General features: G+C 57.4%; 105 protein-coding genes, 2 tRNA genes, 1 other RNA gene, 3 pseudogenes and 1 riboswitch (2 of these 112 cut by a window edge). Of the genes and pseudogenes, 46 read left to right on the top strand and 65 right to left on the bottom strand.

The window, feature by feature from the left end:
• The 7 genes from BQ9843_RS02765 to BQ9843_RS02735 all read left to right on the top strand — a co-directional run.
• A protein-coding gene (locus BQ9843_RS02765; protein ID WP_075843806.1) for a restriction endonuclease subunit M crosses the window boundary here: on the top strand, window positions 1–83 show its final stretch. Its footprint begins 610 nt before the window's first position; the window shows 83 of its 693 coding nt (coding positions 611–693); its start codon lies off the left edge, out of view; the stop codon is at window positions 81–83.
• The gene (locus BQ9843_RS02760) at window positions 80–1,603 is read left to right on the top strand and encodes an Eco57I restriction-modification methylase domain-containing protein (protein WP_075843805.1); all 1,524 of its coding nucleotides are present in this window, start codon (window positions 80–82) and stop codon (window positions 1,601–1,603) included. The genes BQ9843_RS02765 and BQ9843_RS02760 overlap by 4 nt, the downstream gene beginning before the upstream one ends.
• The gene (locus BQ9843_RS02755) at window positions 1,596–4,682 is read left to right on the top strand and encodes a GIY-YIG nuclease family protein (RefSeq protein WP_075843804.1); all 3,087 of its coding nucleotides are present in this window, start codon (window positions 1,596–1,598) and stop codon (window positions 4,680–4,682) included. Before BQ9843_RS02760 ends, BQ9843_RS02755 begins: the two co-directional genes overlap by 8 nt.
• On the top strand, window positions 4,679–4,897 hold the full coding sequence (locus BQ9843_RS02750) for a helix-turn-helix domain-containing protein (RefSeq protein WP_075843803.1): 219 nt from the start codon (window positions 4,679–4,681) through the stop codon (window positions 4,895–4,897). Before BQ9843_RS02755 ends, BQ9843_RS02750 begins: the two co-directional genes overlap by 4 nt.
• Before the next feature lie 6 nt (window positions 4,898–4,903).
• Complete coding sequence (locus BQ9843_RS02745; RefSeq protein WP_075843802.1) at window positions 4,904–5,578, top strand: DUF4357 domain-containing protein; 675 nt, start codon at window positions 4,904–4,906, stop codon at window positions 5,576–5,578.
• Between the two features lie 9 nt (window positions 5,579–5,587).
• Window positions 5,588–5,938, top strand: a complete 351-nt coding sequence (locus tag BQ9843_RS08975) for a zinc-ribbon domain-containing protein (protein ID WP_143327612.1) — start codon at window positions 5,588–5,590, stop codon at window positions 5,936–5,938.
• 288 nt (window positions 5,939–6,226) lie between these two features.
• On the top strand, window positions 6,227–6,730 hold the full coding sequence (locus BQ9843_RS02735) for a hypothetical protein (protein ID WP_075843800.1): 504 nt from the start codon (window positions 6,227–6,229) through the stop codon (window positions 6,728–6,730).
• 96 nt (window positions 6,731–6,826) lie between these two features.
• Here the strand turns inward: BQ9843_RS02735 and BQ9843_RS02730 are convergent, their stop codons facing one another.
• Entirely contained in the window at window positions 6,827–7,342 is a 516-nt protein-coding gene (locus tag BQ9843_RS02730) for a hypothetical protein (RefSeq protein ID WP_075843799.1), read from the bottom strand.
• A gap of 55 nt (window positions 7,343–7,397) precedes the next feature.
• Window positions 7,398–7,931: a hypothetical protein gene (locus BQ9843_RS02725; RefSeq protein WP_230205558.1), complete on the bottom strand. Its 534-nt coding sequence runs from the start codon at window positions 7,929–7,931 to the stop codon at window positions 7,398–7,400.
• A gap of 280 nt (window positions 7,932–8,211) precedes the next feature.
• Between BQ9843_RS02725 and BQ9843_RS02720 the strand changes: the two genes are divergently transcribed.
• Both BQ9843_RS02720 and BQ9843_RS02715 read left to right on the top strand, forming a co-directional pair.
• Entirely contained in the window at window positions 8,212–8,940 is a 729-nt protein-coding gene (locus tag BQ9843_RS02720) for a hypothetical protein (RefSeq protein WP_075843797.1), read from the top strand.
• A gap of 172 nt (window positions 8,941–9,112) precedes the next feature.
• A complete protein-coding gene (locus BQ9843_RS02715) occupies window positions 9,113–10,201 on the top strand; it encodes a hypothetical protein (protein ID WP_075843796.1) in 1,089 nt (362 codons plus the stop codon).
• 440 nt (window positions 10,202–10,641) lie between these two features.
• Here the strand turns inward: BQ9843_RS02715 and gdhA are convergent, their stop codons facing one another.
• The 3 genes from gdhA to BQ9843_RS02700 form a co-directional block, all read right to left on the bottom strand.
• A complete protein-coding gene (gene gdhA / locus BQ9843_RS02710) occupies window positions 10,642–11,997 on the bottom strand; it encodes an NADP-specific glutamate dehydrogenase (RefSeq protein WP_075843795.1) in 1,356 nt (451 codons plus the stop codon).
• A gap of 626 nt (window positions 11,998–12,623) precedes the next feature.
• A tRNA-Gly gene (locus BQ9843_RS02705) sits at window positions 12,624–12,697 on the bottom strand.
• 7 nt (window positions 12,698–12,704) lie between these two features.
• A tRNA-Pro gene (locus BQ9843_RS02700) sits at window positions 12,705–12,781 on the bottom strand.
• A gap of 179 nt (window positions 12,782–12,960) precedes the next feature.
• On the opposite strand from BQ9843_RS02700, the gene BQ9843_RS02695 reads away from it, so the two are divergent.
• Together BQ9843_RS02695 and BQ9843_RS02690 are read left to right on the top strand one after the other, a co-directional pair.
• Window positions 12,961–14,391 (top strand): chloride channel protein, encoded by a 1,431-nt coding sequence (locus BQ9843_RS02695; protein WP_075843794.1) that lies wholly within the window; start codon window positions 12,961–12,963, stop codon window positions 14,389–14,391.
• Window positions 14,392–14,484: 93 nt separating this feature from the next.
• Window positions 14,485–15,477 carry a diacylglycerol/lipid kinase family protein gene (locus BQ9843_RS02690; protein ID WP_075843793.1) on the top strand — a complete coding sequence of 331 codons (993 nt, stop codon included), beginning with the start codon at window positions 14,485–14,487 and terminating at the stop codon, window positions 15,475–15,477.
• Between the two features lie 21 nt (window positions 15,478–15,498).
• Here BQ9843_RS02690 and BQ9843_RS02685 read toward each other — a convergent pair.
• Both BQ9843_RS02685 and BQ9843_RS02680 read right to left on the bottom strand, forming a co-directional pair.
• Window positions 15,499–15,807: pseudogene (locus BQ9843_RS02685) on the bottom strand (peptide chain release factor-like protein); the annotation flags it as partial.
• Between the two features lie 90 nt (window positions 15,808–15,897).
• Window positions 15,898–17,412 (bottom strand): MFS transporter, encoded by a 1,515-nt coding sequence (locus BQ9843_RS02680; protein WP_083647892.1) that lies wholly within the window; start codon window positions 17,410–17,412, stop codon window positions 15,898–15,900.
• 411 nt (window positions 17,413–17,823) lie between these two features.
• Between BQ9843_RS02680 and BQ9843_RS02675 the strand changes: the two genes are divergently transcribed.
• Both BQ9843_RS02675 and mscL read left to right on the top strand, forming a co-directional pair.
• Window positions 17,824–18,903: a 6-phosphofructokinase gene (locus BQ9843_RS02675; RefSeq protein WP_075843791.1), complete on the top strand. Its 1,080-nt coding sequence runs from the start codon at window positions 17,824–17,826 to the stop codon at window positions 18,901–18,903.
• Window positions 18,904–18,915: 12 nt separating this feature from the next.
• Window positions 18,916–19,407, top strand: a complete 492-nt coding sequence (mscL, locus tag BQ9843_RS02670; RefSeq protein WP_075843790.1) for a large conductance mechanosensitive channel protein MscL — start codon at window positions 18,916–18,918, stop codon at window positions 19,405–19,407.
• 40 nt (window positions 19,408–19,447) lie between these two features.
• On the opposite strand, the gene BQ9843_RS02665 is transcribed toward mscL, so the two are convergent.
• The 6 genes from BQ9843_RS02665 to BQ9843_RS02640 form a co-directional block, all read right to left on the bottom strand.
• Window positions 19,448–20,413, bottom strand: a complete 966-nt coding sequence (locus BQ9843_RS02665) for an alpha/beta fold hydrolase (protein ID WP_075843789.1) — start codon at window positions 20,411–20,413, stop codon at window positions 19,448–19,450.
• 64 nt (window positions 20,414–20,477) lie between these two features.
• Window positions 20,478–20,870 (bottom strand): aspartate 1-decarboxylase, encoded by a 393-nt coding sequence (panD, locus tag BQ9843_RS02660; RefSeq protein WP_075843788.1) that lies wholly within the window; start codon window positions 20,868–20,870, stop codon window positions 20,478–20,480.
• A 38-nt stretch (window positions 20,871–20,908) separates the two neighbouring features.
• Window positions 20,909–21,724 carry a Rossmann-like and DUF2520 domain-containing protein gene (locus BQ9843_RS02655; RefSeq protein ID WP_083647891.1) on the bottom strand — a complete coding sequence of 272 codons (816 nt, stop codon included), beginning with the start codon at window positions 21,722–21,724 and terminating at the stop codon, window positions 20,909–20,911.
• Window positions 21,724–22,584 carry a pantoate--beta-alanine ligase gene (gene panC / locus BQ9843_RS02650; protein WP_230205556.1) on the bottom strand — a complete coding sequence of 287 codons (861 nt, stop codon included), beginning with the start codon at window positions 22,582–22,584 and terminating at the stop codon, window positions 21,724–21,726. The genes BQ9843_RS02655 and panC overlap by 1 nt, the downstream gene beginning before the upstream one ends.
• A gap of 43 nt (window positions 22,585–22,627) precedes the next feature.
• Entirely contained in the window at window positions 22,628–23,473 is an 846-nt protein-coding gene (gene panB / locus BQ9843_RS02645; RefSeq protein ID WP_075843786.1) for a 3-methyl-2-oxobutanoate hydroxymethyltransferase, read from the bottom strand.
• A gap of 151 nt (window positions 23,474–23,624) precedes the next feature.
• Window positions 23,625–24,908 carry an O-acetylhomoserine aminocarboxypropyltransferase/cysteine synthase family protein gene (locus BQ9843_RS02640; RefSeq protein ID WP_075843785.1) on the bottom strand — a complete coding sequence of 428 codons (1,284 nt, stop codon included), beginning with the start codon at window positions 24,906–24,908 and terminating at the stop codon, window positions 23,625–23,627.
• 198 nt (window positions 24,909–25,106) lie between these two features.
• Here BQ9843_RS02640 and BQ9843_RS02635 point away from each other — a divergent pair, with 198 nt between their 5' ends.
• On the top strand, window positions 25,107–25,553 hold the full coding sequence (locus tag BQ9843_RS02635; protein WP_324249276.1) for a C-GCAxxG-C-C family protein: 447 nt from the start codon (window positions 25,107–25,109) through the stop codon (window positions 25,551–25,553).
• Window positions 25,554–25,660: 107 nt separating this feature from the next.
• On the opposite strand, the gene BQ9843_RS02630 is transcribed toward BQ9843_RS02635, so the two are convergent.
• Both BQ9843_RS02630 and BQ9843_RS02625 read right to left on the bottom strand, forming a co-directional pair.
• Entirely contained in the window at window positions 25,661–26,305 is a 645-nt protein-coding gene (locus tag BQ9843_RS02630; RefSeq protein WP_022386972.1) for an IMPACT family protein, read from the bottom strand.
• A 6-nt stretch (window positions 26,306–26,311) separates the two neighbouring features.
• Entirely contained in the window at window positions 26,312–26,977 is a 666-nt protein-coding gene (locus tag BQ9843_RS02625; protein WP_326844821.1) for a copper homeostasis protein CutC, read from the bottom strand.
• Between the two features lie 124 nt (window positions 26,978–27,101).
• Between BQ9843_RS02625 and rnpB the strand changes: the two genes are divergently transcribed.
• The 4 genes from rnpB to BQ9843_RS02605 all read left to right on the top strand — a co-directional run bounded on the left by rnpB (window position 27,102) and on the right by BQ9843_RS02605 (window position 29,936).
• Window positions 27,102–27,486: RNase P RNA component class A (rnpB, locus tag BQ9843_RS02620), an RNA gene on the top strand.
• Between the two features lie 147 nt (window positions 27,487–27,633).
• Window positions 27,634–28,683 carry an inorganic phosphate transporter gene (locus BQ9843_RS02615; RefSeq protein WP_075843784.1) on the top strand — a complete coding sequence of 350 codons (1,050 nt, stop codon included), beginning with the start codon at window positions 27,634–27,636 and terminating at the stop codon, window positions 28,681–28,683.
• A 21-nt stretch (window positions 28,684–28,704) separates the two neighbouring features.
• On the top strand, window positions 28,705–29,328 hold the full coding sequence (locus BQ9843_RS02610; protein WP_075843783.1) for a DUF47 domain-containing protein: 624 nt from the start codon (window positions 28,705–28,707) through the stop codon (window positions 29,326–29,328).
• Window positions 29,329–29,408: 80 nt separating this feature from the next.
• Window positions 29,409–29,936, top strand: coding sequence for a nitroreductase family protein (locus BQ9843_RS02605; RefSeq protein ID WP_075843782.1), 528 nt, complete (start codon window positions 29,409–29,411; stop codon window positions 29,934–29,936).
• Window positions 29,937–30,121: 185 nt separating this feature from the next.
• Here the strand turns inward: BQ9843_RS02605 and BQ9843_RS02600 are convergent, their stop codons facing one another.
• The 29 genes and pseudogenes from BQ9843_RS02600 to BQ9843_RS02465 form a co-directional block, all read right to left on the bottom strand.
• Window positions 30,122–30,805, bottom strand: coding sequence for a DivIVA domain-containing protein (locus BQ9843_RS02600; protein ID WP_075843781.1), 684 nt, complete (start codon window positions 30,803–30,805; stop codon window positions 30,122–30,124).
• Window positions 30,806–30,865: 60 nt separating this feature from the next.
• On the bottom strand, window positions 30,866–31,135 hold the full coding sequence (locus BQ9843_RS02595; protein WP_022386977.1) for a YggT family protein: 270 nt from the start codon (window positions 31,133–31,135) through the stop codon (window positions 30,866–30,868).
• An 8-nt stretch (window positions 31,136–31,143) separates the two neighbouring features.
• The gene (locus BQ9843_RS02590) at window positions 31,144–31,890 is read right to left on the bottom strand and encodes a cell division protein SepF (RefSeq protein ID WP_075843780.1); all 747 of its coding nucleotides are present in this window, start codon (window positions 31,888–31,890) and stop codon (window positions 31,144–31,146) included.
• 75 nt (window positions 31,891–31,965) lie between these two features.
• The gene (locus BQ9843_RS02585; protein WP_075844096.1) at window positions 31,966–32,706 is read right to left on the bottom strand and encodes a YggS family pyridoxal phosphate-dependent enzyme; all 741 of its coding nucleotides are present in this window, start codon (window positions 32,704–32,706) and stop codon (window positions 31,966–31,968) included.
• A 134-nt stretch (window positions 32,707–32,840) separates the two neighbouring features.
• Window positions 32,841–33,716 (bottom strand): phosphate signaling complex PhoU family protein, encoded by an 876-nt coding sequence (locus tag BQ9843_RS02580; RefSeq protein ID WP_075843779.1) that lies wholly within the window; start codon window positions 33,714–33,716, stop codon window positions 32,841–32,843.
• 64 nt (window positions 33,717–33,780) lie between these two features.
• On the bottom strand, window positions 33,781–34,584 hold the full coding sequence (pstB, locus tag BQ9843_RS02575) for a phosphate ABC transporter ATP-binding protein PstB (RefSeq protein WP_022386981.1): 804 nt from the start codon (window positions 34,582–34,584) through the stop codon (window positions 33,781–33,783).
• A gap of 18 nt (window positions 34,585–34,602) precedes the next feature.
• Window positions 34,603–35,505: a phosphate ABC transporter permease PstA gene (pstA, locus tag BQ9843_RS02570; RefSeq protein ID WP_083647890.1), complete on the bottom strand. Its 903-nt coding sequence runs from the start codon at window positions 35,503–35,505 to the stop codon at window positions 34,603–34,605.
• A gap of 3 nt (window positions 35,506–35,508) precedes the next feature.
• A complete protein-coding gene (gene pstC, locus BQ9843_RS02565; protein ID WP_075843778.1) occupies window positions 35,509–36,423 on the bottom strand; it encodes a phosphate ABC transporter permease subunit PstC in 915 nt (304 codons plus the stop codon).
• Window positions 36,424–36,427: 4 nt separating this feature from the next.
• Window positions 36,428–37,252, bottom strand: coding sequence for a phosphate ABC transporter substrate-binding protein (locus BQ9843_RS02560; protein WP_230205555.1), 825 nt, complete (start codon window positions 37,250–37,252; stop codon window positions 36,428–36,430).
• A 14-nt stretch (window positions 37,253–37,266) separates the two neighbouring features.
• The gene (locus BQ9843_RS02555; protein ID WP_075843776.1) at window positions 37,267–38,070 is read right to left on the bottom strand and encodes a purine nucleoside phosphorylase YfiH/LACC1 family protein; all 804 of its coding nucleotides are present in this window, start codon (window positions 38,068–38,070) and stop codon (window positions 37,267–37,269) included.
• 137 nt (window positions 38,071–38,207) lie between these two features.
• Window positions 38,208–39,347 (bottom strand): cell division protein FtsZ, encoded by a 1,140-nt coding sequence (gene ftsZ / locus BQ9843_RS02550; RefSeq protein ID WP_022386986.1) that lies wholly within the window; start codon window positions 39,345–39,347, stop codon window positions 38,208–38,210.
• 202 nt (window positions 39,348–39,549) lie between these two features.
• Entirely contained in the window at window positions 39,550–40,752 is a 1,203-nt protein-coding gene (locus BQ9843_RS02545; RefSeq protein WP_143327610.1) for a cell division protein FtsQ/DivIB, read from the bottom strand.
• A 319-nt stretch (window positions 40,753–41,071) separates the two neighbouring features.
• Window positions 41,072–41,983: a UDP-N-acetylmuramate dehydrogenase gene (murB, locus tag BQ9843_RS02535; protein ID WP_022386989.1), complete on the bottom strand. Its 912-nt coding sequence runs from the start codon at window positions 41,981–41,983 to the stop codon at window positions 41,072–41,074.
• Window positions 41,984–41,986: 3 nt separating this feature from the next.
• A complete protein-coding gene (gene murC, locus BQ9843_RS02530) occupies window positions 41,987–43,411 on the bottom strand; it encodes a UDP-N-acetylmuramate--L-alanine ligase (protein ID WP_075843773.1) in 1,425 nt (474 codons plus the stop codon).
• Between the two features lie 85 nt (window positions 43,412–43,496).
• Window positions 43,497–44,618, bottom strand: coding sequence for an undecaprenyldiphospho-muramoylpentapeptide beta-N-acetylglucosaminyltransferase (gene murG, locus BQ9843_RS02525; RefSeq protein WP_075843772.1), 1,122 nt, complete (start codon window positions 44,616–44,618; stop codon window positions 43,497–43,499).
• A complete protein-coding gene (locus tag BQ9843_RS02520; RefSeq protein WP_143327609.1) occupies window positions 44,608–46,203 on the bottom strand; it encodes an FtsW/RodA/SpoVE family cell cycle protein in 1,596 nt (531 codons plus the stop codon). The genes murG and BQ9843_RS02520 overlap by 11 nt, the downstream gene beginning before the upstream one ends.
• Before the next feature lie 8 nt (window positions 46,204–46,211).
• Complete coding sequence (gene murD / locus BQ9843_RS02515) at window positions 46,212–47,627, bottom strand: UDP-N-acetylmuramoyl-L-alanine--D-glutamate ligase (protein WP_075843770.1); 1,416 nt, start codon at window positions 47,625–47,627, stop codon at window positions 46,212–46,214.
• A gap of 9 nt (window positions 47,628–47,636) precedes the next feature.
• Window positions 47,637–48,668: a phospho-N-acetylmuramoyl-pentapeptide-transferase gene (gene mraY, locus BQ9843_RS02510; protein ID WP_040220318.1), complete on the bottom strand. Its 1,032-nt coding sequence runs from the start codon at window positions 48,666–48,668 to the stop codon at window positions 47,637–47,639.
• Window positions 48,662–50,095 (bottom strand): UDP-N-acetylmuramoyl-tripeptide--D-alanyl-D-alanine ligase, encoded by a 1,434-nt coding sequence (locus tag BQ9843_RS02505; protein WP_075843769.1) that lies wholly within the window; start codon window positions 50,093–50,095, stop codon window positions 48,662–48,664. The genes mraY and BQ9843_RS02505 overlap by 7 nt, the downstream gene beginning before the upstream one ends.
• Window positions 50,096–50,203: 108 nt before the next feature.
• On the bottom strand, window positions 50,204–51,847 hold the full coding sequence (locus BQ9843_RS02500; RefSeq protein WP_230205553.1) for a peptidoglycan D,D-transpeptidase FtsI family protein: 1,644 nt from the start codon (window positions 51,845–51,847) through the stop codon (window positions 50,204–50,206).
• Between the two features lie 187 nt (window positions 51,848–52,034).
• Window positions 52,035–52,538, bottom strand: a complete 504-nt coding sequence (locus BQ9843_RS02495) for an FtsB/FtsL family cell division protein (RefSeq protein WP_022386998.1) — start codon at window positions 52,536–52,538, stop codon at window positions 52,035–52,037.
• 93 nt (window positions 52,539–52,631) lie between these two features.
• On the bottom strand, window positions 52,632–53,597 hold the full coding sequence (gene rsmH / locus BQ9843_RS02490; protein ID WP_022386999.1) for a 16S rRNA (cytosine(1402)-N(4))-methyltransferase RsmH: 966 nt from the start codon (window positions 53,595–53,597) through the stop codon (window positions 52,632–52,634).
• A gap of 33 nt (window positions 53,598–53,630) precedes the next feature.
• Window positions 53,631–53,972, bottom strand: a complete 342-nt coding sequence (locus BQ9843_RS02485; protein WP_407641411.1) for a division/cell wall cluster transcriptional repressor MraZ — start codon at window positions 53,970–53,972, stop codon at window positions 53,631–53,633.
• Between the two features lie 15 nt (window positions 53,973–53,987).
• Window positions 53,988–54,227: pseudogene (locus BQ9843_RS08970) on the bottom strand (MraZ N-terminal domain-containing protein); the annotation flags it as partial.
• 578 nt (window positions 54,228–54,805) lie between these two features.
• The gene (locus BQ9843_RS08855; protein ID WP_230205552.1) at window positions 54,806–54,970 is read right to left on the bottom strand and encodes a hypothetical protein; all 165 of its coding nucleotides are present in this window, start codon (window positions 54,968–54,970) and stop codon (window positions 54,806–54,808) included.
• A gap of 103 nt (window positions 54,971–55,073) precedes the next feature.
• Window positions 55,074–56,096: a site-specific tyrosine recombinase gene (locus BQ9843_RS02480; RefSeq protein ID WP_230205551.1), complete on the bottom strand. Its 1,023-nt coding sequence runs from the start codon at window positions 56,094–56,096 to the stop codon at window positions 55,074–55,076.
• A 21-nt stretch (window positions 56,097–56,117) separates the two neighbouring features.
• Window positions 56,118–57,779, bottom strand: coding sequence for a CTP synthase (locus BQ9843_RS02475; RefSeq protein ID WP_075843768.1), 1,662 nt, complete (start codon window positions 57,777–57,779; stop codon window positions 56,118–56,120).
• A gap of 191 nt (window positions 57,780–57,970) precedes the next feature.
• Window positions 57,971–58,288: a hypothetical protein gene (locus tag BQ9843_RS02470; protein WP_075843767.1), complete on the bottom strand. Its 318-nt coding sequence runs from the start codon at window positions 58,286–58,288 to the stop codon at window positions 57,971–57,973.
• Between the two features lie 205 nt (window positions 58,289–58,493).
• Entirely contained in the window at window positions 58,494–59,975 is a 1,482-nt protein-coding gene (locus BQ9843_RS02465; protein WP_075843766.1) for a DUF1846 domain-containing protein, read from the bottom strand.
• 172 nt (window positions 59,976–60,147) lie between these two features.
• Here BQ9843_RS02465 and BQ9843_RS02460 point away from each other — a divergent pair, with 172 nt between their 5' ends.
• The 5 genes from BQ9843_RS02460 (at window position 60,148) to BQ9843_RS02440 (ending at window position 64,878) form a co-directional block, all read left to right on the top strand.
• Window positions 60,148–60,981: an ABC transporter permease gene (locus tag BQ9843_RS02460; RefSeq protein WP_075843765.1), complete on the top strand. Its 834-nt coding sequence runs from the start codon at window positions 60,148–60,150 to the stop codon at window positions 60,979–60,981.
• 9 nt (window positions 60,982–60,990) lie between these two features.
• Window positions 60,991–61,761 carry an ABC transporter ATP-binding protein gene (locus BQ9843_RS02455; protein WP_022386368.1) on the top strand — a complete coding sequence of 257 codons (771 nt, stop codon included), beginning with the start codon at window positions 60,991–60,993 and terminating at the stop codon, window positions 61,759–61,761.
• Window positions 61,762–61,788: 27 nt separating this feature from the next.
• Window positions 61,789–62,109 (top strand): helix-turn-helix domain-containing protein, encoded by a 321-nt coding sequence (locus tag BQ9843_RS02450; RefSeq protein WP_052445292.1) that lies wholly within the window; start codon window positions 61,789–61,791, stop codon window positions 62,107–62,109.
• Between the two features lie 185 nt (window positions 62,110–62,294).
• Window positions 62,295–64,202 (top strand): fructose-1,6-bisphosphatase, encoded by a 1,908-nt coding sequence (locus tag BQ9843_RS02445; RefSeq protein ID WP_075843764.1) that lies wholly within the window; start codon window positions 62,295–62,297, stop codon window positions 64,200–64,202.
• Between the two features lie 286 nt (window positions 64,203–64,488).
• Window positions 64,489–64,878: a GtrA family protein gene (locus BQ9843_RS02440; protein WP_075844092.1), complete on the top strand. Its 390-nt coding sequence runs from the start codon at window positions 64,489–64,491 to the stop codon at window positions 64,876–64,878.
• A gap of 320 nt (window positions 64,879–65,198) precedes the next feature.
• Here BQ9843_RS02440 and BQ9843_RS02435 read toward each other — a convergent pair whose 3' ends face one another.
• The 6 genes from BQ9843_RS02435 to BQ9843_RS02410 form a co-directional block, all read right to left on the bottom strand.
• Complete coding sequence (locus BQ9843_RS02435) at window positions 65,199–66,290, bottom strand: DUF4430 domain-containing protein (protein ID WP_022386372.1); 1,092 nt, start codon at window positions 66,288–66,290, stop codon at window positions 65,199–65,201.
• A 1-nt stretch (window position 66,291) separates the two neighbouring features.
• A complete protein-coding gene (locus BQ9843_RS02430; protein ID WP_075843763.1) occupies window positions 66,292–71,208 on the bottom strand; it encodes an InlB B-repeat-containing protein in 4,917 nt (1,638 codons plus the stop codon).
• 354 nt (window positions 71,209–71,562) lie between these two features.
• Entirely contained in the window at window positions 71,563–72,876 is a 1,314-nt protein-coding gene (locus BQ9843_RS02425) for a serine/threonine protein kinase (RefSeq protein ID WP_075843762.1), read from the bottom strand.
• A 60-nt stretch (window positions 72,877–72,936) separates the two neighbouring features.
• Window positions 72,937–73,359: a hypothetical protein gene (locus BQ9843_RS02420; protein ID WP_022386375.1), complete on the bottom strand. Its 423-nt coding sequence runs from the start codon at window positions 73,357–73,359 to the stop codon at window positions 72,937–72,939.
• A gap of 45 nt (window positions 73,360–73,404) precedes the next feature.
• Window positions 73,405–73,845 (bottom strand): FxLYD domain-containing protein, encoded by a 441-nt coding sequence (locus BQ9843_RS02415; protein WP_075843761.1) that lies wholly within the window; start codon window positions 73,843–73,845, stop codon window positions 73,405–73,407.
• Window positions 73,846–74,172: 327 nt separating this feature from the next.
• Window positions 74,173–75,402 (bottom strand): amidohydrolase, encoded by a 1,230-nt coding sequence (locus tag BQ9843_RS02410; RefSeq protein ID WP_075843760.1) that lies wholly within the window; start codon window positions 75,400–75,402, stop codon window positions 74,173–74,175.
• A gap of 149 nt (window positions 75,403–75,551) precedes the next feature.
• Window positions 75,552–75,724, top strand: a riboswitch (Lysine riboswitch).
• A 9-nt stretch (window positions 75,725–75,733) separates the two neighbouring features.
• On the opposite strand from BQ9843_RS02410, the gene BQ9843_RS02405 reads away from it, so the two are divergent.
• Genes BQ9843_RS02405 through dapD form a run of 4 tightly spaced genes read left to right on the top strand, consistent with a single transcriptional unit; the run spans window position 75,734 to window position 79,457 of the window.
• A complete protein-coding gene (locus tag BQ9843_RS02405; RefSeq protein ID WP_075843759.1) occupies window positions 75,734–77,041 on the top strand; it encodes a diaminopimelate decarboxylase in 1,308 nt (435 codons plus the stop codon).
• A 15-nt stretch (window positions 77,042–77,056) separates the two neighbouring features.
• Window positions 77,057–77,947, top strand: a complete 891-nt coding sequence (dapA, locus tag BQ9843_RS02400; protein WP_075843758.1) for a 4-hydroxy-tetrahydrodipicolinate synthase — start codon at window positions 77,057–77,059, stop codon at window positions 77,945–77,947.
• Window positions 77,940–78,680: a 4-hydroxy-tetrahydrodipicolinate reductase gene (gene dapB / locus BQ9843_RS02395; protein WP_212745618.1), complete on the top strand. Its 741-nt coding sequence runs from the start codon at window positions 77,940–77,942 to the stop codon at window positions 78,678–78,680. Before dapA ends, dapB begins: the two co-directional genes overlap by 8 nt.
• A 57-nt stretch (window positions 78,681–78,737) precedes the next feature.
• On the top strand, window positions 78,738–79,457 hold the full coding sequence (gene dapD, locus BQ9843_RS02390; RefSeq protein WP_075843757.1) for a 2,3,4,5-tetrahydropyridine-2,6-dicarboxylate N-acetyltransferase: 720 nt from the start codon (window positions 78,738–78,740) through the stop codon (window positions 79,455–79,457).
• Between the two features lie 110 nt (window positions 79,458–79,567).
• On the opposite strand, the gene BQ9843_RS02385 is transcribed toward dapD, so the two are convergent.
• The 7 genes from BQ9843_RS02385 to BQ9843_RS02355 all read right to left on the bottom strand — a co-directional run bounded on the left by BQ9843_RS02385 (window position 79,568) and on the right by BQ9843_RS02355 (window position 88,673).
• Complete coding sequence (locus tag BQ9843_RS02385) at window positions 79,568–80,575, bottom strand: nucleoid-associated protein (protein WP_075843756.1); 1,008 nt, start codon at window positions 80,573–80,575, stop codon at window positions 79,568–79,570.
• Window positions 80,576–80,641: 66 nt separating this feature from the next.
• The gene (locus BQ9843_RS02380; protein WP_075843755.1) at window positions 80,642–81,895 is read right to left on the bottom strand and encodes a DUF2974 domain-containing protein; all 1,254 of its coding nucleotides are present in this window, start codon (window positions 81,893–81,895) and stop codon (window positions 80,642–80,644) included.
• Between the two features lie 207 nt (window positions 81,896–82,102).
• Entirely contained in the window at window positions 82,103–83,053 is a 951-nt protein-coding gene (locus BQ9843_RS02375; RefSeq protein ID WP_022386384.1) for an L-lactate dehydrogenase, read from the bottom strand.
• 135 nt (window positions 83,054–83,188) lie between these two features.
• Window positions 83,189–84,355, bottom strand: a complete 1,167-nt coding sequence (locus BQ9843_RS02370; protein WP_075843754.1) for a pyridoxal phosphate-dependent aminotransferase — start codon at window positions 84,353–84,355, stop codon at window positions 83,189–83,191.
• 135 nt (window positions 84,356–84,490) lie between these two features.
• Complete coding sequence (locus tag BQ9843_RS02365) at window positions 84,491–86,491, bottom strand: NAD(+) synthase (protein ID WP_075843753.1); 2,001 nt, start codon at window positions 86,489–86,491, stop codon at window positions 84,491–84,493.
• A 36-nt stretch (window positions 86,492–86,527) separates the two neighbouring features.
• Window positions 86,528–87,580, bottom strand: a complete 1,053-nt coding sequence (locus BQ9843_RS02360; RefSeq protein WP_195906605.1) for a glycosyltransferase — start codon at window positions 87,578–87,580, stop codon at window positions 86,528–86,530.
• Window positions 87,573–88,673, bottom strand: a complete 1,101-nt coding sequence (locus BQ9843_RS02355) for a glycosyltransferase family 2 protein (protein WP_195906604.1) — start codon at window positions 88,671–88,673, stop codon at window positions 87,573–87,575. Before BQ9843_RS02355 ends, BQ9843_RS02360 begins: the two co-directional genes overlap by 8 nt.
• A gap of 174 nt (window positions 88,674–88,847) precedes the next feature.
• Between BQ9843_RS02355 and BQ9843_RS02350 the strand changes: the two genes are divergently transcribed.
• The 3 genes from BQ9843_RS02350 to BQ9843_RS02340 all read left to right on the top strand — a co-directional run bounded on the left by BQ9843_RS02350 (window position 88,848) and on the right by BQ9843_RS02340 (window position 92,307).
• Window positions 88,848–89,870: a glycosyltransferase gene (locus tag BQ9843_RS02350; protein WP_075843750.1), complete on the top strand. Its 1,023-nt coding sequence runs from the start codon at window positions 88,848–88,850 to the stop codon at window positions 89,868–89,870.
• A gap of 263 nt (window positions 89,871–90,133) precedes the next feature.
• Window positions 90,134–91,021 (top strand): hypothetical protein, encoded by an 888-nt coding sequence (locus tag BQ9843_RS02345; RefSeq protein ID WP_075843749.1) that lies wholly within the window; start codon window positions 90,134–90,136, stop codon window positions 91,019–91,021.
• 83 nt (window positions 91,022–91,104) lie between these two features.
• Window positions 91,105–92,307, top strand: coding sequence for a hypothetical protein (locus BQ9843_RS02340; RefSeq protein ID WP_075843748.1), 1,203 nt, complete (start codon window positions 91,105–91,107; stop codon window positions 92,305–92,307).
• A 90-nt stretch (window positions 92,308–92,397) separates the two neighbouring features.
• Here BQ9843_RS02340 and ettA read toward each other — a convergent pair whose 3' ends face one another.
• Window positions 92,398–94,077, bottom strand: coding sequence for an energy-dependent translational throttle protein EttA (gene ettA, locus BQ9843_RS02335; protein ID WP_075843747.1), 1,680 nt, complete (start codon window positions 94,075–94,077; stop codon window positions 92,398–92,400).
• 364 nt (window positions 94,078–94,441) lie between these two features.
• Here ettA and BQ9843_RS02330 point away from each other — a divergent pair.
• Window positions 94,442–95,163 (top strand): annotated as a pseudogene (locus BQ9843_RS02330) (DUF554 domain-containing protein).
• 22 nt (window positions 95,164–95,185) lie between these two features.
• On the opposite strand, the gene BQ9843_RS02325 reads toward BQ9843_RS02330, so the two are convergent.
• The 3 genes from BQ9843_RS02325 to rnd form a co-directional block, all read right to left on the bottom strand.
• The gene (locus BQ9843_RS02325; protein WP_075843746.1) at window positions 95,186–95,890 is read right to left on the bottom strand and encodes an SdpI family protein; all 705 of its coding nucleotides are present in this window, start codon (window positions 95,888–95,890) and stop codon (window positions 95,186–95,188) included.
• A 10-nt stretch (window positions 95,891–95,900) separates the two neighbouring features.
• Entirely contained in the window at window positions 95,901–96,179 is a 279-nt protein-coding gene (locus tag BQ9843_RS02320; RefSeq protein WP_075843745.1) for an autorepressor SdpR family transcription factor, read from the bottom strand.
• 124 nt (window positions 96,180–96,303) lie between these two features.
• Complete coding sequence (gene rnd, locus BQ9843_RS02315) at window positions 96,304–97,437, bottom strand: ribonuclease D (RefSeq protein ID WP_075843744.1); 1,134 nt, start codon at window positions 97,435–97,437, stop codon at window positions 96,304–96,306.
• Between the two features lie 94 nt (window positions 97,438–97,531).
• Here rnd and BQ9843_RS02310 point away from each other — a divergent pair, with 94 nt between their 5' ends.
• The 6 genes from BQ9843_RS02310 (at window position 97,532) to BQ9843_RS02285 (ending at window position 103,735) form a co-directional block, all read left to right on the top strand.
• Window positions 97,532–98,458, top strand: coding sequence for a diacylglycerol/lipid kinase family protein (locus BQ9843_RS02310; RefSeq protein ID WP_075843743.1), 927 nt, complete (start codon window positions 97,532–97,534; stop codon window positions 98,456–98,458).
• Between the two features lie 371 nt (window positions 98,459–98,829).
• Window positions 98,830–99,396: a tryptophan transporter gene (locus BQ9843_RS02305; protein WP_075843742.1), complete on the top strand. Its 567-nt coding sequence runs from the start codon at window positions 98,830–98,832 to the stop codon at window positions 99,394–99,396.
• A gap of 72 nt (window positions 99,397–99,468) precedes the next feature.
• Window positions 99,469–100,014 carry a tryptophan transporter gene (locus BQ9843_RS02300; protein WP_075843741.1) on the top strand — a complete coding sequence of 182 codons (546 nt, stop codon included), beginning with the start codon at window positions 99,469–99,471 and terminating at the stop codon, window positions 100,012–100,014.
• Between the two features lie 103 nt (window positions 100,015–100,117).
• Window positions 100,118–101,860, top strand: a complete 1,743-nt coding sequence (locus BQ9843_RS02295) for an ABC transporter ATP-binding protein (RefSeq protein ID WP_075844091.1) — start codon at window positions 100,118–100,120, stop codon at window positions 101,858–101,860.
• Window positions 101,853–102,599: an energy-coupling factor transporter transmembrane component T family protein gene (locus BQ9843_RS02290; RefSeq protein ID WP_075843740.1), complete on the top strand. Its 747-nt coding sequence runs from the start codon at window positions 101,853–101,855 to the stop codon at window positions 102,597–102,599. Before BQ9843_RS02295 ends, BQ9843_RS02290 begins: the two co-directional genes overlap by 8 nt.
• A 74-nt stretch (window positions 102,600–102,673) precedes the next feature.
• A complete protein-coding gene (locus BQ9843_RS02285) occupies window positions 102,674–103,735 on the top strand; it encodes an RsmB/NOP family class I SAM-dependent RNA methyltransferase (RefSeq protein WP_083647886.1) in 1,062 nt (353 codons plus the stop codon).
• Here BQ9843_RS02285 and BQ9843_RS02280 read toward each other — a convergent pair.
• Window positions 103,732–103,938, bottom strand: a complete 207-nt coding sequence (locus BQ9843_RS02280) for a hypothetical protein (RefSeq protein ID WP_075843739.1) — start codon at window positions 103,936–103,938, stop codon at window positions 103,732–103,734. The genes BQ9843_RS02285 and BQ9843_RS02280 overlap by 4 nt on opposite strands.
• Before the next feature lie 197 nt (window positions 103,939–104,135).
• On the opposite strand from BQ9843_RS02280, the gene BQ9843_RS08580 reads away from it, so the two are divergent.
• Window positions 104,136–105,167 (top strand): hypothetical protein, encoded by a 1,032-nt coding sequence (locus BQ9843_RS08580; protein WP_075843738.1) that lies wholly within the window; start codon window positions 104,136–104,138, stop codon window positions 105,165–105,167.
• 110 nt (window positions 105,168–105,277) lie between these two features.
• Here the strand turns inward: BQ9843_RS08580 and BQ9843_RS02270 are convergent, their stop codons facing one another.
• A complete protein-coding gene (locus BQ9843_RS02270) occupies window positions 105,278–106,165 on the bottom strand; it encodes a DegV family protein (RefSeq protein WP_075843737.1) in 888 nt (295 codons plus the stop codon).
• A 126-nt stretch (window positions 106,166–106,291) separates the two neighbouring features.
• Entirely contained in the window at window positions 106,292–106,750 is a 459-nt protein-coding gene (locus BQ9843_RS02265; protein WP_022386411.1) for an RrF2 family transcriptional regulator, read from the bottom strand.
• Between the two features lie 196 nt (window positions 106,751–106,946).
• Here BQ9843_RS02265 and sufC point away from each other — a divergent pair, with 196 nt between their 5' ends.
• The 8 genes from sufC to BQ9843_RS02220 all read left to right on the top strand — a co-directional run bounded on the left by sufC (window position 106,947) and on the right by BQ9843_RS02220 (window position 115,214).
• Window positions 106,947–107,723, top strand: coding sequence for a Fe-S cluster assembly ATPase SufC (sufC, locus tag BQ9843_RS02260; protein ID WP_022386412.1), 777 nt, complete (start codon window positions 106,947–106,949; stop codon window positions 107,721–107,723).
• Window positions 107,724–107,735: 12 nt separating this feature from the next.
• Window positions 107,736–109,148: a Fe-S cluster assembly protein SufB gene (sufB, locus tag BQ9843_RS02255; protein ID WP_022386413.1), complete on the top strand. Its 1,413-nt coding sequence runs from the start codon at window positions 107,736–107,738 to the stop codon at window positions 109,146–109,148.
• A complete protein-coding gene (locus BQ9843_RS02250) occupies window positions 109,149–110,396 on the top strand; it encodes a SufB/SufD family protein (protein WP_075843736.1) in 1,248 nt (415 codons plus the stop codon).
• 1 nt (window position 110,397) lies between these two features.
• Window positions 110,398–111,651, top strand: a complete 1,254-nt coding sequence (locus BQ9843_RS02245; protein ID WP_075843735.1) for an aminotransferase class V-fold PLP-dependent enzyme — start codon at window positions 110,398–110,400, stop codon at window positions 111,649–111,651.
• A gap of 50 nt (window positions 111,652–111,701) precedes the next feature.
• A complete protein-coding gene (gene sufU / locus BQ9843_RS02240; protein WP_022386416.1) occupies window positions 111,702–112,127 on the top strand; it encodes a Fe-S cluster assembly sulfur transfer protein SufU in 426 nt (141 codons plus the stop codon).
• 127 nt (window positions 112,128–112,254) lie between these two features.
• Window positions 112,255–113,058: a sulfite exporter TauE/SafE family protein gene (locus BQ9843_RS02235; RefSeq protein WP_083647885.1), complete on the top strand. Its 804-nt coding sequence runs from the start codon at window positions 112,255–112,257 to the stop codon at window positions 113,056–113,058.
• Between the two features lie 591 nt (window positions 113,059–113,649).
• A complete protein-coding gene (locus tag BQ9843_RS02225) occupies window positions 113,650–114,441 on the top strand; it encodes a tRNA threonylcarbamoyladenosine dehydratase (RefSeq protein ID WP_075843732.1) in 792 nt (263 codons plus the stop codon).
• Between the two features lie 5 nt (window positions 114,442–114,446).
• The gene (locus tag BQ9843_RS02220) at window positions 114,447–115,214 is read left to right on the top strand and encodes a TatD family hydrolase (protein ID WP_075843731.1); all 768 of its coding nucleotides are present in this window, start codon (window positions 114,447–114,449) and stop codon (window positions 115,212–115,214) included.
• An 18-nt stretch (window positions 115,215–115,232) separates the two neighbouring features.
• Here BQ9843_RS02220 and BQ9843_RS02215 read toward each other — a convergent pair whose 3' ends face one another.
• Window positions 115,233–115,343 carry the 3' end of an HAD family hydrolase gene (locus BQ9843_RS02215; RefSeq protein ID WP_075843730.1) on the bottom strand. It continues 567 nt past the right edge of the window, so only the last 111 of its 678 coding nucleotides appear in the window; the start codon falls outside the window, past its right edge; the stop codon is at window positions 115,233–115,235.

Genomic DNA, 115,343 nt, shown 5'->3' with positions numbered 1-115,343 from the left:
ACGAGGAAACTCAAGCATACATCCCCCTGCCCATCCGCGAGTTTCCCCTTATGGACATCTATCAGATAGGAGCTGCCGCATGAGCGAGCTCTATGACAAGACGTACAACCCCGACGTCCTCAGCTGCCTAGCCAACCTTTCGAACGACGAGGTATTCACCCCGCCCGAGGTTGCAAACCAGATGCTCGACATGCTGCCAAAGGAGATCTGGAGCGACCCCCATGCGACGTTTCTCGACCCGGCATGCAAATCAGGCGTCTTCCTCCGAGAAATAGCCAAACGCCTTATCAAAGGACTCGAGAAAGAGTTTCCCGATTTGGACGAGCGCCTGGAGCACATCTTCAAGAAGCAGCTTCATGGCGTCGCAATTACCGAGCTCACGAGTCTGCTCTCGCGCCGAAGCGTCTACTGTTCGAAATATCCGAACAGCAAGTATTCAGTTGTTGAATTCGAGAACGCCGAGGGAAATGTGCGCTTTAGACGATGCGAGCATGCATGGTATGCGAAACGCTGCAGGTACTGTGGCGCTTCGCAAGAAGAATACGATCGAAGCGTAGAGCTTGAATCTCATGCGTATGAGTTCATCCACCTAGACAACCCGAAGGAATTACTTCCCATGAAATTTGATGTCGTAATCGGAAACCCCCCATATCAGTTAAGCGATGGCGGAAATAAAGCCAGCGCCTCACCTCTTTATCACAAATTCGTAGAGCAAGCAGAAAAATTGAACCCCCGCTATCTCGTAATGATTATTCCTGCCCGTTGGTTTGCTGGCGGAAAAGGTTTGGATGCATTTCGTAAGACCATGCTCGGGGATAAACATATAACTCGCTTGGTTGATTATCCTGATTCGAAAGATTGCTTTCCAGGGGTCGATATCGCGGGTGGCATCTGCTATTTCCTGCGAGAGCGTGAAACGTTATCACAAACATGCGAAGTGACAACAATAAAAGGTAGCGAGATCTCCTGCTCCCCGCGTGTTCTCGACGAATACCCAACTTTTATTAGAGATTCGAATGCCGTTTCGATTCTTCGCAAGGTCGGCTCTTTCGCTGAGAAACCAATGTCAGAGCAGGTATCTTCCCGTAAACCTTTTGGTCTTGCGACAAATGTCAAGCCAGAAAAAAGTGGAGAGCTGACACTCCGTTATATCAATGGTGAAGGCCCATATCCTCGAAAAGCTATAACAACAGGAATCGACATTATCGATAAATGGAAGGTCGTTGCCTCCTATGTCTCTTTTGACCATGCGGGGCGAGCAAACAAGGACGGTATGCGTAAGGTCCTTTCCAGGATGCTTCTACTGCCCCCAGGAACAATCTGCACGGAAACATATCTTGTTTATGGCGCTTATTCCAAAAGGGAAGATGCGGTCAATCTTCAGCGCTATTTGTCCTGTAAGCTTCCACGCTTTCTGATCGCGCAAATGTCGACGGGCCAGCACCTTACAAAGGGAACGTTTGCGCTCTGTCCAATCCCAGATACCTCGATTGCATGGACGGACGAGTTGCTATACAAGAAATATGAACTTACCGAAGCAGAGCAAGGTGTTGTAGATAATTCAATAATTGAAATCCCGTATACGGGAGAGAACGATGAGTAGTCAGGATTTCTTCCCTCAACGCCCCGACTCCCATCCCGCAATCTACGCCTACGAGGACAGCAACCCTAACCACAAGGGCCTTCTCAAAGTTGGCTACACCACACGCGATGTTGAGGTTCGCGTGCGCGAGCAGTTCCCGGTAATCCAGCCCGAGGAGCACCCCTACAACATCGTCTTCACCGAACCCGCCGTTCGTGATGACGGCACGGTCTTTATGGACAAGAAGCTGCACCATTGGCTCGAAGCCCATGGTCATGAAGGCGTTGGTGGCGAATGGTTCCGCTGCACGGCAGAGGATGTCCGTGCCGCTTGGATTGCCGTACGCGACCGCACCGAAAACGTCGAAGAGCGCGATCAAGACTTCAAGATGCGCCCCGAACAGGCTGAGGCTGTTCGCCGCACGCGCGAATACTTCGAATCCGTCAACGCCGAGGGTTCCAAACGCACGCCCAAGTTCCTCTGGAATGCCAAGATGCGCTTTGGCAAGACATTCGCCTCCTACGAGCTCGCCAAGTCCATGGGCATGAAGCGTGTGCTCGTACTCACGTTCAAACCCGCCGTGCAAAGCGCATGGCAAGAGGACCTCATGCGTCACGTGGACTTCGAGGGCTGGCAGTTCGTCTGTCGCGAAGGTCTGCAATACGAGGACTGCGATCCTTCGCGTCCCATCGTCTGCTTCGGCTCGTTCCAGGACTATCTCGGCCTCGACGCCAACGGAGGCATCAAGGCCCGCCACGAATGGGTGCGCCTCACCGACTGGGACCTCGTTATCTTTGATGAGTATCACTTTGGTGCCTGGCGTGACTCTGCTCGCAAGCTCTTCGCTTCAATCGAACAAGACGATGAGAAGGCTGTCCACGAGGACGTAAAAGTAACGGGCAACGAGCAGGATGAAACCTGGCTGCCGATCGTCACCAAGTACTTCTTGTTCCTTTCCGGCACGCCGTTTCGTGCCCTCAACTCGGGCGAGTTTATCGAAGAGCAGATCTTCAACTGGACCTACTCGGACGAGCAGGCGGCAAAGGCCAATTGGAATGACGCCAACGGCCCCAACCCCTATGCCTCGCTCCCCCGCATGGTTATGCTCACTTACCAGATGCCCGAGGACATCAAGCGTATCGCCCTCAATACCGACACCAATCAGTTTGACCTTAACGTCTTTTTCTCTGCGGAGGGCGAGGGCGAGGCCGCGCAGTTCAAGTTCAAGAGCTACGTTCAGATGTGGCTCGACCTGATGCGCGGCCAGCACATGCCTACTACGGTTGACGAGCTTAAAATCGGAGAGAAGCCCGCGATGCCCTATTCCGATGTGCGACTGCTCTCTGTTCTTGGGCACACGCTGTGGTTCCTGCCTAATGTCGCCTCGTGCTTTGCCATGAAAAACCTTCTTGCAGAGCGTCAAAACACCTTCTTCCACGACTATCATGTCAACGTTTGCGCAGGGACCGGAGCAGGCATAGGTCTTGCCGCCCTGCCTCCCGTGCAGAAGTCCATGCGCAATCCACTCGAGTCAAAATCCATCACGCTCAGCTGCGGGAAGCTCACCACTGGCGTCACGGTAAAGCCCTGGACCGGTGTATTCATGCTCTCTAACGTCAAGAGCGCCGAGACGTACTTCCAAACGGCATTCCGCGTGCAATCTCCCTGGACAGTCAAGGACGACGACGGGAACACGCAGATCGTCAAGAACGAGTGCTACGTATTCGACTTCGCGCTGGACCGCGCCCTCACCATGGTGTCAGATTACTCCACGCAGCTCTCAACCGAAAAGAAGGGTCCTGAACAAAAGGTCGGCGACTTTATTCGCTTCTTGCCCGTACTCGCCTACGACGGCAGCCGCATGAAAGAAGTCGACGCCGCCGAGATTCTCGACATCGCCATGGCAGGAACTTCCGCGACGCTACTCGCCAAACGTTGGGAATCTGCATTACTCGTCAACGTCGACAACGACACGCTACGCCGTCTGCTCGCAAACGATGAAGCCATCAACGCCCTCATGAGCATCGAGGGGTTCCGCAGCCTTAACGACGATATCAAGACGATCATTAACAAGTCAGAAGCCATCAAGAAAATCAAGAAAGAGAAGGGCGACAACCTTACTCCGAAGGAGAAGAAAGAGCTCACGGCAGAAGAGAAGGAGTTCAAGTCCAAGCGCAAGGAGATTCAAGAGAAACTAATCAAGTTTGCCACGCGCATCCCCGTCTTTATGTACCTTACCGATTACCGCGAGGAAACGCTCTACGACGTCATCACTCAGTTGGAGCCGGGACTTTTCAAGAAGGTCACCGGTCTCGACGTCTCAGACTTTAATCTGCTCGTCTCGCTCGGCGTGTTTAACTCCAGCCTTATGAATGACGCCGTGTACAAGTTCCGCCGCTACGAGGATGCAAGCCTTGTCTATACCGGCGTCAATAAACACGAGGGCGAGAAGGTAGGCCTGTTTGACACCTCGCTTTCAAACTACGACTATCTCTATGCCAAGCAACAGGAGTCGATGGTCGCACCCGATGGATCAGCCATTAGCGTCGACGCCAGAGCTTCTGCACCCGCACCTTCAAAGGCAGCGAGCTACAAGCCCGTAACAGTATCAAAGCCCAAGGCAAAAGCGACGGAACAAAAGGCGACGCAAACAACAACTCAGAAAAAGGACTGGGTGTCAGTGATGCTGGCCGCAAAGGGCATACAGGCCGTTGATCGCCGCACAAAGGGCGGCAGCTTGTGGGCAATCGGAGGCAAAGAGCTCACGGATCTAATGGATGAGTTTGCCAATTATGGAGCAGAGTTCACGTACAAGGTTGGTGGCAGCAGGGCCACAAGCTTTAAGGCAGCATGGTGGCTTGCTGGCTATCCCGCAAAGTCTGCACCTGCAAAGAAGAAGCTTGAGACGTCGGCCGTCACCGAGGCCCAGGTTAACCAAGTTGAAGAAGGAACGCTGGTCTTTCACAAGAGCTTCGGCTACGGCGAAGTCGTTTCTATTGACGGCAACTTCGTCTCGGTCCGATTCGATAATGATCGGAAGAAGAAAGCTCGTATGTTTATGTATCCCGCCGCTTTCTACCAGGGGATGCTGCAGCTATGAGATCGTCAGATGCCATCAAATCGATTCTTGAGCAGCAGGGCCGCTCCCAGCGTTCGCTGGCCCTAGATCTGGGGCTCACGCCCCAGGCGCTCGATCAACGCCTCAAGTCAAAGACCATGAGAGTTGAGACGCTGTGCCAAACCGCCGACCAGCTTGGATACACCGTCGGCCTTGTTTCCAAAAGCGACGGCACCGTTATCGAAATCGAAGGATAGCCAACCATGACCAAAGGCATCATTTATGCCATGACAACCGTTGTACCCGGTCTGATCAAGATCGGAAAAACGGGCTGTAACAACTTTGAGCAGCGGATGTACCACCTTGAGCGCAATGGCTATTTCAATGTTGTAGGACTCCAGCGACGCTTCGCCATCGAGGTTGAGGATTACGACGAAAAAGAAGCCCTACTCGATGAAATCTTTTCCAAGTCGCGTGTACCGGGCTCCGAGCTCTTTGCACTTGATATCGATCTAGTAATTCAGCTGCTCTCGTCTTTTGAGGGACAGCAGGTTTATCCCAAAGAAGAGTCAAAAGAAGCCGCGTTCGACGCCGCAACCGATGCTCGCTCCAGCAAGGAAGACTGGTCGCGCATCCCTGAGGGGACGTACTACCTAAAGCGGAAAAGCCGCGCGGGCAAGATTGCGAAGGCTTCGATGGAATATGCCAAGGGCAAATTTATCGTTAAGACAGGAGCGCATGTTCTCAGTGTTCCGGAAGGCCGATGGGCGCCCGAGGCAAGACGCAATGCAGATATTCAAAACGGCGTTCTCATGCAAGATGTCTCCTGCGCCTCCCCCTCAACGGCTGCGCATGTTGTACTTGGCCACTCTGCAAACGGGTGGCGCGAGTGGCATACCGAAAACGGAAAGAAGTTGGAAACGTTCCGCACTCAATAACAGGGCGATATGACGCATCCAGTCGCATATCCATCAAAGAAGGCATCCATCATGTCATTGATCATCTGCCCCGAGTGTGGCGGCACAGTTTCCGACAAAGCTTCTGCCTGCGTCCACTGCGGCTATCCTCTCCACGGCGGAAGTACAGTGCAGGCAACACGCACAGACCCGGGCACTCAAAGCCAGCACTTTTGCACCGCGTGCGGGGCGGCGTTACCGCACGGTGTTCGTTTTTGCACGTCGTGCGGGGCACCAGTTGGAACCCCAGACCCTTCCGCCGTATCCCGGCCCTTGCAAACCCGCCAAGCTCCTGCCCAGCCGCTAGCGCCCGCGTCGCCCATGCCGCCCGCGCCAAAGTAAAAAGAGCCCGAGGTTCTCAAATGCCCAAAATGCGGATCCACGCTTGTCACCACAGGCGAGCGGGGCTATTCGATTATCTGGGGTTTCATGGGCGCCGGCAGCACCGTAAACCGCTGCGGCAAATGCGGCTTTAAATGGAAGCCGTATTAGGCCGGGCCAGGAACGCCTCGCACAGCAAACCTCGGCAGAGAGCATGGTGCAGGCTTCTCGCACACCCCATCCCATGTCCCCACGAACATCTACCCTTCTTGACAGCGGACAACCCGTACCCAAAGGAAGGGAATTCATATGGACGGCTTAAACGAACTTGAATTAACCCGTCGCGGCTTTACCGTACTTGCGGCCTCGGCTTTTGGGGCTTTCTTTATCAAACCCGGCCTCGCCGATGGCCTCTCACCTAACAAAACGTACCTCGTGAGTGTAAAGACAACTGGATACGGATACCTTTGGGGAAAGGAATTCGAGGATACCGAATGGATGGAAGACCCAGACGAGGCGGAAATTCAACGCGAAGCGCTTGGACCAGGATCCATCCTCTACTTTGAGCAAGACCCCGAAATCCCAAAGGACGCGGCATGGCTCGACGTCGTCTCCGCAGACGGCGAAAAGCTCTGTGACATTCCTTGGTGCGCAACGCCCAAGGAAGAGGCTGAGGTCATGAAGATCGTCACGAAAATCAATGATGGCCATGAAGTCTGGGCAGAAGTGACCGATGCACACCATTGCACAACTGACGCCGGCCCCGACAACGCCCGCATCCACAGGATCGAGTTCGACGTGTTTTATCGATAGCCGTTTTCTTGCCTCAACCGCAACGAGGGCGCCGTGCAAGTAATCTGCATGGCGCCCTCGTCTATTAGCATAAGGGCTTCCTTGACAAAGACTCACTTAGGAGACGCTCGGCCCTTTGCCCTTACAGGTACAACCGTACACAACATCACCGGGGCGCTCTACTGTCTGCTTGCCGCACGCACGACACTTCACAAGCAGCAGGTCATCCCCCGGTTGCCTCCCGGAAATAAGGTCGATCAGATCGAAACCGTTTTCCTCCGCAAGATCGCGCGCCTGAGAAAGACGCAAGGCGGTTCTTTCGTCCATCACACCCTGTTTGACCAGGTCGTTATAGCTGTAACCCTGAGAAAGCAACGATTGAATCGCCTCGTCTCTCAAAACACGGCAATCGGCATACCAGTCCGTCCAGTAGCATGCGCGGCAAACCTTCTCGCCTATATCGTTTTTATCCAAGATGTACTTGAGGCGGTAATGAGCCTGAGTCCCGCACGTCTTACAGCGTGTGAACAGGTACTGTCCCTTTAGGTATTTCCCTTTCTCATCATACGGTTGCGCGAGCTCGAGCCCCGCTTTATCAAGGATTGAATCGAGTTCCTCATCCGTTAGTTTCATTGCCCTACCCCTTACTTAGGCTTAACCGTAAACTCGCGGTGACACGACCTGCAGATCATCTTATTCTTGCCAGGGTTTTAAAGCCGCAAAGCGCGCCCAACGCCGCACTGCCCGAAAGCATGCCAAACACGAGCGCGCGCCCGACCGAATATGGCTTGCGCGTGGTTCCCAGCTGGATGACGTTTTCGGAATAGCAATAGGGGCACATGAGGCCGGCTTTCACCTTGCGCTTCTTGTAATCGTCCTCGCGCCACTTCTCCATCTGCGCCTCGTCCTCGATACGTTTTCTCTCACGCTCGAGTTCCTTTTGCTGGAGCTCCTCGGCAGTGGGTACGGTCTTGAACGCTTGCCCCACAAAGTAGAGAACAATGCCCGAGACAAACCAAACCGCCGCGCTCGCATAGTTGCCACGCAACATGCAGAAAAACGCTATGATCGGCGAGGCAAAGAGAGCCAGCGCAAGCGCCAGCCTAAACGCAGCGCCCAAAAGCCCTCCGATGAGAATGGCAAAGTACTCAGCGGTGCCTTTGAGGCCATAGCTCGCGACCGTGAACAAGATGAATCCCAGCAGGGGCACGGCAAGGCCCATGCCTATGTACGCAGAGGTATTGACCCTATAGGATGCGATCGGCCCGCTATATGCATGTGTACACACCGCAAAAAAGAGGAAACAAGCCCCCGCAATGAGCGAAAGCCCGAAGATTATTACAGCCACTTGCTCAAACAAGCTTTTCTTATCCCTCACGAGGCATCCTTTACCTAGGTGACGCTTTGATTCTAATCCCTCGCGCAGACACGATCCGTGAGTTCATGCCGGGCGAACTCGAACGGCGTGTCCAGGCGAAAGGCTATTGTTTAGAGGGGTTATTATGGGTTTCTATAAATCGATGAGAACGGACAGCACCATGGCAACCGACAAGAAGAACGATTCCCACGCTGGCAAGCGAGCGCTGCTCGCAATCATTGTCCTTGTGGTCATCGCGCTTGATATCTGGTGGGTCGCCAACGGACAGGAACGCGATATCTTCCCTCCGCAGCCCGCCGCCGAAGCCAAGCCCGCGCGCAAGATGTATGTCGAGCTATGCGGTCCCCTCTCTGGTGATATGGAGTGGGGCATTACCCTGCGACCGGAGGTTTATAACTTTCCGCAAGGAGCTGTCGAGTCCCGCTTTTGGGAGATTTCGCGCGACCAAGGCGCCACATGGCAGCCCTGGGATTGCGAGCCCGATGAGCTCACACAATGGGTGGTTGCGTCGGAAGATACAGTTGGGTGTTTGATTCGTGTAACCGAGTACGCCGTACTTGAGGACGGTTCGGGCGTTTCGTACACAAGCGCACCCTTTGGCCCCATAAAGGAGCAGCGTGGATTTAGCCTTGGAGGCACGCCAGCGCAAGGCGATGGAGAGTCCGCTTCGTCCAGCAGCAATGTGCCTGCCGAGCCCGTGGTCTACGTTTGCGAAAGTGCAGGCAATGCTTACTATCACATCTACGATTGCGACGAGCTGAGCCTGCTTCGCCAGCGTGGCTACTCCACAAGCGAGATGACGCTGAGCGAGGCAAGCAGGCTGTATCGCCCGTGCCCCATCTGCCAAGGGTAGTTTCTGCGAGCAGAGTCCCCTCAGCGCAAATGATCGTTTGGGGAGTCGTTTGGTGCTCGGCCCATCCCCCCCTGCCGTTCACGGTCCATCTTCAACCAGGTCGCTCAATCTGAGTATATTTCACCCTCGCAGGTGGCATATAGCCATCAATCAAACTTGATACGAGGGGACCATGGCCAAATCAACCCAACCAAGCCATATCATCATCTGCGACGCTTCCGCCTTTCGCGCGTTGCGCTGCGAGCGTCGCCGATATCAAGGCCTTGGTTGGACGCCTATGAGTTCCCGAGAGATTCAACTTGCCGTTTCCCGCAGCAGCGCTAACACCGCCTGCATCGATTACGACCTTTTGGAACAGCTGGGCGTCTGGAGCCCAGGCGAGAAGCTACATTTGTTGGTTAACAACCAAAGCAAACGAAGACACGCCGGCCCCATCTCAATGCATGTCTCATCAAAGCCGCTCCCTATGGGATCGCTTTGCAATATTGCACCGGAAATCGATGTTCTCTCCCCAGCCATGATTGCAGCCCAATATGCAAACTGCCACTCATTTGGAGAAGCATACGCATTTTTCGAAGAACTCTGCAGCGAGATAACCTTCGCAGAACCAGGTTATAAGGACTGGCTCGCAGACTCCGATTTGGAGGACATCTCAAACGAGGAACCGATCACTGCATCTAGCACATCGATATCCATTCCAAAAACGCGTTATTTCAAATGCAATGCAGTGCTCGCTCCAAGCGAACTCGATAACTGGATTAAAAGAATCAACTGGTGTCCGGGGCTTATTCAAGCACGCTCTATAGCACCGTATGTTTTGGGCGACGCACGCTCCCCCATGGAAATTATGATGTTTGGAATGTTCTGTCTTCCGATGTCGCGCGGAGGCTTTGCCTGTGAAGGTGGCATCTCTAACTATCGCATTAACTTCAATGAAGAAGCAACGGCGGTGTCGAGCATGCCCTATGCAATTGGCGATCTAGTGTTTCCCGCCGGTAGTGAAATCCTGGAATATAAGGGCCACCCTCACGACTCAAAGGAATCGCGAATCAAAGATGAAAAGCGTGAAGCCGGACTGAGCGCGATGGGATTCAGAGTCACATCTATCAACAACGAGCAGATAAAAGATGCCGCCGCACTTGAGGCTATTGCTAAACGGCTCTATCGTCAGTCGGGATTACGGTTTCGCTACTACATCGATGCCTACCGAACCAAGCAATACCAACTCATGCGCGAACTGACCACTTGGATGCGTGGTTAAAGTGAATAAAAGCATAGCGAAAATGAATAATACAAACTCGCCGCTCGCAGACGGCACTCCTGACTGACATAAATATACGATACCGTGCAGTATGCAATTTTAGTTTTGGTGGAAAACTTGAAATATGTACGATGGAAAATAGCGGATTAAGCTCAAAACTGCTCGGGCAGGACTTGAGCGCACATAAATTGATGCAACCGATCCGACAGATCGCTTTATGCATGAAATTCCAGACCTTTTCGCATTGAGAATAGGCGATCAATCGTACATATTTTAGTTTTTCCACCAATTCGAGCCCCTTCGTCTGCAGGAGAGACGAGTAATCAACGAGGGGCTTTCATAAGACCACTGGAATTAGCCTCAGCAAACCCGTTTGACAAAAAGAACGGCTCTTCCCGCGCAGCGGGGAGAGCCGTTCCAAACTAACTATGGGGTAACGACTAGCAAACGCCCTGGGCGAGCATAGCGTCGGCGACCTTCTCGAAACCGGCGATGTTTGCGCCCATTACGAAGTTTCCTTCATGGCCATACTTCTTGGCAGTGTCATCCACATTGTGGAACATACCGCGCATGAGCTGCTCGAGCTTGCCGTCGACCTCCTCAAAGGTCCAGGAAAGATGCTCAGCGTTCTGGCTCATCTCGAGGCCAGATACAAGCACGCCACCGGCGTTAGCTGCCTTACCAGGCATGAAGACAACACCGTTGGCCTGGAAGTACTCGGTAGCATCGATCGTAGTGGGCATGTTTGCACCCTCGCCCACAACCTTGCAGCCATTGGCAACCAGAGCCTTGGCATCCTCAAGGTGCAGGGTGTTCTCGCGAGCGCAGGGCAGCGCGATGTCGCAGGGAAGCTGCCACACGCCGCGGCCGTCGCCCTCGTGCCAGGTGGCATTCGGACGCTCATCGACGTACATAGCAAGGCTCACGCCCTTATCGTGACCGGAGCGCTTCTTGTTGTAGATACCCTCGAGCACGGTGTAGTCGATGCCATCGGGATCTTCGACCCAGCCCTTGGTGTCAGAGCAGGCCAGGACCTTGCCGCCCAGCTGGGCAACCTTCTGCACAGCATAAATAGCAACATTGCCGGAACCGTGAACAACAACGTTCTTGCCCTCGAAGGAGTCACCGTTGCTCTTAAGGTACTCGTCAACAAAGTACGCCAGGCCGTAGCCGGTGGCCTCGGTACGAGCGAGCGAGCCGCCAAAGCTCAGGCCTTTGCCCGTAAGGACGCCCGTCCACTCGTTGCGCAGGCGCTTATACTGACCAAACAGGTAAGCGACCTCGCGGCCACCAACACCCAGGTCACCGGCGGGAACGTCGGTGTTGGGGCCGATGTGGCGATACAGCTCGGTCATGAAGGACTGGCAGAAATGCATGATCTCGTTGTTGGACTTGCCCTTGGGGTCGAAGTCGGAACCTCCCTTGCCGCCGCCCATGGGAAGGGTGGTCAGAGAGTTCTTAAGGATTTGCTCGAGGCCCAGAAACTTGAGCATGCCCAACGTAACAGTAGGGTTAAAGCGCAGGCCACCCTTGTAGGGTCCAATCGCAGAGTTGAACTCAACGCGGTAACCACGGTTGACCTGAACCTTACCGGAATCGTCGACCCAGGGAACGCGGAACATAACGATGCGCTCGGGCTCGACGAGACGCTCAAGAATGGCGGCCTCCTCGTACTCGGGATGAGCATCGAGAGCGGGCTGCAAGGTGCCCAAAATCTCAGTAGCAGCCTGGATGAACTCGGTCTGCTCCGGGTAACGAGCCTTGAGGTCCTCGAGGACCGTCTGGGCGTAGCTCATGTAAGCCTCCAAAGTTAGTGTTAAAAGCCTGAGCTATCATACGACGAGGTTTCGTATCGGTAACAAACAAGATGGGTCCGTTTTCTTATGTTTCACAACGCCGCAGGTAGAAGGCTTATTTTATTCTGTTAATGTCTTGTTTCGTTTCCTGCGTGTTACAAGATGCTGAAGGCCTTTGGAAGCAGAACCGCCCGGAAGAACGCCAGAAAAACAACTTGAGGGCAATGCCGTAACACAACGGAGATGACCTTACGAGAGCAACTGGTCGTAAGACTGTGAGCTCGCTGCCGCAGCCAAAACAACGCAAAGCCATTTCAGACGAATCTTAGCCTCAAATAAAAACGAGTCAAAAAAGAAGAGCCACTCGAGGCATATGCTCAAGCGGCTCCCTGCTCCTCTCCGCCATCGGTGAAGTGACCTTGGCCCTGATAATCAGGGCCGTCGCACCGAAAGACGGGACAAGTAAATAATGCCCAATAATTACCAAGGGAAAGCGCCTCGTTCTACGAACTAGCCAAGCGAATGGACAAGCAGTACCAACGGAACGTTTTTCAACTTATTTTGCGACTGTTCATTGCGACTAAAAACAGGCCAAAAGCGTTACCGCTTCTGACCTGTAAATTTCCTGGAGCGGGCGACGGGAATCGAACCCGCGTCATCAGCTTGGAAGGCTGGGGTTCTACCATTGAACTACGCCCGCAAGAATATGGTCGGGACGACAGGATTCGAACCTGCGACATCCTGCTCCCAAAGCAGGCGCGCTACCAAACTGCGCCACGTCCCGAAGAACCTAGGCAGCTCGAGTCAATAGACCCTGCTTGTCCCAAGGCTTTTGAATTCTAATATATCGTGCAATATATGGCAACGGGCAAAAGGATTTCGCCCACGCAAACATCAAGAATGCTCAGACGCCTATAATGCAGACGTTCACCCCATCACAGCAAACGCGCAGGAACGAGCATCATGGCATCCAACGACACCCCAACATCCGCCAAGGAACGCATCCACTCCCCCGCCTCATCCCTCAAACACGAGCTTCACGTTGGCAAGGACATCGCATCGCGCATTGCCTCCAAAGACGCTATGCGCGACCTCCGCAACATGAAGGCGAGCCTCCGCCTCCTGTTGCTCGTGCTGCTCGTCTCGGCCCTTATGGGTGTTGCCGCCTGGGCTTTTCTTGCCTCCCTCGATTTTGTTACCGAACAGCGCGAGGCACACCTCTGGCTCTTTGCGCTGCTGCCCGTCGTGAGCGTTGCCACCGCCTGGGTCTACCGCACCCACGGCCTACGTGCGGCACGCGGCAACAATCTCGTGATTGACAGCTCCCTTACCGGCACACCCATCCATGCACGCATGGCAGGCCTTACCTTTGTGTGCTCCGTCGCCACACATCTGGCGGGCGGTTCTGCCGGCCGCGAGGGAACAGCGGTGCAGATTGGCGGCACCATCGCAAGCAACGTGGCCCAGCTCTTCAAGCTCTCCGGACGCGATCGCAAAGACCTCATGCTCGCGGGCATCTCCGCTGCCTTTGGCGGCGTCTTTGGCACACCGCTTGCCGGCGCTTTTTTTGGCATGGAGATGTGCACCCTGGGCAAGCTCACGTATAGCGCGGGTATGTATTGCCTTGTTGCCTCCTTTGCAGGCGACGGCATGGCGCGTCTTCTGGGCACGCAGCACTCCTTCCAGTCTATTGCCCATGTCCCCACCATGACGCCTTCCACCGTTGCGCTCGTCCTTATCTGCGCCGTTGTGTTTGGTCTGGCGGCGCGTCTGTTCTCGTTCTCCATACGCGTGGTCAAAAAGTTTTGGGGGCATCGCGTGCGTAGCTATCTCCTGGCAGCGTTGCTCTCCTCGCTCGTCCTTATGGGCACGTACATGATCTTTGGCCTTCAACGTTACGGCGGACTTTCGGAATGGATGGTCGCTTCGGGCTTTAAGGGACAAACGACCTGGTACGATCCCGCCCTCAAGCTACTCTGCACCGCGCTCACTCTGGGCGCGGGCTACCAGGGCGGCGAGGTCACGCCCCTGTTTGGCATCGGCGCCTCGCTTGGCGGATGGATCGCCACCATCACCGGAAGCGATCCAAGTTTTATGGCCGCACTTGGCCTCCTGGGCGTCTTTGGAGCCGCGCTCAACGTCCCCATCACCACTATCATGCTGGGCATCGACATGTTCAGCGGCAAGGCGGCTGCCTACTTTGTGATCGTTGCATTTGTGAGCTACCTCGTCGCGGGCCATCGCGGCGTGTACCCAGCGCAGCGCATCGTCACGCCCAAACGTCGCTCCCTCGAGTTTGACGAGGGAGATACCGTGGAGCATGCTATCGAGCGCCACCATGAGATAGTCATCGAAGGCGAACCTGCAAGCACCGCCAGCAACGATAACAAATAACGCTCCATTCACGCTCGCCGGGTTCCCATGACATTAATAGCCCATCTGCCCCATACTTGTGCAGATGGACATTGCACGGAAAGGACCAAAGGGATGCAGCTTCGAGATAGCAGCTCGCTGGGAAAGACGCTCATCATCGCCAACCCCGCCGCCCAGTCAGGAGCCGCACGTGGCGTAGCCGAGCGCATGCAGCGCTTCTGCGCGCTCTACTCCCATGAAACCGATGCGTTCTCGCTTGTCTGTACGGAACATGCAGGCCACGCCATCCAGCTCGCCCGCGAGGCCAAAGGCTTTGACACCGTTCTTGCCTTGGGCGGAGACGGCGTGGTCCACGAGGTCGCCTGCGGGCTTATGCAGATCGATGCCGCCTCGCGCCCTCACCTGGGCGTAGTGCCCGTGGGATCGGGCAACGACTACGCGCGCACCCTGGGTATTCCCGCAGACCAAGTGTCTTCCATTGAGCGGATTTTCGATTACGAGCCCGTCCGTATGGATGTGGGCAAGATTGAGTATGTCCCGTCTGGGGCGGAAATCGCTGATGCTGCCACACGTACGGAGTACTTTGTACAAACATTTTCCTTTGGCCTCGACGCGGCTATTGCCATCGACACTGTAGAGCGCCGCCGACGCACAGGCCTTACCGGCGGCGCGCTCTACACGGCAAGCGGGCTTGACGCCTTTGGCAGGCATTTTCGCACATATCCCACAAATGTACAGGTAGATGGTGCCAACCTGGGCCGCTTGCGCTCTCTTATCTTTGCGGTACAGCTTGGCCCCACGTATGGCTCTGGCTTTAAGGTTTGCCCCGACGCAGACCCCACAGACGGTCTCTTCGACATCTGCTATGCCGCCGGGTCTATCCCCCGCGGCGTAGCGCTGCCTTTGTTCCTGCGCGCAAAGAACGGTGGACATGTAAAATCCAGGCTCATCCACCTGCTGCGCGGCGAGCGTCTGGTTCTTGATTTTGAGGGCGACGACTACCCCATCCAGGCCGATGGCGAGCAAATCCGCGCGCACAAGGCAACCGTCAGCGTCCTGCCCGGAGCCCTCACTGTGCTCAAGCCCCACCGCGATGTGACAAAATAAACCTGAGGACTTTTTGTCACATTATTCGTCGCCGGTGATGCGGCGGCGCGTTGCTTTGAGATCGGAGCGCATGTGTTTGTCCTTAAGGCGGCGACGGCGCTGAGAGGCCGGGACCTTGGTCGCGTGACGCACCTTGGGCGGCACGGCGCGACGACGAAACTCATCCTGGAGTTTGCGGACGCACGATGCTCGATTTTGAAACTGGCTACGGCTCTCACGCGCGGTAACAACAATCCCCGTTGGAACATGGCGCATACGCACGGCCGAATCGGTGGTATTAACGCCCTGCCCTCCCGGACCGGTAGCTCGAAAGACACCAACCTCGCAGTCATGGGCAACCTCGGCCGCCGTTTGATGCGCAAACGCAGCATACTCTCGATATGTCAGGCGTTTTTCTTCCATGAACCCCAGCCTAGCACGCTAGCGCCGCGCACGACGGGCACGCACCAGGCACAGCACAAAACCCACGGCCACAAGGGCAGCGACGCTCATGAGAGCCCAACGGTAGCCGTAGAAGAAAATGTCCGGACGTCCCGCGACATAGCCCGCCACGGGCCTTCCCGCAGCCTCGCCCATCTTGCCGTATAGAATCGCCATGCCGCCCGAGATGCCCAAAGCCATACCCATGTTTTGCGAAAGGCCGGAAAGGCTCCCTACAAAACCCAGGGCATCCAGAGGCGCCGCGCTCATGAACAGCGAATTGTTGGGCGACTGAAACGTCGAGGTGCCCAAAGACATCAACGCCACGGCAGCAATAATCACCGGAAGCGAGCTGTCCTCGTTGAGAAACCCTACCGCAGCAAGACCAAGGGAGTAGATAAACAGGCCCACACAGGTGGGAATATGCGAGCCCACCCGATCGGATAAAGAACCCGAAAGCGGCCCCACCACGATGTTCACCAGAGGAATCACCGCAAAGAGAAAACCGGAGAGACTCGGTGAGAATCCGTGCGCATCCTGGAAATAAAACGGCAGGATGATCTCGCTCGCACCGATGGCGATAAAGCTGATGAGCGTCGCGAGCACGTTGATGTTGAAGGTAAGGCTGCTAAAGACGCCCAGGCGCGCAAGCGGCTGCTCCGCATGAAGCTCAATGCGAACAAACAACGCCATGAGCAGCAGACCGGCCAGCAGCATGCCTGCAATCTTGAGGGAAGCCCCCTCACCCATAAAGGTGATCGAGCACAGCAGCAAAACCAGCGCAGGCACGAGCGCACAGGCACCAGGCAGATCGAACTTGATACCACGGCGGTCGGGACGCACATGCGGTAGCGTCTTGAAACCCGCGACGAAACATGCAACGCCCACAGGCACGTTGATAAGGAAGATATACTCCCACGGCAAGGACGACACGATCACGCCGCCCAGCACAGGGCCGCACATCATCCCTAAGGCCACAAAGCTCGCGAGCAGACCCAAAGCACGCCCGCGCTCCTTGGCGGGAAATGACTCGGTGATGATGCCCATGTTATTTGCCATAGCCGCCGCAGCTCCGATGCCCTGCACGCAGCGCGAAACCAACAGCATCGCAAATGCATGCGAAAGGCCGCACAAAAGCGAGCCGATTGCAAAGAGCGCCACGCCCGCTTGGAAGAGCCAGACTTTGCCGAACATATCGCCCAGGCGCCCAAAGATAAGCATCGAGGCACAAATGGCCACAAGATAGACCGTAGAGACCCACTGGATATCGCTCAGGCTTACGGCAAGGGCCTTTTGCATCACGGGAAGCGCCACGTTGACAATGCTCGAATCAAGCGTGGACATGAAGGTCATGACCAGCACGGTAAACAGAATCGCCCATTTGTTCTTGCCATGGGTATCGCCCTCAAGGGCAATGCGGCGTCGCTCTTCGACAGAAAGTCCGCACGCATCCACGTTTGCGACCTCGCTGCGAGCATCCTTTGCGGGCGTTGTATTCAAACGCTCGTTGTCCATCGTTCGCATCTCCTATCGATCGACAGCCGCACAGCGGCAGCGAATACACAAAAAGGCAGGCCCCTCACTCATAGCAGCATGAGCTGGGAACCCGCCTTTGGTTCATTGCTCTCTTTTGTACCATGAATCCACTGCCTTCACAAAAAGTAACGAAGAGCACGCCAGGGGGCACGATCCGGGCATCCCCTCCAACCGGCAAAGCGCCGGAAGCATCCCGCACCCCGCCCGCATCGCCCGAGTACGAGCGCTAGCCAGCGACGGCGCCCGTGTGTGCACGCCATACTCAACATCACCTGATTGAAAACCAACATAACCATGATGTTTACAGGCTTGTCAGACGCCCGTAAAGAGACACGAGTTGCGGTAAACTTTCCTTTGTCTATAACTACCAAACACACTGCGAGGAATACCATGCTCAGGGTTGGACTTCTCACCAGCGGCGGCGACTGCCAGGCGCTGAACGCCACCATGCGAGGAATCGTCAAGACGCTCACCAACTGCTCCCCGAAACCCGTTGAGTTCTATGGCTTTGAGGATGGCTATCAGGGCCTCATCTACAGCCGTTTTCGCGTTATGACGTCTGCAGACTTCAGCGGCATCCTTACGCGCGGCGGAACCATCCTGGGAACGAGCCGCACGCCGTTCAAGCAGCTGGATACCCCCGAAGCCGACGGCGTGGAAAAGGTTCCCGCCATGGTGCATACCTACCATAAGCTCAAGCTCGATTGTTTGTTCATGCTGGGCGGCAACGGTTCCACCAAGACGGCGAACCGCCTTCGCCAAGAGGGCCTTAACGTCATCGCCCTTCCCAAGACCATCGACAACGACACCTGGGGCACCGACATGACCTTTGGCTTCACCAGTGCGGTCGAGGTCGCCACCAAGTGCATCGATGACATCCACACCACCGCCTCGAGCCATGGCCGCGTCTTTGTGATCGAGATCATGGGCCACAAGGTAGGTTGGATCCCCTTGTATGCTGGCATTGCAGGCGGCGCCGACATCATCTTGATTCCCGAGATTCCCTACGACCTCAAGGCCGTAGAGCGAAGCATCGAACAGCGTATCGAAAACGGCGGTCGCTTTGCTATCGTCGTGGTTGCAGAAGGCGCCATCTCCAAGGAGGACGCCGCGCTCTCCAAGAAGGAGTACAAAAAGAAGCTTGCGACGCGCACCTCCCCCTCCATCGCGTACGACCTCGCTGCAGACATCGAGCGCGTCACCGGGCGCGAAACGCGCGTCGCCATTCCCGGCCATACCCAACGCGGCGGCGAACCCGATGCCCAAGACCGCGTTTTTGCCACCCAGTGCGGCGTCGAGGCCGCCCGCGGCTGTCTCGAGGGTGAATTTGGCTTCATGGTGGCACAGCACAATGGGAAAATGTGCCGAACCCCTCTTGAAGAAGTCGCCGGTAAGCTAAAGTATGTCAATCCCAGTAGCGATTTGGTGCGCGAGGCAAAGATGCTCGGCATCAGCTTTGGCGACGAATAGGAGTAGCCAGTCATGGCAAACCGGAAAAAAGGCATTCTTGCCGAGTTCCAAGAGTTCATCAGCCGCGGTAACGTGATGGACCTCGCCGTCGGCGTGATCATCGGCGGTGCGTTTACCGCGATCGTCAACTCCCTGGTGACAAACGTCATCAGCCCCCTCATCTCGTTTATCACCGGTGGCAGCACCGAGGTACCCGGCATGGCGGTGTCCCTTGGCGGGAACACCGTCGACTTCGGGGCGTTTTTGGGCGCCGTCATCAACTTCTTGATTACGGCAGCGGCGGTGTTTGCAATCGTCAAGTCTTTGAATGCCCTCAACGAGATGAAGGAAAAGGCAGCGCAGAAGGTGGGGCTTGTTAAAGATGAGGCGAAAGAGGAGCCTCCTGCCCCGCGTCTGTGCCCCTACTGCCGCCAAGAGATTCCCGAGGACGCGACGCGCTGTCCGTACTGTACTTCAAAGCTCGATGGCTACAAGAACGATCAGGACACCCGTCACCTCTGTTAAGGTCCATCCCTCTACAATTCGGTCGCATAAACGGCGCGCGCTAGAGACCTCGCTCACCCAGCCAAAAGACGCAATCCGCATATACGTTCTGGCGAATGGGTTCGTTGAGAATCTCGTGGCGCGCGCCTTCGTATATCTTGAGGTCAACGCGTTCGACGCCTGCGTCCCGATACTCTTTTACGGCAGCACGCACTCCGCGCCCGCAATCGCCTACCGGGTCCTCGGCGCCGGCGATAAACAGCAGGGGGAGACCCTTGGGCACGCGCTGCGCTCCCTTGCTCGAAATGGCCTCTTTGACAAGGGTTGCCAGCGTGGCATATGCACCCACGCTAAACATCTGGCCACAGCGGGGGTCGGCAATGTACTCGTCGACCACAGCTTCATCAGTCGAGAGCCAATCAAGCGGCGTGCGCGCATCCTTAATCGCCTTGCTATAGGCACCCGCACCTAGAGAATCGGCGAGCTTGCTGCGATAGCGCTCGCCGCGGGCGCGCGCGATGAGCCCGGTGATGGTGCGCCCGGCCACCGCCATAAGCATGGGTTGCTGGCCCGTGCCGCAAATCAGCGCGGCATCGACCCCAAAAGCATGACGCGTAAGGTATACGCGAGTAACGAAGCTACCCATCGAGTGCCCGAAGACCGCATATGGGATATGAGAATCGGGATAGGCGACCGCAAAGCTCTCCATCACGCGGCAGCGCAGCTCATGCACGTCGGCAACGAGAATATCGGCACCGCCTCGCAGCGGCATGTGTCCCAAGTCTTCTTCGCAAGACACCGATTCCCCGTGACCCACGTGGTCGTTTGCACAGACGGCAAAACCTTGCGAGCACAGATACGCCGCAAAATCCGTATAGCGCTCAACATGCTCCGACATACCGTGAACCAGCTGGATCAAGCCTCGTGGGGCACGCAGGCCGTCGTGAACATCTTGAGGCTCCCATAAGAGAGCGCGAATCGCAGAAGAACCATCGTGGCTGGGATAGCTAATGCTCGTGGTGACCATGGGCACTCCTCGTAAAAAGAAAAAGGGAACAAGAGGTTCATGCCCCTCTTGTTCCCCATAGCGCCTACTGCAAGTCTTCCAGCCTGCCGTGTTTCTCGTAACGCGTGATGCGTGAGGCCTTGTTATCGTCGTCCACGAAGACCACGCGCGGTTTCATCCGGGCGGCCTCATGCTCATCTACCTGCGCATAGCACATGATGATCACCTTATCGCCCACCTCAACATAATGTGCGGCGGCACCGTTAAGGCAAATCATGCCGCTGTCCGGCTCACCGGCGATCACATAGGTCTCCAGGCGCTTGCCGTTATTGACGTCTGCAACCTGAACCTTCTCGTACTCCAAAATGCCAGCGGCCTTCATCAGCTCCGAATCGATGGTGATCGAGCCAATGTAATCGACCTCGGCCTGCTTGACCGTTGCGCGATGAATCTTGCCTTTGAGCATAGTGAGCATCATGCGAGAGAGTCTCCCCTTGTTGCGTTGGTGTGGTTGCGCTAACGTTGCGCCGCAATACGGTACAACACATTGGTCAGAAGCTGGTAGATCTGTCGATCATCTCCAGAAAGACAGCTCAGATGAGCCTCGATAGTCCGGGTGTCTCCTCGGGCAGCGGGTCCGGTAAGTGCCGCGGCGCAACCGTCATGAGAGATGTGCTCCGCATTGCCCAAGAACAGCGAGGCCAGGGCGGCTTCGGCGTCGTCCTGACTCAAACCGCATGCGGCAAGCTGCGAAGCCGCCTCGTGATACAGGCCAACGACCAAATTTGACGCCATGACGGCAGCCGCGTGGTAGCGCACCTTGTCCGCCGCATCGATACGTGCATGCCTGTTGCCAAGCCTATCGAGGATAGCCTCGAGCAGACAGACAGCCTCGTCATCGCCCTCAAGCGAAAACCACGCATGTCCAAGCTCACGCCAGCACTCAAAGCGGCTACTCACCGCATAGAGCGGGTGCATGGAGGCAATGTGCGCACCGGCTTCGCGGCACGCCGTAAGTGCATCGGACGAAGTCGCACCCGAGCAGTGCACGACGATCTTTCCGGTAAGGTCCACGCTACAGGCGGCAAGCCCTTCCGCAAGCTCGCGAATGGCACCATCGGGCACGGTCAGAAAGATGAACCGGCTGTCGCGGACAAGGCCTGCAACTGAGTCATACGCAAAGCCCTCGCAAAACTCCGCCGCCTCGCGGGCGTGCTCCGCCGACCTGCTAAAGAACCCCGGCCGCCCGAGCATCGGATCTTGCTGCAGGTACCGCGCAAGCGAACAGCCAACCTTGCCCGCCCCGACAAAACCAACAGGTGCAAGAATCACTACTCGGCCTTCGGGTCAAAGATAAAGTTATCGATCAGACGCGTCTTGCCAATGTAGACAGCCATAGCGCACAAGATGGTCTCGTCGCCAATCTTTTCGATCTGCACAATGTTCTCGAAGTCGACCATCTTCACATAGTCGATCTTGGCAAGCGGCTCGGCCTCGATAATGGTCCTCATTGCGTCGAGCACCGTCGCAGCGTCGCGTTCGCCCTCCTCGACCATCTTCTGGCCAGCAAACACGGCACGCGAAAGGCACAGCGCCGCCACGCGTTCCTCGGCGGAAAGATACGTGTTGCGCGAGCTCTTGGCCAGGCCATCCTCCTCGCGGATAATCGGGCAGCCCACAATCTGGATGCCAAAGTTAAGGTCGCGAACCATACGACGGATGACAGCGAGCTGTTGGGCGTCCTTCTGGCCAAAGTAGGCGCGATCGGGGCACACGATATTAAAAAGCTTGGAGACGACAGTGCACACGCCACGGAAGTGGATCGGGCGCGTAAGGCCACAGAGCTCATGCGTGAGCTCGTCCATGTTCACATAGGTACAGGCGTTGGGCGCGTACATCTCGGAGGGTTCGGGGTGAAAGACCAGTGCGGCGCCGGCCTCCTCGCAGAGCTTGCAGTCGCGATCGAAATCGCGCGGGTAGCTCTCCAGATCCTCGGTAGGACCAAACTGCGTGGGGTTCACGAAGTCGGACACGACAACGCGGTCGTTCTCGGCCGCAGCGCGCACGATCAGGCTCTTGTGGCCCTCGTGCAAAAATCCCATGGTGGGAACGAGTCCGATCGTCAGGCCTTCACGCTTCCATGCGCGCACCTGCTCGCGGACCTCGGCGACGGTAGCTGCTGTTTGCATCATTAACTCCTCGATAACGGTGACGATAGATGATCAGCCGACCTCGTTATTTGGCGGCGTGAAGCTCCTCCATCACGGCGGGATCGATCTTGTAGCTCTCGGCGGCAGCGGGGAAATCTCCCGACTGGACAGCTTCATCATAGGCGCGATAGGCCTGCTTCATGGCCTCGCCGATCTGTCCAAACTGACGCACCATCTTGGGCTTGAATCCACCCGTGGTCATACCGAGCAGGTCCTGCGCGACAAGCACCTGGCCGTCCGTGCCGCTACCGGCACCGATGCCGATCGTGAATGCCGAACTCAACTGCTCGGTCACATAGGTGGCAAGGTCTGCCGGCACGCACTCGAGCACAATCGAGAAAGCGCCCGCGGCCTCGATGGCCAAGGCATCCTCGACGAGCTGCTTGGCTGCCTCCACAGACTTGCCTTGCACCTTAAAACCACCAAAGGCGTTGACAGACTGCGGTGTGAGGCCGATATGCCCCACCACGGGAATACCTGCCTGCGTCATCGCGCGAATCTGCTCGCAAACGGTCACGCCGCCTTCGAGCTTAACGGCCTGGCAACGGCCCTCCTTCATAAGACGCGCAGCGTTTGCCACAGCAGTGGGAATGTCGGTTTGGTAAGAGCCAAAAGGCATGTCGCCCACCACAAAGGTGTCATTGCAGGCGCGCGTAACGCAACGCGTATGATGAACCATGTCGTCCATAGTCACGGGCAGGGTCGAATCGTAGCCCATCATGGTCATGCCCAGAGAATCGCCTACGAGGATCATATCGATACCGGCTTCTTCGACAAGCGCCGCCATCGTGTAGTCATAGCTGGTCACCATGGTGACCTTACCGCCCTCATCAACTTTCTTCTTGAGCGTCAAAACGGTGTTCTTTGCCATATATGCTCCTCTTTACGGTCTCGGCGCGCGAGGGACAACCACGCGCGCCGAAGGCACCGAATATTCCGTTTCATTCTACTACGCAGGCCGATTCATACCCCGAAAGCATGGCAAGAACACGACACCCGCGCCTCGTGCATGACTCGCTTTTCTAAACAAGCGAAAGGGCGTGCTCGATATCGGCAATCAGATCCTGCGAGGACTCGAGGCCGCAGGATAGGCGCACCATATCGGGGCTGATGCCACAGGCCTCAAGCTCGGCATCGTTCATCTGGCGATGCGTTGCATTTGCGGGATGCAGGCAGCAGGTACGAGCATCGGCCACGTGCGTGGCGATTTGGCACAGCGAGAGATTCTTCATGAAAGTCTCTGCTGCAGCGCGGCCACCCTCAAAGCCAAAGCTCACAACACCGCAGGTGCCGTTGGGCATGTACTTCTTCGCGATCTCGTAATAAGGATCGCCCTCAAGGCCCGGGTAGCTCACAAAGCGAATCTTGGGATGGTTCTTGAGGTACGTTGCCACAGCCAGGCCGTTTTCACAGTGGCGTGGCATGCGCACGTGCAGGCTCTCGAGCGAGCTGTTGAGGAAGAAGGCTGCTTGGGGATTCTGCATGGGGCCGAGGTCACGCATGAGCTGCGCGGTCGCCTTGGTGATGAAGGCGCCCTCAAGGCCGAACTTCTCGGCATAGGTCACGCCGTGGTAGCTCTCGTCGGGCGTAGTGAGGCCCGGGAACTTATCGGCATGAGCCATCCAATCGAACTTGCCAGCATCCACGATCACACCGCCCAGGTAGGCGGCATGACCATCCATGTACTTGGTGGTTGAGTGCGTAACGATATCGGCGCCCCATTCGATAGGCCGACACATCACGGGCGTGGGGAACGTGTTGTCGACCATCAGAGGTACACCGTGCTCATGCGCCGCCGTGGCAAAGCGCTCGATATCGAGCACGGCAAGGGCCGGGTTCGCGATGGTCTCGCCAAAAACGAGCTTGGTGTTGGGACGAAAAGCCGCCTCGAGCTCCTCGTCGGAGCAATCGGGTGCCACGAAGGTGCAGGTGAGGCCCATGCGCTTCATGGTATGCGATAGCAGGTTATATGTACCGCCGTAGATAGCGGAGCTTGCCACCACATGGTCACCCGCCTCAGCGATATTGAAAATGGCAAGGAAGTTCGCTGCCATGCCGGAGCTGGTGAGCATGGCCACAGAGCCGCCCTCCATCTCGGCGATCTTTGCCGCCACGAGGTCGCAAGTGGGGTTCTGCAGGCGGCTGTAGAAATAACCGCTCTCCTCCAGGTCGAACAAACGACCCATATGCTCGGAAGTGTCGTACTTCCATGTGGTGGACTGGTAGATGGGAACCTGGCGCGGCTCGGCATCGCCCGGATGATATCCACCCTGGACGCAAATGGTATCCATACGCTGCTCGGTCATTAGATGCTCCTTTGTTTGTGCGGAATAGGAAAAAGATACTCCCCGGCTTTACCCTGCTCAACCCATAAATTGCATAGGATTATCCCGCATCGCGAGGCGCTTGACCAGCCGCCATGCGGCACCATAAACCGTATCCCCCACCGCCCAAAATGCGAGTACAATGTCGAGCGAACGAAATCGCCAGCGAAAGGGGTAACCGTGAACGCCATCGATATGACCAAACTCGACCTCGAGGCCTGCAAGGCTCAGGCAGCCGCCTACCATAAACAGGGATTCAACTGCGCCCAAGCCGTCGCCTGCTCGCTTGCCCCGGCACTGGGTTTTGATACCGATAGCGCGTTTCGTATTCTCGAGGGATTCGGCGCGGGCATGGGCGGCATGACCGAGACCTGCGGCGCCCTCTCGGGAGCCGTCGCCATCTTGGGCCTGCTGAACAGCGAGGGCATGGCGAACCCCACAACCAAGCGACACTCCTATAAGCTCTCCCGCGAGGCCGCTGCGCGCTTCAAGGATAAAAACACGACGACCATCTGCCGAGAGCTTAAGGGTGTAGGTTCCGATGCCGGCCCTATCCGCAGCTGCCCCGGCTGCATTGACGACGCCGTCGAGATCGCCATTCAGATCATCGGCGAGCAGCAGGCGTAGCCCAGCTGTCTATAGACGATACGCATAGCAAGGTCCCGCTCAGAACGTTTTCCAACGCCTGGGCGGGACCTTCTTCATGCATATGACGAGCAACCCTGGAGCACGACCTACTGGCGCGTAAACTCGGCAAAGTGCGCCGGAGCCACCAAGATCTCTTCGCGTCCCGCCATGAGCTCGCGCATCTTGTCGCAAAATGGCAGCTCCTCACCCGAGCGAAATACAAGGTGCAAGACCACACGATCGGTAAAATCGGTCGAGGCAACAGCGGCACCCAGGCCTTCGGCAATATGGAGAACTTGCTCGTATTGAGCATAATCAAGCGTGACATCGACCGGCGTCACGCTCGTCATCTCGACGATCATGCCCGCCTCGCGCGCATGCGCCACCGCCGCCTGCGCCGCAGCGGTATAGGCACGCACCAGGCCACCCGGACCCAAAAGGGTTCCGCCAAAGTAACGCGTGGTCACACAGCAGATGTCCTTAAGACCCTCACCGCGCAGCACTTCGAGCGTGGGCATCCCGCTCGTTCGGCTAGGCTCGCCGTCGTCGGATTGTCGCTCGCGACCATCGGTGCAAATCCAAGCGGGGACGTTATGGCGCGCATCGTAATGGCGTGCGCGAACGGCGGCGATGAAGTCGTTTGCCTCTTCCTCGGATTCGATATGGACCAACTGGGCGATAAAGCGGCTTTTACGATCAACAAACTCACCGGTTGCCTCGACGTCCGCACGCAACGTGAAATAGCTCTCCACAAACGCCTACCCAAGCTTCACGATCTTGGTGCCATGCACCTCGGAGACGCCCACGGCACTCGCAACCTGCTCGGCATTGGCATAGGTGATGCCCGCGCCCGGGAGGATGATCAGACTGCCCGCAGCGTACTCGGCAAGCTCCTGCAGACGGGGGATGTTGTCATCGATGTTGGTGCCGGCAGGACCGCCATGAGTCAGGATGCGATCGACACCATGTTCGGAAAGCCAATCGATTGCATCGAACTGAAGCTCGGCGGGCATATCGTCAAAGGCCATGTGGAAGGTAATGCGCATGCCGCGCTCAGACTCGACCGTGGGAACATGTGCCATGGCGATCAGGCGCTCGAGTGCAGGGGTGTCCAACTCCCCCGCCTCGGTCAGACAGCCAAAGACCACGCCGGTGCTGCCCAGGCTGCGCGCTGCCTCGATATCGTCCAGCATCATCTCGACTTCTTCGTCAGAGTAGACAAAGTTACCACCGCGCGGGCGAATCATCGTCATCACGGCCACGCCATGAGACAAGGCGTACTCACAGGTGTGCGCGATCACGCCGTACGAAGGCGTGGTTCCACCCACAGCCAGATTGTCGCACAGCTCGATTCGCTTGGCGCCAGCATCGATTGCCTCGGCAACATGCTCGAAGTTCTCGGCACAGAATTCTTTGATCAACATGGGCGCATCGACCTTTCGTCTCGTATCAGCCATGCGCGAGCCCATAATCCATTTGTGCAAATGAAGTTGCGGCGCGCGTCGTATATCTGCATGCATTATAGCGTGTGCTACAATGCTTCCCTGCGAAGTGGGCCAGGCGATCGCGCGTACGCAGTCCCGTCAGGGGCATGTCGTCCGTGAGGAAAGTCCGGGCTCCGCAGGGCAGGATGCTGGCTAACGGCCAGGCGGGGTGACCCGACGGATTAGTGCCGCAGAAAAGAAGACTCCCACCTGCGCGCGCCTTGGCGCACGTAAAGGGAAAAGCTGAAACGGTGGTGTAAGAGACCACCAGCGTCGCGGTGACGCGGCGGCTTGGTAAACCCCATCCGGAGCAAACGCGAATAGGAACGCTATGGGCTGGCCCGGTCCGCGTTCGGGTTGCGTGCGACTGCTGCACCGCGCACCAAGGTGCGCGGGCAAAGATAAATGATCGTCCACGACAGAACCCGGCTTATCGGCCCACTTCGTCTTTCTCTTTCCCAAAACGCTTAAAACGCTTTACCAAATCGTCGATTGCCGAGAAAATAACTACGCCCGCAAACATCGACCGTGCGTCAGGGTCGTGTAACGGGTATCTTAGTTCACGTTTGTAGCGAAATTCGATTAAGGCGGACGTCATGGGAATCTCTCTTGCGTCTTTTCTCCAACAGGTAACCTCGAATCCTGTTTTGGCAATCACCGTTGTCCTTACGCTGGGCGTCATCTTCGTCAACGGCTGGACCGATGCCCCTAATGCCATCGCCACCTGCGTCACTACGCGGTGCATGCGCGTGCGATCGGCCATTATCATGAGCGCCATCTGCAACTTCTTTGGCGTTCTTATCATGACTCATATCAACGCGAGCGTAGCCTCGACCATCAGCAATATGGTCGACTTTGGCGGAGATACGACCATGGCGCTTGTAGCGCTGTGCGCAGCGCTCTTCTCCATTGTGGTCTATAGCGTGGGCGCCTCTATCTTCGGCATCCCCACCAGCGAAAGCCACAGCCTCATCGCCGGTCTCACCGGAGCCGCCATTGCCCTGGGAGGTGCCGGCGGCGTCAATATGAACGAATGGATCAAGGTCATCTATGGCTTGGTGATGAGCCTGCTCTTTGGCTTTGCGATTGGCTGGGCAACCGCAAAAGTGGTTACCGTTATTTGCGCAGGCCTCGACCGTCGGCGTACCGACACGTTCTTTAAGTACGCACAGATCTTTGGCGCCGCAACCATGAGTTTTATGCATGGCGCGCAAGACGGCCAGAAGTTTATCGGCGTGCTCTTCCTGGGCGTGGCATTTGCCTCTGGCCAGCCCGATGTTGCCGGAGCCATAATCCCCGTATGGCTTATGGTGCTTTGCAGTGCAACCATGGGCCTGGGCACGAGCGTGGGCGGCGAGAAGATCATCAAGTCCGTAGGCATGGACATGGTGAAACTCGAAAAATACCAGGGTTTTTCTGCCGACCTCTCCAGCTCGCTGTGCCTTTTGGTCATGACCGTGCTGGGCATTCCCGTATCGACCACGCACACCAAGACAAGTGCCATCATGGGCGTCGGTGCGGTCCGCCGTCTTTCCGCCATTAACTTTGGCGTCGTTAAAGACATGATGCTCACCTGGATTTTCACGTTCCCCGGATGCGGCATCATCAGCTACGCGATGGCGAAGCTCTTCATGTTCTTGTTCTAGACCGTCAGTTAAGGATTCATCATGGCTAAAAAGAACGATACGTTTTTCTTCGACAACTACCGCGCCTGCGCGGACCGCTCTTGTAAGGCAGCCGAGTTTCTCGCCAACATCATGAGCTCGTTTAACCCCGGTGAAATTCGCGGAAAGCTCGACGAGATGCACGCCATCGAGCAATCGGCCGACGAGCTGCGCCACCAGATGTCCGACGCCCTTGTCAAGGCGTTCATCACGCCAATGGAGCGCGAGGACATGGGGGCTCTAAGCAACCAGCTCGACGCGGTGACCGATCACGTCGAAGGCGTCCTTCATCGCCTGTACTTTGACAATATCCTTGAGATTCGCCCCGACGCACTCCAGATGGTCGATACCGTCGTGCGCGGCTGCAAGGAGATGCGCGCCCTGATGGACGAGCTTCCGCAGTTTAAGAAATCTAAGACCCTCCAGCAGCGCGTCATTGCCATCAACTCCATCGAGGAGGAAGCCGATGACTTGTATGTCCACGCGATGCGCGAGCTGCACACCACCTGCAGCGACCCCCTGCAGGTTATCGCATGGCGCGACGTCTACACGTTCCTGGAGCTCTGCGCCGACTCCCTTGAGCACGTCGCCGAAACCGTTGCGACGATTGCCATGAAAAACAGCTAAGGTGCCCCTCGGTTCATACGACTCCTATCGCGCTACAATTGAATGACGAATCATGTCGACGCTTCTTGAAAGGAATTGCCATGTCTTTTGAAGATCTTACGCGCGCTCGTTTCTCCTGCCGTCACTACGAAGACCGCCCTGTTGAAGATGACGTGCTCGCGCGCGTAATCGAAGCCGGACGAATTGCCCCTTCTGCCTGCAACAAACACCCGACGCGAATCAAGGTATGCACGAGCAAAGACGATCTTGCACGCGCCGCCCTCGCCTGCCCGCGTTTTGAGCGCAACGGCAGCATCTTTGGAGCCCCCGCGATCATCATTGCCTGCGCCGAGACCGAACGCGCCTGGGTTCGCAAGTACGACCAGATGAACTCAAGCGAGATCGACACCTCTATCGTTGTGGACCAGATGATGATGGCAGCAACAGAGCAGGGGCTGGGAACCTGCTGGGTTTGCGCATTTGACCCGCAGGTTATCAAAGAGCAGTTCGGCCTGCCTGCAGGCCTGCGCCCCGTAAGCATGCTCCCGCTTGGTTATCCCGCCGAGACAATCGCCGCACCCGAGGCACGCGAGGCTCGCTGCATCTCGCCCGAAGATTTCACCATCTAACAAAAAACCGCTCAGCACTTACATGCTGAGCGGCACCAACGACAATCTATTTATACCAGAGCGGCAAAAGCCCAGCTCAACGGTATCGGTAGACGGTCATTTTCCCAGTTAAACGGCAAACGGGGGTCTTTTCGGCAATTCGAAAAGACCCCCGTTTTGCGTGTCGTGAATACAAACTGTGATTGCTAGTCCAGATCGTCCATGCCAAAGTTGTCGATTGGAGCAAACGGATCGGCAACAGCAGCAGGCGCGGCGGCGGGAGCGGCGGGAGCCGGAGCGGCAACCGGGGCTGCAGGAGCAGCTGCCACGGGAGCAGCAGCAGAACCAGTAGGCGTGGAGCTCATAAGATCGCGCGGGAAGGAGTTTTGCGCCTCATCCATGAAGTGCTGAACGAGCTTCATGTACTCGTTCTTAAAGTCCTCACGGGAAGCCTTCAGACGATCGATTTCCTCAATCTCGTTTTGCTTCTCGGCGAGAGCCTGACGAATGACCTCGCGTGCCTTGGCGTCGGCCTCGTTCTTGATGCGCTCGGCATTCTCACGAGCCTCGCTAACGATGTTGTCGGCAGTCTGCTGGGCAGCGATAAGAGCGGCAGAAATCTGACGCTCGCTAGCGGTGTAATCGGGTGCAACGGGAGCAGGAGCGGGCGCGGGAGCCGGAGCGGCCTGAGCCTGTGCAAGCTGATTCTGTGCATCGGTAAGCTGCTGCTCGGTGGCGGTCAAACGATTCTTAAGGTCCACGATCTTGTTAAGCATCGCATCGACCTCAGCGGAAACCTGCTCCAGGAAAACATCGACCTCGCCGGGATCATAGCCGCGCTTAGCCTCGGAGAAAGTCTGGGCCTGAATATCAGCTGGTGTAATAGCCATCTAAAACATTCCTTTCATTCGCCATGCTCAAGATCGTCGTTGCCAAGAGCACTCGCGTCCTCACAAAATTATACTAATCAGCAAACGTTCCGCCACGGTCAACGCAAGAACTGCAATTACCGGAGAAAAATCGATACCCATCGTCGAAGGCATCATTTTCCGAAACAGGTTGAGATACGGATTGACCAGAGATCCAATCACGGCGGCGATGTCGGCAAGCAAGCCGTCCCGCTTCATGGGAATCCATGTGAGCAGGCACCAAATCACAATCAGCGTGCTGTAGAAGTTGACCAGGGTATTAATAAGATTAACGATGGTATAAGGATTCACGCACTCACCTAGCTCTTGAGATAGCCATCGGCGCGCAGCTTGGCCAGGTCGGAATCCTTAACCTCGCAGCCCTGGGGCAGCACCATGAACACACGGTCGCCCACCTCGCGCACGGAAGCACCCAGCCCGCAGGCAAAGCCATAGGAGAAGTCGAGCACACGCTTGGCAACTTCGGTGCGAACGCCCACGAACACCAGGGCAACGGGCTGCTTGGTGCGCACGCGACGAACCACGGTCTCGACATCGTCATAGCTCTCGGGACGCAAGACATAGGCCGGAAGCTGCGGCGTACCGTTAATCACAGCATCGACACGAGCCGCGGTCGCAGCCGCGGAGGACGTTTGAGCCGGTGCGGAAGGAGCAGCAGAATGCATGCCGCCCGCGTAGCTCGAAGGGGTGTCATAGGCACCCGGACGATATGCAACGGCATCCTGCGAGCGCGCGGGAGGATTATAGGTAGTTGCATGGCGATCGGCATCGCCAACAAGCTGACCGCTGCGCGTATACACAGCTACAGATTCAGCCTCGCCACGACGCGTCTGGCCAAGAACCCCGTTACTGGGCTCGTCATCATATCCATAGCTGCCCGACGAACCATAAGAGCCGGCGCCATAGGAATCATCTGGATAGCCGCCCTCTGGCGCATCATCATAATAGGCATCGTCGTAGCCCTCTTCTGCGCCGTAATCATCTTCGGGATATGCCCCCGCCTGGCCGAAGGGGAGCTTGTTCTTGAGTTCATCTAGAAAGCCCACGATGGTACCTTTCTGCCCGTAGTGCGATTGATGTATAGGTGGGTGTATGGTCAAACCACACGCATCAGCCTGTGGTTATTGTAGTGCAAAGGATGGGTTAAATGCCACCCTACCAAGGCGAATGAGGGTAGAGCCCTCTTCAATGGCTACGTCGAAATCCTCACTCATGCCGCACGAGAGTTCGCTGAGCGTCAAAGAGGGGTAGGCCCCCTCAAGCTCATCGCGAAGTTCGCGCAGGCCGGCGAAGGTCTTTGCAGCCACCTCTTTGCTACCCTGTGGGGCCATTGTCATAAGCCCACGAATGGAAATGCCAGAAAGCTCCATGAGATCCTCGATGCATGCGCGAAGGGCCTCGGGCGCAAACCCCGACTTCGACTCCTCGCCGCTCACATTAACCTCCAAAAGGACCTGCTGAGGAGCTAAAAACTCCCCCGCCTCCAAGCGACGAGAGGCGCGCTGGGATACCGCACGAGCCAGGTCGAGCGATTCGATAGAATGAATCATCTCGGCATGACCGAGTACGGCATTGATTTTATTCTTCTGCAAGTTGCCAATCATATCCAGACGGACCTGAGGCAAATCATCGATAGCATGCAAGCCCTCGAATTTACGTACGAGCTCCTGCGGGCGGTTCTCCCCCAGCAAGGTATAACCCGCGCGCACGGCATCGGCTGCGGCATCAATATCAACCGTCTTGGATACCGCCATGATCTTGACGTCCTCATGGGAGCGGCCAGCGTGGCCAAGCGCGATATCAACCCGCTCAAGAATCTCCTCGCGGCGACGACGCAGATCATCAAGATATGTCTGAGCCATGCTCATCATCCCGTCCACCTTAGGGTTTACGACTTTTTGCCATACTAACGCAAAGGCGCGGTACCGCTACGGGCACCGCGCCTAAATTCATAAACCTTGGTTTATTTGCATGCCAAGCGACAGAGAGCGAATGACTACTCTTCAGTAGCTACGACCTCGCCATCATCGGCATCGACTTCGTCGTCATCATTCAAAGACTCGATCAGATGGCGAAGCTGCTCACCCACCTCGTCCAAAGGAAGCTTGGCAACGTACTGTGCATCGGTCTTGGGGTCCAAAACAACGCCCTCGCCAGAAGGCACGCGCATGCTCTCCAGCTCGTCCTCATCGATATCAACAAGATCGGAGGCGGTCAGACGCTGACCGGTGAGCAGGAAGGTCAGACGGCACGCGGCATCGATAGAGATGGAAGCGGTGCGGTCCAGATAGCGCGAAACCATGATCGTGCGGCGCAGGTCATCATAGGAGCTATCGTCCGAGAGCTCGGGGGCGCTCATGCGATTGTACGTGCGGAAGAACTCTTCGTAGATTTGATGCACGGGCTCGTCTTGGTCGGAAAGGCCGCAAACGATGCTCATGTCGTTGTTCACAAGAGCAGAAATGGAAGAGCCCACAACGCGATAGACGCAATCGGCCTCGCGCAAAATAAGGTCATTGAGCTCGGCCGGGAGCTGGATGTCTGCCTTGACCTTATGCTTTGCCGCACGAGCGATCTGGCGCACCTTATCGGTCATGCGCTGCAAGTTGAAATCGATATAGATGATGGTCTGCAGCAAACGGAAGTCAGATGCCACCGGGCCCTGCGTCGCGATGAGGTTGTAGCACACGGCCTCAAGATTGGCGCAGCGCGCATCGATCTGGAGCGTCGCCTTCTTGGTCTTATTGGCGAGCTTCTTGTCGCTTGTCAAAAAAGCGGTGACGGCATCGTGGAGCGTTAGGTCGACGGCCTCGTAGATGGAAAGCATCTCGTGGCGCGCCTCGACGAGTTGACGCGAAAAGAGCTTGCGCATGGTTTTCTCCAATCAGACAGATGCGAGCATGTGCAACTCGCAAGAAACGGGCACCGGACGCGAATCAGCCAAAACGACCGGTGATGTAGTCTTCCGTGCGGCGATCCATGGGACTAGTAAAGATCGCGTCGGTTTGACCATACTCGATAAGTGTAGCAGGCTCGCCCGCAACTTCTTGTAAGAAGAATGCCGTGTAATCGGAGATTCGTGCCGCCTGCTGCATGCTATGCGTGACGATGATGATCGTCATCTCGGGCGCAAGCTCGGCCATCAGGTCCTCGACCTTCTGAACGGAGGTGGGATCGATGGCGGAGCAAGGCTCGTCCATCAGGAGAACGTCCGGCTGCACAGCCAGAACGCGAGCGATGCACAGTCGCTGCTGCTGGCCACCAGAGAGCGCCAAGCCGTCTTTCGAGAGCTGATTGGAGACCTCTTTCCATAGGTTGGCGCGCTTTAAGGACTCTTCGACGATATCGTCGAGGTCGCTTTTGCTAGTCACGCCCTGCAGTCGGGGGCCAAAAGCGACATTCTCGTAAATGGATTTAGGGAAGGGATTGGGCTGCTGGAAGATCATGCCCACACGACGACGCAAATCGACAGGATCCACGCCCGGAGCGTAGATGTTGTTGCCGTCCAGCGACATCGAGCCGCTCACGTGCGTCCCCTCGATCAGATCGTTCATGCGATTCATGCAACGCAGGAAGGTCGACTTGCCACAACCCGAAGGACCGATAAACGCGGTGATCTTGTTGCGGGCGATATTGACATCAAGGCCGGTGAGCGCATGGAAATCTCCGTACCAGAAGTCAAAATCCTTGGCGATAATGGCGCTCGACTCGGGCGTGGGCGCGGACTGATAGACAGACATGGGACTCCTTTGGGCGACTTATCGGCTTCGACGCGACAGATAGCGAGAGAACAGGTTGAACGCAAGAATGATGATCATCAGCAAAAGCGCGGTGCCATAGGCAGCGTTCATGTTGATGCCATCGTTGGCAAGCAGGTACAGGTGAACGGTCATGGGGCGACCGGAATCAAGCGGCGTGATAGGCATATTGATAGCCTGGCCCATGGTGTAGAGCACGACAGCGGTCTCTCCGATGGCGCGGCCGATGGCGAGCACGATGCCCGTAGCAATTCGGCCAAAGGCAGAAGGAAGCACGATCTTACTCACGACCTGCCACTTGGTAGCGCCCAAACCGTACGCACCCCAACGAATATAGCGCGGTACGGCGCGAATGGCCTCCTCGGTCGTACGCATGACGATGGGGAGCATAAGCAGAGCCAAGGACATAGCAGCGGAGAGCATGGAGAGACCCAGGCCCATAGCCTCAACGAAGAGCGCGTAGCCAAACAGGCCCATGACGATCGAGGGTACCGAAGCCAGGGCATCGGCTGCGTATCGAATGATATTGACCAAACGTCCCTGCTTGGCGTACTCGGCTAGATAGACGGCTGCAAGCACGGCGATAGGTGTGCAGATGAGCATGGCAAGCGCCGTGACGTAGATGGTGGAGACGATGGTGGGCCAGATACCGCCCTCGGCATTGACGCCCTCGGGCCAGCCAAAGATGAAGTCGGGCGAAATATGCGGCAAACCGTTGATCACCACGTAGGCGATGATAGCAACGAGCACCAGCGTCGTGATATAGGCTGCAGCACGGAAGACACCGAGCATCACCTTGTTGGAGGTGTCCTTTGAGATGCGGCCAGCCTTGCCGTGAGAAAGGGCGCGCTTGATGCGCTCGCGCGAGGTAAGTTCATCGGTCTGAGTGGATTGATCAGCCATGCTCTACCTCCTCTTTTTCGAAATCAAGCGCACGATACCCACGAGCGTGGCGGAAATAATGAACAGGACCACGCCCATGCCAAACAGAGCGGAACGATGAAGGCCGCTCGAATAGCTCATGTCAAGCGCAATCTGACTCGTGAGCGTAGAGATGGGGCTCGCGATGGAAGACGGGATAACGGGAGCGTTGCCCACCACCATAAGAACCGCCATGGTCTCGCCGATGGCACGGCCCATGCCAAGAACGATGGCGTCGACGATGCCGAGCTTGGCTGCAGGAAGGACGACCTTGTAAATGGTCTGCCACTTGGTGGCGCCCATGGCGTAGCTCGCCTCTCGAATGCCCATGGGGATGGAGTTCAAAGCATCCATGGTAAGCGTGGTAATCGTAGGCACGATCATGATGGCAAGAACAAACCACGCGGTGAGCGCGCCAAAACCCAGTCCGTCAGAAATCTGAGCCACGAACGGGCGGATAATCACCATGCCAAAGAAGCCATAGATAATCGAGGGAATACCTGCCAGCAGGTCAACTGCGGGGCTGATGATCTTGCGAACGCGATCGCTTGCAATCTCCACCAGGTACACTGCCGTTCCCACGCCAAGTGGCACGCCCATGACAAGCGCGCCAACAGTCACAAGGCCGGAGCCCGCAAGCAGCGAGACGATACCGTACTCGCCCTCGCTCGGAGCCCAGGTAAGGCTAAAAAAGTTGGCAAGCCCGATATCGGTAAAAACGGGGAATGCGCTGTACGTGGTGAACGCGAAGATCAAGATAACCGTCACAACCGCCAAAAACGCACAGGCGAAAAAAAGGTACCGGAGAGCTTTCTCCTTAACATACGTTGCATGCGAAACGAGTGCGAGCTCGCGTTTGGGAGCCGCACTGGGCGTCTCTTCCATGGTCTGGTCCTCCATGTGCTCACTCCCCCGCAGATTCGTCGTCGGTCACGGGGATAAAGCCCGCATCACGCACGATGGAATCCATCTTGTCGGAGGTCACGTAGTCGATATATGCTTGGGCCTCGGGGGTAGGCGTTCCCTTGACGTAAAAATACAAATCGCGGGAAATGGGGTAACCACCCGAGGCAATTGTCTTCTCGGAGGGCTCGACGTGGTTCACGCTAATGGCGCGCACGGCGGTCTCGGCGAACTTGGACTCGACAAAGCCAAGAGAAATGTAGCCGATGGCGCCCACGCTACGGCTCACGACATCGCGCACTTGGCCGGTGCCGGAAAGGACAGCGGCGCGACGATCAAAGAAGGCCCCGTCCATGACGATGGATTTGAAGGCCTCGCGCGTACCGGATGCCTCATCTCGGTTGACGAGCTGAATCGTTAGATCATCGCCGCCCACCTGACTCCAATTGGTGATCTTGCCGGCATAGATGTCGCGCAGCTGATCGGTCGAAAGATTCTGCACGGGATTATCAGTGTTGACGATCACGGCAATGCCGTCGTGAGCGATAACGATCTCGGTAAGGCCGAGCTTCTGCTCGTCGGCATTGACCTGACGCGAAGACGAGGCGATGTCGGCCGTGCCATTCGCGACGGCCTCGATGCCCGCAGAAGAACCCAGGCCACTCACCAGCACCGAGATGCCGGTCTCATCCTGGTAACCCTCGGCGGCAGACTCGGCGATGGGCAGGCAGGTGGTAGAACCCGCCACAGTAATCTGTTTAGACGAAGAGCTGGATGTCTGGCAACCGGTAAGCGGAAGCATCAGGCCAGCGGCTACGCATGCCAAAAAGGAACGTCGACTTACCGCATAAGAGCCAGGGCAGCATGACGGCCGCACATTCCCTGCTCTTTGCGATACGAGTAAAACCTCTCGTTGAGGCTCATGGTCGAGAGACGTGTATCGTGAATCCCGCACAGAGGAACTCCCACTTCTACAAGGGACTGTTCAATGGCGCGTGCAAGGTCAAGCTTGCGCGACGCAGATTCTTTAATGCTATCAAATTGTAAAGCGAATGTATGCAGCAAATCAGACGATACCTCGTATTCATCTCCAAGAATATGCGGTCCGATATACGCATGGACTTGCTCAATGGGCACGCATGTCGCCCCAGAAAGGACACGAGCAGCAGATGCGGCGATGCGCGCATACGTGCCGCGCCAGCCGGAGTGAACCACCGCAAAGCCTCCGGGGCAGGTCAGGATAACCGGTACGCAATCGGCAAAGCAAAGCATGACGGGCACCTGCGCCTGTGTGCAAACGATGGCATCGGCCCCTGTGGCAATGCGGGCGCGCACAGAGTCGAGAACGGATGCATCGGCAGAATCGACTACGACGACATTGTCTCCATGAACTTGATTGGGCACTAGCAAGCGATCGAGATAGGCCTCCCCTCCCAAAGCCTCAAGTGCACGACGACGGTTCTCGGCAACCGCCAGCGGATCGTCGCCAACATGGGTTCCCAAATTCAGGGAGGCGTACGGAGACGCAGAGACGCCACCGGTGCGCTCGGTAAACCCAAATGCGATACCGCGCTCTTCACCGCCTACAACCGTCACGCCGTTATTTGTCAGACGCTCAAGCTTAACTGGCTGTCCGCACGCCATGTCATACTCCCTTCGAGAGATGCGATCACCCTAAAGAGGAGACCGATTGAAATAAATGCAGAACAGGGGGTGCGGAATATCGCATCCGCACCCCCTGTGGTTCAAACTATCCCGCAGGAAACATCCTGCAAAAGCTGTTAGAAATTGCCGCGCTTCAAGAAATCGGGCAGCTCAAACTGCTCGTTGCCAAAGTTGGGAAGCTCAGAGCCGCCCACGTTGCGCGTTGCTGCGGGGGCAGCATGCGCCGGCGTGGAAACATCGCTTGCAGACTTCGAGGCAGAAGACTGGGTCTGGCCAAACAGCTGATCTTGACGGTTGACGTTGGCATCGCTAAAGCCAGTGGCGATAACGGTGATGCGAACCTGATCGCCCAGGGATTCGTCGACAACGGTACCGAAGATGATGTTGGCCTCGGGGTCGACAGCGTTGGCCACAAGGTCGGCAGCGTCGTTGATCTCCTGGATGCCCAGGTCCTTGGAGCCGGCGATGGAAAGAAGCACGCGCGTGGCGCCATCGATGGAGCTCTCGAGCAGACGGCTGGAAATGGCCTGCTGAGCAGCGTCCACGGCGCGGGTGTCGCCAGATGCGGTGCCAATGCCCATCATGGCGGTACCAGCCTGCTTCATGATGGTCTTGACGTCAGCGAAGTCCAGGTTAATGATGCCCGGGACGGTGATGAGGTCCGTGATGCCCTGGGTACCCTGAGAAAGCACGCCATCGGCAGTAGCGAATGCCTCAAGCATCGTGGTCTTCTTCTCGGCGATGTCGAGCAGCTTGTCGTTAGGAATAACGATCATGGTGTCAACGCACTCGGAAAGCGTCTTGATGCCCTCTTCGGCAGAAGACTTGCGCTTGCGGCCCTCGAAGGTGAAGGGCTTGGTCACAACAGCGACGGTAAGCGCGCCAACTTCGTTCATAGCGATATCGGCAACGATGGGAGCAGCGCCGGTACCGGTGCCACCGCCCTCGCCGCACGTAATGAACACCATGTCGGCGCCGGCGAGCGCCTCGGAGATATCGTCGCGGCTCTCGTCCGCTGCCTTACGGCCAACCTCGGGGTTCGCGCCTGCGCCCAGACCACGGGTAAGGTCGGTTCCGATGTGAACCTTGATGTCAGCATCGGAAATAGCCAATGCCTGCGCGTCGGTGTTGATAGCGACGAACTCGACGCCGCGAATGCCCTCTTCGATCATGCGGTTGACGGCGTTGGTGCCACCGCCACCTACACCCACCACCTTGATGACGGCAAGATAATTATTGATCTCGTTCTCGTGCATTTGACGGTCCTCCGAACAGTGGGTAAGGCGCTTTGCGTTTATACGACGTTAACCCTCAAGTAGAGATTAAATGTCGAGGTAAACCATGGTATGTTTGCACATTGAGGGCAAATAAGTCAAACCCCCGTAATCAAAAATATGGATTTCGCAGGTAAACGGCTATGCCGCTCACGGAACTCAAGCTCAGGCGCTCGCGCGCCCCCTACAGATCGACCGAACGATATGTGTAGGCGTCGGGCGTTCTCACATTAATATAGGTAACCCCCTTCTGCTCCTCCAAAAGCTTGGTCACGATGCGTTCCTTCTTTTGAATGTCGTCGGCATCGCCCAAGGAAACCTCAACGCCGTTGTCGAGGTTGCAGGCAAGAGCCTGAACCGAGGGGACCGAGAAACTTTTGACCTGCGCCAGGAAATCAGGCGAGAAACCCGCGATGTACTTGAGCGCCGCAGCCAAGCCCTCCCCCTTTACCTTCGAGCCGCTCAAAGGCGAAACATCGGTACCCATATTGGTGAGAAGCACGGCATTGAGCTGTTGCGCCACCGCGCGAGCGGCATCCTCGCCCGAAAGCAGGGTTACGCCATCGGCAGTTTTGACGGGCTCCTGGTCATCTTTTGCATCCGCAGCGTCTGCCTGGGCATCGGACACATCGCTACTGTCAGAATCATCCATCGAATCGGAGGAGACGTCCTGGCTATCGTCGGAGGCGTCCTCCGACGAGGAATCGTCCGTTTGGTCGTCGGCTGCTGACGCAGCAAGTCCCGTTGCATCTACCACGTTGCCATCGGCATCAAGGCCCACGGCAAGCGAAACGGGTGCGATCCAGGTATCGTCATCTCCGATGGCCCAAGCCACATTATCGGCAGAGATATAGGCAACGGCCACGACCTTGCGCTCGGTAGGCGTGATGATGAGCTTATGGGGGAACCCGCGCTTTACATCCACGCCCTTCACCCAAGGACTCTTTTTAAGGCTCTGGACAATCGCATCGCTATCGACATTGAGCAACGTCGTGTCGTCGGGGAGGTCGATAAGCTTTTGAGCGGTCTCCTTCGAAATATGTTCCGAACCGTTGATCTCGATATCCGTGGCGGCAAAGAGGCTCGACTTGAACAGAATGGTCCCAACGATAAAAAGAACCACGGCCACGGCAGCGGCGGCGCTTGCAACAAGACGAGCTGAAGAGGACAGCTGCGGCAGATGAATTGAAGATGCGACAGAACGAATAGCGCCGAGAACCGGGTTTTTCCGCTTTGTATTGTCCTGAGAAAGTGAACCGGTGGAGCGGCGGTCGGGCATTTTGAGTCTCGAGGAAGATTGTGGGCGAGCCGCCACGCCACGACCGATAGGTGTCATCTGCGAGCGCGAAGCAGGACGCTGCGGACGCACGGGAGGTGTAGGCGACATGGTGCGGCGAAGGGAAACGTTTCCGCGACGCGCAAGGCTCGCCGTCCGCCGCGCGGGCGGTTGGGTGTGTGGACGAGACGACGGGCGACTGGCACTCGGACGCGCCGAAGTCGGACGCGCAAGCTGACGGCTGGCGCTCGATTGACGCGGTATCGGACGCGCCCCCTGAGGACGCGAGGACGGACGAGGCCGCTTGGCTATGGGCTGTGACGGACGAGCCTGATGAGGGCGCCCTGTGGAACGAGAAGACGAAGGCCCCAACGAAGACGTGCGAGAACGAGAAGACGGCTTTACGGCACGACGAGGCGTCGGCTTCCCATTAGAAGCCGAGGAATTTGACTTCCGGCTGTAGCTCGACGCCATACGTTTCCTTAACCTTCGCGTGCACGTGCTGAATCACGGACAGAACATCTTTGGCCGTTGCCGACCCATTGTTGACAATAAAGTTAGCGTGAACGGGAGAAACCTCCGCGCCCCCAACCGAAAAACCCTTCAATCCACAGTCGTCAATCATAGCGCCGACACTTTTATCGGACGGATTACGAAAAACAGAACCACACGAAGCCTTACCGATAGGCTGCGAGCGACGTCGACGCCCCAGATAGCGCTCCATACGCTCGCGGATGTCATCTTTTTTACCAGGCTTCAAAACGAGGGTTGCCTCAAGAACGATCTCGGAACCGGGAAGACCCGTCTCGCGATAGCCCCAATAGATATCGTCATGATCGTAATAGCGCAAGCCCTCGCCCGGAACATACGTGACAAGGGACTCGACCAGCTGGCCAATCCATTCGCGTCGAGTGCCCGCGTTCATAGAGACGGCACCGCCCACGGTACCGGGAATACCCACAGTGAACTCCAAGCCCGAAAGCCCACGCGACATCATTTCGTTGACAAGGCGCGAGAGCACAGTCGCCGCGCCCACCGTGACGTGAACGCCGTCTTCGGCGATAACAGTGCGCTGGAACTCACGACCCAAAACGATCACAGCCCCCTGGTATCCGTCATCGGAAACGAGGATATTCGATCCCCTTCCCAAAAGGACCCAGGGAATCTGCTCGCGCGAGAGCACTTCAACCGCACGCCGCAAACCATGGTAGCTCTGGCAAGTTATGAACAGCGAGGCAGGACCACCTACACGGTAGGTGGTATGGCGCGACATGCGCTCGTCCTCGATGATATCGATGTCCGCGGCACCCGAAAGCGCCATGATGGCGTTGAACAGGCCCATAGCCTACTGCTCGTCCTTGGACTGCTCCTGAGCATGCTCAAGATACTCCGGACCCACCGCGGTAACGTCGCCCGCACCCATAGTGATCAACAGGTCGCCCTCATGCGCGTTCTCGTCGATGAGCTTCATGAGCGCCGGACGGTCGGGAGCATAGAATACGGGCTTTCCAGGATGACGCTCAGCGATCAGGTCTGCGAGCATCTTGGAGGTAGCGCCGGGGATGGGCATCTCGCCCGCCGAGAATACGTCAATCAGGATAACGGTATCGGCATCGGCGAAGGCATCGGCAAAATCGCTGGCAAGCGCCTGCAAACGCGAATAGCGATGCGGCTGAAATACCACAACAACATGCTTGAAGTCGAGCGTCTTTGCGGCCTTGAGTGTAGCGCCCACCTCGGTGGGATGGTGACCGTAATCATCGACCACGCAAACGCCGCGCATATCGCCCACGTGTGTGAAACGGCGACGAACGCCATCGAACGTGGAGAGCGAAGCTGCCGCAGCATCGACATCGAGGCCGAGCACGGAAGCAACGATGAGGGATGCGCACGCGTTGAGCATATTGTGACGGCCCGGATTGTTCTTGATGGAAACACGACGCTGCGCGCCATCCACGGTAGCGACAAAGCTGCCGCCAAGCGCATGCGTACAGGCATCGGGCTTGACCACGACGTCGTTCTCGTTGGCAAAACCATAGGTAATGACATGCAATCCTGTGCTATGAGCGAGCTCGGCTAGACGCGGGGAGTCGCCGCAAACGATGATGGTTCCATCCTCGCCCACGAGCTTCATGAACTTGACGAACGTAGCCTCGATCTCTTCGAGAGAGCCGTAGTGATCAAGATGATCAGCCTCAACGTTGGTAACAACCACCACATTGGGGTCGAGATACAAAAACGAGCTGTCGGATTCATCGGCCTCGCATACAAAATACTCACTCGAGCCATTGCGACCGTTGGTGTCATAGCCCTCGACGATACCTCCGATCAAGAAGCTGGGGTCAAGACCCATGCGGTCGAGCATCGTGGCGCACATGGAAGACGTAGTCGTCTTGCCATGGGTGCCCGCAACGGCAACCGTCGTATGGCCATGGCCCAAGGCAGAAAGCATCTTTGCGCGGGGCCAAACGGGAATACCCAATTCACGAGCACGAATCAGCTCGGGATTTGACTCGGGAATAGCCGTGGAGACAACCACGACATCGGGCTGTACCTCATCGATGGTCTTGGCATCATGGCCCACGTGGATATCGACGCCGGCGCGCGTGAGCTGGCGAATATAACGAGAGGTCTTAAGATCGGAACCCGTCACGACAAAGCCACGCTCGTGCAGCACGAGGGCGATACCGCTCATACCAGCGCCGCCAATCCCGATAAAGTGGGCGCGCTTAAACGTCGGCTCGCTGGATGCATTCTGGATATCTGCCATAGGTCCATCTACTCCTTGCAGCGAATAAACAATCTTCAACCTGTTTACTGTACCGCAACTCGTCCAGACAGACCAAAGCGATGCGTTATCTGCGCAATCCCTCTATGGCATCAGCAAGAGTCGAAGCGGCCCGATCTTGCGCAAGTCCGCGCGCTGCGTCGTGCATATCTGCGCGGCGAGCAGGATCATCCAGCAGCTCAAGCACGGTGTGTTTGAAGTCTTCGCCATCAATATCGGCATCGGCAAACATAACGGCGGCGTTCGCATCAACCAGGAAGCGAGCGTTGGTCGTTTGATGATCGGCCGTAGCAAGCGGGTACGGCACGAGCACAGAAGGAACGGCCAGAGCCGCGATTTCGGCGACGCTCGAGGCGCCGGAGCGGGAAAGAACAAGGTCTGCCGCACTCAGCATATCGCCCATATTGTCGATATAGGGCATCAAGCGATATCGATGCTTATCGGTTTCGGTAAGGGCAAGCGCTGCCGCCGTGTCATCATAGCCGTCCGCACCGGTAGAATGAACCACATAGAGGTTCTCGCGTGCCAGGAGTTCAGACTTAAGCGAAGCCATGCGCTCGTTGAGATGCTTGGCGCCAAGCGAGCCGCCAAAGACCAAAAGCACCGTAGCATCGCGCGGAATATCCAACGCCTCGCGCCCACGTGCCCGCTCGCCGGCAAGCACGGAAGCGCGCACGGGATTGCCCGTGAACTCGATACGCTTCGCACCCGCGTGCTCAAAAATGGAGCGCACGCTTGGCTGAGCGATCGCAACAAGGCTTGCGATCTTTGCTGACTGTTTATTGGCAAGGCCGGGAACGGAATTCTGCTCGTGCAGGACCACAGGAATACCGAGTTTAGCCGCTGCCCGCACCAAAGGAAGCTCGACATAGGCGCCAAAGCCAATCGCCACATCGGGCTTGAGAGCAGGATTCTCCTTGAAGGTGCGCACCAGGCGACGCTCCTCGCGCGAAAGATGTGCGAGAGCAGTGATAAGCGTCCAGGGGCGCGCACGGTCAAAGCCAGTCACCTCCACCGGAAAGAAGTCGAATCCGGCCTCGGGAACCAATTTGCCCTCGAGACGACGCGTCTCGCCAAAGAAACGAACATCGTGCCCGCGTGAGGCGAGTTCGTCTGCCAGGGCAAGCGCGGGATTGACATGGCCGGCGGTGCCGCCGGCGGCAATTGCAATCGACATCTTATCGGTCATAACGATCCCTTCTGTAATCCGACCTGCGACGCGGCTGTCTGTCACGCCCATCGCCGCGCAGGCGATCGGTGGGGTCGGCGTTCAAATCAACTCGATTCCATCCTCCATTAGTGCGAGGAGAAGGTCTTCTTGAGCAGGAGCTCTGCGATCGAGCGGCACGGGCGCGAGGCTCCTGGGCGCTCTTTCCGTCCATCACCGTAAATCCCGCTCGCTCATTCGACACCGCACGGCCAGAACGCGTGCGAACGCGGCCCGCAGTACTCACACCGATATGATCGGAAACGTCTTCATCTTCGTCCATAACGGCAAAGCTACGACGACGAGCATCGTAGACGGTGCGAGCGTTGCTCTCGACGGATACGCGAATAATCAAGCCGGCCAAAATGAGGGAGGATATCATCGACGATCCGCCATAGCTGATAAAGGGCATTGTCTTTCCCGACATGGGAATGATGTTCAAAACGCCCGCAGCGTTGATAAAGAACTGAAGCGCGAGCATAAGGGCAGACCCCTGCGCAATCATACGTCCTTTGAGATCAGGTGCCTGGCGGCCAATCTGGAACGCAGCGTAGATGAGCACAGCAAAGACAGCTAAGAACAGCATGGTGCCCACAAAGCCAAGCTCTTCGCCGATGATCGAGAAAATATAGTCGTTATGGGCCTCGGGCAGATAACTGTATTTCATCGTAGAGTTGCCGATGCCGCGCCCGAACAGACCGCCCGAGGTAAACGCCATGATGGCGAGTGTGGCTTGAAAACCACTGCCATATTTATCGAGCCAAGGGTCGGATTGCACCAAGAAGCGCTCAAGTCGGTACGGAGTAAGCACAGTCATGCCCACCAAAAGAATCACGATAAAGCCGACAGCGCCCCAAACCACCTTCCATGAAAGGCCGCAGAGAAAAAGCATCGCGAACACCGTGGCAAAAATAATCATGAACGTGCCCGTGTCCGGCTCAAACAGGATGAGCAGCGCGGGAACACCAACAACAAACGCAAGCTGCTTCAAAAGGCCGTTGGAATCGATCTGTTCTTTATCGTAAAAAACGTCCAGCACACCCGCGACCATGATGATGATCAAGGGCTTGATGAACTCAGAGGGCTGAAACAGGAAACCTGCAAAAAGCCTGATCCAGCGCCTCGCGCCGCCGGCGCCAGCACCAACAAACAGGACCAGTAGAAGGACGAACGTAAGGGTGCCCCAAACGGCTTTCGCTAACGTTTTTGTAGCGAAATCCCATGGAATCGCGCGAAACGAGATGAGTGCGCACAGCACAGAACCTACAGCAGCGAAGCCGAACTGTCGTTTAAAGAAATACAAAGCATCGCCTTGCTCGGACAGGGCCTCGACCGAAGATGCGGAGAAAACCATAAGCAAACCAAAGGCGACAAGTGCCACAAGGCAAGCAATGAACACAAGGCGTGGACGCATAATGCGGGCAGGAACGCCCGCGATTAGCTTATCGCCCCAGGAAGAATGCTCGGGAGAGGCATCGCGCGTCACGCGGTCGCCCTTATGACGCTTCACAGCGTCTCGGGCACGCACCGCCGATCCGTCGCGCATGCCAGCGTTAGTTTCTCGCACGCTCTCCCCTAGCCCTCGATAGCGGCGGTATCGGCCGCGCGAAGCTCGTCGAGATAAGATTTGAATGCGCGCCCGCGCTCTTCGTAACCAGAGAACTCGTCAAACGAAGAGCAAGCGGGAGAGAACAGCACAACATCGCCAGCATGGGCAAGTGTACGAGCAACGTCAACGGCATCGCGCATATGCTCCGCGCGCGCAAGCGTCACGCCGCTGCCCTTTGCGCCGGCAAACTCAAGCGCGTGCTCGAAGCGCTCGGCAGCCTCGCCAAAGCAAACAACAGCAACGACGTGCTGACACACGATACGCGAAAAATCCTCCAGGGGAGTTCCCTTGTCGTGACCGCCCAAAAGCAAGATCACGCGGTCGCGAGGGAATGCCGTGAGGGCCTTTTCGACTGCGTCGGTGTTGGTTGCCTTTGAATCGTTGTAAAAGCGAACGCCCGCGATAGAGCCTGCGGGCTCGATACGATGCTCGAGCGGCGCAAAGCTCACAAGCCCCCCGCGCACAGAAGCCGCAGAAGCGCCGCAAGCGAGGGCTGCCGCCGCCGCGGCCAATGCGTTGATAACATTGTGGTGACCGGCGATCTTCAAGTCCGCCGTGGAAACCAGCTCGTTTTCCACGCCCGCCAGGCGCACGACCATACGACCATCGCGCACAAAGGCAGCGTCATCGGCGCCGCTGTCCTCGCAGGAGAGCGAAAGCACGCGTCGACCGGGCTTGAAAATCTCGTCGCGATGGGCCATGTTGCCCTCGTCCTCGACATCGACGATAGCCAGATCGCACTCGTCCATATTCTGGAACAAGCGGATCTTCGCTTCGGCATAGTTTTCGTGCGTACGGTGCCATGCCAGATGGTCGTCCGTGATATTGAGCAGAATCGCTACACGCGGATGAAGCTCCTTTGTGGTGGCAATCTGATAGCTCGAAAGCTCGGCGCAAAACCAGGAGTCACCTGCGCGGCCATCGACCTCGTTAATAGGAGGGTTGCCAATATTGCCAACGGCAACGCTGGGGATATCGGCAAAACGAAGCAGATGGTCGACAAGCGACGTAGTGGTGGTCTTACCGTTGGTCCCTGTCACCGCACACCAGTTGCTCGGCGAAAGACGGAAGGCAAACTCGGGCTCGCCCATAATTTCGTTCGAATGAGCACGACCGGCGGCAAAGAAATCGCTAAATTCAGAAATACCGGGGCTGGAAACGCAGATGTCGTATGCACCCTCGACGTCCTCGGTGCCAAAAACAAAGCGAGCGCCCGCACGCTCAAGCTCGCGAGTGCGATTGTTGGGCTGCGCTTTTGCTCCACCGTACATGGTTACGCCAGATACACGGTCGCCCAGATGGGAACATGCCCACTGGACAACATCGAGACCCGAAGAGCCCTGGCCTAAGACCAGAAGAGAGAACGTCTGCGGCAATGGCATAAGAAATCACTATCCCAGCTGAAAGAAAAGAGCAAGACCGAGCGCGCCAAAGGCGGCGGCCACGATCCAAAAACGAATGACAACCTTGGTCTCCGCCCAGCCCTTCTGCTCAAAATGATGATGAATGGGAGCCATGAGGAATACGCGCTTCTTGGTGAAGTGGTAGCTCACGACCTGAATCATGACAGAAAGTGCCTCGACGATGAAAAGACCACCGATAATGAGCGAAGACACCTCGGTATTGGTGACAATGCCCATGCAGGCAAAGCCGGTGCCCAAAGCAAGAGAACCGGTATCGCCCATAAAGATACTCGCTGGATAGCAGTTAAACCAAAGGAAGCCAAGGCATCCGCCCGCAGCAGCAGCGCCAAAGATAGCAAGGTTGGAATCACCGCAAAGAAACGCGATGGCAGCCATAATGAGCAAGGCGATCATCGACGTGCCGCCGGCGAGTCCGTCCAGGCCATCCGTAAGGTTGACGGCGTTGGAGAAACCGGCGATCAATAGCCAAGTAAAAACGACAAAAAGCCAGGGCACGGTAAATGGCGTACCCGCCACGTCAAACGTCGTAGAGAGCACGGAAAGATCGATGGCAAAGCCGCCCGGGAAACGCACCTCGGCGGGAACTCCGCAAAAATTGACGGCACCCAAGCAAAAGATGATGCAGATCAGGGTAAGGCCAAACATCTTGGCACGCGGCGTCAAGCCAAGCGAGCGTCCGTGCGTTACCGACGTGAGGTCATCAATCAGGCCGAGCACACCAGTGGCAACCGTAGCGATAAGCACAAGCAGCATCTCAGTCGTGTGCTTTGCCATGATCAAGCAGGTGAGCACGATAGCGATGAGAATCACCACGCCGCCCATGGTGGGCGTTCCCTGCTTGACGAGGTGGCGCTTGGGGCCATCGGCGCGAACCTGCTGACCGATGCTTTCGTACTTGAGAATCTTGATCCACAGGGGCATGAGGACAATCGTGATAAGAGCAGCGATGCCCAGAGCCAAGAAAGCCTGATACGTGGGGTAAGATGCGTTGCCTAGCATGCGCAGACCTCCTCAACAAAACGGTCGAGTCCAACGGCGCGAGAGCCTTTGGCAAGAACCAAGTCGGACGCGCAGAATGACGAGGAGAAGCGCTCGATAAGCTGATCGGTATCGCTCACGATGAAGATCTGATCGTCGGGCATTCCCATGAGCTTTGCAGCGGCAGCCATCGCAGCGGCGGCTTCGCCGCCAACGCATACGAGCGTCGAAAGCTTCTTAGCGGCGGCATAGGCGCCCGTCAGGGCATGAAGGCGCTCCGTGTCGTCGCCAAGCTCGCCCATCTCGCCCAAAATGGCAATGCGAGCGCCCTCGCACGGCAAGGAGCACAGCAGGTCAAGGGCAGCTGCCATCGACTCGGGGGCAGCATTGTAGGTGTCGTCGATGACGCGAGCACCGCAGGCGGCACGGCGAACTTCCTGACGGCGACCGGTGATCTGCAGAGACGTCAAGACCGAATCGATTTCCTTGGCGCTCACACCCAAACGGTGAGCAATGGAAGCAGCATATACAACATTGATAACAGCCTGCGCGCCGGGAAGGGCCACATGGGTGTCCAGGGAAGTGCCATCGGCAAAGGTGAGCGTGAAATAGGGCTGTCCCTCGTCGCTCACGCGAACATCGCTCACACGCACGTCGTCGCTAGCGGCCGAGCCGCACAGAAGCACATCGACACCGGCAGGATCGGCAAATCCCTCGCGGATAAACGGGGTGAAATCGTCCTCGCCATTCATGACCAGAAGAGGCTTCTCGCCTTCACGCGCAGGCATCATGCCAGAGATTATCTCAGCCTTTGCGCGCGCGATGTTCTCGCGGCTGCCAAGCATGCCGATATGCGACGTGCCTACCTTGGTGATCACTGCGTAAGCCGGGCGGGCGCATGCCGTAAGACGAGCAATCTCGCCCGTAGCGTTCATGCCCATCTCGAGCACAAGCATCTCGGTATCGGCAGGTGCCGCAAGAATCGTCAAGGGCATACCGATAAGATTATTGAAGTTGCCACTCGTCACATGGACACGATAACGGCAGGCAAGCATCTTTGACAACGAGTCCTTCGTGGTGGTTTTGCCGATGGAACCCGTCACGCCAATAACGGTGGCATTGAGGTCCATGCGGTAGTGGTGCGCCAGAGAAAGCAGGAACTCCATCGGGTCTTCGCAGGTAAACAGCGCGCAACCATGCTCGTTTGCAAGGTCAATCAAATCCGACGCGGGCTCGATCGTAAGAACGACAGCTCCGGCGCCGGCCTCGATGGCCGCAGGCGCAAACGAATTTCCGTCTACGCGCTCGCCCGAGAAGGCGACGAAGATCGAATCGGGCTGAACCTGGCGCGAATCGATAACGCACCCTTTGCAAATGCGATTCTCGTCACCGGACTTGCGCTGCACATCGCACACGCGCTCAATGTCCTTGACTGCGATTTCTATCATGCATGCTCCTTTGCGAGCCGATATTCCAGCCGATTATTGTACCGTTGCCATGCACCTTTGTGGTGCAGGCCCTGTGTGAATGCAGGCGCAAACAACGCAGCCCAGCTTCTAAGAGGTGGGCTGAATGTCCAAAATAGTCAAAGCACTTTCCATGACGGTGGCAAAAGGCGTCGCGGCGGCGGTTGAGATATAGGGCGTTCCGTCAAGTGTCACATAGACCATCACCTGGGGGTCGTTTGTGGGCGCGAAACCGATAAACGAGGACATGTAGACGTCTTTTTGGTAGCCGCCATCCTCACTCGCGCGCTGTGCGGTACCCGTTTTGCCCGACACATCATAGCCAGGAACCTGACCAAGCGTACCCGTTCCCTCGTCTACAACGGTCTTCATCATATCGGCAATTTGTCTAACGGTCTCTTTGGAAAAAACGCGCTTTTCCTTTGCCGACCAGTCCTTCTCCTCGCCCCCACAGGACTTGAGAAAATGTGGAACGGTCATAACGCCCTTGTTCGCGATAGCACTCATACCGTGAAGTACACTCACGGGAGACAGGGAGATTGCCTGACCAAAAGACATAGCGGCGACACTTGCGCCATCGTATTCGTCGCGGTCTTTAACGATGCCCAAACTCTCACCGGGAAAATCGACCCCTACTTTTTTGCCAAAACCAAACTTCTTTATATATTTGGCAAAGAGGTCGGCTCCGATTTGCTTGCCCACGAGCACCATGCCGGTATTGGAAGAGCGGCGTAGAATTTCACGCATGGTCATGGTCATGGCGTAATCACGTAAATCGGAATCATACACGTCGTCGTCGCCCGCCTTGACAGTCGAAGGGACCTCGTAGGTCGTATCGGGGCCGGCGATGCCTTCTTCAATAGACATGCCACATACAAACGTCTTGAAAACGGAGCCAGGCTCGTAGGCATCGGTCACAACGCGCAGATTCATATCCTCGGCACGCGCAGTCGAAAGATCACTGGGGTTGTACGTGGGATAAGAGCAAGCTGCGAAGATGTCACCGGTTCGAGGATCGGACACGATAATGGAACCGTAATTCGCATTCGCTCGCTCGACAGCCTCGGCCAGAGCCTCCTCTGCAGCCTGCTGAATGTTGACGTCAATCGTCAAAACGATATCGGCACCGTCTTTTGCAGCCACCTTCTTGTAGGCGCCACCCGCCACATAGCTGCCATCGGCCGCATGCTCGCGCACGATAGAGCCGTTTGTGCCCATCAACGTATCCTCATACTGGAGCTCGAGTCCAGAAATACCGTTGTGCTCGGTATCGGTTACGCCCAGCAGCTGGGCGCAGGCGTTCCCAAAGGGATAAACGCGTTTCATGGAGGGCTCGAGCACGATGCCGGCAAGGCCATACTTCTCGAGCTTCTTGCCCTCCTCGGTATCTACTTTTCGCTGGATATAGGCATAGCTGTTTCCATTGACCGCCGCGTTGCAGGTTTTTTCGTCCACGTCCAAGACATCCATCAAAGCACGGATTACCTTGTTCTTCTTATCGACCTGGCTTGGGTTAACCGCGATGTCATAGCAGCTCTCGCTCGAAGTAAGGACATTGCCGTTACGGTCGTAGATAGTTCCACGCTTGGCATAGAGCGTCTGATTGTAGACACGGCGCCAATACAGCTCATTTTCGGCACGATCGTCACCAAACACTTGGTATCTTCCAAGCTGGAATCCACACACAGCACCCGCAACGCCAAGAAGCGCCAAGACAAAGGTACGCCTTGACACGGGCTCATGCGACACGTCCGCATGCAGCAGATCGGTCTTCGGTGTAGCCCTGCGAGCGCGCATAGCGCTACGTTGGGCCGACTGCGAGGTCCGAAGACGTGTTACGGCATCGTTGTTATGGTGGTTTTGGTTTTGTGGCATGAAGCACCCGGGATCTAGAGCTTTTGACTACAGCATCCTATCACGGTTATTCGGCAGCAGGCGCCTGTTCCGCAGAAGCAGCATCCGATCCGGCATCCGCCGTCTGATCGCCCGAAAAATCGAGCGTGGTAGTGTCGTCGTCCCCAGCACTCACCATACCAAGTGTTCCGGTAGCAAGATCGCGAATGCGCGTTTCGGAACCGTAGACGGAGCGCATGACCTGCAAGTTCGAGCTCTCCTGATGCGCCTGCTCAAGCGAAGTCGCCGCTTGTGCGTTGTTGTTGAGAAGAGCGGTGGTTGCGCCAGCGAGCGCAATGCGGGCAAAGCCCACAACGCAGAAGAGTGCCACGAACACGAAGGCGAGCTTCATGACATGCGTGAAGTACGGGCTTACAGCCTGGTTGGCCTCGAGGCCCTCACCCGATACAACATCGAGTCGCGGACGTTCGGGTGCCACCGGAGCCGGAGCTGCCGTGCGATTGGGATAGGAGACGGGTTGCGCCTCGTACATATCATAGGCGTATGCGGCATTTGAAGCGCGATATGCCATGGCTGCAACCCCTCCTTCAACATCGTGGTGCTACATTTCTAGTTCGTTTAAACGTGCGCGGAGAAGGACTGCTCGATGGACCTGCCGGGGTTATTAAATCCTCTCGGCAACGCGAATCTTCGCAGACCTCGCCCGCGGGTTGCGCTCTACCTCTTCGGCAGACGCAGCCAGGGGTTTTCGGGTTATGACCTTGACTATCGGCACATGACCGCACACGCACACCGGAATATCCGGCGGGCATATGCACCCTTGGCTCTTTTCCTGGAACAGACGCTTGGTGATACGATCCTCAAGCGAGTGATACGAAATCACACAGATACGACCGCCAGGATTTGCCCAGCGAATCGCCGCTTCTAAGCCGCTCTCCAAGACATCGAGCTCATGGTTGACCTCAATGCGGATCGCTTGAAAGCTGCGACGCGCAGGATGTTTTCCGTGACGTCTCGCCGCGGCGGGAATCGCCGCCTTGATAACGTCCACGAAATCGTACGTGGTGCGAATCGGTTTCTCGGCGCGCACGCGAACAATCTCGCGGGCGATCTGCCGGGCGAACTTCTCCTCACCGTACACGCGAAGAATGCGAGCGAGGTCTGCTTCGTTATATGTGTTTATGACCTCAGCTGCGTTTAAGGGATTGTTACTCGCATCCATCCGCATATCTAAGGGGGCATCTTCGTGATACGAAAAGCCCCTTCCAGGGAAATCGAGTTGCGGGCTCGATACGCCCAGGTCGAACAGGAAGGCGTCCACGCCGGGAACCTGTGCCGAGCAAAGCAGGCGGTCCAGGTCTCCAAAGTTGCCCTTGAGCAGCTTATGTGGGGTGCCAGGAGCCTCGGTGTCGAGTCGCTTTCCCGCGGCCTCCAGCGCCATGTCATCCTGATCGATACCCAGAAGCAGGCCAGTCTCCCCCACCTGCGCGGCCATCTTCACCGAGTGACCAGCGCCGCCGAGCGTGCAATCGCACACCACGGACCCGGGTTTGAGATCAAGGCCCTCGAGCACCTCGGGGAGCATTACGGGTTCATGCCGATATTCAGGTGTCAAAGTGCCCTCTCCCATACATGTCTCCTTAGGCGCCGTTAATGATGTCGACTAGCGATCGAAGAAGTTCGCCAGAGCGTCATCGACATCGGCCTGATGCTCCGCGTAAGCCTGACGATTCCAAATCGTAAGGCGGTCGCCGTCACCGGCGATTGTCACCTCGCGATCGAGATTCACCCGGTTGCGGTCTGCCTCCGGCAGGCTGATACGTGCGGCAGAGTCTATTTCGAGTGTGGTTGCCGCACCATTCAGTCCGCTTCTGACAGCACGATGATCTTTGCGGGTGGGGTCGTAACCACCATCTCGCTCGAACACGGCGTCAAGCCAAGCCTTGAAGGTGTCCTCGGTGAACACATACAGGGCATCGACTTCCTTTTCAGGGGCGGGAAGCACACGCACACTCTCACTGAGCTGCTTACGGAAGGCGGGCGGCAGAGAAAGGCGGCCTTTAGCATCGAGATTACGCTCGTACGTACCACTTAAATACACTGCTGCACACCCCCTAGGCTTACTCGTGGGCGAATGCGGGAGCCACCCCGCTGTCGACGCTTTCAATATTATGGTCTGCGGGCACTTTTCGCAACACTTTTTCCCACTTTCTCCCCCACCGTCCCCCCACCGCCCCACACCACACCCCACCCACCCCATTTAACGCTTTCAACAAAACACAAGATGTTGTGTTTACAAACAGCACTGCGTCAATAACTCGCCCTTCCCTGTTCGATGATTGCACAGAAATGGGGCGGGACTTTTTTCCTGAGAAAAGAGGCTAATTGTGACGAAACTGTTTAACCCGCAGGTAGAGAGCTTGAAGAACCGCAACGCACCTGTGGTGGGAGAAAATGGGGGCAATTTGTGGGGACTCGATCGAACCATTATCTATATATAGTGAAAAAGTCCAAAAAACGATTCGCACGCTAAATAAAACTGGCACGATTATTCAGCCCTTTACGCTTGAAGCGAACTTCCCGTCCGGCTTTTAGAGCCCCATGGGAACCAATCCCACAGACGCAAACGAGCGACAGCTCTTGATGCATACCGCGGCGCGTGTCAGGTAGACTTCGATGGGGTCTGCGACGAACAAGGGCACCTTTTGCTGTATANGCACCTTTGTCTGTAGAGCGCAACAGGCTAAGCGTTGGATTGGTCCTGTTACAAAAGGATCCCCGCCACATCAATCGAGCGGCCTGTTGCTTTTGGCGGATCGCCCATCGAGTAGCAGATTCTCAAAAACATCCTGCGGCATCAGCCAGAAGAACGGCGGTTTTTGAAGCAGACCTTGGCAGCACGGCCCAAATGACTGGCGGTTTTTCAAACACTTTTAAATGAGTGGCGGTTTTTGAAATGCCCCAAGGCCAAAAACTGCCTATAGATGGATGATTATCCGCCACACATTCGAAAAACGCGATTTACCGCCACACATTTGCGCGTGCGAGAGCAAAGGCGGCACGACGTCTACGGAGACTTACGACGGCAGCGCACCCAGCGTACCCCTTAGGCGCGAGGATGCGCCGAAAGGTATACCTCGCGCAGATGGGTGCGGTCGACATGGGTATAGATCTGCGTCGTAGAGATGTCGGCATGCCCCAAAATCTCCTGCAGGACACGAAGGTCGGCACCGCCCGCAAGCATATGGGTTGCAAACGAATGACGAAGCGTATGGGGATGCAGCCCCTCGATACCCACCAGGCGGCCGTAGCGCTCGCAGATGGCATGAACGGATTGGCGCGATATGCGTCCGCCGTTCTTATTCAAGAAAACACCCGGGCACGCGGCGACACGACGAGCATGAGCCGCCAGCTCATGGCGTGGCCCGTCGAGATAATCGACAAGAGCCTTGAGAGCAGAGCCGCAAAGGGGCACCAAGCGCTGTTTCGACCCTTTACCGAGCACGCGGACAAACTCGTCATCCAAATAAAGATCTTGTACGTCTAGGCCCACCAATTCGCTCGCGCGCAGACCGCAGCCATAAAGGACCTCGAGCATCGCCCGATCGCGCGCGCCGGTGGCACCGGTTGGAAACTCTTGATCAAGCAATGCCCGCGCAGCATCGATGGAAATATAGTCGGGCAGACGCTCCTCTTTTTTGGGAAGATGCACGTTGGCCGTTGGATGAGTCTCGCAGATCCCCTCGCGCACCAAAAAACGGTGGAAGCTCTTCACCGAGGAAAGCGCGCGCTCGATCGACGCGCTCGCATAGCCGCACTCACGTCGCGCAGCAACAAACGCCTCCACATCCACACGTCGAACGTCCTCGGGAGCATCGATGCCCCGTGCGATCAGATGCACAAGATACGCCTCAAGATCGCGACGATACGCAGCTACAGTATTTCCGGAGAGATTGCGTTCCACCACCAGATGATTGAGAAAATCACGTACGTCATGCTCAAGTGGGGTCTTACCCGTAAGAAGATCTCCCGCCGACCGTCCCTGAAAAGCTCCTGGCGCCCCAGAAACGAAAGGGACCTTCCGATCCCGCGTCGTCGCAGAATCGGAAAGGTCCATACGAGCATTCATATCGCGAGAGCGTTGCAACAACTACTTCTCCTGCGGATTATGCGGGTTCACAAGCTCGCGCGATGTGCCCTCATGCTGGCCGATAGCCGCACGAACGAACTCGCGGAACAGCGGTTGCGGCTTGGTCGGACGGCTCTTGAACTCGGGGTGTGCCTGGGTGGCAACAAACCACGGATGAACATCCTGGGGAAGCTCTATCATCTCGACCAGACGCTCGTCGGGCGAAATGCCGGAGATAACTAGTCCCGCCGCGGTAAGCTGGTCACGATAAGCGTTATTGAACTCAAAACGGTGACGATGACGCTCGTAAACAAGCTCCTCCCCATAAGCCTCGCGCGCGAGAGTGCCCTCGGAGAGCTTGCAGGGATAGGCGCCCAAACGCATGGTGCCGCCCTTCTCGGTCACGTCTTCTTGCGAGCTCATAAGGTCGATAACGGAATGCGGGCCCTCGGGGTCGAACTCCGAAGAACTCGCGCCCGCAAGACCGGCAACGTTGCGAGCAAATTCGCACACTGCAACCTGCATGCCCAGGCAGATACCCAGATAGGGAATCTTATGCTCGCGAGCATAGCGTGCGGCGCAGATCTTTCCATCAAAGGCGCGCTTGCCAAAACCGCCAGGCACCAGAATGCCGGAAGCGTCGGAAAGAACCTCGTTCACATTCGAGGCATCAAGGCTTTCTCCGTCAACAAGCTGGACATCGACATGGCGATCATAGAAGATGCCCGCATGGTGCAGAGCCTCGATAACGGAAAGATAGGCATCGGGAAGCTGGGTATATTTGCCCACTACGGCAATCTTGATGCGATCCGCATGCTTGTTAGCATGGTTTTGCTTGCCAATGAAAGCATTCCAGTCGGCCATATCGCGTTCGCGCGGGTCGAGCCCCAGGCGCTCGCAGACACGCAAGTCGAAATCCTGGTCTGCCAAAAGGCCCGGAACATCGTAGATGCTCGCACAATCTTCATTGGTAAACACGCAATCGGTGTCGACATCGCAGAAGCTGGCGATTTTGGAGCGAATGCTGTCGTCGATATCGTGATCGGAGCGCAAGACGATGATGTCGGGTTGGATGCCAAAGCTGCGCAGCTCCTTGACGGAATGCTGTGTGGGCTTGGTCTTGACCTCGTGAGCTGCGGCGATATAGGGAACCAAGCTCACATGGATGAAGCAGACGTTCTCGGGGCCAGCATCTTTGCGATACTGACGGATGGCCTCCACAAAGGGCTGCGACTCGATGTCGCCGATGGTTCCACCCAGCTCGGTGATGACCACGTCGGAGCCCGTCTGTTCCTCGATGCGGCGGAACTTATCCTTGATGGCGTTTGTGACATGGGGAATTACCTGGACGGTGCCGCCCAGAAAATCGCCGCGGCGCTCGCGCGCGATCAAGCTCTTGTAGATAGCGCCAGTGGTGAAGTTGGAATCGCGGGTAAGGTTCTCGTCGATAAAGCGCTCATAGTGACCAAGGTCGAGGTCGGACTCATAGCCGTCCTCCGTAACAAAGACCTCGCCATGCTGGAACGGACTCATGGTGCCCGGGTCGACGTTGAGATACGGGTCGGCTTTCTGCATCGTCACCTTGTATCCGCGCGACTTAAGAAGACGGCCCAAAGAAGCCGCCGTGATGCCCTTGCCAAGCGACGAAACAACGCCACCAGTTACAAAAACATGCTTGGTCATATTTAGTTACCTGCGCTTCCCGTAGAAGTTTCCATTGTCTTCGACGGGTCTTTATTGTACGACGAGACTTTGGACATGCTATTGAAAATTAAAATCGAAATAAAAGAAATCGGGCAGTCCCGGCATCGGATGCCAGAACCGCCCCTTCTAAAGCAGTAGCTTCGGTGGCGCCCCGAAAGCAAGAAAGGCAGCTATCGCTTTTCTGAAGCGATGCGCTTCCCCATCTCCAAACCTTTGAAATACCACCTGCCAGAATCGGTGATCGAATACGTGTTGGGGAGCTGCGCCCCGACCTCGGTAAAGTGAACTTCTTGATCGAGCAGTCCCGCTTCGGATAATCGGGAGATGGCGGCGTGGATGCGCCATTCGCTTACACCAACCTGCTTGGCGAGCCATGCACGGGAGAGCCCAGCAGCGTCGCCTCTTTTTTCCACGGCATCGATACTCTGTAGAATCGCCAACTCGACGCGCGCCATATCGGCAACGCTTGCACGTCCCCTACCTGCCATGCTATGTCCTTAGAACGTTCCGTCACTGCGCCATGGGCGGACACGCGACCGGGCTCATCCGGCCGCCCTTGCATATTTTAGGGCAATAAAACGCGCAAAATGTAAAAAATCGGCATGATAGCGCATATTTTTGGCAGGCGGACAAAGACCGGCCTCAGGCTCTCCTGGACCGGTCTTTATCAAGGGCATTTTGTTGCAAAGTAGCCTAGCGATGGTAAAGCGTATGGCGCTCGTACTTGGGCTCACAGCACACGTTGATACCCAAGCGGCGCATGACTTCCTCGTCGGTGGGCGAGATGATCACGCTAAAGAACGCATCGCAGCCGCGCAGCTGTTCAAGGCCGGAAAGGACGCGCGCCGCAACCTCGCTCTCCGCCGAAGTGATGGAGAGGGCCATGAGGGTCTCATCGGTATGTAGGCGCGGATTGCTGCTGCCCAGGAAATGAGTCTTCAAGCGGCTGATGGGCTCGATGGCATCGTCGCTGATGACCTCGACCTCAAGGTCGACACCGGAAACAGCCTTGAGCGCATTCATCAGAAGCGAGCTGGCGCAACCCAGGCGATCGGATGTCTTGCCGGTAACCACAGAGCCATCGGGCATGACCATGGCACCCGCAGGCGCCCCGGTCTCCTGCTCGCGGGCGCAGGCCGCGGCACGCGCGGGAGAGTAGTTGATATCGACGCCCGCCTTGGTCATGATGCGCTTCAAGCGATCGACCTGCTCATCACCCATACCGGTGCGACGAACCTGCTCGCGGCCGGCAAAATAGCGGCGCACAATCTCCATGCGACTCGCATCGGAGCACGCCTCGTCGTCGGTGATGGCAAAGCCCACCATGTTGACGCCCATGTCGGTTGGGCTCTGGTAGAGGCTCTCGCCCAAGATCTTCTTCATAAGCGCACGGACCACGGGGAACGCCTCGACGTCGCGGTTGTAGTTAACCGCGGTCTTGCCATAGGCTTCCAGGTGGAACGGATCGATGATATTCGCATCGTCAAGGTCGGCGGTTGCCGCCTCGTATGCGATGTTGACGGGATGCGAGAGCGGCAGGTTCCACACAGGGAAGGTCTCGAATTTGGCATAGCCAGCTTCGACGCCGCGCAAGTGTTCGTGGTAGAGCTGCGACAAGCACGTGGCAAGCTTGCCCGAGCCAGGACCCGGGGCGGTAACCACCACAAGGGGGCGCGTCGTCTCCACGAACTCGTTCTTGCCATAGCCCTCGGGCGAAACAATCAAGTCGACATCGTGGGGGTAGCCCTCGATGGGATAGTGCAGCTTTGCGGTGATGCCCAGCTCTTCTAGGCGATGGCGGAAGACATCGGCTGCAGGCTGACCCGCATATTGAGTGATAACAACGGCGGCGACGGCAAAGCCGTTGCTGGAAAACAGGTCGACAAGACGCAGGACATCCTCGTCGTACGTGATGCCCAGGTCTCCCCTCGCCTTGTTCTTCTCGATATGGTTCGCGTTGATGGCGATGATGACCTCGACCTCATCGGCAATACTTTTGAGCATGCGAAACTTGGAGTCGGGCTCAAAGCCAGGAAGAACGCGGCTCGCGTGGTTGTCATCAAAGAGCTTGCCGCCAAACTCCAGGTACAGCTTGCCGCCAAACTGTCCGATACGCTGGCGGATATGCTCCGCCTGCAGCTCGATGTACCTGCCGTTGTCAAACCCCTGACGCATGCGACGGGCTCCCTCCATAACGATATGGTCTCGTATCCAACGGGAGATTATAGCGTGAGAGGGCGGCTTTTCGGCACGACAGGCGCGCTCATGCAAAAACGATGCCGAAGCCCATACCGTGCTACCATAAACTTTCGAACAATACGGACCACCTGTTCAAGGAGCACCGCTCGTGGCAGATACCTCATCAAGATCTACATCCACCCACGCAAAAACCGGGTTTCAAAAAGATATCTTTATCCTCAAGCAACTGGTGAGCAAAGACTTCAAGATCAAATACCGCCGCAGTTTCCTGGGCGTTGCCTGGAGTGTGCTCAATCCGCTGCTCATGATGATCGTGATGGCCATCGTGTTCACCACCATCTTCGCCCAGGGTCGCAACGGCTCGGTCACGCCGGAGATGTACCCGCTCTACCTCATTGTGGGTAACGTCACCTTCGCCGTGATGTCTGATTCCACAAGCCAGGCGCTCTCCTCCATCATCCAAGCGTCCTCGCTCTTGAAGAAGGTCAAGGTCCATCGCTTTGTGTTCCCGGTGCAAAAGGTCCTGTTCTCGCTCGTGAACTTCGCCTTCTCGCTTATCGCCGTCGCCATCGTCATGCTGTGGTTCCACGTGGTGCCCACCTGGCATCTGCTGCTGCTTCCCGTCTGCCTGATTCTGCTCATGTTCTTCTGCATGGGCTTGGGCCTTTTGCTCTCTGCCGCAACGGTCTTCTTCCGCGACGTCATGCACCTGTGGAGCGTCGTGCTCACGGCTTGGACCTACTTCACCCCAATCTTTTGGACCACCGACTTCATCCCCATGATGGACTCGCACATCCTACGCGTCTTGATGTATGCCAACCCCATGTACAACTACCTGCAGTTCATGCGCGAAATCTTCTTGTTCCAGACCTGCCCCACTCCGCTCGAGTTTGGGCTTTGCGTAGCCTGGGCGGTTATCGCCATGGCTATCGGCTACACCGTCTTTCACAAGAACGAGCACAAGTTCATCCTCTATATCTAGGAGCCCGGCATGTCAGATGCAAAGAACGCCGCGGCAGCGGCCGAGGAGTACGCCGTCGAAGTCAACGACGTCACCATGATCTTTAACATGGCCTCCGAGCAGCTCAACAACCTCAAGGAATACTTCATCAAGCTCGCAAAGCACGAGCTGTTCTTCAAGGAGTTCCGCGCGCTCAAGCACATCAGCTTCAAGGTGCGCCGCGGCGACGTGGTAGGCCTTGTGGGCACCAACGGCTCGGGCAAGTCCACCATGCTCAAGGTGATTGCCGGCGTGCTGGAGCCCAGCGAGGGCGAGTGCATCGTGCGCGGCAACATCGCCCCGCTCATCGAGCTGGGAGCAGGCTTTGACATGGAACTCACCGCGCGCGAGAACATCTACCTCAACGGGGCGCTGCTTGGCTACACCAAGCAGTTTATCGACGAGCATCTAGACGAGATCGTCGATTTTGCCGAGCTGCACGACTTCATGGATATGCCGCTTAAGAACTACTCCAGCGGCATGGTGGCGCGTATCGCGTTTGCCATCGCCACCATCACCGAGCCCGACATCCTGATTGTCGACGAAACCCTCTCCGTTGGCGACGTCTTTTTCCAGCAAAAATGCGAGGAGCGAATCCAGCACTTCATCGAATCGGGCGACGTCACGGTATTGTTTGTCTCGCACTCCATCGAACAGGTCGAGCGCATCTGCAAGCGCGCCGTCTGGATCGAAAAGGGCGATCTTCGCATGGATGGCCCTGTCAAAGAAGTATGCGAGGCATATCGCAACCAGTTCAACTAGCCCGCGGGCAGCAATCGAAAGCACAATATGCCCCATAAGATCGAGAAGGCGGAAGGAGTCTACACCGCAGGCACCCTTCCGCGTATTTTAGGCGACAACCTCCGCCGTGCGCGCGAGGAGATGGGTCTTTCCCAAACACGCTTTGGCCTGATGGTCGGCCTTTCGCGTCAGATGATCAACACGCTTGAATGCCGGGGCTGCAATATACAGATTGACTCGCTGCAGCGCATTGCCGACGGGTTGGATATTCCCGCTTGGAAGCTCTTGGAAGACCATACGGGCGAATGCACCGAGCGCGAAAGCTCCCACTCCACACATACGCATCGAGACGCACACGTTTGCTGGTAGGCATCGGCGGCAGCTGTGCGTGTGTAAACGGAATACACCCAGCCCGCGCACATACCGTCTCCATGCTAAAACGCATGACCGTTTGATTCTTTGATAGCCCCGCCTTGTCGCGCCGCATCATGGCTACACTGGTATATGCCAGCCATTGCGGCAACAACGCCCCTCGAGCGACAAGGAGCATATCAATGGTCGCTACAGAACGTGCCGAACAAACCATGAAGTACCTCTCGCTGCTCTCGCAGCAGTTTCCCAACCAGCAGTCTGTCTTCACCGAGATCATCAACCTGCAGGCGATTCTCAATCTGCCCAAAGGAACCGAGCACTTTATGAGTGACCTGCACGGTGAATACGAAGCCTTCATGCACATCCTCAACAACTGCTCGGGCGTTATTCGCGAGCATGTTGACGAAATATTCGGCGATACGCTGTCCGACTGCGAAAAGGGCGACCTGTGCACGCTCATCTACTATCCAAGCGAAAAGCTGCGCCTGGTACGTGCGGCGAGGCGGGACTCCCCCACCTGGTACAAAGAGAATCTCAACCATCTCATCACCGTGGCGCGCTCCCTTTCGAGTCGCTACACGCGCTCCAAAGTCCGCAAGGCCATCCCTCACGATTACGCCTATATCATCGATGAGCTGCTGCATACGCACCCGGATGAAAACAACTACCGCATTCGCTATCACGAGCGCATCATCGACTCGATTCTCGAGACCGACTCGACCGACGACTTTATCCGCTCGCTCTCGGCGCTCATCAAACGCCTGGCAGTCGATCACCTGCATCTTGTGGGAGACGTCTTTGACCGTGGCGGCGGTGCGGCAAAAATTATGGACCGCTTGATGGACTACCATTCGCTCGATATCCAATGGGGCAATCACGATATCTTATGGATGGGAGCCGCTGCAGGCGAAGAAGCGTGCATCATCAGCGTCTTGCGCAATAATCTGCGCTACGACAACTACGAGATCCTCGAAAACGATTATGGCATCTCGCTGCGCGCCCTTGTTGCCTTCGCAAACAAGACCTATCACGCCAACGACAGCATCACACCGCTCATCAAAGCCATCAACGTCTTGCTGTTCAAGCTCGAGGGGCAGATCATCATGCGCCACCCCGAGTTCGACATGCAAGATCGTCTGTTGCTCGACAAGATCGATACAAACGAGGGCACCATCGATATCAACGGCACTACCTGGAAGATGCGCACAAACGACTTCCCCACCGTCGATCCCGAACGCCCTTATGATCTTACAGAGGAAGAGCAGGCTATCGTCAATAAGCTCGTAGCGGAGTTCACTGGAGCCGATCATCTGCGTCGCCATATCGAATTCCTCTACAGCCATGGGTCCGTTTATCTGGTACGCAACGGCAACCTTCTGTTCCACGGCTGTGTTCCCATGAATGACGACGGCACGTTCTCGAGCTTCAATTGCATGGGAACGTATCGCTCTGGCCGCGATTATCTCGATTTTTGCGACAACGTAGCCCGCCGCGCATGGCGCACGCGCGAGCGCGATGCCCTCGACTGGATGTGGTATCTGTGGATCGGCTTCAAATCGCCAATGTCCGGCCGCCTCGTCAAAACCTTCGAGCGCTCTTATATCGAGGACCGTACCTCATGGGAAGAGCCCATGGATCCATACTTTACCCTTACGCACGAAATCCCTGCATGCGATGCCATCATGCGTGAGTTCCGCCTTCTGCCGGGCACGGGTCATATCATCAATGGGCACACACCGGTCAAAACCGTTGCAGGCGAAAAGCCTATTCGCGCTGACGGACGCCTCCTGGTGATCGATGGCGGCTTCTGCCGCGCCTACCATCCCAAAACCGGCATCGCAGGCTATACGCTCATCTCCAGCTCGCGCGGCATGCGCCTAAAGGCGCACGAAGCGTTTAAGAGCGTTGACGAGGCTTTGACCAGCAACGCCGACATCCAAAGCGTGACCACGCGTTTTGATGTCGCAAAACGCCGCTTGATGGTTTCCGACACCGACACCGGCGAAGAGATCCGTCGTCATATCAACGACCTGCGACTCCTGCTTGACGCGTATCGAAACGGCGTCTTGCCCGAGGTCCGCCAGGTCTAACTGCACGCAAGCCCGCATGGCGCACGAGGCAGACGCTGGGTCGTGCGGGCTGCGGATTTTTGACCAGCTTTGAGCCGTTCCTACCCGGCATTGCCGATTCTGCCCAGTAAACAACATTCGGCCGTTTAGATGGCCTTCACCTACCGCCTACGGATTTGTAGGCTTAGTAGTTTTGTAAGGCCACCCCTTACCTTTGCATAACAAAACCCATAAAGTATCTCTTCGGACTTACTACCTTATGTCCGTAAGCGTCTAATCAGGAGCATCTGTGCGAAAACTTGCCAACATGCCAACAACAAAGCAGTTTGCAAAATTCGCCGTGGTGGGATTTGCCTCCCTCGCGGTTGATTACGCCTTGCTGCTGGTCTTGGTTGAATGGATGCATATCGACCTCCTCTTTAGCACGACGATCTCGTTTATCGCCTCTGTGATAGTGAACTACGCACTGAGCATGCGCTTTGTCTTTGAGCATAAGGAGGACATGAGCCGCAAGCGTGAGTTCACAATTTTTGCCATCCTCTCCGCCATCGGGCTTGGTCTCAACGACCTGTACATGTTTGTAGGCGTTGCTGTTTTCAACATTGGCTACCAGTTCATGAAGCTCGTATCCACGTTCCTGGTAACCTGGTACAACTACTTTAGCCGTCGTCGCTTCTTGGACGGCAGCCACGCGTAGCACACGGCAATTAACGATTTGGCAGATTAACGCCCTGTGGAAAACTCCGCAGGGCTTTTTTGTATATGCCGGGGTACACGCACGCAGAAGAGCAAAGAGCAGCGAAAGCGGAGGACCCGCCACCCGTGTCCCAGCACGACATAACTAAGACGCAGTCCTTGGCCCCCATACCTTAAGCCCAGACAGAGCTATAAAACACCTAGTTCAAGAGCCGGGCCAGCACAGTAGAGAAACCCACCACCCGCCGCGTAAGAAAAAACGCCGGGACCGCAAAGGATCCCGGCGCAATTGGGCAATCGAATCAAAGCGATACCTAGAGGCTACTCCCCCGTCACATATCGCCAGACGATCTTCTCACCGCCTGCAAGCTTATAGTTAGCGCATGACGTCATGGGCATTACGCCGTTGACGTAATACGTCCAGCCGCTCTTGCCACCGTGCTCTTTCTCGGCAAGGCCGCCAATCGAAGAGACATATAGACCAAACTGCGTATTGCTGGCGTTGATACTCACGCCAGTTGCGCACAAGGCGTCATAGACCGTTGCTCCAGCAGGAATCGAAACAGATGCCGAAGAGCTACCGGCGCCAACCGCAGAACCATCCACGGTGACAGAGACGGTAATGCTCGCATCCGCTTGAGCAGGGGAACTCGAACTCGAGCCAGAGCCCGAGCCTGACCCCGCTTGAGACTGGGCAACAAGAACACTATGCGATTCCGTTGTCTTGACAAGAACCTCACCTTGCGAGGTGGCCTGCTCGATAACGGTAACCTCCGCATCATCGGGCAAAACAGGAGCATTGCCCGCTTCTTGTTTGAAGCCGTGGTCTTTACCAAGGGCAGCATACGCGTCGCCCGAGATGCGATACCCATCGCAACCAGCAAGGATTTGCGCAGTATCCTCGTTTTTGCTCTCACGCCCCACAGGATAGGAAACGACAATGCGCACGGAGCCGGCCATGTCCTCGGCAATCCAGATAACATGCGAGACCTTAACGTTCGCCTCATGCGCCCATGAAGCAAGGGCGGCTGCGCGACGCGCGGTGCTGGTGATTGCATCATCCGCCGTGGAATCGCTCGCGTTTTCAATCCAGATGCCGTCCTTGCCAAGAACAACGTTCACGTCGCCCGTCGAAAGAGAGACATCGTCCGAACCGTATTTGAGCTGAGCGATCTGCCCTTTGACATCGTCATCGGTCACTGAAGAAGATGTAAGCTCAAGCGATGGCGAAGAAGACGAGCCCTCCTCGACCGTTTGGAGCGTATTGCCGCCCAGGAAGGCAAGTGGATCGGATCCGTTTGCATACTGATACGCGGACCATCCACAAAAAGCGATTACCAGAGCTGCAAGCACAGCAACGACAACGCGAACTGCCTGCGCGGCACCCGAATTCCTACGTGCAGAATTTGCCATGCTACTCACCGCCTTGCTTTTTGCGCTTAAGCACTGCAAGAACAATCACGCAGACGCCCAAAGCGATGCCGATAAACGGCCAGATGGGTAGATCGACTTTCTTTTTCTTAGCGGTTACCACAACTGCCCCGCGATCGGACGACTTCTCGACGGAAGTCTCGAGCTCATCGGAGTCAAAACCGGCAAGAAGCGACTCATGCTCGCCGGTCTGCCGCGCCGCATTGCTCTTGAGGACCCCTGCCAAAGACACAGTAGCGTGCGAAGTAAGGACGAGAGAGGTCGAAGAGGCGTTGCCCTTGGTCGAGACCGGGCGAGACGAAGGAACCGGCGAAGGCACAGGGCTCTCGTTCTTTGTCCACTTGGCATAAAGCGTCATATCGGCCGTCACGACGTCTTTGGAGAAATCCCAAGCCTCAGTACAATCGACATCCTTATACCAGCCTGCAAAGGTGTAGCCGGCATACGTAAGCTGCACTGAAGGCTCAATGGCGAGATGACCCTGTTTAACGCGCTGCGAGGCGGGAAGCTCAACGTCTTTGCCGTTTGCGTCGAAAGTCACCGTATAGCGCTTGAGGCGCTCACCATTTCCCTTGATAGCAAAGAGCTTGCCAGAGTCGTTGGTGTAGTAAAGGGAGCCATCAGATCCCACCGAGACGGACGACATACAGTAGTTCTGGTTTGCGGTGTCGGGTGTATAGAGGAGCTCCGCCTCTTCGTCGCCAACACGGTAACGATAGATGCCGCCGGGGTTGTTGTTGGAGGTAAAGTAGACGTAGGTCTGGCCATCCTGAACCGAGACGATGGGCTGGGACTTGACGTCGCCGCCCGCATCGTAACCGTACTGCCGGATATAGTTGCCGTCGGCCTTGCACACGGCATTCTCGACCTTCATGGTCGCCGCGTCGATAACGGCGATCTGACCGTAGTGGTACTCGTACTTCCCCTGATAGCCGCCTGTAAAGCCGTCTGCAGACGCGCCGCCCACGACGATCTTTCCGTTGGCGAGAACCGGGGTGGATGTGGAGCTGAACCCAAACGAAACCTTATCAAGCTCAGAAAGGCCGCCATCACTAGCCACCGAAAGCTTGTGGAGAACGCCGTCGTTGCTCACTACATAGAGCGTGGAACCATCCGCCAGAACCGTGGAACGTACACGGTTGGCAACCTTAAGGGTCGAGACGACGTCGCCCGTTGCCGGATCGACGACGCTCACCGTGCCGGAATCGTCGGCGATGACACCGTAACCGCCAGCGAACGCCATGCCAGACCAGTAGTAACCCACGGAGTTCTGGTTAGCCTTGTTCCACATGACCTGGCCGTCGGACAGGCGGACACACAGCAGGTATCCGCCGTAGCTGTTAGACCAATCAGCGTCTGCTGACCCGAAGTAGGCATAGCCGTCACGCACCGTAACGGACGAGAGGGACTGTTGCTTACCCTGGGTTCCATCAGGTAGCGCGTCGGTTACCCACTTGGTAGTAAGCGTGTCGACCGTGAGGGCCTGAAGGCGACCGGAGCTCAACGGCACCAAAATCAAGCCATTTACGTAGACCATTCGCGAACTCGAATCGATCGCAGCGGCAAGAGCGGCCTCGCCAGCCTCGACCGTCTCGCCCGTTTCGACATTCTTCTTGTAGAGCTTGGAACCCGCAGCAATATACACGTAGTCGCCAACGAGCAGAGGATCGGACACGTAGGTGTTGTAATCGTTGGGGTCCTTGAGGGCCGTAATCCACTTGGCCTCGGCGTCCTCGGTGGGAACAGGCGCATCCGTTACCTTGTCGGCACTCGTATAGCCAGACCAGTCGCTATCCCAGTCGGGACCGTTCACAAACGGATTGACGATGAGGCCCTCCAGGGGCTTCTCTTTATCTGCAGCGTAAACCCACTGAACCTTGTCTCCCGGCTTGAGGGTAACCTGGCCCGCCATCTTCTGAGAATACTGGCCGTTGATATACAGCTGCCAGTACTTGCCGGTCGACTGGTCCCATCCATACGTCTTACCTGCGCGCGTAATGCTGGCAAGGTAGAACGATGCACCGGACGTACCCTTGCTGTCATAGGTGAGACCTGCGGCCTTGAGCTCCTGCTCGGTAAGGTCGGCTGCGGTGGAACCGTCAGACATCTTGACGTCGGTGGCGGATGCCCACACGGTGTTGGTACCGTTCTCATCCGGTCCGATAAAGCTCACCGAAGCCTTAACGGTGGCCTTATTCGCATCGTCGAGGCTTGCACCAAAGGCGGAGTAGTACAAAGCAATAGAGTCGCCCGCGCCAAGCGTCACACTGCTGGCGCCAACCTCGGATGCTTTACCGTTTACGAAAAGCTGCCAGTACTTACCCGTGGCGGCATCATAGCCAAGCGTGCGGCCATCGCTTGAAGTGATATCGGAGAGATAGTAACCATATTCCGTGGTACTGGAGGTGTGAGCGAGACCCTGGGCATCCAAGATCTGCTCAATCAGGGCATCGGCAGTTGATCCGTAGCCAACACCCTGCGCGCCGTCGAACCAAACCTCATCGATGCCGTCGGCGCTAACACCCACGAGCTTGAAGTTGACCGAAATCTGAGGATCGGAGTGGTCGGTCGTACCCACCACACGATACGTCGCTTTAACTGGCTGATTGACCAGACTCTGAAGCTTGGCGTTATCCGGATGGGCCTGGGCGAGCGCCGCGTACTTCTCGTAGGTGAGCGAACTCTCCACGGTAACGAGCGCGTCCGCCTCTGGCTGCGTCACATGCAACGTCTCGTCCGCGATGACGGAGGTGTCGCTCGAGCGGTAGGTGCGCCACTTGGTGCCGGCCATGGAATCGTAGCCGGGCAGATCGTCCGCATGAATCTGGCCCGTCTCGTACTTCTTGGAATACGAAATGGTACCGTCCTCGGCAACCGTGGCAGAGCTCCAGGGGCTGAGGTTCGTGCTCACCGCGTCAACGGAAGTGTTGGTGCCCAGAATCGAGGTGGCGTAGGCATCCTTAACGGCCTGCATCTGTGCTACGGCAGCGTCGATCTCGGACTCGTCGATGGGCTTGACCGTCACGGTGATGTCGCGCGTGGCAGTGATGCCGTCGCGCGTGAGCGTTGCCGTAATGGTGGCAGTGTTGGAGCCGCCGGCGATGTCGCGAGTTACGATAACGCGGTAACCGTTTATCTTTGCTACGGAATCATCGTTGGACGCATAGGAAAGCTTCGCCGAGCCGGCACCGATCTTGCTCGCACGAGGCAGGTTAAAGTCGCCTTCGACGGCCGTGAGGTCGACAGACTTGGTCTTGTCCGCGTAGTCCACGATCTTGTCGTCGATCTTAGCCAGCGCGGCTTCGAGCTCGGCCTTCTCGGCAGCGATCTCCTCGGCAGACTTGGAGGCTACCTTGACCGGGTAGCCGTGCGTAATTGCAGTCGAGGGAGAGTTACCGTAACCAGAGACAAATAGTGTTGCCCGCACGGTAAACGTCACGTTTTTGTCGCCATTGCCATGAGTGTAGGCGACCTTGTAGACCGTGTTGTAATTGGAAGAAGTCAGCTTGGCCGCAGACGAATCGCTCGACGTCCAGGTAAGGTCGGCAACCTTCTTGCCTCCCACATAGAGCGCACCGGGAAGTTCCTCTTCCTTGGCAGTCGAGGGTGCGATGCCAGCCTTGACAGAGGCGGTAAGGGTCGCGGCATCGAGCTGTTCGCTCAGATACGTTTCAACTTTGGCTTGATCCCACGCGAGCGTCGAATTGAACTCGGGGGTGAATTCGACGGTTTCGCTGCCGAGCGCCAGCGTATAGGTAGGTTTGAACTGGCGCAGCAGCGACCAATCGGAATACGTGGTTTTATCCGCATTGGACAGGAAAAAGTACGTGATGGTGCCATCTGCAGCGATGCCACCCTGTTGGGCCGGGTCGGTCGCACCGAAGGTCACAGACTTGAGAGTCGGCTTCACGTTCGCGTAGCCGAGCGCCTTGAGCTTGGCGGAAAGCATATCGACGATATTGGTGTCGGTACCGTAGACTGGGCTCGGCTTCCAGGTGGAGAGCTTCTGCTTTGCCTCAGCGAGCGTCTTGGCATCGGGGGTCACAGGCGCGGTGGCGCCTTCGTCCTCGACAATCGCCAGCTTCGTGCTTGCGGTGAACTCGAAGTCCCATTTGCTCGAGCCATAGGTCACCTTGCAAGCAACGTACTTTCCCACCTGAGCGGCCGTAAGCTTGAACTCACGCGACGTTGCGCCTTCGATGGGCGTGTAGCCTGAGGCAGTGGGAGCGGAACTCTGCTTGTCGCCCACGTACCACTGGTACGTAAGGCGATCATACTCGGAATCGAGAATCTCCTGGTCGTCGTCCCAGTCGTCCCTGTAGTAGGCGCCGACTTTAATCGTATCGCCAACCTTAAGAGCAGTATTGGACGCAGAGCCCCAAACGATATCTTGGTCCTTGGCGTTCAGCAGACTGACGGAGTCGACCGTCACGTATGCTGCGGTAGCGATATCCGACTCGTCATCATCGCTCGGCACAGCGGACTCGGCTTTGGCACTTGCCTCGGCGGCAGTCTCCACTTTTGCAGCGGGCTGCGAAACATCCTGCGACCCGCTCTCCTGCGTATCCACAGGAGCGGCAGAATTACTCGAATCCGTGCCCTCTGCAGGCTTCTCATCCTCGGTTGCCACCGAGTCAGCACCGGTAGTCTCAGAGGAAGTGCCCTCCTCCGTCGGCTCCGCATCCTGCGAAGCGACAGCCTGGGCGATGCCCTCAGCGCCTTCGGCCCACAGCTGTGCCGGCGTGGTGCCAAAGACCATAAGCATGGTCATAAACGCCACAAGGACACGTGCGGAGGCTATTCTCATGTTCCTGATTGTGCGCGCCATTCGATTGCGCGCTCCCTCGCTCGACAAAGCGGCAGGCTGCCGCTCACCGCCGTGCGGTTGCTGTCCGATCACGTCGGACCTCCTTTCTCCAGAGCCGTGTGCCGCATGGGGCGACACCTAGATGGGAGGCGATCCGACTTGACATCATCCATCCGCGCACACCGCCCGATCTGCAGCGCACTGATTCCACGGATGTCCGAGATACGGTTACTGGTACAGCCGGGGATTCTCACCCCGATTCTCCTGGGCGCATGCGCCCGTGCGTCTCCGCACCACCATCTTGGCCATGTTTTACCGAAGTTATCCTACCACAGACCGCATGGTCTCCTACCTGCCGGAACAATCATCGGACGAGCTTTTCACGCACCGTTATTCAAGAGGCCCGAAGACGCACAGCCTGCACGCAACCGGCTGGCGTCGGCAGCTCTAGAGTTTTGGCAACGCGATAAGCGAGGCGCAAACGGTAACGGTAAAGCACATCACAATCACGCCCGTTCCAACCAAGCAGACCTGAAGCTGACCGCAATTTCGAAACACGGGAACGCGCTTCCACATTCCACGCTTATCGAGCAGAATGCTGACGAGAGCAGCAGGGACGACAACAGTTAACAGGTCGTATTCCATAACACGGAACCAAAACGGAAGTGCCGAATCAAACGCATTGGGATAAAAGATCGCAAATTGGCTACCCATGACGCACAAAGCCAATTCGCAGAGCAGCAGTAGATTCCAAATAACCCCCGCCCATCGCGGTATGCGACGCAGCAAACGAAGAAAAGAGCCAGCGACACCCCGCGCGTTCGAGAGCGCTCCCTGAGCCTGATTCACCATCGAATCGAAGGGGGCCAAAAGACCACCTGAGTTGGGCCCGGGGCGCTTCATCCATGCCTGCTGCGGCAGCGAGCTCACCGCGGAGCTCAATTCGCGAACGCTCGCATAGCGCTCGCGCGGATCAAAAGCGCAGGCCTTGCATATCACCCGTGCGATAGAATGCGCAACACCGGCTTCCTCGCAAGAAGACACATCCATAGCGTTGGGAGGCTGCCTACCCGTAAGACAAAAGAACAGCACCTTGCCCAAAGCATAGATATCGCTGCGCACACTCGTCTGCCCAAAGCCAAACTGCTCGGGTGGGGCATAACGGCGCGTGCCAAAGTGCGTGGTATCGCACTCGGCACCCTCATGCCACAGGCGGGCAATACCAAAGTCGATCAACTGCGGCCCCGAGGGCGAAATGATTATGTTTGATGGCTTAAGATCCCTATGAATAACAGGCGGATTGATACACTCATGCAGCTCGCGAACTGCCATGCAAATCTGTAAAAAGAGATATTTCACCGCCGCCGGAGAGACATTACCGCTCGATATGTATTCAGAAAGCGTAGGTCCCTCGACATACTCCATCACGACCGAGCGACGCTCGGGCCCTCGCAGGCATTCGACGATCTTTGGCACGTGGCCGCTAAAAAGCCCCACCTGCTGAGCCCGCTGCAACACCTCGTAAACGTCAGCTCCATCCGATTGCACGGGATATACCTTGCGAACATACCGCGGCACCGCGCTATTGAAACCACCGTGCGCCGCCGACGCACCAACGGGCACAACGACCTCAGTCGACCCCGTGGCGTCATCATCTTTTAGCACTTCGATTACGCGCCAGCGGTCGTCATGGCCGCAGGCGCGCAGAAAACAATCGAGTTCGCTGTCGAAATTACTCTCTATGTCACCTGTTGTATCCATGGGGCACATCATAGCAAGGCGTGCGGACAAGATTTCGAATCAATGTATGACGAAAAGCGTCTAGCAAATGGTATCTTCGCCCAGCCGATAGAGCTCCTCGTTAACCTTTTGCAGCGAGCGAGCTCGATCGATACAAAAGAGAATGATGGCGTCGCGTCGACACTTGGGATCCAGGCGCGCCACGCCCGCAGCCGTCAGCGCCCGATTGGTCTCGCGCACGCTCAAAGCCATAGCGAAGGCGATCTGCAGTACCTTGTTGCGAGATGGATGACGCTGTCCGGTAAAAATCTGGTAGCCAAAGGTCTCGTTAAGGTCGGCCATACGCACCACACGCACGCGTTCGAGATGCTTTTCTTCCAACAGCTGCTGAAGATAGTCGGAAAGGGAGATGTCTGGCAGCTCATGGCTGCCGAGAAACGAATCGACCGTCGGAGCATCCAGCAGCTCATGCAAAAGCTCTTCCGTCAGACGTTCGCGCTCCATCTCCCCCTCCTTTCATAAACAATTCGGTTAACACGAAACCGCTTCTTAGAAGCCAGAAACGTCCACGCGCTCCCAGTTGGCAACGTCCTCGGGCTTCTCCATGCTTGTCGCCTCGAACTTCCAGGTGCCGCCCGCCTTGAGGTTGTTGATGTTTGCGAGGGCTGTGCCGATCTGCGCGCCATCAGCATCATACAAGTTGTACTCGATCTGCAAGTAGCTCTTATCCTCATCGGTATTGTTGACGAGGGTGCCGGTGATCTTCACACCATAGGGGTTCGAGGTGTCGAGAGTCTCGTCCGAAATGGTGTAAGGCTCCTGCTCTGGCTTCTTCTCCTCGGTCTGCTCGGTCTTTGCGGCACCGGCGCTCGTAGAGGAGTCACTCCCCTTGTCGCCGCCGGAAAGCGAGCCAAACGCACCGAGCGCCACAAGCACAACGACAACAATGAGGACGATCTTGCCAATGGGTTTTTTCTTTTTCTCTGCCATGTTCTTTCCATTCTCCAGTCCAACGAGAACATACGTCACGTGATGTACCGCCCATGGTAAAGAGAGTGGAACTGTATTTCATTAGCTGGGAGCTAATGCGAGGGTGGATGGCGAATTTCGGCAGCGCGCAGGGAGGCCGCCCGCGCCCACTCAACGCCAAAACCCGCGCATAAACGCGCATATTTCGCCCTCCAGAGCAAAAAGTCGACGTTTGTGCGCGGGTTTTGATTTCGGTGATTCCGGGGGCGCCGGTCGCGACGAAGCGTTGCGACCGGCAGACGCCCAAACTCGAGTGCACGCAAAGGCACGACCGGCGGCCTCTTTGCCCTATGCCATATGCACGAGGCGCTTGTACACGTCCAGACCCAAAAGCAGGCGCTCCTCCGAGAAGAGCATCGTATCGGTATGGAGCGCAGCCGTGGCGTAGGCAGGGCACCCCTGCTCATCGCGCGGGTTTTCGACCGGCAGCCCACCATCCTCCGTCGCGGGAACACCACAGCCCAGCAGGAAGAACACTCCCGGTAGGTGGCGCTGGTAGAAAGAGAAATCCTCGGCAATCAGCAGTGGCTCCTCGATAAGCTCGAGCTCGGGCACCACCTGGTGCGCCAAGCCGAACAAAGCGGGATCGTTATCCACGGGCGGATACCCTTCAGCAAAATCGAGATCGTAGGTGCAGCCCGTAGCCGCACAGGCCTCCTCCAACGCGCGCCGGATGCCTGCGCGTGCACGGTCGAGCATCGAATCGGTAAAGGCACGCAGGCTACCGGCCAGGTGCGCCTCCCCCGCCACGGCATTGCACACCGTACCCGCCTCGACCAGACCAAACTTGCAAATGCACGGCTCTTCGGCGCCCAATCTATCCATGAGCTCACGCTCAGCCACCAAGAACCGCGCCGACGCGAGCGCAGCATCGTGCGACTCCGCCTCGTGCACGCCAAGAGTCTTGGCAATGTGGATGCTTTCACCGTGGATACGCACGTGCGTCTCGCTCGCACGCGCGAGCATGGGGCCCGCACAGGATGCAACGGTACCTGCCGGCAAATCGGGCCACACATGAAATCCGAAGATACGATCGACGTGATAGCGCTCGAAAACCCCGCTCTCGCACACCGTCTTAGCGCCACCCGTGGTCTCCTCTGCCGGCTGAAACACAAAGAGCACATTGCGCTTGAGCTCACCTGGATACTCGCGCAAAACACGGTCGACATACACGGCGGCCGCAAGGGCCATTGCCATATGGGCGTCGTGGCCGCAGGCATGCATCTTGCCCGGATGAGTCGAAGCAAAGCTCGCGCCCGTCGCCTCTTCAATAGGTAGCGCATCCATATCGGCACGAATCGCTGTCGTAGAAGCAGCGTCGACGCCCGCGTCGAAATACGCGCAAACGCACGAATCGCACGGATGCGTCACCTCGCAGGAAAGCCCAGCGAGTACGCGCTCTACATATGCCGTGGTCTGACCCAGATCAAAACCGAGCTCCGGAATGCGGTGAAGGTCTCGGCGATAGCGCACGATCCGTGCAAGGTCGGCGTTTCGCTGCGTATCGTTTGTATCCATGAGTGCCCTTCGACGCGTTTGATTGCCCGACATTATAGGGCACCCATCTTGCCCCAGGGCGTCGAGGCACCCTTTCGTGCAAGTATTACGAAACAGTGTCGTTGCTGCTCTTCGCCTTGTTTCACCATCATATTCATGATATTGTGGCAAAACTCGATAGAGGAGCGGGCGCGAAGACGTGTGGGCGAGCCGGCAGGCAACGACCCCGCACCGAGGCAACCCCGCCGAACTTGGTCGACCGGGCACGGAAGGCCAGGTGGGCTTGCGGGAAACACCCGCAAGACTGTCTGCACGGACATTCTGCAGGAGTGCTATCAGAAAAGGAGCCTCAATGGCAAAGACCCCCTTTGTGTCCAAAGACCAGCTGGTCGCTATAGCAAAGCAGTTCCCCACCCCGTTTCATCTGTACGACGAGGCAGGCATTCGCCGCAACATGGAAGCGGTGCGCGACGCGTTTGCGTGGAACCCCGGCTTTAAGGAATACTTCGCCGTCAAAGCGAACCCCAACCCGCGACTCATCTCCATCCTGCATGAGTACGGGGCGGGCTGCGATTGCTCGTCTGAAACCGAACTCATGCTCGCCGGCGCCATGGGTATCACGGGCCACGACATCATGTTTTCGTCGAACGACACGCCCGCAGACGATTTTCGCCTCGCAGCCAAGCTGGGAGCCATCGTCAATTTTGACGACATCTCGCATATCGATTTCTTCGAGCGGGTGGCGGGACCCATCCCCAAGACGGTAAGCTGCCGCTTTAACCCCGGCGGACTCTTCCAGCTGGCAAACGGCATCATGGATAACCCGGGAGATTCCAAATACGGCATGACCGAGGAGCAGCTCTTTGAAGCTTTCCGCATGCTTGTCGAGCGCGGCGCCGAAAATCTGGGCATCCATGCCTTCCTGGCAAGCAATACCGTCACCAACGATTATTACCCCGCCCTCGCGCGCATCCTGTTCGACCTCGCGGTGCGCTTGCAACGCGAAACGGGCGCGCACGTGGCATTTGTCAACTTGTCCGGTGGCGTTGGCATTCCCTATCGCCCCGAGCAAGAACCCAACGACATCCACGTTATCGGCGAAGGGGTGCGCCGGGCGTTTGAAGAGGTGCTCGTCCCCGCGGGTATGGGGGACGTCTCCATCTTCTGTGAGATGGGCCGTTTTATGATGGGACCCTACGGTTGCCTGGTCACGCGTGCCCTGCACGAGAAGCATATCTATAAGGACTATATTGGCGTCGATGCCAGCGCCGTCGACCTCATTCGCCCTGCCATGTACGGAGCCTACCACCACATCACCGTGATGGGACAGGAAAACGGGCCAGACAAATCCGACGCCCCAGCCACAAACACGTACGACGTAACCGGCAACCTATGCGAGAACAACGACAAGTTTGCCGTCGACCGAGCGCTCCCCCGCATCGACATCGATGACCTTCTAGTCATCCACGATACCGGAGCGCATGGCTACTCCATGGGCTATAACTACAACGGTCGCCTGCGCTCGGCAGAGGTCCTCCTGCGCGAGGACGGCACCTGCGAGCTCATCCGCCGCGCCGAGACACCCGCCGATTACTTTGCCACGCTCGACGTCACTCCCACAGGTCGGCAGCTTCTCAACAGCCTGAAGAACAATTCCTAAGAAAGGGACTCAATAATGGATATCCGCAATCTGGAGGGCTCGATCGTAGCTCTCGTCACGCCTTTTTGCGCCGATGGCAGCATCGACTTCGCCGCGCTTGAGCGCCTGGTCGACTTCCATCTGCAAAACAACACAGACGCCATTTTGGTGCTCGGCACCACGGGCGAATCCGCAACCATGACCGACGAGGAGGACAACGCCGTCGTTGCCGCCGTGGTTAAGCAGGTTGCCGGACGCATCCCCGTTATCGCAGGCTCCGGGTCAAACTCGACCGCCACGATGCTCGACAAGTCGCTCTCCTACCAGCGCTTGGGCGCAGATGGCTTGCTCACCATCACGCCGTACTACAACAAATCCAATGAAGAGGGCATCTACCAGCACTTCAAGACCGTGGCAGACGCCGTCGACATCCCGTGCATCCTCTACAACATTCCCGGCCGCTGCGGTTGCGGCATTAGCAAGCACAACGTCGAGCGCTTGGCTGCCCATCCCAACGTCATGGGCATTAAAGAGGCCAGCGGCAACGTTGCATTTGCGGCGAGCATCGCACATCTTCTGTCCGACGATTTTCGCATGTACTCTGGCGAAGACGCCCTCACTGTGCCGCTTATGAGCCTGGGCGCCTCGGGCGCCATCAGCGTCTGGGCAGATGTCCAGCCCGCGCTCGTCCATGAGATGTGCCACGCGTATCTGGATGGTAACGTTGAGCGTGCGCGAGAGATTCAAATCGCCGGTCAGCCGCTCATCCAAGCGCTCTTTAGCGAGGTCAATCCCATTCCCGTCAAAGAGGCCCTGAGCCAGATGGGCCTGCTCGACCTTCACTATCGCATGCCGCTCATGCCCATGGCAGACAACACCCGTGCCGCTCTTTTGGCAGCACTTAAGGAGGCAGATATCATTGCTTAGCACCATCATCATGGGGACGGGCCGTATGGGCTCGCTCATCAAGGCAACCGCCGAGTCCATGACGGACGCATCCGGCGAAGCGCTTTTTGACATCAAGGCGCAGATCGGCTTTGACACGGACGCGTTGGCCTCGGCTCCCGCCGCCAACGTGATTATCGATTTTTCCAACGCCTGCACCCTGCCCGCCGTTGCCGCCTATGTCGAACGCACGGGCGCAGCGCTCGTGAGCGGCACCACGGGCTACACCGCAGAACAGCTCGAGCAGGTAAAGCAACTGGGAAAGCACGCCCCCGTCATGTGGAGTGGCAACTACTCCATCGGCGTGGCGGCGCTGCGCCACCTGGTGGCGCAGGCAACGCGTGAGCTCCCCGGCTTTGATGTCGAGATCTGCGAGACGCACCACAACCAAAAGGTCGACGCCCCTTCTGGCACGGCAAAGATGCTCCTCGACGAGGTTATTGCCGCCGAACCCGAAAGCGACTATTACGCCCAATATGGACGCGAGGGTATGTGCGGCAAGCGCGATTCCAAAGAGATCGGCATGCATTCGCTGCGTGGCGGCACCGTTGCGGGCGTGCACACGGTGAGCTTCTTTGGCACCGATGAGGAAGTCTCCCTCACCCACCGTGCCACAAGCCGCCAGATTTTCGTAAACGGCGCACTTGCCGCCGCGCAGAAACTCGCAAAACGCGAACCCGGTTTCTACACCTTTGACCAAGTTATGTTCGAGTAGCCGGACGCCAACAAGAACCATACGCCGGCTACGCCCCTCGTTTTGAAAGGAAGCCCCATGTCAAACGACACCAATATGGATGCACAGGAGATCATCAACTTCATCGCCAACGCCAAGAAGAAGACGCCCGTGAAAGTTTACGTGCGCATTAAGGCAGGCAGGGCGGTCGACTTCGGCTCCGCTCACACCTATGGTGAGGGCGCGGGGCAGGTTGTCTTTGGCGACTGGTCTGAGCTCAAAGGTATTCTTGAAGCCCATGCAGACGATATCGAGTACTTTGACATCGAAAACGACTGCCGCAATTCGGCAGTGCCCCTGTTGGATATGAAGGGCATCAACGCACGCATCGAGCCGGGCGCAACCATCCGCGACCGCGTGTCCATCGGGAACAACGCCGTGATCATGATGGGTGCTGTCATCAACATCGGCGCCGTGATTGGCGAAGGCTCCATGATCGATATGGGCGCCATCCTGGGCGGCCGCGCCACTGTGGGCAAGAACTGCCATATCGGCGCCGGTACCGTTTTGGCCGGCGTCGTCGAGCCCGCAAGCGCTACGCCCGTTATCGTTGAGGACGGCGTGCTCATCGGTGCTAACGCCGTTGTGCTCGAAGGCGTGCACGTGGGCGAAAATGCCGTCGTCGCCGCCGGCGCCGTGTGCGTCGAGGACGTTCCCGCGGGCGCTGTCGTAGCAGGCGTTCCCGCCCGCGTCATCAAGCAGCGCGACGAGAAGACCAATAGCAAGACCGGTCTCGAGGAGGGGCTGCGCCAGCTGTAGCGACAGACGGCCTGCAGCAGACAATCGATTTGTAAGGCAAGGGAGCCCTGGGGAGCATTAGCTCTTCGGGGTTCCCTTTTCATATAACCTGAACTGTGCAGCCCGCCGCGCTATCGGTTCTCGATGCTGCTGATCTTCTTGAGCTCAATAGAGATGAGACCGTTGGGCTCGTTAACGAACTCGATGTAATCCGAGTTGGAGCCCATCTCGGCCGGGAAGCTAATCTCAATACCGGTATCGGTGCGAATCTTATGGTTGCGCACGGCTGCGCGCTCAACCTGCTTGCGCTCCACGGGCACGTGCTCGGGCAGTTTTTCCTCGCGCAGGGCGGACTTAACGCTCTCTTTGATCTGAGGACTGTCTTCGAACACCTCGTCGACAATATCCCAGGGCGGTAGCTCTTCGTCGTCCTCAACACGCTCGGCCACAGCGGCCTTGACCTTAGCAAGCGCCACCGCAGTGTTAGCGCCGTGCTCTTCGGCGACTTCCTCGACCACGCGCGTAACGGTGTCGATAGCCTCCTTGCCCGAGACGCCCGTTTCGCACTGCAGCAAGCCCTCCGGAATCAACATACGGTCCTCGCCGGCGATCTTGCGCTTCTTGTCCACGTAGCCGATCTCCATAGTGCTTGCGCGCACCACGCAGTAGCTCTGCAGCTTCTGCGAGGGATTGGGCAGAATCGCATAATGGCGAGCGATGCCGTTTACGGTCTGACCGGCATCGGTACCCACCTCGTGCATAAACGCCTGCTTGCTCGAAAGAAGCATCACGGCAAACCAGCGCACATCGTCGTCATCATCGAAATCGGCAACGAGGATATCGGTTGACTGGGCTTTGTCAGCACGCGAAAGCTCACCACCAATGAAATCAGCCACCTGCTGCGAAAGATCGATGAAGTCACGCTCACCATAGAAATAGCTCTTGAGCTCGCTGCCGAATGCAGATTCCTCGGAGAAAGTCGCTCGCTTGTTGTCCCCGCTTTCTCGCGCACGACGCAAGTGTGTGGTGACGAACTGACGGCACGCGCGGCTGTCTTCGAGATCGAGCTCGCGCTGGCTGATAACGTTCACCGCAGACTCAAAGTCCAGAATATGCAAGATGGCGTGATTGATCTTCATCGATATGCTCCTCGGTGCGAATTGAACCCTGCCATGATACCAGCACATGCGGGGCGCAAACCAAAACTACAGCGCCTTGTTCGAACCAGATCCGTATTCGCGTTCACGCAAGGCTGCGACTTTCTCTCGCCAAGCGGAGACTCCGGCGGCGGGCCCCAAAGACAATGACGCCCGAAGCGTCTCGGTCAAACTGGAAAGCTCGGGCAGTTTGGGAATCAGCGCGCAGCGTGCGAAAGCAGCCAGGGTATCGATGAGGAACCTCCGCGTATCGGAATCAACCTCGGAAAGCGCAGAAAGAATCTTTGGCACGTTTTGCTGCCAATCGGCAGCGATATCCGAAAAGTGCTCCGCGCCCGTAACGCTCAGCAGCCCAAACAGCTCGTCAATAAAACGGCCGCGCTCTGCAGGCGTCACGCCGGAAACCCATGCAGCCAGAGCATCATCCATATAGCGCGCGCCCGCCGAGAGACCCTCGCAATAGGCGAAATCGGTTGCCCCCTGCGGCACCACCCAGGAAAAGGGATTGTGCTGCAAAAGACCAAAGTCGCAGCTTTCGACCACAGCATAATCCTCTTGATGCTCAAAGATCATACCGATAATCGAAGAGCACGGGAGCGTTTTGTCAATCTTGCCCGCAGCCGCCAGCGCCTGATACTCCGCGCCGCCCAAAAACGTCTCATTAAAGCCAGGGCCATCATGGGAATACACGCGTACAAGGCGCTCGCGCACAGCGGGGTCGCACATGCTCGCCGCATAGACCGCAAGGTTTCCACCCTTGGAATGACCCCCGCACATAAGTGGGCCGTCCAGCGCGAGCGCGGCCGATTCAAGATATGAAGTCGCTGTTGTTTGCGCAGGCACAGGACAACGGAAAGACATGTTGAAGTCTTCCTTCCAGCCCACCATAGTCGAATCGGTTCCTCGAAAGGCAATGTAGACGCTTCCGTTGGGTAAACAAAACGTCATGGCGGCAAACTGTTCCTCCGCCGCCGCGTCAAACACCGCGCGATAGCCGCATACGCGCATGCCGCGATAGCGTGGATTGGCGCACACGGCGACCAACAAGTCCCAACTGCCCTGTGGATCCCATAGCTCCCCTGTCATGGACTCGCGACATTCCAGGCGCAAAAGGTCGCGAACGTCGACGCCCTCCCAGGTGTTAACAGAAGGGCAATCGGCAGGCAGCCGATAGTAGGCAAGCCAGGACAAAACGAGGCTATCGACCGCACAAAACGGTCGCTCATTCCATGTATCCAGAGCGGTTTGAGCATAGGTCAGGAAATTGCCCGAAGCACTCACGCCCTCTTTACGATCGTCCATGAGCCCCTCCCCGCTTCAGATGCTTCCGTCCTTCATCCTACCCAAACAGCAGACAGAATCGAAATGTGACAGATTAAACCAGAGGACTTTCTGTCACATTGCTCGTCAATATAAAGATGCAGGCCAGAACCAACAAGGTCCTGACCTGCATCTTTATATAATGTGTCGAAATAAACCTGTCGACTTTTTGACACACGAGGAGGGTTTTTACGCCTCGAAGTCGACGTTGGACATGACGTCCTTGAGAGCGTCGGCAGAACGATGCAGCTCGGCGTACTCCTCGTTGGAAAGCGAAACCGGCACGCGGCACTCCACGCCATCGCGACCCACGATGGTAGGCATAGAGATGCAGATGTCATCAAGGCCGTACTCGCCCACCATGAGGCTGGAAACGGGAAGGATGTGCTTCTCGTCGCGCATAATCGCCGTGCACAGACGGCGCACGGACATGGCGATGCCATAGTAGGTAGCGTGCTTCTTGGAGATGATGTTGTAGGCAGCGTTCTTAACGTCGTCGGCAATCTTCTTCTCGGACGCCAGGTGATCGTAGTGACCGCGCATCTCGCAGAAATCGTTCAGGGGCACACCGGAAACATTGGCGGAAGACCAGACTGCAAGCTCGGAGTCGCCATGCTCGCCGATGATGTAGGCGTGAACGTTGCGCGGGTCGACATCCAGGTGGGCACCCAGAGCCTCCTTGAGGCGTGCGGAGTCCAGCACGGTACCGGAGCCCAGAACATGGCTCTGGGGTAGACCGGACATCTTCATGGCGGCATACGTCAAAACGTCAACGGGGTTAGAGACGATGAGCAAAATGCCCTCGAAGCCCACCTCGCGAATGCGCGGAATAATGGACTTGAAGATGGAGACGTTCTTGTTCACGAGGTCAAGACGGGTCTCGCCCGGCTTCTGGGCAGCGCCAGCGGTAACGACGATGATGGCGGCGTCGGCAGCGTCCTCGTAATCGCCCGCATAGATTTTCATGGGATGGCCAAACGGTGTACCATGGCTGATGTCGAGAGCCTCACCCTCAGCACGGTCCTTGTCGACATCGATCAGGACCATCTCGGAAAACAATCCGCTCTGCATCAATGCGAACGCAGAAGAAGATCCCACAAAACCGCAACCGACGATGGCGACTTTCCTATCGTTAACCATGGCACTCCCATCTCTCTTGGGCCCAGCTGTCTCTCTAGGTCCAACCGAGGTTATTAACAAACCCATTATGAACCACTCGTCGGCTATTCATCTACCGCTTACCGAAAAAGACATGCAATTGCATCGATTGTCCTTTTAACCAACAATCCCTGCGGACGCGATGGCGGCAACGGCAGCGCGCAAACCATCGGGCGGAAGAACGAGCGCCATACGCACATATCCCTCGCCATGGGGACCAAAGCTCGCACCCGGGGTCACAATCACACCGGCTTGCTCCATAAGCTCCTCGCAAAACGCCATGGAATCGGTGCGGCCTGCGGGCAACTTGGCCCAAACGAACATCGAGCCGTGTGCGTTGGGGCGCTCCCACCCAAGGTTCTCAAGACCATCGCACAAGGCATCGCGACGCTCCTGGTACATCAAGCGCTGATGCTCAACCTCGTCGAGCGGACCGGTAAGCGCCGCAATGGCCGCCTTTTGCAGCGGCAGATACATGCCAAAGTCGATCTGGCTGCGAAGCTTGGAAAAAGCGGCAACCACATCGGAGCGCCCCACCAAAAAGCCAATGCGTGCACCGGTGACGTTAAAGGATTTGGAGAGCGAGAAGAATTCCACGCCCACCTCGAGCGCGCCGGGATACTGCAGGAAGCTGCCGCCACGCGGACCATCGAAGGTGATGTCCGAATACGCGTTGTCGTGAACGATAAGCAAATCATGTTCGCGTGCAAACTCGATAATTTTGGCATACAGCTCGGGCGTGCCCACCGATCCAACCGGATTGGCGGGAAGCGAAACGATCATGTACTTGGCACGATCTGCCACCGCAGGATCGATACCCTCCACATACGGCAGGAAATCGTGTTCGGCGTTGAGCGGATAGTATGCGAGCTCGCCACCGGCAATCTTCACGCCCGCCTCGAACACGGGGTAGCAAGGATCGGGCACGAGCACCGTATCGCCCTCGTCAAGCATGGCAAGGCCAAATACGCCCACCCCCTCCTGCGTTCCGTTAACGGAGCAGACCATATCGGGCGTAATGCCCTTCACACCAAAACGCCGAACGTAATAGTCGCACACAGCCTGCTTGAGCTCGGGCAGATCGCGCAGGGAGTACTTCCACATCTGAGGGTCCTGAATAGCCTGCGCGACAGCATCGACCACATGCGGGTACGGCTCGAAATCAGGTGTTCCCACCGAGAGATTGTAGATAGTTCGGCCCTCGGCCTCCAGAGCGACACGGCGGTTATTGAGGGCGGCGAAAACCTCGTCACCAAAGCGATCGAGTCGGCTGGAAAACTTCATAGGACGAACCTTTCGATTATGCGAAATAAAAACAATGCTCTTCAGTGTAGCGCTGCCGCACACCCGCGATGTTCAAAAAGGCGGATGCACGGCAGCGTTTACAAAGCAGCTTGGATTGCCAATACCCGTTAGCGTTTACAGGGTTTCAAGCTGCGCCTGCCAGAGCGCGACCGCGGCGTCACTCGGCATGCGCAGGTCCCCGCGCGGACTCACGGCAACGGAGCCCACCTTGGGGCCATCGGGCAGGCAGCTGCGCTTGAACTGCTGCGAGAAGAAGCGCCAGTAGAACTTCTTGAGCCACTTCATGATGGTCTCGGCATCATAGGTACCAACGCAGGCGCCATCGGCATCAGCGCCGCCCGCATAGCGCCCATCAAAAGCGGCAAGCGCCAGTCGATACACCTTTTTCGGTGCAAATCCACAGCGCAGTACCTGATACAGGAAGAAATCGTGCAGCTCATAAGGACCAACAAGGTCTTCGGTCTTTTGCGAGATCTTGCCGCCTTCCGTCGCAGGAAGAAGCTCCGGAGAAACCGGAGTGTCAAGAACATCAAGAAGGACGGTGGCAAGACCCTCATCGCCTTTAGCGTGCGCCTCGTCGGCAACATAGTGCACCAGATGACGCACAAGGGTTTTGGGCACACCGGCATTGACGCCGTACATGCTCATATGATCGGCGTTGTAGGTTGCCCAGCCCAGGGCCAACTCGGAAAGGTCGCCGGTACCCACCACCAAGCCACCCTCGCGATTTGCCACATCCATGAGAATTTGCGTGCGCTCGCGAGCCTGCGCGTTCTCGTACGTGACGGAGTGATCAGACTCGTCATGCCCAATGTCTAGGAAGTGCTGTCGTACTGCGGCGGCGATATTGACCTCGCGCAGCTCGCAGCCAAGCGCTCGACTCATGGCCGTCGCGTTGCCGTGCGTGCGGTCGGTTGTTCCAAATCCCGGCATCGTGATGGCGAGAATTCCGCTGCGGTCAAGACCCAGCAGGTCAAAGGCGCGGGCACACACCAGCAGCGCCAGCGTGGAATCCAAACCGCCGGAAACGCCAATCACCGCGCGACGGGAATGCGTGTGCGCTAAGCGCTTGGCAAGACCATGCGCTTGGATGGCAAAAATCGACTCGCAACGCTCCGCGCGGCGACTGGGGTCCGCCGGCACAAACGGATGCGGGTCGACAAATCGATCGTCAAGCGAGACCTCGCATACATCAAGGTCAAACGAGGAAATTGCATAGCCCGAAGCATCCGCCTCGACCGAGAACGTGGACATGCGGCGACGTTCTGCCGCCAAAAGTCCAAAGTCGACCACGGCGGCAGCACCTGCAGCGGCATGTCCCTCCCCTACACGGATAAGCTCGATATCGTTGAGGGGATCTGCCTCGCGCAGCATGCGGCCGTTCTCGGCAACCAAGCAGTGGCCACCATAGACTACATCTTGCGTCGATTCGCCCCAGCCGGCACTGGCGTAAGCGTAGGCGCACATAAGGCGAGCGCTGGTGGAAGCAACCAGGTTGCGGCGATAGTCCGCCTTGCCCACCAACTCATTAGAAGCCGAGAGGTTGCAGACAAGCGTGGCACCTGCACGAACGGCATCGGTACTCGGAGGATTGGGGACCCAAAGGTCCTCGCAGATCTCTGCGGCAACGACAAGGCCCGGCATGGTATCGCACTCAAAAAGCTGCTCGGTGCCAAACGGAACCTCATCGCAGCCGGCAAAACGGACCATGCTCACCGAAGTAGGGCCGCAACAGAAGCGGCGGCCTTCGTAGAACTCACCGTACATGGGGATATTCCGCTTGGGCACAAGGCCCAAAAGCTCGCCATGGCACAGCACCGCGGCACAGTTGTAGAGCTTCGCTGCCACGCGCACGGGCACGCCCACAAGCACGAGGGCATCGACGCCTGCCGTCTCTTCGGCCAAGCGGGCCACGCCCTTCTCGGCGGCATCGAGCAGCACCTCTTGTAAAAAAAGATCCTCGCAAGTATATGAGGTGATAGCAAGCTCTGGAAGCACCACAACCTGGGCTTTCGCCGCGCGCACGGCATCGGCGCACGCATCGACGTTGTAGTCGACATCTGCCACGCGCAGTGCCGGCGTCATCGCGGCAACTCGAACAAACCCGTCTTTCATGTCAATCTCCCTCGCATTGAACGTGTAGCGGATGCGTCAGATAAAACGCTCCACGCAAGTTTTCACACCGCGTGTGGCAGCAAAAAAGGCAATCAGGTCACGCTTTCTCATCTCGAACCCCGATTCTGCGCCCTGCGCCACGGCGAACGCCGCACGCCGCTGCGCTCCCTTGGGCGGAAGCGTGTACCATTTCTCTCCGTAGACGTCGCGCAACAAGCGAGATAGATGCAGCGCGCACGCGTCTGCCTCTGCAGATGGCAGGCGCACCAGATCGAACAGCGTCAAGTCCAGACACCAAGCAACCATCTCGCCTGGACACAGCCCGAGCAGGCCACGTTTACGCCATTCGTCAAAAATCACCTCGAACATCAAGAGATGCTGCTCGACCTTCTGCGCACGCGACGCCTCGGTGTTATACACATGGGTGAGCGATCCATCCGTCATGCGATAGTGATAGAGCTTATCGGGAATGAGCACCGTCTTCTTGCTCAATGGGTAAACGATAAACTGATACGGAACATCCTCGGCAAAGCGCAAGCGCGTCGAGAAGCGAATGTTCTCGCGCTCCATAAACGCACGGCGCATAGCGGTGCGCCAGGCATAAGGCTGAGCATTCGCAGAGAAGAGCAGCGCGGCATCGAAGGTATCAAACGTTGCCGCAGCGGGACTGAGCAGCTGCCGTATGCGCTTTGAAGCACGGTCCTCGGGCTCACACACCGCGCCAAACGTCACCACGTCGGCATCAGTCGCATCGAACACCTCCACAAGCCGCCGGCAAAGATCGGGCGACACGGTATCGTCGGAATCGACAAAGTCGACGATGCGCCCGCGCGCGACATCCATGCCCGCATTGCGCGCAGCGGAAAGTCCCTGGTTTTGCTGGGTTATCACACAAATACGCGCATCTCGAGACGCGTATGACTCAAGGATGCTCGCGCAGTTATCGGGCGAGCCATCGTTGACGCAGATAATCTCGATATCGGCCTCGGTCTGCGCAAGGAGTGAATCCAGGCACGCGCCGAGCGTGGCTTCGGATTTATAAACCGGAACGATAAGGGAAACGGCAGGCGCCAACGTTGAGCTACTCATGGTCCGACCTACTTTTTGCATAGGCAAGAAGGAGCCCAGGGCCTCCAAGCTTGAGATAATGCATCGCGCGTCCAAACTTGCCCGAAGTCGCATAGCGCTCGTTTGCCCATGCCCACGCAGCGGGATCTTTCAAGATGCTCTCCAGGTTCGCACGCTTCCAGGGCTTAAGGTCGGCAAGCTCGAATGTATGGTCATCAAGCGCTACCTTGAACTCGGACGCCATGCGCTCCAAGAACATCACGCGAAACTGCGGTGCTAGACGCACATAGCTCCACATATAGGAGTCGTACTTCACCGCCTGGCAAATGCGCGCCAGGCGCGCCGCCTCCTCCTCACCGCAACGCTCGGCATACTCGCACGAGAGCCAACGCTCAATCTCCGCGTATTCGTCGTTGACGCAAAAGACCTTGTTGGAAGCATTGACCGAGGAGCCTTCGTTGTCCTGACGATACGAGAGGATCGAATCGTGGATCCACACCGCTCGGTCCGCCAAGGCAAACGCTTTGAACGTAAAGGAGGCATCCTGGAATGCGGCGCCCGGCGTAGGGAGGAAACGAATATTGCCATCTTCCAGGAAATCACGCCGATAGACGGCAGACCAGATAGAAGGCTTCTGGTGGAATGCAAAGGCATCCGCCGCGGGGCGCACGACCTTGCCACAGCGGTTGGGAGAAAACATCTCAAAAAGCTCGCGGTGCTCCTCGGGCGTCGACCAATAGAGGTCGAAGTTTCCCTTGACGATCTGGGCATCGTGAGCGCGCGCGACATGTACCAGCTTCTCGAGCGCATCGGGCGCCATGAAATCGTCCGACTCCAAAATGCCAACGTACTCGCCGCGCGCCTGGTCGAGGCCCCGGTTCATAGAGTCGCCGTATCCGGAGTTGGCCTTGTCGATCATGACGAAGCGCGCATCGCGCTCCATGTACTCGCGGATAATCGCAGGGCTCGAATCGGTAGAACCGTCATTAATGCAGATAATCTCGATGTTCTCGAGCGTCTGTGCCGCAGCGGAATCGAGGCACTGCCGAAGATAGCGCTCCACGTTATAGATGGGAACCAGAAGCGATAGCACCGGTTGAGCATGTTGGTCCACAAAGCCACCTTTCGAGCCAAAATTGATTGGTTCCATAATACCCCGCCGTGCCCAAGCGCACGCCGGCACGAGGCGTCGCCTCCCAGACATCATCGGAATACGCGGTTTTTCTCAAGATGCCGCAGGGACTCTATAATGGATTCATCGGAAATGACGTCGTAAAGGTCTTCAAACGTGAGCGAAATCCAAACAGCTGGCACATCCGCATCGCCCATCGAGCGTCTTGCGCTCGTCGTGGTCACCTATAAGCGCCAAGAAATGCTCGCAAACCTTTTTGATTCAATCGCCGCGCTTGACGATGCCCCCTGGCGCATCGTCATCGTGGATAACGAGAACTCCCCCGCCACCAAACAGATGGTGGCGAAATTCAACGAGCGCTGCCTTACCCTTTGGGGCCACGGTGACGAGGCAGATACCGAAGGAAGCGCAGATCGCGCGGTCTACGCCCCACAGCTTGAAAACACAGGCGGCGCCGGCGGCTTCTCGGCCGGCGTTAAGCGTGCCTATGAGCTGGGTGCCCAGTGGTTTTGGGTCATGGACGACGATGTGCTCGTTATCCCCCAGGCAATCTCGCGCCTGGCTAAGTGGACCGACCGCTACGACGCAATCCAAGGATCGCGCCTTGATTTCGATGGCGGCCCCTTCTTTTGGCAGTATCAGCTCATTGTGCCCCTGGGCATCCCCAACCCGGTAGCCCCCGCCAACCTAGGAGAGGCCGGATGCAAGCCAATGAATCAGCTCTGCTTTGAAGGTGGCCTCTTTAGCCGCCGCGTGGTGCAGAAGATCGGCTACCCCGACGCGCGTTTCTTCATCTATGGAGACGACGCCTGCTATGGCTACCTCGCCAGCAAGCACTTCCCCGCCGCCGTGGTATCCGACCTCATCCTGCAGCGCGCCCGCGTGGTCTCGAACTGGGACATCGCCGGAAAGCGTCAGCTCAACTCCACCAGCGATACCAACCGCTACTACATCATGCGCAACCGCGCCTATCTCGCTCGCTATCTCAAGCTCTACGGCGATTACAATCCGGTACTCTTCCGCCTGGGCAATGTCGCCACCTTCTGCAAGGAGCTCATCCGCCTTGCCGTTGTAGACAAGACGTTCAAGACCGGTGTACCCGCGCTGCGCCGCGGATGGAAAGATGGAGCAAAAATTCTCTCCGACCCCTCCTGGAAGCCCATGCCACCCGTCGAATAGCAGCCACGCGATCAAGCGCCCGACAACCGGGCGCTTTTTTATCGCAAAGCGAGCACCTCGCGTCTATGCTCGCAGGAGTCGAACCCTCACAGAAGCGATGCAAAACCAACACAGCCTCTTAACGTCTGTTGGCACTTTCTGTTGACTCACGCGAATGCGTTCATAAACGCGACCTGGGGTACAACAATCGAGTGCGCGCCACGCGCACACCGCGAAACGCAGCCCTAAACGAACCACCTATGCCGCGGGAGGAGAACTCCGCCATGGCCCTTAATAATGCACAAGAGCGCTACACCGACACCCGTCGCACCCGTGTCTACCAGCGCGAACAAGAACAGTTTATCGGACAAACCCAAGCGATTGCGCCTAAGGAGAAGTTGCTCGAGGGACTTTCCATCCCTCAGGTTATCGCCGGCGCCGCAGCAGCTGCGACCTCTGTCGCGCTCGCCTCGCATATTGGCATCGCGGGCTCGGTGATCGGCGCAGCAGTAAGCTCCATCGTGACCGTGCTGAGCTCTCAGATCTATCGCCATTTCCTTTCGGCAGGCGCCGCAAAGCTCAAGCACGAGCCCGAACGGCCCGGTCCTTCGAGCGCCTACGTGTCGGGCTATGGCTATAGCGAGCGCGCCGCACAAGGCTATTACGATCGTCAGCCCGCGCGCTACGGGGCACGCATCGCCCCCACTAAACTCCAGGCGCGCGCCGCGGCCGAACGCGCGGCAACCCAACGCAAAGTCGTGATGTTCTCTGTTGGAACGGCAGTGCTCGCTGTTGCTCTGAGCGTGGCGATCATCCTTGCCCTCACCGAAGGGAAAGGCCTGGGCGAGCGCGTACCCGCTCCCTGGTCTGCGGCAGAGCCCGCCCAGGAGCAATCGGACAAAACGCCGGAGACGCCGCAGGCCGAGGCCGCCGCGTCGACCAGCCAAGACACCGCAGCAAGCAACGACGCATCTACTAGCTCCACCCCCTCGAGCGGCACCGGTCAAAACCAAGACTCGTCTTCCGCAACCGGAAACAATGGAACTACGTCAAACGGAACCTCCGACTCCGAGGCATCCGGCACCGGCAAGGAAGACAGCTCGGATTCTCAAACCTCGTCTGGAAACTCGACCAAAGGTAACGCCGATACGACAAGTAGCACGTCCGCATAGGCTGCAAAGCGCTATCTAAGGCGTTTGAATCCATAGGGTGGGTGGTACCATAACCTGCAGACAGACTCAGGTTAGGATTTCATATGCCTCAGAACACCTCCCTTACCCTCGGAAATCATATCTATCTCTACCGTCTGCTCTCCGAAGCCATCGGCTGCGGCAAGCAGACATTTCTCACCCAGGTCGAAGAGGCCCTCGAAAAAGAGTCCCTTGGCGCCGCAGACCTTGGATTCGAATCCACGCGTGAACTACTGGAAGAGCTAGACGATTTCATCAAACTCACCGTCTTCAAAGGAGGCCGCATCTATGCGACCGTCATCGCTCAGCCCGCATGGGACGAAGCTCTAGCCGCACCGCAAAAAAAGGCAGATACCAGCGGCAAATCCTGGAAGAAAAAGCGCGGCGACAAGTCAATCAAGGCCGTGAAGCCGCGCCGCGTCAAGCGCGAGATTCTCGAATCTATCGAGACGGTCGAAAAAACTCCCGTCGAAGCTGCCGCGCAAGCCCAGGCCGAAACGGCCGTCCTCGACGAAGCGACTGCCAATGATGCTGACTCCCAGGCAGAAGAAACCACCTGCAAACAGGAGGATTCCGATGTAGCCGAGCCGGTCGAAGACGATACCCTCAAAATTAATACGACAAAAGAGGGCGAGGAGACGCCAACCGTCGAAGAGCAGGAAAGCGACTCCCTCCCCGCCATCTCACTGACCGTTATCTACGACCCTGACAACGCCAACGCAGGCGTCACCACGCTCGAATCGAATCCCATGGCGGACGCATTCGCAGCCGAGCAAAGCTCTGACGGACAAGATTCCGATCTCACGCCCATCAAGGATGACATGCCCGCAAACGATAGCGAGCCCATGGAAGCCCTGGAGAAGGCACCGGAGGCCGCCACTGCAGCAAAACCCGTGTCGCAACCCGTCGAGCTCCCGGTTCCCGTGCCCACCCCTGCGCCCGTGCCCACCCCTGCGCCCATCGATCCCGCAGCACAATACCCCGACTATCCCGTAGATTTCTCTACCGAAGTGTTCTGCCCAGGCGATATCCTATTCGAGCTTGCGTCGCTTCTTCCCTTTGGAGCAGACGCCATGGGCATCGCTGGCGAATACTACTGGATCGCCCGCGAGCGGGGCACCATCGACGCCACCCGCAACCGCGCGTCTTTCACCCTACGTTACACCCAAGCCGGAAAACGTCACGAGGCAATCGTGCACTTGCGACGCCATCCCAATACCCCAGGTTCCACTTGGGTCATCGATCAAATCGAAGCCTCCGAGCTGTAACGAAAAAACGCCTCGAATCCAAAACGGATTCGAGGCGTTTTTGACTCAAGCGATAAGCCTAAATCGTCGATACGGCAGGCTTGCCGGCGCCTAGTCGCGCGTCAGCTTGCGATGGATGCGGTGCGGCTGAGCAGCGTCCTCGCCCAGGCGCGCCACACGATTTTCCTGATAGGACTCGAAGTTGCCCTCGAACCAATACCAGTTGCCGGGATTTTCGTCCGTACCCTCCCAGGCCAGGATGTGCGTAGCCACGCGGTCAAGGAACATACGGTCATGGCTGATGACCACCGAGCAGCCCGGGAACTCAAGCAGCGCTGCCTCGAGCGAGGAAAGCGTCTCGACGTCCAGGTCGTTGGTGGGCTCGTCGAGCAACAGCAGGTTTCCGCCCTGCTTGAGGGTAAGGGCGAGATTCAGGCGATTGCGTTCACCGCCAGAAAGTACGCCGGCACGCTTCTGCTGGTCTTGGCCCTTAAAGCCAAAGCTCGCCACATAGGCGCGGCTGGGAACCTCGGTCTCGCCCACCATCATGCGGTCAAGGCCGTCCGAGACAACCTCCCACAGGCTCTTGTTGGGATCGATGCCCTCGCGGTTCTGGTCAACGTAGGAAATTTTGACCGTCTCGCCAATCTCCAGCTCGCCCGAGGTCAGAGGTTCAAGGCCCACGATGGTCTTGAACAGCGTCGTCTTGCCCACGCCGTTGGGACCGATAACGCCTACGATGCCATTGCGCGGCAGACTAAAGGAAAGGTCGTCGATCAGCACACGGCCATCGAATTCCTTGTGCAGGTGATGCGCCTCGAGGACCTTGGAGCCCAAACGCGGGCCCACGGGAATGCGGATGTCGGTCCAATCGAGCTTTTGGCTCGCACGAGCCTCGGCCTCCATCTCCTCGTATCGGGCAAGACGTGCCTTATTCTTGGCCTGGCGCGCCTTAGGGGAGGAGCGAACCCACTCGAGCTCGGCGTTCATACGCTTGGCAAGCTTGGCGTCACGGTTGCCCTGCGCCTCGATGCGCGCGGCCTTGGTCTCCAGGTAGGTGGAGTAGTTGCCCTTGTAGGGATACAGGTGACCGCGGTCGACCTCGCAGATCCACTCGGCAACGTTATCCAAGAAGTAACGGTCGTGGGTGACGGCAAGCACGGCGCCGGGATAGTTGTGGAGGAAGTGCTCGAGCCACAAGATGGACTCGGCATCCAGATGGTTGGTGGGCTCGTCGAGCAGCAGCAGGTCGGGAGCCTCAAGCAGCAGCTTGCACAGGGCCACACGACGGCGCTCGCCACCAGAAAGGACGTTCACGGGCATGTCGGAATCAGGCAGCTGAAGGGCATCCATGGCCTGACCGAGCTTGGAATCGATGTCCCAGCCGTCGGCGGTGTCGATCTCGTCTTGCAAGGTGGCCATCTCGGCCATAAGCGCATCCATGTCGCACTCGGGATCGCACATCTCCTCGCCGATCTTGTTAAAGCGATCGACCTTGGCGATCAGATCGCCAAACGCCATGCGCACGTTCTCGATAACGGTCTTATCCTCGTCGAGTGGCGGCTCCTGCTGAAGGATGCCCACGGTATAGCCAGGGGTGAGCTTGGCGTCGCCGTTAGAGACCTCCTCGATGCCCGCCATGATCTTGAGCAGGGTCGACTTTCCCATGCCGTTAGGTCCCACGACACCGATCTTTGCTCCCGGGAAGAAGCTCAGGGTCACGTCGTCGAGAATAACTTTGTCGCCATGCGCCTTGCGCGCCTGATACATAGAGTAGATAAACTCGGCCAATTTTTCACTCCGTTAGCTCGGGTTTTATGTTTCTTACGCCAGGTATTGTCGCATGCCGCTGCCAGCGTCCCTACCCGTGTCCTGCGCGCCTACCGAAAGACCACGGGTAACAGCAGCCTCGAAGAAAGAGTATCCGTTCGTAAGTGAAGCAAGAAACCCCATTTGGCAACGGCAAGCGGCATGCCAAAAGGGTTTTTCTGCTTCATCTGTGCAAAGGCAACAGGAAGACTACCGTTGGGAGATATGGACCTGGGAAGCGCTCCATCACATGCTAGGCTTATCTGTTGTTGCATAAGCGATCCCCTCCCCTAGAACAAATCCTGTAGGCAGTTCATCTCCCTATTGATTGAGAAAGGCAGCAGCCGTGATCGGACTCGGAACCGTCATCGATGTCGCGCTCCTCATCGCAGGTGGCCTCGCCGGACTTCTTGGCAGGCGCTTTATCACGCCCCGCGTACAAGACGCTTTGCTCAAGGCATCAGCCCTTTGCGTGCTGTTCATCGGCCTCGCGGGAACGCTCGAAAAGATGCTCGAGGTGACAAACGACGGCCTGGCGAGCGGCGGCGCGGGAATGATCATCGTCTCGTTTACCGTCGGCACGCTTATCGGCGAGTTTCTCAATCTCGAACTGCGCATGGAGCACCTCGGCGAATGGCTACGCGATCGCTTTGCGGGTGATTCGGAGAACGGTTTTGTCGATGCCTTTGTCACCCGTCCCTCACCGTATGCGTTGGCGCCATGGCCATCGTGGGATCCATCCAGGACGGTATCCTTGGCGATTACACCACACTCACTATCAAAGGCGCACTCGACTTCATCATGGTTTGTGCCATGACTGCCTCCATGGGCCGTGGCGCCATCTTCTCCGCGTTGCCAGTAGCGGTCTTTCAGGGCACCATCACGATTTTCGCGCGCTTTATCGAGCCGTTCATGACCGAATGGGCGCTCAGCAACTTATCGCTCGCAGGATCCATGCTCATCTTCTGCGCAGGCGTCAATCTTATCTGGGGCAAGATCTTTAAGACGGCAAACCTTCTTCCATCCGTCATCATCGCCGTGTTGTGGGCGCTAGTGCGCGGAGCGTAGCGGCGTCAGCGAAAGGCGCGTCTTACATCGACCGTCTTTCCGCATTGCGCCACACGAGATACGAGTAGGCATATATAGCCGCAGTGCCGCCCAGGACCAATGCGACAGTGCCGACAACGACCATAGAATCCGAAAACAGTGGGGCCACCAGTCCCAGCAAAACCATACCAAGGCCCATAACGACAAAGCACTTGCCGCCAAAGCGTTGGGTACGGCGCCAGTTATCGGGGTCGGCAAGCGCCCAGGGCGTCTTCACACCCATCGTGTAGTTTTGCTTGATGCGCGGCAAGTAATTGCCAATGCCCACGAACAAAAGGCCGATAGCAGTGGAAACTGCCACATTCACCACGCCGCGAGCAGGGACGATGCCCCATACCGTCAGCTCGCACAGCCAGCCGATAGCGCACATAATCAGCGTAAAAGCAATCACAAAACCCTGGTAGAACTTGCCCGAGGTTCGATATGCCTCGCCTTTAGGGTCGATACGTGGCACCACATAGAACATCGCCAAAAACGCCAGCGGCAGAGCACCGTGTGCGGAGGCCATCCAGCGCGGACCCCAGCCGTTGACGGATCCATCGGCTCCCCAATGCGTAGGAATCTGCGCGGGTAAGCTCGGCATCACGATGAGATGGGCCGCCACGTTAACCAAACACAAAACGATAAGGGCAATCCATACGCGCAACGATACGCCCGTAGTACGAGCGCCCCTTTTTTCCTTATTCATCCCTGTTTCCTTATTCATCCCCATTGTCCTCATTATCTGCAAACCCCATAAACCACCCGATCAAATCCTGCATGACCGTAGTGTTGAGGCTGTATACGATATTTTGCCCGTGGCGCTCGTCCCTCACGAGGCCCGCGCTCTTAAGCGTTGCCAGATGATGACTCAAAGAGGGCTTGCTCATATCAAAATGTTCAGCCAACTCCCCCGCCGTCAGGTCGCTGCCGCGCAGCAACTCTAAGATGCGCCGTCGCGTGGGATCTGCAAGCGCCTTGAATCCCTCTCCTGCCACGGAGCCTCCTTCCAATCGTCTTCAACAGCATCATACTCTATAGTTAGACGTTTGTCTAACTATCTAATTTCTCCAAAAGAAAAGAGGTGCACCCCACCGGAGCGCACCTCTTTTGGCTGATCGCCTAAAGAATCTCGACAGATCCGTCTTTTACGGTCAGACCCATATTGCCAGCCAAAAGATCGTCGAGCAGCGTGCCCACAAGCTCGAAACGCCAGCCATCGCGCAGTGGGCTGCGCTCGGGATGCTCCATATAGGAGAACAACTCATCGCGACTCGCAATGATGGCAGTGGCCACGCCGGAACGTTCAGAAACCAGGCGCATGAGCGCGTACATGAGGTCGCAAACGCTTTCGACCTCGGGCGTAGGCGTATGATGCGGTCGACTGATGAAGGGAAGCTTATCGGAAGGACAATTGCGCCCACGCTCGATGGCGACGAGAGCAGCGTCAACATCCGCCTCGGAAAGCTGCTCGGTTCCGCGTGTACGACGGAAATCGTCAACGGTCTTGGGCGCACGCTTAACCAAGGCAACCAAAACCTCGTCCGACATGATCCACTTACGCGGAACGTTACGACGCTCGGCACGGCGCTCTCTCCACGCCGCGAGTTCGCGGGCGATGGCGAGTTGTCGACGCGTGCAAGAGTTGATGCGCTTGACGCGCTTGAACGCGAGGCGCTGGTCGACAACGTAGTGCTCAACGTTCGCAAGCGGTCGCATCTCATCGGTCACCCACGACACGCGGCCAAGCTGCCCAAGCCTATCCATAATGACCCCGTATGCCACAATGAGGTAGCGCACATCGTCCACGGCATACTCAAGCTGCAAATCGCTCAAAGGACGACGAGACCAATCGGTCAGCGACTCGGTTTTTGGTAAATCAACATCGCAAAAAGCATGCACAAGACCGTTGTAGGACATCTGCATGCGCTCGCCCAAAAAAGCGGCAGCCACCTGTGTGTCAAAGATGGGAGCAGGAAGCACACCTAACGTATGATAAAGAACCTCCATATCCTGCGAACAGGCATGGAACACTTTAATAACCCCCTCATCACCCATCAGCTCAGCCAAAGGAGAGAGGTCCTTGATAACAATGGGATCGATGACCACGCACTCTTCGGGCGTCGCGGCTTGCACCAGGCACAGACGTGCATGGTATGTTCGCTCACGCAAGAACTCGGTATCGATGGCCACGGCATCAAAGGCCGCGGCGCGCTTGCAAAAGGCCAGGAGCTCCTCATATGTGGAGATGTACATGCTCCTCCAGAATCATGGTTGGCGCACTCGTGCGCAGGGTAGGATATCGCTACATAAACTATACAGGGCTTTACGACGAACGGGACCTAAACGTATGCGTTGCCTTATCATCCACAATCCCGCCTCGGGCACCCGCTCCGACGAGATCTATGCCTTTGCTCACGCCCTCGCTCAAGCAGGGGACGAAATCACCATGCGCTTCATCGGTAAGGGCATGGAGCCAGAAGACGCCACGCGCGATGTCACCGCGTTTGACCGCGTGGTGGTCTCGGGCGGTGACGGCACCGTCTCCAACGTGCTCGATTGTCTGCGCGACACGCATGTCCCCACCCTCATCTTCCCTTCGGGCACAGCATGCCTGTTCTTCAACAACATCGGCAACGCGCCGGAGGCTGCCGCCCTTGCCAAGGCATGCCGCCGTGGACATACTGTCCCTGTCGACATGGGCGAGCTCTTTTGGAATGACGCCGAAGGCAACGAGCAGCGCCACGGCTTTATCATCATCGCCGGTTCCGGCTTTGACGCCGCCATTATGGAAAAGGCAGCGCCAAACAAAAACGAGATCGGCGAAATCGCCTATGCGCTCTCCGCACTTGCCACTCCCAACCCTCAGGTAGCGCACTTCACGATTGAACACGATGGCAAGGTCGATGAGTTTGATGGCATCGGATGCATGGTGGGCAACACCGCAGTGATTCAAAACGACATCAATCTGTTTCCCGATTGCCGCATGAACGACGGTCTCATCGACATCGCCGTCATCGAACCGGTGGCGACGGTACAGCTGCTCCCTACCCTGCTCGCAGGCGTTTTTGACCCCGCAGGCAAAGGACTCGGACGCCCCCAGTTCAAGATGCTTCAGGCAAAAGAGGCGACAATCACCTGCTCGCCTTCATTGGGCATGGAGTACGACGGCGAGCTCATTCCCAATCCTTCGGGCGTCTTTGGCGCGCGTGCATTGCCAAAATGCCTGGATATCATTGTCGATGATTTCTCCAAGCTCAATTCCAAGGACCATTAGAGAAACGCAACCGCGGGTTCGCGCCCTGCTACCACCCGCAGAAACAGTTTTGAAATACTTGTTGTATCGCCTTCTTACTGTGCTATAGTGCAGCGCAACCTAAATAACTTCGCTTACCCGAAAGGAGCCACCAGAATGATCAACTTCTCCAACAACTCTGTCATGAACTGGTGGTGGCGTGATGCGTATACGGTCGGTCGACTGTGAGTCCCTCACGCCTAAAATAGCTCTAGGCAAATGATGAGGCCTCCGGTTTCGACCGGGGGCTTTTTTCTTTATCTCGGCTTCCACCGCACGCATCACGCGCCTCCATCGCATCTACCCACCAACGACGACAAACCTCCAAAACACCTCAAGAAAGGTTGATCACCATGCCTAACGCAGCAGCCCAGCCCCGCACCGTTTCCACCACCGACCACGGCGCCCTCGACGTTCGCGCTCTTGTTCTTCTTGCCGTTCTCTTGGCCGCCGGCTTTATCCTCAACTTCACCGTCGGCAAGGCGATCTCGAGCATTTCGGGCGGCGTCATCAGCCCCGAGTTCATCATCTCCGCCTTCTGCCTCACCATCCTTGTCGTTCGTCCCAATCTTGGCCAGGCGCTCGTCATCGGCCTTATTTCCGCCGCCGTAATCCAGATCACCACCAGCTCGCCGTTTATCGATTTCGCCGCTGAGGGCATCGCCGCAATGCTCATGGCCGCAATCGTCACCGCCGCATCGCGCCGCGACACCATCTCTCCCGTCGCAGCAGCCGTTGCCACATTCGCAACCACCCTTGTCTCCGGCTGCATCTTCATGGTCATCAAGATGGCGATGATCGGCCTCGTGGCAGAGCTCGCCGCCGCCATGCTTCCCGTCGTCGCCGCTACCGCCGTTTTCAATGGCATCCTGGTCGCAGCCCTCTACCTGCCCATCAAGAAAGCCCTCAAGCTCTCCTAGCCTTCACGTCAGCCAAACGGGCAGCCCAATAGCTCGACATCTCATCTCTCGTTCTCGAAAGGACCCCGCGTTATGTCCAACTCCGCCGCACGCATCGTCTCTGCCGAGACCTCTTCTCATGGCCTCGTCGACATCTCTTCCCTCGTCCTGCTCGCCATCCTTCTTGCCGCAGGCTTTATCCTCAACATGACCGCTGGCAACGCGCTGGCCATGACCGGTATCAAGCCCCAGTTCATCATCGCGGCATACGCCCTCGCCATTGCGCTCACCCGCGCCACTCTTGCCCAATCGATCGTCTACGGCCTTATCTCCGCCGCAGTGATCCAGTTCACCACCTCTATTCCCGGCCTTAACTTCTTGACCGAGGCTGCCGGCGCTTTGACGATGGCCATCCTTGTCAAAAGCAGTATCGGCGGCGCCAAGGTAAACGCGCTTATCGCAACGTTTGTCACCACCCTCGTATCCGGCGCCCTGTTCGCTGTCGCGGGAACGCTCATGGCGGGTTTTGGCCTGGAGGCCGCGCTGCCTAAGGTCCCCCTGGTGCTGGGAACTGCCATCTTCAACGCCGTTGTGGTCCAAGCGTTGTTCTTCCCCCTTGCCAAAGCAATCAAAAAATAACCTGGGGGCGCATTGCCCGGCGCGAGGATGCCTTCATAGGTGCCCTCGCGCCCTTTGAGCGAAAGCATCGCCCGTGTTTGCCCTCTTGAACCGAAAGGCCGTTATGAATCCAATTATCGACATTGAGGACGTCTCGTTCTCGTATCGCGAGACGCACGTGCCCGCGTTGAACCATATTTCGCTCGCGATAGGCGAAGGCGACTTCCTCGGCATCATCGGCCCTTCGGGTGCAGGCAAATCCACTCTCGCGGCATGCCTTTCTGGAGCGATTCCCCATCACTTTGGGGGAACGCTCTACGGAGCTGTTCATGTTGCCGACGAGGATACCTGCGAGGTCACGCTCACCGATATCTCGCGCATCGTTGGAAGCGTGCTCCAAGATATCGATACCCAGATGGTCGCCTCCGTTGTGGAAGACGAGTTGCTCTTTGGCCTGGAAAACTTTGGCGTGCCGCACGATGAAATCGAGCGGCGTCTCGCGGACGCCTTGCAGACCGTTGGCATTGCCGACTTGCGCGATCGCGAAATCGCCACGCTCTCGGGCGGCCAAAAGCAAAAGGTGGCCATCGCCGCAATCATGGCGCTGCAGCCCCGTGTGCTCGTACTCGACGAGCCCACCGCCGCTCTCGACCCGGCAAGTTCGCTGCTCGTTTTCGATACGCTCGCGAAAATCAACCGCGAACAAAACGTGACCGTCGTGGTAATCGAGCAGAAGGTGGCGCTGCTCTCCACATTCTGCAACCGTGTGGTCGTGCTCGATAATGGGAAAATCGCCCTCGAGGGAACGCCGCACGAGGTCTTTTCGCATGCCGAAGAACTCCAGCGAATCGGCGTCGACAGCCCCCGCGTGGCTCGCATCTCAAACAGCCTTGCACACAAGAAAGTCTGTTCTCAAGCGTCGCCTTGCCTTACCGTCGACGAAGCAGAGGCGCTTATCAAGCACGCAGTGGGAAACGCCTCTCACGACACGAAGCGCTTCGCTGCCCCCTCGCCCCACGCGCCCCGGCCTGCGACAGCACAAGAGCCCGTGGTCGCATTCGAACATGTTGATTTTGCCTACCCCCTGGGCGGAGCTGCAGTACACGACCTCACCCTTAAAGTGCGCCCCGGCGAGCTCATAGGTCTTGTAGGTCAAAACGGCGCAGGCAAGACCACGTTCACCAAACTCCTCACAGGCCTGCTCAAACCCGACGCAGGCAGCGTGCACGTTGCGGGCGCCAATACCAAAACTACCCCCACAAGCGTTATTGCCCGCTCGTGCGCAACGCTCTTCCAAAACCCCGACCGTCAGATCTGCAGGGAGACGGTGGAGGACGAGATCGCCTTTGGCCTCGAGCTCCACGGAACGGAATCGACCCGCGCACACGAAAAGGCGCGCAAGGTGGCGCGGCGGTTTGGCCTCCCGCTCGACGAGGCGCCGTTTTCGCTCTCGCGCGGGCAACGACAGATGGTTGCACTCGCGAGCGTCCTTGTGGTGGAGCCGCGTGTAATCGTACTCGACGAGCCCACAAGCGGACTCGACTACCGCGAGTGCATGACCGTGATGGAGACGGTAAAGCAAATGGCCGAGGCGGGCTGCGCTGTGATCATGGTCTGCCACGACATGGAGGTGATCTCCGACTTCGCCGAGCGCATCGCCGTCATGGCAGATGGGCGCATCCTGGCATCGGGCCCCTCGCGCGAACTGTTTGCCCAGCCCGAGCTCATGCATGCAGCATCGATCGAACCGCCGCAGGTCATCGAGCTTGCACGCCGCCTTTCGCAGTCCGTCTCGCCCGCCTTCGAAGGCGTCGGCGAGGTTTCGGATATCGTTCGCATCACCGAGGAGATGGTCCATTGTGGTTAATGTCATCGATTACGTGCCCGGCACCACGCTGCTGCACAAGCTCAACCCGGTAGCAAAGCTCGCACTCGCCGCAGCGATCATTCTCTCCACCTTCTTAGCCCAAAGCTACGCGATGCTCATCGGCTTGCTCGCGCTCACACTCGCTTTGGGCGCCTACGCGGGCGTAGTCGATCGCCTGCTCAAGCTGCTGCGGCTGCTTATCCCCATCGCCTTGATCATGCTTGTGCTTCAAACCGCCTTCATGCGAGAAGGCGAGACGCTTTTTGCTTTTGTAACCGACACCGGTCTCATCACGGGCTCCAAGGCCTGCCTTCGTCTTTTGGGCGTGGCGCTGCCGCTCGTTTTGATGCTCATGGTCACCAAGCTCAACGACCTCGCAAACGCCTGCGTCGAGAAGCTGCACGTCCCCTACCGCTACGCTTTCACCTTCACCACAGCGCTGCGCTTTGTCCCCGTGTTCAGCCAGGAGATGAATGCGATTATCGAAGCGCAGACAGCACGCGGCGTGGAGTACGACACCAAAAACCCCGTCAAGAAGCTCAAGCTCATGCTGCCGCTGTGCGCCCCGCTGCTTATTTCGAGCGTAGGCAAGACCGACGCTACGGCGCTCGCCGCCGAGCAGCGCGGCTTTTACCTGCGCACGCGCAAAAGCAGCTACAAGCGCTACCCCTTTGCCGCCTGCGACATCGCAGTCCTCGTCTTCTGCGTCGCCCTTATCGCTGCAGGAGCGGTTCTTTAGTTTTTGTTCCCCCGTCGCGCAGACGTGTTCCCCTTGCTACCATGCAACAGGAAGGTATGTGATAAGGAGAGCATATGGCACGCCGCAAAAAACAAAAGAAGCAGGTAAAAGAGGCACTCGATCTGCGCACATTCGAGCACACCGAGAAGGCGGAAGAACTCGACGCGGCATTTGGGGACCTTGCGCTCCCCTCGTTTTTCATCGACTCCATCGCCGGTGCCTACGGTGCTGCCGCCTCCTCTATATTGGAGGGAATCGCGCAGGCCAAAGACCGACCCGTAACCTTCCGCGCAAACACGCTGAAGTCGAGCGCAGAGGAAGTTGCCGAGGCGTTGCACGCCGCGGGTATCGAATTCAAACGCGTACCGTGGTATGCCGACGCCTTTATCGTCCCTGCATCCTTTGAGCGAGCCGTTTGGGATCTCGACCTCATCCACGATGGCAAGATCTATCTGCAGAGCCTCTCGTCCATGCTGCCCCCACTGGCTTTGGCCATGCAGGCAGGTCAGGATATCTTGGACATGTGCGCGGCACCCGGCGGCAAGACCACACAAATCGCGGCCCTCGAGCCGCAGGCCCATGTCACCGCAGCCGAAATGCATGCACCCCGAGCAGACAAGCTCGAGCACAACCTTGAGAAGCAGGGCGCCAAGAACGTACAGGTCATGCGCGTCGACGCACGCGAGCTTGATGAGTTCTTCTCGTTTGACCGCATTCTGCTCGATGCCCCCTGCACAGGCTCGGGCACGCTCATCGCTGGTTGCGAGCGAACCCTCAAGGGCTTTAGCGAGCAGCTTCTGCAAAAATGCGCTCGCTCCCAACGCGCACTGCTGGACCGCGGTCTCACCGTGCTCAAACCCGGTGGCTACCTGCTGTACTCGACATGCTCGGTACTCCCCCAGGAAAACGAGGACGCCGTTGCCCACGCGCTCAAAAAGCATCGCGATTGCGAACTCGTGGCTCTCGATAAGGCCGAAGACGCCGACGGCAACCCCACGGTCGCCGCGCCGTTTGCCGAGCTGCTGGCCCAACATGACATCCCGGTTCTGCACAACGAAATCGATGGCACTGTCACCGTTGCCCCTTCGCGTGAATACGAGGGCTTCTTCCTAGCGCTTATGACTAAGAAGCGTTAATGGCGATTCCTGCCTTCGTCGCGGGAACCAGCCCGAGAATCCGAGCGGCGATGTGCGCCCCTTGAGGCGACATCGCGCTGCTCGCGGCGGCGGGCCGATGCTCCCTTGATGAGGGTAATCACAAAATAGAGGGCGGCGGCGATGCAGATCACGCCAACGAATAGCGCTACGGGACCGATAATGTCCATGAGATTCATCTGCATCTGTTTCTCCGTTTAGTTTGCATAGACGATGCGTGGGTATAACTACTCCATTAAATTACTCCTAACAGAGCGATAGCTTATCTTCGGCATGCAAGCACGCACAAAAGAACAGGAGTCCACCACGGCGTGGGCGCAAATGCAACACATGCATGCCGTACAAAAACGAACATCCATCACGGCCAGGAAGGAGCAACTCCGTGGATAACCTGACTGAGAACAAGCCATATGCCAATCCCGATATGCTACCGTGCAAAAACGTTTCAGCAGCCCCGCTGGATACAGAAGAGCATGAGGCTAAGGTCGAGCAGAGCATCGACGCCACGGTCGATTTTACCGAAGTCGATATCGACCCCGATCTGTCTGCCCCTCCCCATGCCGTAACCCCGGCGGGAATCCTGCCCATGGACCCCGCGCCCATCGAGGGAACCTTGCGCAAAGCGACTATCTCCGTACCCGATGCCATCGAGGATGCGAGCGGCTTCACGCTTTTTGGCCGCCGTATCAAGTCGCTCATGTACTCGACCGACGTCGCTGTCATTCGCAACAGCAATGCCGACGCCGTCTTTGCGGTCTATCCCTTCACGGCACAGCCCGCCATCACGCAGGCCCTGCTCACCGCAGCCGAGTGCCCGGTGTTCGTAGGCGTGGGCGGCGGCACAACGACAGGTAAGCGCTCGGTACAGCTTGCAGCCGTATCCGAGATGCAGGGCGTCGCAGGCGTGATCGTCAACTCTCCTGCCTCGCCCGAGATGGTCGAGCACATCGCGCACATGGTAGACATCCCTGTCGTAGCGACCGTGGTGCGCGCAGACGACGCACATGCCAAGGTGCGTGCTGGCGCCAAGATTCTAAACATCGCCGCGGGCAAAAACACGCCTGAAGTCTTGCGCGAGCTGCGTCGCTCTTACCCCAACCTTCCGCTCATCGCACCGGGCGGCAAAACGCCCGAATCCATCCAGGCGACCATCGGGGCAGGTGCCAACGCTATCATCTGGACCCCGCCCTCGGCGCAGATGATGCAGCAGGACATGATGGCTCGCTACCGCGAACAGGAAAATGCAGGCCTGCACGAGGAGCCGTCGATCGACCCCATCTCTGCAGGCGATATCAACCCCATCGAAGGCGTGGGCTCCGATATCCCATTTACCGACGACGTAATCGCTCACCTGGCGCAAGCATCCCAGCGTCGCCGCGAACGCAGAAACGCGTTTTTCTCGCGGCGCAAATAATCTACCCGACCGCACAGCGTAAACCAGCGTAAACAAAAGCGTATCGACACCAAAGCCGGTATCGATGCGCTTTTTCCTGCATGCTCGAGAGGTGCAGAAACGCACCGTATCTAGTCGACGCGCGCATCTCCCATAAAGAACAAAGCGACGGTACCAGGACCGGTGTGGGAACCAATCACAGTGCCGATATCATTGATATCGATCTTGCCGGCAAGCTGAGGCATTTGCTCGACCAAAGCGTCGGCCACCGCCTCGGCGTCCGCACGGCACGCCGACTGCGACATGCACACCTTGCCAGTGTAGGCCGCGCCGTCATCGATGTGCTCCATGCAGGTCTTGACCATCTGGGCGATGGCACGTTTTTTGGTGCGAATCTTCTCGCGCGGAATCAAATGGCCCGTGTTGTCCACGTTCATGAGCGGACAGATCTTAAAAGCAGTACCCAAGACACCGCTCGCCTTTGAGATGCGGCCACCGCGAATGAAGCTCGTCAAATCGCTCGAGAAGAACCAATGATGAACATTGAGTTTATGAGCCTCTGCCCAGTCCGCAAGCTCGTCAAATGTCGAGCCGGCGTCACGCAAGTCGGCAAGATACTCCATGAGCAAGCCGTATCCCGCAGACGCCGCAAGCGAGTCAATCACGCGAATACGACGCTCGGGGTAGCGCTCACGCAGTTGCTGGGCTGCCAGACAGGCAGAGTTATATGTTCCAGAAATGCCCGAGGAGAGCGAGACATGCAGCACGTCTTTTCCCTCTTTGAGAGACGGCTCCCAAAAATCGATGTACTCGCCCGTACCCACCTGAGAGGTCTTGGGCTGGGCACCCGCCGCGATGCTCGCAAAAAACTGCTCGGACGTCGTGGATTGGTACAGATCGTCCAAGTAGGTCTTGCCGTCCACTTCGTAATGAAAGCAGATGTACGCGATATCGTGCTCGGCGAAAAACGCCGCAGTGCGATCTGCGGTCGACTCGCAGGAAAGCATGAACGAAGACATGGAAACCTCCAATTCAAGACGGACGAACCCGCCCCGCAAAGACTATTGATGGGGATATTATCCCACAGCAAAAGGCACGGGCGCTTTGTTATCCGCAAGCCCGGAGCCAATGGGACGGACGAATCGTTATTTGCCCTTGCACCCTTCAAGCGAGCTCAAATCCACTTCAAGATGAACCTCGGGCACCGCGGAGAGCTCTGCCAAAGTCACACCATCCACATAGGCATCGATCGCAGCCTCGAGACCGGTCCAAAATTTAACAGTCGAGCAAAGCCCCGCTCGACCGCACGAGCCGTCGAGGCCTTCGCATGCAACCGCGCCCGTTGAGCCTTCCGCCACGCGCAAGATATCGCCGGCGCGAATCTCTTCCGCAGGTTTGGCGAGCATATAGCCGCCGCCCTTGCCGCGAACGCTCTTAAGCAGCCCCGCCCCCATCAGAGGACGAACCAGCTGCTCGAGATATTTCAACGAGATGCTCTCGCGCTCGGCAACCTCTCGCAGGGCGATCTTGCCTTCTTCATCGCCAAACGCCGCGATGTAGATCATGAGTCTCAGGGCATAGCGCCCCTTAGACGATATAAGCATTCGTCCTCCCATCGGCAAACAAGACGCGCAAGGGTGCAAACCCCGCAAAGCCGCTCGTAGCTGTGACTTTTGCACATAGAGCTAAATTCGAGCAAAGTACTCGGATTAACGCTTGACTAAAAACGGTATCATCTTATCGTTATTCCGAGAGAATTCCTAGGGTTTAAGCCCTGTCGCGATTGAGAGGATGCGCACAATGCCCGATACCGCACTTCTTCATGTGGAGAACCTTACCGCCTCCGTTGAGGAAAAAACCATTCTTCATCAGGTGAACCTTGATGTCCCGGCAGGTGAGACGCACGTGCTCATGGGCCCCAACGGCGCCGGTAAGTCCACTCTTGGCCACCTCGTCATGGGCGACCCCGTCTACACCGTCAACGATGGCCGCATCTTCTTTGACGGTGAGGACGTCACCGACCTCACTACCGACAAGCGCTCGCGCGCCGGCCTATTCCTTTCCTTCCAGGCACCGGTCGAAATTCCCGGCGTGCCCCTCTCCAGCTTCCTGCGCGCCAGCATCGCCGGCCGCCCCGGCCTGGAGATGAAGGGCAAGGAGTTTCGCCGCCGCGTGAAAGAACTTGCTGCCGAGCTCGACATGGACACTGCCTACCTCAACCGTGAGCTGGGCGTAGGTTTTTCGGGCGGCGAAAAGAAGAAGGTCGAGATGCTGCAGCTGCTGCTTTTGCAGCCCAAACTCGCCATCCTCGACGAGACCGACTCCGGCCTGGACGTCGACGCTCTCTCCGTGGTCTCCCGCGGCATGGACGCCTATCGCAAGTCCTGCAACGGATCCATGCTCATCATCACGCACAACACGCGCATCCTCGAGCACCTCTCCGTCGACCGCGTCCACGTGATGGTCAAGGGCCATGTCGTGCGTACCGACGATGCCTCGCTCATCCCCTGGATTGACGAGAACGGCTTCGAGTCCTTTGAACGCGAGGCCGCAAACGCCGCCGCAAACGCCCAGTAAGGAGCATCAGGCATGGCAAAGAACCGTACCGAGGTAGCGGATATCGACCGCAGCCTCTATGACTTTACCTACGGCGAAGAGGGCTTCGAGCGCCTCGCCGCCGGCATCACCCCCGATATCGTGCGCGAGATCTCCTCCAAAAAGGACGAGCCCGAATGGATGCTCGAGCTGCGCCTCAAGTCCCTCGACATCTTCAATCGCTTCCCCAATCCCACCTGGGGACCGGGCATCGACGGTCTTGATATGGACAACATCGTCACGTACGTGAAGCCCAACACCGATCAAAAGCACGATTGGGACTCCGTGCCCGACGACATCAAGAACACCTTCGAGCGTCTGGGCATTCCCGAGGCGGAGCGCAGCTATCTGGCAGGCGTTGGCGCCCAATATGACTCGGAGCTCGTGTATCACAACATGCAAGACACCGCGAGCAAAATGGGCATCGTGTACTCCGGCATCGAAGAGGCGCTGCACGACCCCCAGTGGGAGCCCATCATCCGCGAGAACTTCATGACGGTCATCCCGCCCACCGATCACAAGTTCGCAGCCCTGCATGGCGCTGTCTGGTCGGGCGGCTCGTTTGTCTATGTGCCCGCCGGCACCAAGCTGGATTTCCCGCTGCAGAGCTACTTCCGCCTAAACGCTAAGGGAGCCGGCCAGTTTGAGCATACGCTCATCATCGTCGAGGACGATGCCGACCTTCACTTTATTGAAGGCTGCTCGGCGCCCAAGTACAACGTGGCGAATCTCCACGCTGGCGCGGTAGAGCTCATCGTGGGCAAGCGCGCCCACCTGCGCTACTCGACTATCGAAAACTGGTCGAAGAACATGTACAACCTCAACACCAAGCGCGCGCGTGTGGACGAGGACGGCGAGATCGAGTGGATCTCGGGCTCGTTTGGCAGTCATGTGGGCTACCTGTACCCCATGAGCGTGCTCAACGGCGCCCGCGCGCGCTCGAGCTTCACCGGCATCACGTTTGCTGGCGCGGGTCAAAATCTCGATACTGGCTGCAAGGTAGTTCTCAACGCGCCCGACACGACGGCTTCCGTCGAGACCAAGGGCATCTCCAAGTCGGGCGGCGTGCAGACCTTCCGCAGCTCCATCGTAGCGACCCCGCGCGCCGAGGGCGCCAAGGCTACCGTGAGCTGCCAGTCGCTCATGCTCGACGCCGAGAGCCGCTCGGATACCATCCCCGCAATGGACATCCGCGCCAAAAACGTCGATGTGGGACATGAGGCGACCATCGGGCGCATCGGCGACGACAAGATCTTCTACCTCATGAGCCGTGGCATTTCCGAGGAAGAAGCACGCACGATGATCGTCAACGGCTTTGCCAACCCCGTGAGCAAGGAATTGCCGCTCGAATACGCGGTAGAGATGAACAACCTGATCAAGCTCGAGATGGAAGGAGCGATCGGATAGATGAAGATCGAGAATCTTAACGCAATGCCCGCTCCGACCTGGAGCTGGCTCAAGATGAACTCAACCTCCCTGGAGATCGACCCCGAGCTTGCCCCGGCGGGCGCTGCGGCCGTCGAAGTCGAGGGGGCAGACGCCTGCAGGGGCAACGACGGCGACTTTGAGGCCGCCCTGAAACTCGCTGATAGCCGTTTTCCCGCACGCCGCGCGGCGGCGCCGGGCGACGCCTCCGACCGCGAGCGCGTCGATGCAGGCAACCTTGACCAGCTTGACGTCCCTGCGCTTTCTACGTATCAGACGCAAGCCGTGCATCTCGAGGAGAAATGCGGTCCCGCCGAGTCATTCTCGCACGGCTGCGGCAGCGAGACGGCAAACTACCTAAGATCCGTCGCCCAGATGCCCGTAGTGCTCAAGCTCGCACCGTATCAAAAAGAGTGCGTCACGGTTCGCATCAACGGTGTAGACGGCGCCATCTCCGCCGCAGATATTCAGGTCATCGCCGGCGAGCACGCCGAGCTCGACTTCATCGTCGCACTCGACTCCCCTGTCATCGGTACTGGCCTTGTGGGCTCGCTGCTCTCTGTCGTCGCCGCCGAACAGGCACGCGTAAACGTCACCTGTGTGCAGACGCTCGATGATTCTTGGACAGCGCTTGACGCTTCGGGCTTCTTCCTCGACGAGGGCGCCCGCGTACATGTGCAGCATACGGTGCTCGGAGCTGGCAAGAGCGTTACCGGGCTTGCCAGCGAGCTGTGGGGAGACACCTCGAAGATCTCTGTCGATACCGATTACCTGGCTGCTCGCGATCAGTCGCGCGACTTCAACTACTCGATTCGTCAGCTGGGTCGCAAGACCGAGTCGAACATGGACGCCAACGGCGTCCTCACCGGCGCCTCCAAGAAGGTTCTGCGCGGAACGATCGACCTTGTTCACGGCTGTCGCGGATCGGAAGGCACCGAGCGCGAGAGCGTTCTTTTGGCCAATAAGGGTGTCGACAACAAGACCGTCCCCGTCATCCTGTGCGACGAGGACGACGTCGCCGGCAACCACGGTGCCACCATCGGACACGTGCGCGACGAGCAACTGTTCTACATGGCCTGCCGCGGTATCTCGGCAGAAGAAGCGGAGCAGCTATTCATTACCGCCAAGCTCGAAAATGCCGCCATCACCGCTCCGGACGAGCGCATTCGCGCCGGCATCGTACGCCTGGGCAACAAGCTCGTTAGCAACTTTGAAGAGGAGATCGCCTAGCATGGCCATCGATATCCACGCCAACCCGTATAAACAAGATTTTCCACTTCTGGCAAACCATCCCGAGATCGCGTTTTTAGACAGCGCCGCCACCGCGCAGCGCCCCGCCTGTGTGCTTGACGCGTCCCGACATTTCTATGAGACGATGAACGCCAACCCGCTGCGCGGACTCTACTCGCTTTCCGTCGAGGCAACCGAGGCGATTGCGAAGGTGCGCGCACAAATCGCCACCTTGATTGGCGCCGTCGACAACACGGGCAAGCCCCTTGCAAACGACGTCGTGTTCACGCGCAATACGAGCGAGTCGCTCAATCTTGTTGCCAAGAGCTTTGCGCCCACGGTGCTCAAAGCTGGCGACGAGGTTGTCATCAGCATCATGGAGCATCACTCCAATCTCATTCCCTGGCAGCAAGCTTGCCGCAAAGCCGGTGCCACGCTGGTCTACCTGCGCCCCGATGACCAGGGAGTCATCACGGACAGCGAGATTGCCGCAAAGATCGGCCCTGCCACCAAGATTGTCGCCATCGGCGAGGTCTCGAATGTTCTCGGCGTGCGCAACCCGGTAGAAAAGATTGCCGCCGCGGCACATGCCAACGGCGCCTACGTAGTGGTGGACGGTGCGCAATCGGCGCCGCACATGGCAGTCGACGTGCGCGAGCTCGGCGCCGATTTCTTTGCCTTTAGCGCCCATAAGGCGCTTGGCCCCATGGGCATCGGCGTCCTTTGGGGTAAGCACGAGCTGCTCGACCAGATGCCGCCTATGCTCACCGGTGGCGAGATGATCGATTCCGTCACCGAGCAAGATGCCGTCTGGGCCCCTGTTCCCGAGAAGTTCGAAGCCGGCACACAAGACGCCGCAAGCATCTATGCGACTGGCGTGGCGCTTGATTACCTTGCAAATACCGTTGGCTATGAAGCCGTGCAAGATCGCGAGCAGGCGCTTGTCGTCTATCTCATGCAGCAGCTTGCCGAACTCGATTATGTTGACGTCATCGGCCCGGATGATCCCGCGCTTCACCACGGCGTCGTGAGCTTCAACGTGCAAGGCATTCATCCGCACGACGTGGCGAGCATCATGGATATGTCCGGCGTGTGCATCCGCGCGGGCCATCACTGCGCCCAACCGCTCCTCACATGGCTTGGCGTCGAGAATCTTGCCTGCTGCCGCGCAAGCGTCGCATTCTACAACGACGCTGCGGATATCGATGCCTTTATTGCCGGCGTCAAGCAGGTTTGGTCCACCTTTAACGGCTAGGCCTCAAACGAACACGACGCGACGCACACGACTCAAGGAGCATGTACCCCATGGGCAACCTCTATACTTCGACCACCTTCATGGAACACAACTCGCATCCCGACTATAAGTACGAGATGGACTCCCCCACTCTTACTCACGACGGCATCAACCCCAGTTGCGGCGACGAACTCACGCTGCAGCTGCGCGTGGAGAACGACGTGATCGAGGAGGCATCCTTCGTGGGCCACGGCTGCGCCATCAGCCAAGCCTCCGCCGACATCATGGCCGACCTCATCACCGGCGAGACGATCGAGGAGGCAAAGCGCCTAGCCGGCCTGTTCCTCTCCATGATCCGCGGCGATGAGCTCACCGAAGAAGACTATGAAGACCTTGATGAAGCTGCTCAGCTCAAGGACATCTCCCATATGCCCGCGCGTGTGAAATGCGCGGAGCTCGCCTGGCGCACGCTCGACGGCATGCTTGATAAACAATAGGTTCATGCCCCGCGCGTCCGCCGTACGAGCGCTACAATAGTGCTCGTATTAACCAGAGAAGACGTAGGATGCCCCGGTCGCCTTCGCGCGGTCGGGGCCATCTCATTGAGCAACATAGGGAACGCTCATGACACCAATGACCTATCTCGCTATCGGTTTTGCCGCCGTGATGTTCGGCATCGACAAATCACTCGCTTCGGGTGCCGGCCTGCTTTCGGTAGCAACCCTCACCGCAGTGATGCCCGCTCACCAGGCATCCGGACTCACGCTATTGATGGCCATCTGCGCCGACTGGAGCGCTATCTGGGCATATCGTGGCAACGTATCGGTCAAATCACTCGTACGTCTGATTCCCTTTGTAATCGTGGGCATCTGCGGCGGCATCGCGTTTTTGTATGTTGCCGACAACACCGCCATGCGCCGCACGATCGGCATCATCCTCGCCATATTTGTGGGCATGTACTTTTTAAATCTCATCCGAAAGCGCCTGAGCGGAAATACAGAAGTACCGACAAAAAAGTCGCCCGAAGAGACCGATGGCGTCTCCGATGCAGAGCGCGGAGGCAAAGCCGCGACGTTCTCATGGCTCAAACGCATCGTTTGCGGCGTCCTGGCCGGCTTCACCACCATGGTTGCCAACGCCGCGGGCCCTGTTACCGCCATCTTCTTTTTGTCCGAAAATCTTCCCGTCATTCGCTTCTTGGGTACCACCGCTTGGTTCTACCTCATTGTGAACCTCATCAAGCTGCCCATCTCCATTCACCTGGGCATGATCACCTGGGCAGGCTTCCTTTCCATGGCTTGGACCATCCCCTTAATCATCGTCACCGTGATGATCGGCCGTGCCATCGCAAGCCATGTGAGCCAGGAAGTCTTTACCAAGCTCATCTATGTGCTCTCGGTATTTGCAGTCATCAAGCTGCTCATCTAGCACGGGGCACGGAATGAGGCGGCAAGTATGACTCGCCTCCCAAATATCAAGCAAAACGAACCGTCAACAACCCTTGGAACGGATATTCCAAGGGTTGTTGCATAACAATGTATAAAAGACAGGCTTATTTGCATAAAAAATGACGCTTACAAAATAAGAGGTCCCAATCCGCAGCACCCATACTCAAAAATGGCGGAAAAATCAAAATATGTACGATGCAGCCGTCTCCTCTATACCCTCCAGTCCTTTTAAGCAATTCTCAAGGGCCCTACGAACACTGTTTTGCAGGACCCTTGAGAATTATTTCGCCGCAGTGCTCGATATACAGGCCAAACGGAGAAGCTCCAATAGTACATATTTTAGTTTTTCCGCCAAAAGCGAAGTACTCGCATGCATTCAGCGCAGCGAGGGACATCAAAAACAACAAGACGGGAGCCATTCGCAGCATCCCGCGAAGGAAAAACTCGGTACGATGCGCATGCGACAACCCTGGCACCTTTTTGGAGTCCAGTAACCAAAAGCGAACAGCACCTTCCTTCCCTATAATATCGGTAGCCAATTCGAAACGACTCCCTATCCAGGAGGCTACACATGCCAGACAGCACTACAGCCGCAGAAACGCGCGACACTAAGCTCGAGATCATCATGGGGCGCCCCGCGCTCAACAAGCTCGCTGCATCCAACGTGCTCGTGCTCGGCTGTGGCGGTGTAGGCTCCAATTGCATCGAAGCGCTCGCTCGCGGCGGCGTAGGACACTTCATCATCCTCGATAAAGACATCGTCGCCCCCAGCAATATCAACCGTCAGGCAATCGCCTTTCACAGCACCATAGGGCAGCGCAAGGTCGACGTAATGGAAGCGATGATCCATGACATCAACCCTGCGGCCACAGTTATCAAACGCACTGAATACATTCTTTCCGAAAATACCGATGACTTTTTTAACAGCGTGCTTGAACAGGCAGGCGGCAAGATCGACTATGTGGTCGACGCCATCGACACCATCTCAGCCAAGCTCTCAATCGCCCTCTACGCCCAAGAGCACGGTTTGCGCCTGGTAAGCTCCATGGGAGGAGGAAACAAGCTTCATCCCGAATGCCTGCACTTCTCCGATATCTTCAAGACCGTTCGCGACCCCATGAGTCGCATCATGCGCAAAGAGTGCAAGAAGCGCGGAATTAAATCACTCTGGGTGCTTTCAAGCTGCGAGGAATCAGTGCGCACACGTCCACGCGACACCGCCGACATTCACGAGCGCTCCGAGCTTGGCACCGCGAGCTTCATGCCCCCCATCATGGGACAGATGATTGCCGGTGAAGTTATTCGCCGCATCTCGGGCATCGGCTGCGAACAGGTACGTCCAGATGGCGCCGTCATTGGATAGCAACGATGCACCTATTTGATATGCACTGTCATCTGGAATTGATGGCGAATGGAGAGGACGTGGCCCAGCAAGCAAAATCCTGCGAGCTCACGCTTCTAGACACCGGAGTACTCCCGTCTGAATTTGAGACGGAGCAACGCCGTCATGCGTCTAACGACTCCGTGTATGTCGCTTGCGGGCTTCACCCTTGGTGGGTCACCGATACATTGAAGGACAGCGAAATCGAGCAGCTTATTGAACGCGCCCGCAGCTATCCCCTGATTGGCGAGGTGGGCCTCGACTTCTCGAATGCGCACGCGCAATACGCCGCACGTCAGATTCGGGTATTCGAACGTCTCGTATCAGCCTGTTCTGCCAACAAGGTCGAAGGTCGTCTTCTTTCAATCCATGCCGTACAGTCGGCATCAAACGTGCTCGACATTCTGGAGGCCAACGGTACTTGCCAACAGGCAAATGTCATCTTCCATTGGTTTTCCGGCACAAGCAAGGACCTCACGCGAGCGCGCAAGCTCGGTTGCTACTTCTCAATCAATGAACGTATGCTTCAAAGCCGCCGAGGGCGCGCCTATGCCGCACAGATAGAAGAGGAATGCCTTCTACTTGAAACAGACTTCCCCCTCAAACCAGGCAGCATGTGCACGGCACGACAGATATGCACTTCTCTCAACACGACCCTCGAAAAGCTTGCGCAGCTACGCAAAACAGACGCCGAGGCGCTGGGCGAGCTCATCGCCCAAACCAGCAAGAGGCTCCTTACCAGCGCAACCGCCTAGCGACAAAGCGGCCGCACGTTAACGCTCCAGATGCTCGCCTATGTTCAGTACATCGGGAATCTGATCGATAATGACATCGGCCTCGGCTTGACTAAAACCAAAACGGTCCTCGCGCTTGGCGATTACCGT

Source organism: Collinsella bouchesdurhonensis (assembly GCF_900155365.1).
Lineage (GTDB): Bacteria > Actinomycetota > Coriobacteriia > Coriobacteriales > Coriobacteriaceae > Collinsella > Collinsella bouchesdurhonensis.
This window is presented reverse-complemented; position numbering and strand designations above follow the sequence as displayed.

What these genes read in the sequence shown, in the direction of transcription:
- rsmH (WP_022386999.1), bottom strand. Translation starts at nt 53,597, where the DNA reads ATGGGAGAGGGCACTTTGACACCTGAATATCGGCATGAACCCGTAATG.
- dapD (WP_075843757.1), top strand. Translation starts at nt 78,738, where the DNA reads ATGTCAAACGACACCAATATGGATGCACAGGAGATCATCAACTTCATC.
- BQ9843_RS02580 (WP_075843779.1), bottom strand. Translation starts at nt 33,716, where the DNA reads ATGCGCAAGCTCTTTTCGCGTCAACTCGTCGAGGCGCGCCACGAGATG.
- BQ9843_RS02720 (WP_075843797.1), top strand. Translation starts at nt 8,212, where the DNA reads ATGGGTTTCTATAAATCGATGAGAACGGACAGCACCATGGCAACCGAC.
- BQ9843_RS02545 (WP_143327610.1), bottom strand. Translation starts at nt 40,752, where the DNA reads ATGTCGCCTACACCTCCCGTGCGTCCGCAGCGTCCTGCTTCGCGCTCG.
- BQ9843_RS02325 (WP_075843746.1), bottom strand. Translation starts at nt 95,890, where the DNA reads ATGAATAAGGAAAAAAGGGGCGCTCGTACTACGGGCGTATCGTTGCGC.
- sufU (WP_022386416.1), top strand. Translation starts at nt 111,702, where the DNA reads ATGGGCAACCTCTATACTTCGACCACCTTCATGGAACACAACTCGCAT.
- dapA (WP_075843758.1), top strand. Translation starts at nt 77,057, where the DNA reads ATGGATATCCGCAATCTGGAGGGCTCGATCGTAGCTCTCGTCACGCCT.
- sufB (WP_022386413.1), top strand. Translation starts at nt 107,736, where the DNA reads ATGGCAAAGAACCGTACCGAGGTAGCGGATATCGACCGCAGCCTCTAT.
- mraY (WP_040220318.1), bottom strand. Translation starts at nt 48,668, where the DNA reads ATGCTAGGCAACGCATCTTACCCCACGTATCAGGCTTTCTTGGCTCTG.
- BQ9843_RS02665 (WP_075843789.1), bottom strand. Translation starts at nt 20,413, where the DNA reads ATGGTCACCACGAGCATTAGCTATCCCAGCCACGATGGTTCTTCTGCG.
- BQ9843_RS02410 (WP_075843760.1), bottom strand. Translation starts at nt 75,402, where the DNA reads ATGGATACAAACGATACGCAGCGAAACGCCGACCTTGCACGGATCGTG.
- BQ9843_RS02310 (WP_075843743.1), top strand. Translation starts at nt 97,532, where the DNA reads ATGCGTTGCCTTATCATCCACAATCCCGCCTCGGGCACCCGCTCCGAC.
- mscL (WP_075843790.1), top strand. Translation starts at nt 18,916, where the DNA reads ATGGCAAACCGGAAAAAAGGCATTCTTGCCGAGTTCCAAGAGTTCATC.
- BQ9843_RS08975 (WP_143327612.1), top strand. Translation starts at nt 5,588, where the DNA reads ATGACGCATCCAGTCGCATATCCATCAAAGAAGGCATCCATCATGTCA.
- BQ9843_RS02285 (WP_083647886.1), top strand. Translation starts at nt 102,674, where the DNA reads ATGGCACGCCGCAAAAAACAAAAGAAGCAGGTAAAAGAGGCACTCGAT.
- BQ9843_RS02220 (WP_075843731.1), top strand. Translation starts at nt 114,447, where the DNA reads ATGCACCTATTTGATATGCACTGTCATCTGGAATTGATGGCGAATGGA.
- BQ9843_RS02610 (WP_075843783.1), top strand. Translation starts at nt 28,705, where the DNA reads ATGGCTAAAAAGAACGATACGTTTTTCTTCGACAACTACCGCGCCTGC.
- BQ9843_RS02680 (WP_083647892.1), bottom strand. Translation starts at nt 17,412, where the DNA reads ATGGACAACGAGCGTTTGAATACAACGCCCGCAAAGGATGCTCGCAGC.
- BQ9843_RS02250 (WP_075843736.1), top strand. Translation starts at nt 109,149, where the DNA reads ATGAAGATCGAGAATCTTAACGCAATGCCCGCTCCGACCTGGAGCTGG.
- BQ9843_RS02300 (WP_075843741.1), top strand. Translation starts at nt 99,469, where the DNA reads ATGTCCAACTCCGCCGCACGCATCGTCTCTGCCGAGACCTCTTCTCAT.
- BQ9843_RS02440 (WP_075844092.1), top strand. Translation starts at nt 64,489, where the DNA reads ATGCCAACAACAAAGCAGTTTGCAAAATTCGCCGTGGTGGGATTTGCC.
- BQ9843_RS02295 (WP_075844091.1), top strand. Translation starts at nt 100,118, where the DNA reads ATGAATCCAATTATCGACATTGAGGACGTCTCGTTCTCGTATCGCGAG.
- BQ9843_RS02305 (WP_075843742.1), top strand. Translation starts at nt 98,830, where the DNA reads ATGCCTAACGCAGCAGCCCAGCCCCGCACCGTTTCCACCACCGACCAC.
- BQ9843_RS02585 (WP_075844096.1), bottom strand. Translation starts at nt 32,706, where the DNA reads ATGGCTCAGACATATCTTGATGATCTGCGTCGTCGCCGCGAGGAGATT.
- BQ9843_RS02615 (WP_075843784.1), top strand. Translation starts at nt 27,634, where the DNA reads ATGGGAATCTCTCTTGCGTCTTTTCTCCAACAGGTAACCTCGAATCCT.
- BQ9843_RS02265 (WP_022386411.1), bottom strand. Translation starts at nt 106,750, where the DNA reads ATGCTTATATCGTCTAAGGGGCGCTATGCCCTGAGACTCATGATCTAC.
- BQ9843_RS02725 (WP_230205558.1), bottom strand. Translation starts at nt 7,931, where the DNA reads ATGGGCCTTGCCGTGCCCCTGCTGGGATTCATCTTGTTCACGGTCGCG.
- BQ9843_RS02245 (WP_075843735.1), top strand. Translation starts at nt 110,398, where the DNA reads ATGGCCATCGATATCCACGCCAACCCGTATAAACAAGATTTTCCACTT.
- BQ9843_RS02715 (WP_075843796.1), top strand. Translation starts at nt 9,113, where the DNA reads ATGGCCAAATCAACCCAACCAAGCCATATCATCATCTGCGACGCTTCC.
- BQ9843_RS02235 (WP_083647885.1), top strand. Translation starts at nt 112,255, where the DNA reads ATGACACCAATGACCTATCTCGCTATCGGTTTTGCCGCCGTGATGTTC.
- BQ9843_RS02640 (WP_075843785.1), bottom strand. Translation starts at nt 24,908, where the DNA reads ATGACCGAGCAGCGTATGGATACCATTTGCGTCCAGGGTGGATATCAT.
- pstC (WP_075843778.1), bottom strand. Translation starts at nt 36,423, where the DNA reads ATGGAGGACCAGACCATGGAAGAGACGCCCAGTGCGGCTCCCAAACGC.
- BQ9843_RS02420 (WP_022386375.1), bottom strand. Translation starts at nt 73,359, where the DNA reads ATGGAGCGCGAACGTCTGACGGAAGAGCTTTTGCATGAGCTGCTGGAT.
- pstB (WP_022386981.1), bottom strand. Translation starts at nt 34,584, where the DNA reads ATGTCTGTCTATCAGTCCGCGCCCACGCCCGAGTCGAGCGCCATTATC.
- ftsZ (WP_022386986.1), bottom strand. Translation starts at nt 39,347, where the DNA reads ATGCACGAGAACGAGATCAATAATTATCTTGCCGTCATCAAGGTGGTG.
- rnd (WP_075843744.1), bottom strand. Translation starts at nt 97,437, where the DNA reads ATGTACATCTCCACATATGAGGAGCTCCTGGCCTTTTGCAAGCGCGCC.
- BQ9843_RS02280 (WP_075843739.1), bottom strand. Translation starts at nt 103,938, where the DNA reads ATGCAGATGAATCTCATGGACATTATCGGTCCCGTAGCGCTATTCGTT.
- BQ9843_RS02745 (WP_075843802.1), top strand. Translation starts at nt 4,904, where the DNA reads ATGACCAAAGGCATCATTTATGCCATGACAACCGTTGTACCCGGTCTG.
- BQ9843_RS02735 (WP_075843800.1), top strand. Translation starts at nt 6,227, where the DNA reads ATGGACGGCTTAAACGAACTTGAATTAACCCGTCGCGGCTTTACCGTA.
- BQ9843_RS02370 (WP_075843754.1), bottom strand. Translation starts at nt 84,355, where the DNA reads ATGAAGTTTTCCAGCCGACTCGATCGCTTTGGTGACGAGGTTTTCGCC.
- BQ9843_RS02380 (WP_075843755.1), bottom strand. Translation starts at nt 81,895, where the DNA reads ATGGACGATCGTAAAGAGGGCGTGAGTGCTTCGGGCAATTTCCTGACC.
- BQ9843_RS02625 (WP_326844821.1), bottom strand. Translation starts at nt 26,977, where the DNA reads ATGTTGATCAAAGAATTCTGTGCCGAGAACTTCGAGCATGTTGCCGAG.
- BQ9843_RS02750 (WP_075843803.1), top strand. Translation starts at nt 4,679, where the DNA reads ATGAGATCGTCAGATGCCATCAAATCGATTCTTGAGCAGCAGGGCCGC.
- BQ9843_RS02360 (WP_195906605.1), bottom strand. Translation starts at nt 87,580, where the DNA reads ATGAGTAGCTCAACGTTGGCGCCTGCCGTTTCCCTTATCGTTCCGGTT.
- BQ9843_RS02375 (WP_022386384.1), bottom strand. Translation starts at nt 83,053, where the DNA reads ATGGTTAACGATAGGAAAGTCGCCATCGTCGGTTGCGGTTTTGTGGGA.
- panB (WP_075843786.1), bottom strand. Translation starts at nt 23,473, where the DNA reads ATGGCAAAGAACACCGTTTTGACGCTCAAGAAGAAAGTTGATGAGGGC.
- panC (WP_230205556.1), bottom strand. Translation starts at nt 22,584, where the DNA reads ATGATGCAAACAGCAGCTACCGTCGCCGAGGTCCGCGAGCAGGTGCGC.
- murC (WP_075843773.1), bottom strand. Translation starts at nt 43,411, where the DNA reads ATGGCAGATATCCAGAATGCATCCAGCGAGCCGACGTTTAAGCGCGCC.
- BQ9843_RS02385 (WP_075843756.1), bottom strand. Translation starts at nt 80,575, where the DNA reads ATGAAGATCAATCACGCCATCTTGCATATTCTGGACTTTGAGTCTGCG.
- BQ9843_RS02435 (WP_022386372.1), bottom strand. Translation starts at nt 66,290, where the DNA reads ATGGCAAATTCTGCACGTAGGAATTCGGGTGCCGCGCAGGCAGTTCGC.
- murB (WP_022386989.1), bottom strand. Translation starts at nt 41,983, where the DNA reads ATGGGCCTGTTCAACGCCATCATGGCGCTTTCGGGTGCCGCGGACATC.
- BQ9843_RS02415 (WP_075843761.1), bottom strand. Translation starts at nt 73,845, where the DNA reads ATGGCAGAGAAAAAGAAAAAACCCATTGGCAAGATCGTCCTCATTGTT.
- BQ9843_RS02455 (WP_022386368.1), top strand. Translation starts at nt 60,991, where the DNA reads ATGTCAGATGCAAAGAACGCCGCGGCAGCGGCCGAGGAGTACGCCGTC.
- BQ9843_RS02605 (WP_075843782.1), top strand. Translation starts at nt 29,409, where the DNA reads ATGTCTTTTGAAGATCTTACGCGCGCTCGTTTCTCCTGCCGTCACTAC.
- BQ9843_RS02475 (WP_075843768.1), bottom strand. Translation starts at nt 57,779, where the DNA reads ATGACCAAGCATGTTTTTGTAACTGGTGGCGTTGTTTCGTCGCTTGGC.
- pstA (WP_083647890.1), bottom strand. Translation starts at nt 35,505, where the DNA reads ATGGCTGATCAATCCACTCAGACCGATGAACTTACCTCGCGCGAGCGC.
- sufC (WP_022386412.1), top strand. Translation starts at nt 106,947, where the DNA reads ATGCCCGATACCGCACTTCTTCATGTGGAGAACCTTACCGCCTCCGTT.
- BQ9843_RS02465 (WP_075843766.1), bottom strand. Translation starts at nt 59,975, where the DNA reads ATGCGTCAGGGGTTTGACAACGGCAGGTACATCGAGCTGCAGGCGGAG.
- BQ9843_RS02405 (WP_075843759.1), top strand. Translation starts at nt 75,734, where the DNA reads ATGGCAAAGACCCCCTTTGTGTCCAAAGACCAGCTGGTCGCTATAGCA.
- BQ9843_RS02505 (WP_075843769.1), bottom strand. Translation starts at nt 50,095, where the DNA reads ATGATAGAAATCGCAGTCAAGGACATTGAGCGCGTGTGCGATGTGCAG.
- BQ9843_RS02675 (WP_075843791.1), top strand. Translation starts at nt 17,824, where the DNA reads ATGCTCAGGGTTGGACTTCTCACCAGCGGCGGCGACTGCCAGGCGCTG.
- BQ9843_RS02480 (WP_230205551.1), bottom strand. Translation starts at nt 56,096, where the DNA reads ATGAATGCTCGTATGGACCTTTCCGATTCTGCGACGACGCGGGATCGG.
- BQ9843_RS02425 (WP_075843762.1), bottom strand. Translation starts at nt 72,876, where the DNA reads ATGGATACAACAGGTGACATAGAGAGTAATTTCGACAGCGAACTCGAT.
- BQ9843_RS02760 (WP_075843805.1), top strand. Translation starts at nt 80, where the DNA reads ATGAGCGAGCTCTATGACAAGACGTACAACCCCGACGTCCTCAGCTGC.
- BQ9843_RS02695 (WP_075843794.1), top strand. Translation starts at nt 12,961, where the DNA reads ATGGCATCCAACGACACCCCAACATCCGCCAAGGAACGCATCCACTCC.
- panD (WP_075843788.1), bottom strand. Translation starts at nt 20,870, where the DNA reads ATGATGCTCACTATGCTCAAAGGCAAGATTCATCGCGCAACGGTCAAG.
- murD (WP_075843770.1), bottom strand. Translation starts at nt 47,627, where the DNA reads ATGCCATTGCCGCAGACGTTCTCTCTTCTGGTCTTAGGCCAGGGCTCT.
- BQ9843_RS02445 (WP_075843764.1), top strand. Translation starts at nt 62,295, where the DNA reads ATGGTCGCTACAGAACGTGCCGAACAAACCATGAAGTACCTCTCGCTG.
- BQ9843_RS02340 (WP_075843748.1), top strand. Translation starts at nt 91,105, where the DNA reads ATGCCTCAGAACACCTCCCTTACCCTCGGAAATCATATCTATCTCTAC.
- BQ9843_RS02730 (WP_075843799.1), bottom strand. Translation starts at nt 7,342, where the DNA reads ATGAAACTAACGGATGAGGAACTCGATTCAATCCTTGATAAAGCGGGG.
- BQ9843_RS02450 (WP_052445292.1), top strand. Translation starts at nt 61,789, where the DNA reads ATGCCCCATAAGATCGAGAAGGCGGAAGGAGTCTACACCGCAGGCACC.
- murG (WP_075843772.1), bottom strand. Translation starts at nt 44,618, where the DNA reads ATGACCGATAAGATGTCGATTGCAATTGCCGCCGGCGGCACCGCCGGC.
- BQ9843_RS02690 (WP_075843793.1), top strand. Translation starts at nt 14,485, where the DNA reads ATGCAGCTTCGAGATAGCAGCTCGCTGGGAAAGACGCTCATCATCGCC.
- BQ9843_RS02270 (WP_075843737.1), bottom strand. Translation starts at nt 106,165, where the DNA reads ATGTCTTCGTTCATGCTTTCCTGCGAGTCGACCGCAGATCGCACTGCG.
- BQ9843_RS02495 (WP_022386998.1), bottom strand. Translation starts at nt 52,538, where the DNA reads ATGGCATATCGCGCTTCAAATGCCGCATACGCCTATGATATGTACGAG.
- BQ9843_RS02365 (WP_075843753.1), bottom strand. Translation starts at nt 86,491, where the DNA reads ATGAAAGACGGGTTTGTTCGAGTTGCCGCGATGACGCCGGCACTGCGC.
- BQ9843_RS02600 (WP_075843781.1), bottom strand. Translation starts at nt 30,805, where the DNA reads ATGGCTATTACACCAGCTGATATTCAGGCCCAGACTTTCTCCGAGGCT.
- BQ9843_RS02555 (WP_075843776.1), bottom strand. Translation starts at nt 38,070, where the DNA reads ATGGCGTGCGGACAGCCAGTTAAGCTTGAGCGTCTGACAAATAACGGC.
- BQ9843_RS02470 (WP_075843767.1), bottom strand. Translation starts at nt 58,288, where the DNA reads ATGGCAGGTAGGGGACGTGCAAGCGTTGCCGATATGGCGCGCGTCGAG.
- BQ9843_RS02225 (WP_075843732.1), top strand. Translation starts at nt 113,650, where the DNA reads ATGCCAGACAGCACTACAGCCGCAGAAACGCGCGACACTAAGCTCGAG.
- BQ9843_RS02755 (WP_075843804.1), top strand. Translation starts at nt 1,596, where the DNA reads ATGAGTAGTCAGGATTTCTTCCCTCAACGCCCCGACTCCCATCCCGCA.
- gdhA (WP_075843795.1), bottom strand. Translation starts at nt 11,997, where the DNA reads ATGAGCTACGCCCAGACGGTCCTCGAGGACCTCAAGGCTCGTTACCCG.
- BQ9843_RS02345 (WP_075843749.1), top strand. Translation starts at nt 90,134, where the DNA reads ATGGCCCTTAATAATGCACAAGAGCGCTACACCGACACCCGTCGCACC.